Genomic DNA, 115,343 nt, shown 5'->3' with positions numbered 1-115,343 from the left:
CTCACGGGAAGTCATTGCACCTTGTCCTGCACTTACATCTTTTTGAATTTGTTGTTTTACTTTTTGTGCATCAGTTCCGGCAAATTCTGGTTGCATCATGGAGCCCGCATTCCCTTTAGCTTGTTGATTCTGTTGCTGCATATAAATCCTCCTCGATTTTCATTTAACAATCGTATTATTTACATAAAGCACTCGGTAAATCCGCTCTAATAGAGGAGTAGAAAATAAATGCAACAAAATTGGCTGTTTCGACAGCTTTTTTCTTGTGACTGGCATGTGAAAAATAGGTATAAGAAATGGTGCAGTTTAGTGAACTGCGCCATTTCTTTTTGCGATAGAAAACGCGGTAATCTTTAGCGGTTAGGACTGCGGTGACACACGGAAAAAATGCGGCGGTCTTCAAAAAGAGTGCGGTTAGGGAAGCGGCTGAACTGAGTAATATGTGATTATAGAAAACAACAAACAGTGGGATTGGCAAATCCCATTAAGGAGGAAAATTACAATGACATTAAATCTATTATTCTTTACCGTTAGCATAAAAAAACGATTAATCGCACCTGAAGAAGCCCTTCACGATGAAATGGTTGAAAAACTATATGAAGAGCATAAAGATCGGCTAATCTCGAGTCATTATTTGATGCATTAACAAATTGCCAGGAGCTAAACCTGGCAGTTTTTTTTGCCTCATTATGGTAATGCGAAAGTAGCATCGGCTTATCCGACAGTAACGGCCCGTCATGCGACAGTAACGCCAGCCTATTCGCCTGTAATGTTGCCCATCCTGAGAGTAATATCCTGCTATCCGAGAGAAACCGTGCTTTATCCAAGAGTAATGGACCGGTATCCGAGAGAAACCACACTTTATCCGAGAGTAACTAATCGCAATCACTGATAAACTTGCGGGCTGCCGCAAAATCCTGCGGAGGCACCTTAAAAAGAGTGCGGTTACCTCCAAAAAGACTGCGGTTTGGCAACATGCATTCATTACTACAATGAAAGTATAGAAAACACAACATGCCATTAAATGGAGGGAAAAAATATGATATCAGTTTCAAATGTTTCGAAAATGTATACTTTGGAGTCGGGTGATTTTTTTGCACTAAAGGACACAGCAATGCAAGTCCGTAAAGGGGAATTTGTGGCCATCATGGGGCCCAGTGGTTCTGGGAAAAGCACATTGCTGCAGTTACTAGGGGGACTTGATCAGCCTACAACAGGAAATATCGTCGTAGATGGAATTGACTTAACCAAATTGAATGAAAAAGAACGCACATTATTCCGTCGTACAAAGGTGGGCTTTGTTTTTCAAAATTATCAGCTCCTGCCGATGATGACGGTCGGAGAAAATATTGCCCTTTCTCTTACTGCCAACAACACTCCAAAAAATCAAATCAAAACAGTTGTGCAAAAATTGCTGTCAGAAGTAAACCTGCAAGGTAAAGAGTCAGCATTCCCCTCCCAACTAAGCGGAGGCCAACAGCAGAGAGTAGCCATTGCGCGGGCGTTAGCGATGAAGCCAAGTTTAATTCTAGCCGATGAACCTACCGGTAATCTTGACCAAAAAAATGGTGAAGATATTTTAAAGCTTTTATCAAAGCTTAACAAAGAGGAAAAGATTACGGTCGTCATGGTGACACACGACCAACAGGCAGCACAAGTGGCAGATCGAATCATTGTGGTAAGAGATGGAATGATCGTAGAGGAAGGAGGATATCGAAATGAAAAAGTGGCAAATCGCATGGCGTAATTTAATGCGGCGGAAGATGCGGACTTTTCTTACTATGTTATCAATCATAATAGGGGTTGCCTCCACATTTGGTGTGATTGCAGCTGTCAATACGGCAGAAAAAGCCTTTCCTATTTACTTAAAGGAGGCTATAGCAAAAGCGGATTTTAATATTGCCGGAACGGAAGCCTATTTTTCCGAAGATGTTCATAAGCAAATGTCTTCGGGTAAGGATTATGAATCCGTAGCAATGTTAAAGGAAAATACCAAGTTAATTACAAAAGAAAAAGGGATCTCTTCCATCCAGAAACGAGTCGTTCTCACCGGCTATAGCCAGCTTGATACCACAGTTACTGGTTTCAAAGTAATTGACGGTGATTTAAAAGCCAAGGGGGCCGTCATTACGGATCGAACAGCAAAGGTTTGGGGCTCTAAGATTGGCGATACGGTTTCCTTTGATACAGACAAAGGTGTCAAAACAGTTAAGATAACGGCCATTGTTAGATACACAAAAGACTTAATGGGCCCTTCCAGCTGGAATATGGCGAAATATCACCACTGGGCGGTCGCAGTTCCACTCCCAACAGTCCAAGATTGGTTTGATTTAAAGGGAAAAATTCAAGCAATCCAGGTAAAAGCATCAAGCCCTAATCAGCTTGATGCCGTAGAGAATGAGTTGGATCAATTTGTGAAAAACAATACCGGTATTTATATGCAGCCTATGATTATTAACTTTGATACAGCCTTTAAAGATCTGAATACTTTCTTCTTAGCCCTGTATATTGCTGGTTTTCTGGGGATTGCACTGAGTGCCTTCATCATTTTTAATTCGCTCTATGTAAGCATTAAAGAAAGAAGAAGTGAATTTGCCGTGATGAAAACGATTGGTTATACACCTGGACAATTACAGGGTATGGTCCTGACCGAGGTATTATTGGTTGCCATTATCGGAACGGTGTTTGGGCTTACGATAGGATACGGCCTTGCCCATGGATTGAAACTTCTTATCTTCATGGTATATGGAGTACAAAGCAACAATTCCATGGAATTAGCAACCGGGTTGATCGTGTCAATCCTTGCCGGTCTGCTCGTTCCGATTCTTGCCTCCTGGTACCCGATTCAACAGGTTGGTAAGACTAGTGTGATTGATGTGCTAAAAGAGAACAAAGCAAAGCCTAGTGGTCATTCTAAGTGGTTAGGAATCGTCGGGGTCTTACTTATTCTATCAAGTTTCTTTATCAAGCATTTGATTTTAGTCCTGCCGCTTATGATTGGCATCACTTTAGTATTTCCTTATCTTTTTAAACTGTTTAGTTTTGTTCTGAAGGCGTTCTATCGACTTGTATTCAAATTTTCCGGAGACGTTGCGATCCGTAATTTAAATCGAAATATTGGCCGCACTTCCATGACTTCCGTGATTCTATCTCTTGGGATTGCGATGATTGTGTTAATGAGTTCTCTAAATTCTGCCCTACTACAGTCGTATGAGAAAATGATTAACCAATCTTACGGCGGAAATCTCGACATCATGTTCCACCATATTGAGAAAGAGGATCTCGACATTATCAAAAATACAGACGGTGTGAAAGATGCAGCAACATATTCGATGCAGGGAATCGTTTGGAATTTGGATGGCGAGAAGCGAATGCTCCCTGTATACGGGGTGGGGGCTGACTGGATTGACCGGTTCCCGTTGTTTACCGTAGAAGAGGGTTCACACAGTGCATTAATCAAAAGTTTAAAAAACGATGAAATTGTCCTTGATCAGGCGGCCTTTGAAACTTGGGGAGGAAAAATTGGCGAAAGCATTACGTTAGCTACTATTGATGGTGAAAAAACCTTTAAAGTGGCCGCCATGGTAAACACAATGAAAAATAGTGGTTACGGGGCGTTTATGAGTGATGAGAACTTCAAGGAAAACTTCGGTGTGAAATATGAAAGAAATGCGTTAGTCATCAAGGAAACACAAATAAGTCCACTACAATTGAGAGAGAATATTTACTCCAAATTCGGTGGGAGAATTGAGGAAATGTGGGGGCCTGAGGATTGGGTTTCCATGATTGGCGGTACCATTACAGCATCCTTTAGTATGGTGAATGCACTTGTCATCCTAGGTATTATCGTCTCTGGTATTGGGATTGCGAATACCTTGCTGATTAATATTATGGAACGGGTCCGGGAAATAGCGATGATGCGGGCGGTTGGTGTTACGCACCGTCAGATTATCGGGATGATTTTACTAGAAGGGTTTGGAATAGGGCTTGCTGCTACCGTCATCGGAATCCTGTTTGGCATTCTGTTAATCTATTTGACGTCTACGTTTATGCAAGTAAACTCACTAACCTTTGAATTCGGCGTCTCTTGGTTAATTATTGCGATAATAGCTTTGTTTGGGATTATTGTCAGCATTATTTCCAGCATCGCTCCAGCAACCAAAGCAGCAAAAATCAAGTTAAGTGAGGCGCTTCGATATGAGTAGAATCTTGTTGGTGCTGTTCTTGCCGTTGTTATTGCTGTCTGCCTGCGGGGAATCGAATGAATCATGGGAGAATGAGAAAGTTGCGGAAGTTAGTACCCGAATTGTCGCTGATGATGTAAAAGTGGAATGGAAGATTGAAAGTGCAGCGGGTGACGAGAAACGGTTACAACTAAAGATTTTGCAGAATGACGGGAAACCGGTTGATGATTTTGAAATTACGCACGAAAAAATATTGCATTTGATTATCGTCAGCAAGGATTTATCCTATTTCAATCACATCCACCCTGAGTATAAAGGGAACGGTTTGTTTGAGATTACAAATGAATTTCCCACTGGCGGTCAGTATAAGCTTATAGCAGACTTCAAGCCTTCTGACGGCGATTCAATGACCAAAATGGCGTGGGTTGACATTGAGGGAAGTGAAAAGGCTTCTGTCCCTGTCGTGGTTGATGACGACCTTGTGAAAACCGTGGATGGTAATCGAGTAGCCTTAACAATGGATTCTTTCAAGGCAAACAAGGAGCTTACTCTTAAGTTTACAATAACGGACGAAGCAACAAATCAGCCGATTACGGACCTCGAGCCTTATTTAGGTGCGATTGGTCATGTGGTCGTTTTATCCGAGGACGGGGAACGTTATTTGCACGTTCACGCAGTTGAAGGGCAAGGAAGTGGTCCGGAGGCTCTTTTTGAAACAGAATTTCCGAAAAGTGGAGTTTATAAGATTTGGGTACAGTTTCAGAGAGAGAGCCAAGTCTTTACAGTGCCTTATGTGATAAAGGTTGAGTAGGGGTGAAATAGGATGGAGAGGCAGATCGAATAGATTTGCCTCTTTTTATTTATTGGTCCATTCGTTAGGGATTATTGGTGATTTTTCTATAATCTACTAAGGTTTAATTGGTTTAAACCCCCAATACATACCAGGACGTTTAGGTTTGGGAGTTATGATCGGTTCATAACTCCCCAATTACTTGGTAGCTCCTTAGTTGGGTAGATAAGAAGCGTTTATAACTCCCCAGTTTCTTGGCCGCACCATAGTTCGGTAGATAAGAAGCGGTTCATAACTCCCCAATGGTTCGGCCGCGACTTAGATCGGTAGATAAGAAGTGTTTATAACTCCCCAATAGCTCAGCCGCGTCATGGTTCGGTAGATAAGAAGCGTTTATAACTCCCCAATGGCTCGTCAGCGACATAAATCGGTAGATAAGAAGCGTTCATAACTCCCCAATGGCTCAGCAGCGCCATAGTTCAGTAATTAAGGTCGGTCCATAGATTCAATAACCAATTGATTAAGTTAATATTCAGTAATTTAGTATCCTACTAAACAAACAATAACAAATAAGATGGCCTAAATGTTTGCTTGAAAATCCGCGATAGCGGGTTTTTTTCGCATAAAAAGCATCCCCAATAATTTGCGGCAGCACTCAAAAAAACTGCGGTGAAGGTCTTAAAAGTATGCGGTGGAGGTTCAGAAAGTGTGCGGTTAGGAAACTATTAAAACAACGTAGAATGAAATCATCCAATACATTAGAAAACTTCGCTCGATAAGGCCGCTGGATCAATTTTGAAGGGAGTTTGATAAAATGAAAGATTTCAAGTTGTTTTTACCATATGTGAAGCCAGTAAAAGGGTTATACTTGCTAGGATTTGTTGGGAGCATCTTTCGTTTCCTGGTACCGCTGTTTGTTCCATTAATTTTAAAATATATTTTTGATTCTTTGCTGCAAAATGAGCAATTGTCGCGCACGGAAATGCTTGAACAGCTAATGATGATTGGGCTCGGCATGCTGGCCATATTCCTTTTCATCCGAACACCGATGGAATATGTAAGGCAATTTTGCATCCACAAAGCAAATAACAATATTATGAAACATCTTCGAAAGGACGCCTTTAAGAAGGTTCATTCTCTGGATGCGAAATATTTTGTTGATAACAAAAGCGGAGAAATCGCTACACGATTTTTCGATGATATTGAAAAGGTAAAAAGTTTCTTGACAGCCTTCTTTGGGAACATCTGGATAGAAATGATTGTGCTCGTGTTCGTAGTGGCGGTCATGTTGACACTCAATGTAAAATTAACGCTCCTGTCCGTTTTCCTAGTTGGCTTACAATTTATTCTTGCTCATATCCTGTCAAAAAGATTAAAAAAATCAACCCGCAACATGATGCAATATCGATCGGTAATGAGCGGGTTTATTTTTGAAAAAATCCAAGGTGCCTTCCTTTCGAAGTTGTTTGCTTCGGAAAAAAGAGACAAAGAGGAACTCGATCAACACTTAACCCAATTTGACAAATTAACAGATCGGCACGCCAAAATTAATGCAATCATGTTAGCTTTCGTCAATGTTTTAAGTGATATGACACCATTTGTTGTCGCGATAATCGCCAGTTTGTTTGTCATCGATGGCAGTTTATCAATGGGAAGCCTGATTGCCTTCTTTGCCTATGTCGATAAAATGAGAAGTCCGGTTGCAGCTCTAGTGAATGCCTATCCGGCCATTACCGAAGGAAGTGTTGCTTTAAAAAGGATATTTGATTTCTTTGGAACCCCTAAGGCAATTAAAGAAGTAGTTAACCCTGTTCAATTGAAAGAATTTAACGATTACATCGAGCTTAATAACGTGACATTCTCCTATGATGGAAAGAAGAACATAATAGATAATGTTTCGTTGACCCTTGAAAAAGGAAAAACGTATGCGTTTGTTGGTGAAAGCGGCGGCGGTAAGAGCACCATCCTGCAGCTTTTGCTGAGAATGTATGATGTAACGAAAGGCGAAGTGTTAATTGATGGGGTCAATATCAAAGATTACTCAATTGATAATCTTAGAGAGCATATGGGGATTGTCACGCAGGATAACTTTTTATTCAGCACTTCGATTAAGGACAATATTAAGATGGCAAAGCTTGATGCGACAGATGAAGAAATAATCGCTGCTGCCAAAAAGGCTTTTGCACATGATTTTATCTCAGCAATGCCAAACGGCTATGATACAGAAATTGGGGAGAGAGGGGTTAAGCTATCTGGCGGCCAAAAACAACGGGTAGCCCTTGCCAGGATTTTCTTAAAAAATCCTTCGTTGATTTTCTTGGATGAAGCGACCAGCGCTCTGGATAATGAAAGTGAAAAGCTTGTTCAAGAGTCGATTAATCAATTTGATCAAGATAAGACCATCATAATGGTCGCCCACAGACTATCAACGATTTTGAATGCTGATATGATATATGTTTTGAAAAACGGCAGGATTGTAGAAAGTGGAAATCATAAGACCCTGCTAAAAAGAAACGGTTATTACAAAGAACTTTATTCAAAGCAAAATTCGACTGCCGAAGAAGATCTGAAATTGGCAGCTGGCTGAAAACAGATTGGGAAGCGAAATTGGTTGCTTATGTGCAGCCATTTTTTTTCGAAAAAGGTATTTATTACTTGGTTTGCTGGTTCGAGAGGATAAAGACCTTTATATGCGCCCGAACAATTCAAGGGTTTGCAAGTTCAGGAGTATATATCCTCTATATGAGCCCGAATGCATCAGGATTTTTCAAGTTCGGGAGGATACAGCCTCTATATGAGCCCGAATGCATCAAGATTTTTCAAGTTCGGGAGGATACAGCCTCTATATGAGCCCGAATGCATCAAGATTTTTCAAGTTCGGGAGGATACAGCCTCTATATGAGCCCGAATGCATCAAGATTTTTCAAGTTCGGGAGGATACAGCCTCTATATGAGCCCGAATGCATTAAGATTTTTTAAGTTCGGGGGGATATAGCGGCTATATGAGCCCGAATACTTCACAGGTTTGCAAGTTCGGGAGGATATAGCCTCAATATGAGCCCGAATACTTCACAGGTTTGCAAGTTTGGGAGGATATAGCCTCTATATGAGCCCGAATACTTCACAGGTTTGCTAGTTCAGGAGGATATAAACTTTATATGCACCCGAATGATTCAAGTATTAGCTGGTTCGGGAGAATAAAGCCTCTATAAAGTTAAACGCTTGGATTTTTTTGGAAAGCCCAAGCGTTTTTGTGTATTATTTACATTGTGATTCAGCCGGAATAGGAATAAAAGCCTCAAAAATTCATCTTCGATTGTCCGCCATCGACATTTATGCTGGCTCCGACAATCCAGGATGCTTTTTCAGAAGCAAGGAATACCGCAACATTGGCGATTTCCTCCGGGGTACCGAAGCGGCCTGCAGGAATTTCTTTATTCACAAACTCTTTAATGCCCTCAGGATCCTCGTTCATGCGTCTGATCCAATTGCCAGTCTCGTGTAAAATACTTCCGGGAGCAATACTGTTCACCCGGATACCATAGGGAATTACTTCGTCGGCAAAAGACTTTGTAAAGCTGATGAGCGCCGCTTTTGCATTATTGTATGTGACTTTTCCGCCGCTTTCCCTACCATAGACAGAGGTAATATTAATGATTGCTCCAGACCTCTGATTTTTCATATGAATGGCAGCAAGTTTACTCAAATGTACTGCGGAAAAATAGTTCAGTTCCATTGCCTGATAAAAAAGTTCCATATCGGTTTCAATTGCCTTGCCGCCGTTACTGCCGCCGGCATTGTTAATCAGGATATCAATCGTTCCATTTTCCTCGATAAATGTGTGAATCAATTTTTCTCGTTCCTCTGGATTAGTAAGGTCTGCTTGATAAATAGAAACGTTGCCGCCAAGTTCCGCTTTTGCCTCTTCTAAATAGCCTAGACCTCTTGCGGTAATCGTAACATTTGCTCCTTCAGCAACAAATGCCTCGGCAATTGCTTTCCCGATTCCTTTTGAACCGCCGGTAATAAGTACGTTTTTGCCCTGTAATTGCAAATCCATTGTTTAAAGCTCCTTTTTCCTTCATGTTTGTGTTATGTATATAAACATTATAATGCAAACACGTCATAAAAAACGATGCATGGGGACGGTTCTTTTGCATCAACCTCAAGATTTTTTTTGAAATTTATGGAATCCATTATTAATGGGATGAGGTAAGGTACATCACGTAACTGAGGAGTAAGCAGATTAAATCATTTATTTTTCAGAAAATATAGAATACAATAACTTTAATCAGATTATTTACATACAACCCTAATTGGAAGGAGGACCAAAAAAATAACAAACAGGGATCGTAAGTGGACGTTGGTATCAGACGCACCGTGCGAATTAGCGAAACTGGAAGAGATTTATGAAACATATCAGCAAATGTTTCTGCATTCCATTACAGGAGTGGTCATCACTGATAAAGAGGGCAGGATTACCGAAGTAAATCCGGCATTTAAGGAACAAACAGGATTATCGGTAAGTGATGTGGTTGGCCGCAGGCATCGGGATTTAATAATCGAGGAAATCATCGACCAAACCGCCGAACTGCAGGTTTTTAAAGAAGGAAAACCTATTACCCAACTGACAAAACTCTATAATGGCAAGGAAGTTTTAGTAACCGCCATCCCTATTAAAAATAAACAAGGACAAATCATAAAAGTTGTCAGTCAGATGTTGGACGTTACAGTATTAAACCAGCTCAAGCATGAAATTTTTCAATTAGAGCAGGAGCATGAGGAAATCACTCAGCAGCTGGAGGAACTAAAATCCAATAAAACCGCCATTCATTCCATTGTCGCCTACGACTTGAAAATGAAGAAAGTCATCGACCGCGCCTTAAGAGTCGCTCAGCATGATTCAACCGTCATTTTATATGGGGAATCAGGAGTGGGTAAAGAGGTTGTTGTAAAATTAATTCATGAAAATAGCAAACGAAGCAGCCAGCCGCTGATCAAAGTGAATTGCGGCGCCATTCCCAATGATCTGTTAGAATCTGAATTATTCGGCTATGAACCTGGGGCGTTTACAGGAGCTAGCCCTAAGGGTAAGGTTGGTTTATTTGAACAGGCCGCAAAGGGGACGATTCTTTTAGATGAAATTGGCGAAATCCCCTTACACTTACAGGTCAAATTACTAAGGGTGCTGCAGGAATTTGAAATTACCAGGGTCGGCGGGACAAAGCCGATCAAAATCGACACCAGGGTAATCGCTGCCACTAATCAAAATCTGGAAGATTTAATTAAAAAAGGAGGGTTTCGAGAGGACCTCTATTATCGATTAAACATCATACCAATCCATATTCCTCCGCTAAGGGAAAGACCAAACGATATCGTTCCTTTAACCTATCACTTTATCCATAACATAAGACAAAAATATGGCGTGAATAAGATTTTTTCAAAAGAAGTTTTGGCTAGTTTTCTACAGTATCATTGGCCGGGAAACGTGCGAGAACTTCAAAATATAGTTGAGCGGCTGTGCATTATGATTGAAAAACCGATTATTACTGCTGATGACATCAGAAATGAATTATTCACACAGACAAATAAAGAAAAAACGCAGTCTGAACCACCCAATGAAAGTGGCGAAATCAATCCAACTACTGATAATGTAAGGTCCCTAAAAGAGCAAATGGAACTCTTTGAAAAACAGGTCATCGATCGTGCGTTGAAGCAGTATCCTAGCATTCGCGCGGCTGCAAAAGCACTAGACGTCGATGCTTCCACGTTATCAAGGAAAGTTCAAAAATATTCCAATTATTATAAATAGTGCAAAAATGCAACGTGTTGCAATTTTGCACTATTTTTTTGTTGTTTTTTTGCATTACCAAGGGAAGGGACCATAAATAACCAGTCTTATTAAGTTGGCACGGAAATTGCATCGTAAAAGAATAATGACAATGGGAGGAGGAATGTAATTGATTCAGGAAGAGATTTCTATGGTTCGTCATTTTATCCAGTCTATTGCTGAAGATTGCTTTCTTCCTGCGGCAAAAGATGTGGACCAACTTCAAAGAATACCGGACACCCACGTCAGGAAGTTAGCAGAAAATAGATTATTCGGCACAAGTGTACCTACCCGTTTTGGCGGTGGCGGCCTATCGCACTTGAATCAGTTGATCATTATTGAAGAGATTGCTCGCTGCTGCGGTTCGACATCCATGCTGTTGACGAATCAGGAAATGGTGATGAACCCCATTCTTCTAGGTGGTACGGAGGAGCAAAAAATGAAGTATTTACCCCCTCTCACATCAGGTGATTTAATAGGGGCGATTGGGATTACGGAAGAGGGAATCACCAGCGATCTAGAAACGGTTTATACAACAGCTGAAAAAATGGGCGATTATTATGTTTTAAATGGCAAAAAGTTATTTGTGTTTAACGCTGGGATAGCTGACATTTACATGATTGTCGCAACGATGGACCCCAGAATAAAAAATGCAGGACTCACCTATTTTATTGTCGAGCAGGGAACACCCGGACTAACAGTAGGAAGAGAAGCAGGGAAAATGGGTGTAAAAGGGATTCCAGCAAGAGAACTAATTTTAGAAAATGTAAAAATTCATCATTCACAGCTAATTGGAGGGGAGGGTAAAGGATTTAAAATTTTGAAAGAAACGCTTAATCGGACGAGATTAAGTGTTGCGGCTCTAGCTTTGGGGATTGCACAAGGCGCTTATGAAGAGGCAATAAAGTATGCCCATAAATTTATGCGCTCTTCGAGGGAGAGTTTGAGATTTCATAATACCCAGCTAATGCTGGCTGATATGGCAACAGAGATTGAAGCTGCAAGAAGATTGCTTTACTACGGTGGAGAATTACTGGACAGCGGATCAGCTGAAGTGGCAGGTACTGCCTCTATGGCAAAGCTATTCTGTTCGAATGTCGCGATAAAAGTGACCACGGATGCTGTTCAAATGCTAGAAGGCAGCGGCTACACTGATGACTACCCAGTGGAACGAATGCTGCGGGATGCGAAAATTACCCAATTTTATGAAGGTTCAAATTTGATACAAAAGCTTGTCATTGCAAGACAGGTTTTACTATAAACATATTTAATAGATGAATAGGGAGGAAAAAAGAATGTCAAAAAGAGATGCAGTAATCGTATCAGCAGTAAGAACCCCAATAGGAAGACAAGGCGGCGCCTTAGCCAGCCTGAATGCCCATGAATTTGGTGCAGTCGTGATAAAGGAAGCGCTCAACCGAGCAGGTGTTAATGCGAATCAGATTGATGATGTTATTTTTGGAAATGTGTTAAGCGGCGGCGGAAACATTGCTAGATTAACAGCCCTGCAAACCGGACTTTCTCTTGAAATACCTGGTTTAACCATTGACCGTCAGTGCGGATCTGGTATCAATGCCGTCGTTTTAGCTGCCCAGGCGATTAATGCCGGAGCAGGTGATATTTATGTGGCGGGTGGGACCGAAAGCATGAGCCGTGCTCCTTATTTAATGGATCGCGCAACAAAAGCGTACAGTGCAGCGCCGCCAAGTTTTCGCAAATCGCAGCTTTCACCAAAGGAAATCGGTGATCCGCCAATGGGAATCACGGCTGAAAATCTAGTGAAAAAATATAATATTTCTAAAGAAGAACAGGATGCCTATTCATTAAGAAGCCAGCAAAGAATGGCAGCCGCTATGGAGCAAGAATTTTTCAAACAACAAATTGTGCCTATTGAAATTCCTGTTAGAAAAGGGCAGCCAATCACAGTTGCAGTGGATGAACATCCGAGACCATCAACGACGCTTGAAGGATTAGCTAAATTGCCGCCAGCGTTCCTTGAAGGAGGAACCGTTACAGCTGGAAGCAGCTCAGGGCTCAATGATGCAGCCAGCGCATTAGTGATCATGTCCCGTGAAAAGGCTGAAGAATTAGGCGTAAAGCCGCTGGCAGTTGTACGTGACTCTGCGGTAAGCGGTGTGGATCCTAATATTATGGGAATCGGTCCGGTACCGGCAACTAGAAAGCTATTACAACGGACAGGATTGAAGATCGATGATTTTGATTTAGTTGAATTGAACGAAGCGTTTGCTGCTCAGGTTCTTGCCTGTAACCGCGAATTGGAAATCGACGAAGCTAAGCTCAATGTCAACGGCGGGGCAATTGCACATGGTCATCCACTTGGAGCAACAGGAGCGATTTTGATGACGAAGGCCGTGTACGAATTACAAAGAGCAAATAAACAGCGGGCATTGATTACAGCTTGTATTGGCGGAGGCCAAGGCATTGCAGCGCTGATTGAGCGAGAAGGATAAGTTTTTTGAACATTACCAAAGTACTAACCGGTTAGTATTGGAAGGAGTGAAATCATTGAATATACAGGATGTAAAACATATTTCGGTGTTAGGTGCAGGGTCGATGGGACACCAAATTGCTATGTTATGCGCGTTAGGCGGGTTTTCAACAACCATCTACGATATCCAGGAGAAGGCATTGGAACAGGCAAAGGAAGCCCTTGATTTTCAAATGGGAAAATGGGTTCAAAAAGGGAAAATCAGTCAGGAAGGCTTGGATCAGGCCTTCGCCCGGTTGTCTTATACGACTAATTTAGAAGTGGCAGTAGGGAATACAGACTTTGTCATTGAGGCGGTTGTTGAAAAGCTAGATGTTAAACGGGAGCTATTCGCTGTAGTTGATCGTTTGGCACCTCCTCATGCCATTTTAGCATCCAATAGCTCCACAATTGCTAGTTCAAAAATTGCCGATGTTACCAGGAGGCCGGAGAAAGTCTGTAATATGCACTTCTTTTTTCCAGCTTTAGTGATGGATTGCGTTGAGGTCGTCATGAGTGAGACTACGTCTGAAGAAACGGCTGCTGTCACAATGGCTGTTTGTGAAAAAATCAAGCGTACCGGTGTGTTGCTGCGCAAGGAAACATGGGGCTTTATAGCAAACCGTCTGTTGTTTGCCTTAAACAACGAAGCGCTCAAGCTGTATGAAGAAGGCATCTGCGATTATAAAGACATTGATACGATTGTCAAAAAAGCATTAAACCACCCGATGGGTCCTTTTGAGCTGATGGATTTATCCGGCATTGATGTCGGCTACTATGCACTGGCGGAAAAATATAAAGAAACAGGAAATGAAGAGGATAAGCCGTCTGCAAGCCTGGAAGAAAAAGTGAAGGCTGGGACTCTTGGCCGAAAAACCGGCAAGGGCTGGTATGAATATGAAAAAACAGGAGTGAAGGCAAAGTGAATACGCAATTAGTAAAACTGGAAAAAAGTGATCATATTGCGGTTGTGACGATTGATAATCCGCCGCTAAATGTTTTAAGCGGGCAGGTAACCAGTGAGTTAAAGACTGTCTTTGATGATATTGCCAGCGATCACGACATTGTGGTGGTCATCTTGACGGGGGCAGGAAGCCGGGCGTTTATGGCGGGAGCAGATATTAAAGAGTTCCCTCAATCCATTGGCAAAGCAGGCATGAAGGACCGAGTATTGGAGCAGCATGCCGTCTTTAACCAAATCGATTTCCTGCCGAAGCCGACGATTGCCGTCTTAAATGGCCTGACCTTCGGCGGCGGCTGTGAGCTTGCCATCACTTGTGACATCCGGATTGCCGAAGAACACGCGCAGCTTGGCCTGCCGGAAATCAAATTGGGAATCTTCCCTGGCGGAGGGGGCACCCAGCGTCTTCCAAGAATAGTAGGAGAAGCAAAAGCAAAAGAGCTCATGTTTGTCGGTGACCCCATTTCGGCACATGAAGCGGTGAAGCTTGGACTCGTGAACAAAGTTGTCGCAACAGGACAAGGAATGAACGCGGCACTGGCAATGGCCAAGAAAATCAGCGGGTATTCTCTGCAGGCTCTTTCTCGGATTAAAAAAGCGGTAGATGAAGGAACAAATATGGAATTCCATGCCGGAATTGAAAGAGAAGCTGAACTGTTTGGAGAGGTCTTTTTAACAGAAGATGTGAAAGAGGGAGTTTCAGCATTTATCGAAAAAAGAAAGCCCGTTTTTGCCCATAAATAAAATGGGTAACAGTGAACATGCCAACACTCGATTCAGGTCTATTGTATAATCTTAAATTTATCTAAAAACATGAAAAGGGGATGGATAGGATGAATTTTTCATATTCTGAAAAGGTTGTTAACTTGCAAAAGAGAGTAATTAAGTTTATGGAGGAGTATGTTTACCCAAATGAAAAGTTGTATAAGGAGCAGTTGAATCAACAGGAAACACGCTGGTCTGATATTCCTCCGATTATGCAGGAATTGAAACAAAAGGCAAAAGCGGAAGGGCTATGGAATTTGTTCTTGCCGGAAAGTGAATATGGGGCTGGATTAACCAATCTGGAATATGCACCCCTTTGTGAGGTTATGGGGAGATCCATGATTGGTCCGGAAGTATTTAATTGCAGCGCACCAGATACAGGAAACATGGAAGTTCTTGTCCGATATGGTACGGAAGCCCAAAAGAAACAATGGCTTGAACCACTTTTGGCCGGCGAAATTCGTTCCTGTTTTTCAATGACAGAGCCAGATGTGGCTTCCAGTGACGCAACCAATATTGAAACAAGCATTGTCAGAGATGGCGATGAATATGTCATCAATGGCAGAAAGTGGTGGTCCTCAGGAGCAGGGGATCCGCGCTGCAAGATTGCGATTGTAATGGGGAAAAATGATCCAACCGCAAAGCGGCATGAACAGCAGTCTATGATTCTCGTACCATTAAACACACCAGGTGTGAAGATTGAACGAACCCTTTCAGTGTTTGGGTATGATGATGCCCCGCATGGTCACGCGGAAATTGTCTATGATAATGTCCGGGTGCCTGCCGATAATATGCTTTGGGAAGAAGGAAAAGGATTCGCGATTGCCCAAGGGCGGCTTGGACCGGGCCGGATTCATCACTGCATGAGATTAATCGGCCTTGCAGAACGTGCACTCGAAGACCTCACTAAGCGAGTACTAAACCGGACTGCCTTTGGTAAAAAAATTGCCGAGCAAGGTGTTGTTCAAGAGTGGATTGCAGAATCAAGAATTGAAATCGAGCAAGCCCGTTTATTGACTTTGAAAGCGGCCTATATGATGGACACAGTTGGAAATAAAGAAGCGAAAACGGAAATCGCAATGATTAAAGTGGTTGCACCAAATATGGCACTTAAAGTGCTTGATCGTGCGATACAAGCCTTTGGTGCTGCCGGCGTAAGTGATGATTTCACTCTTGCCAATCATTGGGCGCAGGCACGTACATTAAGACTCGCCGATGGTCCTGATGAAGTGCACCGCCGTCAGATTGCTAGATTGGAACTTAAAAAATATCAAACTCCAGAATTATCAGCAGTCCAAATCTAAAAACAATATCCGAGTTCAGGTAATGGAGGTCAGTACTCCATTGCCTGAACTTTTTTAAAAAAGGGAGTGATTAAAGAAATGAAGGAAACCTTTCGTGACACGATTGATGTGAGAAAAGGGGAGGAACTCGATTATGAGAAGCTCCAAAAGTTTATTCAGGAACATATAGAGGAGGCCCCTGCAGGCAAATTGGAGATTGAACAATTTGGTGCAGGTAAATCTAATCTGACCTATTTAATAAGAGTTGGGGAATGGGAGGCGGTGCTGCGCCGGCCGCCGCACGGACCAGTTGCGCCAAAAGCCCATGATATGGGGCGGGAATATACGATTTTATCGAATGTGCACCCAATCTTTTCAACTGCTCCCAAGCCGTATATTTTTTCGAATGATCACTCCATAGTCGGCAGTCCTTTTTTTATCATGGAAAGAAGAAAAGGGATAGTGTTAGATGATGAGTTCCCTGCACATGTTCCTTATCATCCTAGTTTAGGGATAAAAATATCGGAAATCATGGTCGATCAATTAGTAGAACTGCATCAGGTCGATTACACGAAAACGGAGTTACTAAAGATTTCAAGGCCGGATGGATTTATGGAGAGGCAGACTGGCGGCTGGATTAAACGGTACGAAAATGCCAAAACGGAAGAAGTTCCCGGTGTGGAAGAGTTAACATCCTGGCTGCAAAAAAATATCCCTGTTTCACCAAAACCCGCCATCATTCAATATGATTATAAATTGAATAATGCGATGTTTTCAGAGGATTTTCGCGAGATGACCGGTTTGTTTGATTGGGAAATGGCAACAATCGGCGATCCGCTGGCTGATGTTGGGGTTGCCTTATGTTACTGGTTGGAATCCGGCGACCCTGACGAATTAAAAGGCGGCCCAGGGAACCAACCCATCACAGCAAAAGAAGGCTTCTTTACTCGCAGAGAATTTTTAGAAAGGTATGCAAAGAAAAGCGGACTGGACGTTTCAACTATCCCTTATTATCTTACCTTCTCGTACTTTAAATTGGCTGTCATCGCCCAGCAAATTTACTTCCGGTATTTCAAAGGGCAGACCCATGACGAAAGATTCGCACGGATGAATCAAGCAGCTGCCAGCTATATTGAATACGCCTTGTTGTCCACCAAGGGGCTTTAGGAATGATGCATGGGGACGGTTCTCTTGCCTCATAATGATTTGTTGAATTTGGGACGGTTATGGGGGACGGGTCTGGTGTCCCAAAGGTACCAAGAAATCCGTCCCCATGTCATTTTTTTAAAAAGCTCTTTGAATAAACCAAACAAGACCAAACGCTAAAATGGCTGCTGAGGTTCCGGGAATCACCCATTTTATTGGTTTCACCGTTAATTTCTTGATCCATAAAATAAGCGGGTATACCAACGATACAATGATAAGTTGGCCGATTTCGATTCCGATATTAAAAGATAAGAGGGACGCAGCCATATGGTTTGTGTCTAATCTCATTTCCGATAAGATTCCGGCAAAACCGAATCCATGGATTAAACCAAAAGCAAAGGCAAGCCAAGGCTGGTGTTTGGAGTCCTTATTAAAAATATTCATAAGTGCAACGTAGACGATGCTTAAAGCGATAGCGGATTCCACAAATCTACTTGGCAGCTGAACAATGTCGAAAGTAGCAAGAGCCAATGTGATACTATGGGCAATCGTAAAGGCCGTGACTAAAGAAAGAATATGACGAAAGGTTTTTGCCCCAAAAAGTAAACTAATGATAAACAGGATATGGTCATAGCCTGTAAAAATATGTTCCAAGCCAAGAACGACAAACTGTTTAACATTTTGCAAAAGGCTTACCTCACCAATTTCTAATTCCCTCGATTCAAATGTAAGAATCTTTTCCTGTTGTTTCCCGTCCATTTTAATGGTTGCGAAATTGGCATGACTTGGATCGGAGTCGTCCATAAACATATTATATTCCATTACTAGTTTTTCGGGTTTATGATCAATATTATAAGCTAAGTTAATGACCGCAAAGGGTCTTTCCTTAATCATCTCTATATCTGTTTTTTCCACGCTGCCTTCAATTTGTTGGCTGTCCGCATAAAGTTTAATATGGGAATTTATATATTGCTCCACAATCTTATTGTTAATTAGTTCCTTTTCTTCTGTTGTCTTATTAAGGGCATGCCCGAGTTCTTCCAGATCGAGCTTCAACTCGTAATCTAGCGATTTCTCTTTCACTACTATGTTAGAAAAACCTTCGCTATTATTGGTATGGGCAGAGGATGGGGCAGGCAAAAGGGAGCCAAATAAAAGTAAAAAGAATAAAGTAGGCAGCCATAGCTTTTTCATTCATTCCACGTCCATTTCAAATGTTTTCTCGCAATGTTGTTGATGATTAAAGATAACGGAAAGACGAGGAGTATGTATGCCCCTCGTCAAAATCTCCTTGAATTCCTAATTATTTACTTGCTTTCATGAAAATTGGGTTTGAGTAGAACCAAAGATCATTCCATGGGTTTTCACCTTTAGGATCTTTTTCTGGTTCTAATTGATCAGTGTTAGTACCACGTAAACGAATGTAGCTATCTTTATCTACACCTTTTAAAGTATAAGTAATCGTGATGTATTCACCGTCTTGTTTCCAATCATTTTCAGTGAAACGCTTCACAACTTTTGTTGTAGGATTAGAAGCAGTTGAGCGGTCTTCCACTTTTCCATTAACTTCTCCCATAATTAAGTCAACACGTTGAACATTTGGCTTATCTCCATGAGCGTTCGCAGCGTTTGGATCTTTGATGCGAACTGTTACGGTTACATCAGATTTCTTACTAGGAAGTGTAAGTGTTTCACCGATTGATGCTGTATTTCCTTTTGCCTGTGCATGCAATGGTGTTTTCCCTACTGCTTGCACTTTAACATCAAGTTCAGAGATAAGGTCTCCCGTTGTAACAAATACATTACCTTTACGAAGGTTTTCCATTACATCTTCATAATTTTTCACTGCTTTTACATATGTTTTAGAATATTCACCAGGCCAGAAGTCACTTCCTCCATCACGCCAGTTAACATGTGAGTCAGAGGTAGCAGTAATCCACCAATGTCTTCCTTCACCTAACATCGAATCCCATAAACCGCCAACGATAGCTGACATTTGGTCAAATCCACCCATTGTTGGAGCGTTTACGTTTCCATACGAACCACGGGATCCTTTAGGATCAAGAGAGCCATCTGGGTTAATAGCAGCCGCCTGGTGTCCTGGCGCACCTTCCATACCGATAGAGATGTTAGGTGCGATATCGTTCCAATTACGGAACTCTTGCGGAGTATCTTGTCCCCATACACCGACACCAGTAGCTGAGCGGGATGGATGGTGTGCGATAGAAATTGGAAGTTCATCCATTTGTTTCATATAGTTAAGAGCATCAATCATAGTTGATTCTGTATCCCTGCTTCCATCGTTTGGAAAAGGATCACGTTTATTGAATTTACTTTCAATATCGTAAAGCACTTGCGATTCATTTTCCCCTTTTGGAATCATGAGAGTGCTGTGGTCAGCTGCTGGTGTGTCAAACTCCATTCCGTAGAATTGAAGAACTTCAGGAACAGCTGCACGGGATTTTAATAATTCAGGATAGGCTTGTTCTAAGTTAACCTTGGAATGATTAGGACCTCCATGATCTGTTGTCATCATCCAATCCAGTCCATACTTTTTACCATTTTCGGCATTCTTAGAGATTGGATAGATAGCATCCCCGCCTCTAATAGCAGTCGGAGGATTTGTAGAATTGTCCCAACCAACACTCCATTCACTATGCACGTGATGGTCACCTGCAAGCCATGTAGCATCCTTCTTTTTCACATCTTCATTTGAGACTGACTGTGCTTCTGCTTTTTGATTACCACCCTCATTAAATAATGTTTGGGTTGTAAGTGCAGTTGTTGCAAGAACTGTTGTTGCAATGAAAGGAATAGCCTTCTTAAAACGAGTTTTCATTTTTCCTTTTCCCCCTTATTAATAAGCTTGCTCAACAGCTTAAATATTAAATAAGTTTTATTAGGGGAGAATAAATATTCTGTAAATGTTGTGTAAATCAGGGAAAATAATACAAAAGAACTATCTTTATCTAAATAAATAATAAAAACATGGAAGGATACGGTTGATGCAGGTATAAAGGCTTAAGGTAAATGGAAGGATTTACTTTCCGTTACCATTTCATAAAAATAAAGAGAGGAAGGCAGAAAAAATTATTTTTAATGAAAAACTTTTAGGAAGGGAAGTGGTCGATAGAATGCTATATATATGGGATATTGAGGAGATCATTAGTAATACTTTAGAAGAACACAAATTAGATATTAATTATGAGATGAACAATAAATTACCTGCACCGATGAGTTATAACGTATCAACAAATACTCTAAAGTTTAACTACCTACAAATAAATGGATACATAGCGAATATTAACTTTAAAATTAAACAGACAGATGAAGACTGTGTCAGACTTATTCTTTATCGTCAACTCGGTTATTATTTAGATTTTAAGAAAAATAAACATGATTTAAGGACTATACATTATGGTGAGGATGAAGAAAAAGCACAGCTTCTGTCTCTAATAGAAAGGAATGCCTGGGAATATGGCCGAACCTTGGTACCTGAGAATCTATTAAATTCATATGATCAAGTACGTGAAATTGATAAAATGCTGATAAAAAATTATTAAGAAACGAAGGGGATGGTTCTGCAGCTATTTTAAATTAGTAAATCAATTTAAATTGCCATGAGAACCGTCCCTATGTTTCATTTTTGTTTAGCCTTTAACCGCTTTAATTTCCTTTTATGGGTTCTTATAGCGGTATCCTTATCTTTTAAACTCGTGGTAACCACTCCATCGCTTTCTATAACGACCAAATTATTATTTCCGCCTTGATAGTTTTTATAGGAAATATTCATATATCATCCTTCTTTTATGAATAATATTTTTTGGTGCTATTCCATCTGATTACTAACGTTTATTGTAGACTTTCTATTTTAAGGCTAGATTAAAATGCCGTAATGTTTTCTTAAATTATTTCTAACAAATTGACCACTTTGGTGATGAAGGCCAAAACGAAGGAGCCCCGGGGTAGAAATGTCCTTCATGAAGGGGATGAAGGACAAAACGAAGGAGCCCCAGGGTGGAAATGTCCTTCATTCATTAGCGGGAATCCTATTAGCGAACTTTTTGAATCCGGCCATCAATGAAAGAGCGAATAGGTTGATTAAACTGTTTCAGGTATTCTTTAAAACTATCAACGTCAATAGGTCCCATCTCTTTATTCGTACCATTTTGAAAAGCAGTGAAATGATCACCGCCATTGGCCAGATAGCTGGTTACAGTCACGGAGTAGGTTTTATCAGGCACAACCAAGGTTCCGTCATCCGTATATAAATCGACGATTTTGTCGCTACCAGTTTTCCTCTCATCCCAAGTGTATTTCAAACCGGAAACCTGCAGCATCCGCACTTGGTCATGTTGCCACTGTTGATTTAAAACCTGGCGGATTTGGTCGCCAGTCAACTGCATCTTCACCAAATGATGATGAAATGGCAATATCGTTAACAGCTCTTCATAACTGACAGTACCAGCTTGAAGTTCTGCTCGGATTCCACCTGGGTTTATAAAAGCAAAATCCGTATTCATCATGGAACGCTCGGAATCGGCAATCAGATTGCCCAAAGTGGATTCACCGTTTTCGTTCCGTTTGCTGGTAATATCAAAAGCAGCCGTTCCAACAATTTCGTCCACCACAGAGGTAACTTCTGTTTCGTATTTTTCAATCAATGCCTTCATCTCAGGATCTGGCTTGATAGCGTCATGATAGGTAACAACAATCTCCGCTATTTTACTCACAATTTCCTTCGTTACTGGGTCAATCTCCAAATCCACATCGGAGAAGGCAGTCCCGTAGGATTCAGCCTGGACTAGCAGTTTTCCATCAACCTCCGTATTAAGGTAAGAATGGCTGTGGCCAGCAAACATGACGTCTACTTCATCATCCACCAGTTTAGCCATTTCAACGATCTCACCGGATGCGGCAGCGTCACGGGAAGACTGTTTACCTGAAATGTGAGCTAGTACTACGATTGCTTTTACGCCTTGGTCCTTTAATTCGCCCACCGCTATATTGATGGCTGTAACTTCATCTATGAAGGTGACACCTTCAATTGCCTTCGAATCCACCATGCTGGGTGTATCATCCGATACCACACCAATAAATCCAATTGGAACGCCTGCTACTTTCATAATTTTATAGGGAGGGAAAATGGGGGAATTCGTCTTGGCGTTAAGAACATTGGCACATAGATAGGGGAACCCAGCACCTATAAAATATTCGGACCTTTGGTTGAAGCCTCCTCGAATCAATCTGAGCATTTCCTTCGTGCCTCGGTCGAACTCGTGATTCCCTAACGTTCCGATATCAAAGCCGATCTTGTTTAACACATGGATTGCGGGCTCCTCTTGAAAAAGAGAAGAGACGGGTGCACTTGCGCCAACCATGTCACCTGCGTGAACTAACAGGGTGTTTTTGTTTTCCGCTTTTCTTTCTTTTAGATAGGCTGCGAGATAATCCCCGCGGCCAACTGGCCTTCCGTTTACTTCACGGGTTACATTTAATTGGCCGTGAAAATCATTAACCCCAAGCAATTGAACGTGAATGCGCGACTGACCAGTCTCGATGCTATGAGAAATGCCTGTCGTTTCAGGTCTCCCTGAGTCTAAAACAAAAGCCGCTGAAAACACAGTCGTAAGGATCAAAGCAGGTACAGCTTTTCTGATGGCATTCCCATTCAATGCGCCTTTCACTTTTTTCCCTCCTAAACTATTTTTTAGGGTGCGGATAAAATTTATGGTGGAATTTTTATGTAAAAAAGAGTGTGAGGATGGGGGAGAAGTATAGTGCTATGAACATAACCTGTCATTTCGCTAGTAATCATCCATAATGTTTTTTCCATTCAATCACCCTTTTTTATATTTTTAGTTTTCGAACAACCTGTTTGTATTGCTTCAAGGAATGCAAAGTACCGATAAAGCAATTTTTTATTTTAAAATCAGACGAAATAAATAGGATGGCTAGAGTGGGAAAAAATTTTCTAGTCCGAAAACGAAGGTCCTTCCAATAGATGAGGTATCCATTTTTCCAAGACCGAACAAACGGATAGGCAAATTGGGTGCTAGAAAGAAAATCGGAAACGACAGGGTGTTTTTGGCTATCTGAAACAAGTTCAGGAAAGTCTATTTCCTTTGAAAAGGTATGCTCGATGTGCAGACTGCCGTCGGAATAGACGCCAAATAAAAAGTCTGTTTTGGTCTCAATTAAGACGTCCCATTGAAACAAGAACATATGTGGAATCAATTTAATCCGGAGGGAACGGACAAAGTGGTGCTCTAATTTTCTTTTTATCATAACTGCATAAGTAGTCCGGACAACAACATATACGAAGATAAAAAGATAGATAATCAGAAAGGTTTTTCCAGGTTCATAGAAAGGCAGCAGGCAAAATCCTAGGATATGTACGAATGTAATCGTTGGGTCAAATAATGGGAGGGAATCAAAGGCAATCCATTTGTTTGAAAAAGGAAGCAAGACTTGAGTGCCATGCACATTAAACAAATCAAAGAAGACATGCAGTATAACGGCTAAGAAGGTCCAAAAGAATAGATGGGAAAAAGACGGCATATTGAAAAGGGAAAAAATAATTCCTGAAACGGCAGCACTCCATAAAGGTAAAGCAAGTAGGGAATGGGACCATGCTCTGTGGTTTCGATAGTAGCTGCCTTTTCCTTTCAAAAGATACATAAAGTCAAAATCAGGGGCATTGGAACCAATGACTGTACCCAAAACAACAGCTTGTGTCAGGGCAGCATCATTAGCGATCACAGGATCCATTTGAGCAAGAGCACTCAGTCCCAACCCCATTAAGATGTGAGAAGTTGTATCCATTTCATCACTCCTCTCAAAATGTCAGCCTCTACTTTATTATATTTGAAGTTAGAGTCTACTTTATTAATCTAATGTAAAAAGTATTTATTGTTTTTGTAATGATGCATGGGGACGGTTCTTCTGCCTCAAAAGGAAAAGAGTAGTTATCAGGAGCAGGGGGGTACTAAAAATCAAAGAAAAGCCCGAAAACACATGTTTTCGGGCTTTTAGATTTTTCCTTCTAGAATTTGCTTGCGGGCTTGGACAGCTGTCAATAATTTATAACCTCTTAACGTAGGTATCATATTTTCGAGCAGTACAACCGCCTCTCTCTTTTTTCCTTCAAAAACGGCTTGATCGACTTCTAACATCTTTAAAAGGAACCTGTCGTTTAGCTTCCCTCTGTATTCTTTGAGTGATTCGGAGTCCACTTCCTGAATAGCGATATCCGACAAAGCGTACCACTTTGTCTTATGTCCACTCATGTTCGCAAGGAGTTCTTTTGCTTTTCCATATTCTTTCCGCTCCATTAAGAGCATCAATTCCGAGCCTTGTTTCGCTTTTTTCATGAGTATCTTGCCCAACGTATTCTCCGCAGCCGATAGGTCCCCTTGAAGAAAATGGTACAGGAATTGTAAATGCGGCGCTTTTGATTTTTTTATGTACGCCATTATCTTTTCGGGATCTTTTCCAAATACAAGCGGGTTACGAATGAAAATGAAAATAATCATGACCGCAAATACGCCATACATAATCCAAATCGGAACCTGAAAAAACCCCATCACTAAAGCAATAACAAAAACAACTAACAAAAACCAAACCATAACATCCTCCGTCAAAACAGGTTTTATACTTATTTTACCACATTGTTTTCAGGACCCCCGAAAGTTAGTCGAAAAACAACTTGATGGGGGGAGTTGCGTCATGTGTAGCAGTTGTTTTTTAAGATTAGATTAAAAAAATTTATTTTATCTCCACTAGAAAATTGTAAAAAAATAAAAGCCATTTGTGATATCTTAAAATCACAAATGGCCTAATTTTTAAAAAAGACCTGCTTCCCTGGCAGCTGCAATGCTGTTTTCAGCAAACGTAAATGGATCCCCAACGTTCTCCCAGTGGACATACATTAACCTTGGATCGTCAAAAAGCCAATGATTATGAACGGCTGTAACAATTATCCCTCTACTCCTTAATGCGCTAAGGAATGGATTAATCTCTCTTTGGAGGATAACAGTTTCACCTAGGTTAAGGGTTCTTCCTTTCTTATTGTTTTCAAAGGAAAGGGCGAATGGAAGGGCAAGAGGGGAGCGTGTACGGCGGCCTAAAATGGTTGCATTAATATTTCGAAGACGCTGGACTACACAAACTGGAGTGGCTGTAATAACCATGCCTCCAATAATATTTGCAAGTTGTTGGCACGTGGATGCATTGATCCCCATCACACTTCCGCGTGTAACATTTGTATTTCTTCTAGTTGATTGGTGCCTAGTGGAGTGTGAACTCGATTCATGTAAACTTGAGCTCTCCTCCCTACCTCTAAAGAAACTTTGATTGCCTTGGTTATCAAATTGTCTTCTACTCACTCTAAATCATCTCCATGTCCGAATTAATAAACAGTGTATTCAGAGAAATTGGACAGGATTAGGCAGATTACCTTGGACAAGTACCTTTTTTTGTGAATTTATATCTACACATTTCAAAAGTCTCAAAAAGATATTTAAATCCATACGTAGGGGTTTTAGAAACTTGGTTAAAAGAAGGAATGCCTAATCCTTTTTATGTGATTGCAAAAGAATTGGGTATTTAGTTAGAGAGAATTCTATAGGGGTCTTATAAAAAGCCGATTTTCATCTTAGAAAATTGGCTTCTCTTTATGTACCCAATATTTAAAGACTGGAATAAATCTATTCCACATTTGGAAATATATTATAAATCGTTCCTTAAGGTGGATTAGATGAACAACTATACAAATGATAATACTGCCAGACGGTATAAAGCCCATGTTAGTATTTTTGGGACAACCCAATTGCATTTAAGAAATCCTTATATCATTGCATGGTGGTCCGCTGCATTTCCTGGATTCGGGCATTTGCTATTATCTAAATATCTTAGAGGATATGCCTTATTTATTTGGGAAGTGGTTGTTAATATTAAAGGCCATGTTAATTCTTCAATGATTTATTCCTTTCAAGGGAATATTGACATGGCAAAAGAGGTATTGGACACAAGATGGCTTCTTATGTATATCCCTGTTTACCTTTTTGGTATTTGGGACAGTTACCGAACAACAGTAGATATGAATAAGTTCTATCTTTTAGCTGAGCGAGAGGGACACCGATTTAATTCATTTTCATTAGGAGCATTAGAAATCAACTACTTAGATAAGCGAAATCCCATACTTTCCGTTATGTGGTCCTTGTTTATACCGGGTCTAGGGCAGCTTTATATACATAGGATATTAACTGCTTTCTTTGTCATCGTATGGTTAGTGATATTTTATTATAATTCTCATGTTCAAGAAGCAATTGTACTTTTATTCTTAGGTAAAGTTAAAGAAGCTACCTCTGTTATAAAACCTGAATGGCTTCTCTTTATCCCTTCACACTATGGGTTTGCAACTTATGATTCTTATATGAATACGATTGAAAATAACAAACTATTTGAAAAAGACTTAAGGAATCATTTAACCGAGAATTATCAATCGGAGGGTTTCAAAATACTAAAAGGGCAAAAAGTGAAGTGATAAATATGCAGTTATTTTCAACATTTGAAACCACTGGATTTTTAGAAATGGCCATTTCAACGTTAGAAAAAAAAGGGATTAAAAAGGATAGTATATTTGCTGTCCCTCTGGATAATCGAGCAGAAGAACGTAAAATTTTTGATACCCTTCATCGCTCAGACGGTACAAGTTTGATTGATATTGGAATGGGGCTTGCAACTGCTTTTTCAGTTATTGGGGCAAGTATTGGGTTTAAATTGGCTTGGGGACCAATTTATTGGGGACTGATCGGTGCATTTGTTGGATTTGTTCTTGGATTTGCTATTCGGCTTTTTATGGAATTGGTTATAAAGAAGAAGAAAAAGGTTTTAAAAGGAAAACATTCTGAAGTAATCTTAATTGTGGATTGTGAAGAATCACAAGCTGAGTTAGTAGAAGATATACTTTGGAGCCATTTTGCCTTAGGAGTAGCAAAAGTAAAATGATTCGTTATTTGTTGAACATATTTTAAAGCTAAAGACTGTGAAAGATTACAATTAAACTATCTTTTGAAAAAGAAAAATATTTTTAATTAATCCAAATCAGATGGTCTTTAATAAACCCCAAATTAATATAATGGCTTAGTTAAACTTAAGCCAGAGGTGGTTAAATTGGAGATATTTGGTTTGTCGTTCACAGTTCTTTTGGAGGTTATTTTAATCAATATTGTATTGAGTGGCGATAACGCGGTTGTGATTGCTATGGCAGCTCGGAATGTTCCAAAGAAACAACAAAAGAAAGCAATCTTTTGGGGCACAGTTGGAGCCATTATTTTACGATTAATTTTTGCAGTAGCAATAGTATACCTACTAGAGTTACCATTCTTAACCTTTGCTGGCGGCCTTCTTCTCGTATATATAGCTATTAAACTTTTAGTTGATGAGGGTGACAATCATCAGAGAGATGGAGGGTCAAGTTTAATTTCCGCAGTGAAAACCATAATTACTGCTGATGCAGTGATGTCCCTTGATAATGTACTAGCTATTGCTGGTGCTGTTGAAGGAAATTTAGCTGGGATTATCATCGGTGTGATGGTTAGTATCCCAATCGTCGTTTTTGGAAGCCAATTCATATTGAAAGCCATGGAAAAGTTCCCGATGATCACCTATGCCGGTGCTGGAATATTAGCTTGGACAGCAGGTGAAATGATGGTCGGTGAACCAAAATTCCAGCCGATTCTCCCAAATGATTTTCACGTATTGGTACCAACAGCTATTACAGTTCTTGTTATAGGTTTTGGATATATTATTTCAAAAATTAATACAGCAAAAGAAGGCTAAATTAAATATAAGGTTAAAATGGACAACACTGGGAATTAAACTGTTGTCCTTTTTTGTTTGGTGAAATCATCTTTTTGGCCATTGATTACATATCGAACCATTGCCGTCATAGTCTTTTTGTGATAAAAAATTAGGCGGTAAAGGAATCGTACTCTAGCTGTAACATTATTATCCACTATGTAAAGACCTTAATAGAATTAGCATAATTGTTACCTATTCTTATAATGAAATCCAAACATCTAGTGTTATGATATTTCAAAGCCAAATTTTCAGGAGGTATTTTTTTGAAACCGAAAATACAGGCAATGTTTCTTACTATAGCGATGCTTTTCTCAATTCCTTCGATTTGCTTTGCAGACGCATCAGAAGGAGATGTCATTGTTACTTTAGGAGAAAACCTAACACACCAGCAAAAAAATGATATTTTAGCAGAATTAGGGGTACCGGAAAACGTACAAAGTATAATCGTATCAAATCAAGAAGAGCATGAATATTTAGGGGAGTTTATTCCCAAGTCACAAATAGGGAACCGAGCAATTTCATCAGCAAGTATCACGATTGGAGCCCAGGGTTCCGGGTTAAATGTTCAAACGAACAATATTACATGGGTTACAGACGATATGTATAAAAATGCCTTGATGACAGCAGGTGTTAAGGATGCAACAATCCAGATTACAGCACCATATTCTGTATCAGGTACAGCGGCTTTGACTGGAATTATGAAGGCTTATGAAACGACAACGAATAAAGAAATTCCTGATGAAGTCAAAAAAGCGGCTAATGAAGAAATGGTGAAAACCGCAGAGCTTGGTGATTCCATTGGAGCGGACAAAGCCGCTGCTCTTATGGGAAAAGTCAAAGATGAAATCGCCAAAAATGATCCAAAAACAGAAGCTGACATACGGGAAATCATTCAACAAGCTGCTACGGAGCTTGGGATTTCGTTAACAAATGAAGAGTTAGATAAATTAGTAGACTTCTTCAACAAACTAAAGGGTATGGACATTGACTGGAACCAAGTAAAAAACCAGGTAAGTGAAACAGCAGAGAAAGTATCCACCTTTTTACATTCAGATGAGGGGCAGTCATTTTTACAAAAGCTGCAGGATTTCTTAAATCGGACAATTGAAGAGATTCGTGCCCAATTAAACTAATGGATAAAATTTATTCTTGCGTGTTCCTAATCAAAAAAATGATGCATGGGGACGGTTCTCGTGCATCATAAAGATTGTTGGATTTGGTAATTTTTATAGGTTAATTTTATAGTTTACAGGGACAACAGCGAGATTAAGCTGTTGTCTTTTTAATTAATTCCTAACTTTTATCAATTGAAGGGGTTGACTGAGTTTTGGGTCCTTAACAAAAAATCCCACTGAGCTGTAATGGCTTGGCGGGTATTTTTTTGAATGAGTGGACAGTTCTCGTGTTTCAAATAGTTTGTTGAATGAAGTGAAGAAGGCTGCTGAACTTGTGATAAATGCTGAATCCTCGTAAAATAAACATAGAATACACATACAATACTAGTAGAACAGTATGAAAGTTTACTTGGGAAATAGGAATCCTCCGGGGAAGGAATGAATCGGTAAATGCAACAAATTTATTTGGACTACAACGCCAGTACACCTCTGGCTCCTGAAGTTATCGATGCCATGATGCCGCTCCTGCATGACTATTATGGAAATCCGTCAGCGCTGCATTGGGCCGGGGCACCAGTAAAAGAATTGTTACAGAAGGCAAGGGAACAGGTTGCTGGCTTAATTGGCTGTTCTCCCAGGGAAGTGATTTTTACAAGTGGGGGCAGTGAAGCCAATAACCTCGCATTAAAAGGCTATTATTTTAAGAATAAAAGCAAAGGCAACCATATCATTACATCAAAAGTAGAACATCCAGCAGTGAAAAATCCATGCCAATTTCTCGAACAAATCGGGGCGAGGGTTACCTACGTAGGCGTGGATCAATACGGGAGAGTGTCAGTTGAAGAAATTGAACGAGCCATCTCGGAGGACACCATACTGATTTCGATTATGCACTCTAATAATGAAACCGGGACTTTACAGCCGATTCACGAGATTGGGGAACTAGCTGAAAGGCATGGAATTGCCTTCCATACAGATGCTTCTCAATCAGTTGGGAAAGTGCCTGTTAATGTGAACGAGTTAAAAGTCGATATGTTGACCATCGCCGGCCATAAGCTATATGCTCCTAAAGGAATTGGAGCGCTTTATATAAAAGATGGTATCAAACTGGAACCGCTGATTCATGGGGCTGGCCATGAATTCGGGCTACGGGCAGGAACGGAAAATACCTTGTTGGCAGTCGGATTAGGAAAAGCCTGTGAAATCGCTGAAAATCAGGTTGGAAAAAGCATATTGAAGGAACTTACGGACTATTTTTGGAGCGGATTAAAAGGAGACTTTGGAGATCGCGTTCAGTTAAATGGACATCCTAAGGAGCGTCTGCCGAATACATTGAACATAAGCTTTGTAGAAAAAATAGGACAAGATCTGCTGGCGGCGATCCCACAGTTAGCGGCCTCAACTGGTTCGGCTTGCCATGCTGGCAGCATCGAATTATCACCGGTATTAAAGGAGATGGCTGTCCCTGAAAAGGTTGGAATGGGGGCCATCCGCTTTAGTTTGGGCAGGTACACGACGAAGGATGAAATCGATCAGGTATTGAAATGGTTAAGGGGAACGATAGATTAAAGTTATCAGGGACAACAGTGAGATTCACTGTTGTCCTTTTATTTAATTCAGAATGAGACAAAAGAACCGTCCGAGACCACTGAAAAACATGACTTTATCTGGAATTTGTTTGTTAAGATAAAATACTCTGGGTTGAAATTGAAAATTCCCTTCTGAATAGACCATCCTAAGGCTAAGGAAGACCAATCAGTTTAGGCCAAGATGGAAAATGGTCTTCATAAGGCCGATGAAGACCAAAACGGCTCACACCAATGTGGAAAATGGTCTTCATAAGGTCGATGAAGACCAAAACAGCTCACACCAATGTGGAAAATGGTCTTCATAAGGCCGATGAAGACCAAAACGGCTCACACCAATGTGGAAAATGGTCTTCATAAGGTCGATGAAGGCCAAATCAGCTCACACCAATGTGGAAAATGGTCTTCATAATGCCGATGAAGGCCAAATCAGCTCACACCAATGTGGAAAATGGTCTTCATAAGGTCGATGAAGACCAAAACAGCTCACTCCAATGTGGGAAATGGTCTTCATAAGGCCGATGAAGACCAAAACAGCTCACACCAATGTGGAAAAGGGTCTTCATAAGGTCGATGAAGACCAAAATGGCTCACACCAATGTGGAAAATGGGTCTTCATAAGGCCGATGAAGGCCAAATCAGCTCACTCCAATGTGGAAAATGTTCTTCATAAGGCCGATGAAGACCAAAACAGCTCACACCAATGTGGAAAAGGGTCTTCATCTTGTTATTGATGACCCAATCTGCATGTCAATGGGGTAAATATATCTTTAATCTCCTACTATATGAAGTATTTTTCAGTAGTCTCGAACCGTCCCCATGCCTAATTCGTGTATAAGTTACACCTTTTCTTATCAACTTAAGAAATATACTAATTGGGAGAAGGTGTATTATGGCGAAGTATTGTTATCGGTCATTCACCATTATTTCGTTAAGCTTGGTCTTATTACTAATGTCATCGTGTAGTCAGTTACAAACAAAAGTGGAGGACAAAAAGGATAAAAATAAAACTCCTCGTGAAGTTTTAGGTTTTTACACCGAACAGGAAGGAACGTTTCCAGGGTCTCAACCGACAGTAGACTCGCAATACAAAAGTTTAAGCAGCATCGCACCCTTTTGGTATAAGCTTGACGATAAAAATCCGGGAAGTCTTATAAGTTCCGTACCAGCAGACCATAAGACAAAGGTTATTCAGAGTGCTCATGAAAAAAATTTGAAGGTATATATGGTTGTACATAATCTATTTTATGAAACCGTGGAGAAGGGCAAGCAGGTAGCAGGTGATGTACTCGATGATGAAAAAAACCGCGATCTTTTCATTCAGAATTTACGCAATGAAATCAATCAGTTCAAATATGACGGTATTAATATTGACATGGAAAATTTGAATTTGACTGACCGAGAACCCTTTAGCCAGATGATAAAAGAACTGTCTGATGCGCTGCATCGTGATGGAAAAGTAGTGACGGTTTCAGTCCCGGCAAACACAGGTGATTCCCGTGCTAATCCCTGGTCACCATGGTTTGATTACGAAAAGCTTGGCCAATATTCAGATGGGTTAATGATAATGACGTACGATGAACATAACCCAAGAACAAAACCCGGCTCAACCGCATCGGTCGATTGGACAGAAGCAACGATTCGTTATGCGTTGAAACATAAGGTTCCACCGGCAAAAATTTTACTCGGAATCGCTGGTTATGGATGGGACTGGGATACAACAGCAGGCAAAGGCAAGTATACCTCCTATGAAGAGTTAATGGGTCAGAAAAGAAAATATAAAGCTAAAGTTCTATGGGACTCCCGTTCAAAAACACCTCATTTCAGTTATGTCGATCAAGAACAACATAGCCATCAGGTTTGGTTTGAGAATAGCGATAGTCTGCAGTATAAGCTAGACCTTGTAGAAAAATATAACCTACGGGGAATCGGGATTTGGCGGCTTGGTTTAGAGGACCCAGAGTACTGGAAGACGATACCCGAGAAAATAAAAGTAAAAAAAGTCAATGAAGAAAGTTGAAATCAAATTAACTTGATAATATTTAATAATTTTGAAAAAAATAGTTGTAGGAAAGGAGGGATTACAAATGACTGTGAAAAAGAAGCTAACTGGATTGGCCGTTTTGCTTGCAATGATAGTGGTTCTGACAACGCTAGGCTCATACAGCGTTTATGCCGAAACCAGCGTCCTAACACAGCCTATTCAGTCAGCCAAAGCAATTGAGGTCGAGTTAAACGATGATTACTTTAAACCGAAAGACATCACTATTCCGAATGGAAGTACCACAACGTTACTTTTGAAAAACAAAGGAAAGAAAAAGCATACCTTTACTGTAGAAAAGCTCAAAATTGATGTTGAAATCCTGCCAGGAACAGAAAAAACCATTACTGTGAAACCGACTATGTCCGGTACATATGATTTGATATGTCGGTACCATTTACAGGAAGGAATGGCTGGAAAAGTAATAGTCAAATAACAAGCAGGGCCCCAAATCGGGCCTTGCTTTTTTTATAGGTAACTTACTTTTTACAACCCAATCATTTTCAAAAATCTAACTCTCCATCACAAACAATATTTCTTTAAAAGGGGAATTTCATCGAAAATGGCGGAAATCAGGCTTGAATAGGAAAAATAGATAAAAGGGGATAATAAAACCATCTGATACGAGAGAGTGAAGAAATTGAAAGCAAACTATCCAAGTTATGATGAAATTCGAAAATTAGAATATAAATTAACTGAAATGAAAAATGAATATTGGCTCCATCACGATTTGTTTACATTTCAATGGTGGTTGCTTTTGATTATTTTTATTCTTCCATGGATTGTATGGTGGAGGTACGTTGATAAAGGTAGATTAAAGGAAATTGTACTTTTTGGCGCTTTATTAATGCTTTTGGTTGGACTGATGGATGATATAGGTGCTAATGCTCACCTTTGGTCCTATCCCTATAAATTGGTACAGTTGTTACCAAGATTAGTCGCAGTTGATTACGGAATACTTATCGTGGCTCATATGACTGTTTATCAATTCTGCAAAACATGGAAATCATTTATCATTGTTAATTTAATCATGGCCACTATATTTACCTATATATTTGAACCTTTATCCGTTTGGCTAAACATTTATAAATTAGATAACTGGAAATACATCTATTCGCTTCCAATCTATGTTGCAAAGGCTGTACTTGTAAAATGGTTAGTTCAAGTAATAAATCGAAAATCTAAATCTATGTGATAGGGTGGAAAATTCATGGTTAAACACATACCCAACATAACATCTGCTGAAATCTCAATGTTATGGAGTACCTATATTGGTGACACCATGTCTATGTGTATTCTAAAACATTTTTTTCAGACATGCGAAGATCCGGACGTTAAACCTATTATTAAACTTGCTCTAAAGTTTTCCCATGACCATGTGGCACAAATATCGGATTTATTTACAAAAGAAGGCATTCCTATACCTAATGGATTTGGAGAACAGGACGTTAACCTGCAAGCAAAGAAGCTTTTTTCGGATATCACGTATTTGCGTTACCTACAGCATATGGGTAGAACGGGATTGAATTCCTATAGTTTGGCTAAGTCAATTTCTGCCCGTAAAGATGTCCGTGACTTATTCAAACAGTTTTACTCTCAAACCGAAATGTTATATGACCGAAATGCAGAACTGATGCAGGAAAAAGGGGTTTTTATCCGGTCTCCTTATATTTCTTATCCTGATAAAGTTGAGTATATAACAGAGAGAAAATTCCTCGGCGGTCTAATAGGTCATCGGCGACCACTCCTTGGAATAGAAATTGCCCATTTAGGAGTTAATATCGAAGTGGCAAATGTGGCGAAAACAATGCTTTTAGGATTTAGCCAAGTCGCTCAATCTAAAAAAATTAGTGACTACTTTAAAGATGGATATGAATTGGGAAAGAAAATGGTGGAAGATTTTATGATAAAACTAAAAGAAGATGATAATTCATATCCCTCTACATGGGATTCTACCATTACCAATAGCACTGACCCACCTTTTTCCGATAAACTAATGTTATTTCATACATGTGCACAAAGTGCCATTGGTATTGGAGATTTTGGACTTGCCATAGCTGCATCATTTCGAAAGGACTTAACGATTAATTATGAAGGCTTTATTATTAGAGTCGGTTCCTTTGCTGAGGAAGGTGCAAAACTCTTAATTGATCACGGGTGGTTTGAAAAACCCCCCCAATCGATTGATAGAGAATCACTTAGAATTCAAAATATAATGAAAAGGTAGAATACTCCATTTAAAAAAAGAGCGTAAAAAAAAGAGCATTATGTTCAAATTAATGGTACAGTTTAGTAAGAAAATTTTAAAGATGAATAGGAGAACAACATGATTGAGATAAAAAAATCTCCACTAAGTGATGGAGAATTCGATAGAGGAGTATTTGCTACATGTGATATCAAAAAAGGAACGCTTTTACACGAAGCACCTGTCATTGCTTATCCAAATGAGGAGCATCAACATATAGAGAAAACCCTACTTGCTGATTACGCTTTTGAGTATGGGATCAATCATTCTGCGATCCTGCTTGGTTATGGAATGTTGTTTAACCATTCTTATGAACCTAATGCCTTTTACGAGATTAATTTTGACAATCACACTTTTGAATTTTATGCTTACACAGATATAAAAGCAGGAGATGAGATTTTAATTAATTATAATGGTGAGGTTGATAACAAAGATCCACTGTGGTTTAATCAGGACTAGTTATTTTGATTCATTATTTTTTGGAAGAAATAAATAGGATAGAGATGCACAAATAAAAAAGAAATGGCTCTATTTTAATGAGTCATTTCTTTTTTATTTACAAAATCGCTGATAAATTAGATGCAATTCTAACTGAATTTTAAAAAAACCTTAAACTTTCTAATTACAAACCTTTTCCAATATCACGTATTGGTGCTTGCAATGGAACAGACGGTGGTGCCAAAAGTGGAGCGACAGTCTCTCCAATTGTCGTATATCCGACTGGAGTAGTTTTTGGAATCGTTGCAGCTGACCCCGTACCAATTTGCAAAATTCCCGCATTGGCGATAATGCCGATTTTCAAAAACCTGATTTCAAATGCTTGTTCGAGATAACGATCCATATCCATCACCCGAAATCATTATATGCTGAGAATTTAACTTTACGATTCCTTTTGGTTAAATTTTATTGATTTTGACCTATTTTATTAATGAAATAAACTACTTTTCAATAAATTGTCACTTATTTCTGTAAATTCAATATTAGTAATTATCTGAAAAAGTTTATAATGGACATGTGATGTTACTAAATTTTGTAAACCTCTGTTAATAGTAAAAAAGGAAGGTGAAATGAAATGAGTAAGTTACATGATCGAGTTGCGCTCATTACAGGTGGGGCAGGCGGAATTGGTAAGGAAACAGCCAAACGTTTTTTACAAGAAGGTGCAAAGGTTGTTTTAGTTGATTTGCTGCTAGAATCCCTAGAGCAGACAAAAGCAGAACTAAGTCAATTTGGCGATGTACTTATTGTTCAGGCAGACGTATCAAAAGAAACAGACGTACAAAACTATGTGAAACAAACAGTTGACCGTTTCGGGAAAATCGATATTTTCTTTAATAATGCAGGAATTGAAGGAAAAGTTCAGCCGATTATCGAAACGTCCCTTGAGGATTTTGAAAAAGTCCAGCGTGTTAACGTGAATGGTATTTTCTTAGGATTGAAACACGTGCTTCCTGTTATGACCAAACAGGGTTACGGCAGTATCATTAACACATCTTCTGTAGCGGGACTTGGCGGCACACCAGGTGTTGCTCCTTATGTCACAAGCAAACATGCGGTAATTGGCTTAACCAAAGTTGCCGCACTTGAGGCGGCGGGAGCGAACGTACGAGTGAATTCCATTCATCCATCGCCTGTTAATACGAGAATGATGCGTTCTTTAGAATCTGGATTTAGTCCGGAAAACCCGGAAGGTGCAAAAGACCAATTTGCCAAAAGTATCCCTCTTCAACGGTACGGAGAAGTAGCTGACATTGCTAATTTAGTTTTGTTCCTAGCTTCAGATGAGAGTGCATTTATAACAGGTGCCCAATATCGCATTGATGGTGGGATGGGGGCACTTTAAACGAAAACAAAACCTCAAACTCAACTTGAAGTTTGAGGTTTGTTTTTTGAAAAGGAGAATTGGTGCCCGGAAAAGAGAAAAGTGGGCCGGTGCGGCTGCCAATAAAACCAAACAAACGAAGTACAGATTAAGTATCAAACAACGTTCCACTTAACGCATCAATATACCTGTCCGCTGACTTCTGAACGGCTATTTTGGCATCTTTTTTGATTATGCCATGAAAAGCATTATACAATCGGTCAAATTCCAATTCTTTTACGATATTGGCCATCTCACGCACTTTTGGTGCAGGCAGTGGGATCAGATTAGGGTAACTATACATAAAACTGACCCAATTTTTATCGGCGACCACTTGGATGATATCACCTGACAGTAAAATTCCCTTTTGCTCATTCCCATTCTTCCATTCTAAAACTGATCCACCTTTAAAATGTCCGCCTAGACGGTGAATAATGACCCCTTTATGTAATTCGAGGGATTCACCTGACCAGAAAAGAATCTTATCGCTTGGCCTCATGACCCATTCTTTATCATCCTCATGTATATAAATCGGCACATCGAATAGTTCTGCCCATTCAACTTGTGCAGAGTAATAATGCGGATGGGATAGGGCAATTCCCTGCAGTCCACGCAAATCCTTCATCTTTTTAATGGTACTTTCGTCAATAAAAGTGATACAATCCCATAATAAATTGAAACCCGCACTTTGGACCAAATAAGCAGTTTGACCAATTCCGAACTTTGGAATAGTGGTTATGCTGAATAGACCTTCTTCCTCAAAAGTAAACCTATTTTGATAGCCTTCTTTAGTCATTTTCTCCAACGTGGTCCACGACTGCCCATTCGGATTTACATACTGCCTTTCCTCATTACAAATCGTACATTGCTCTGGTTCTTTCATTAAACTTTCATACTGAACACCACAAGTCTCGCAAATATAATTTTTCAGAGGTATCCCCAGCCTTTCCAAAAAAAGGATATACACAAAATTATATTTAAAGGATTTTTCGAATAGACATACACTTAAACATCTTTACAAAATATTCCAGTTATTTTACTTTACTAGATAAACTTATCAATAAATTTATTATGTAAACTATAATAAATAACAAGAAAAATACCCTGAAATGAATCTGTAACATAATTAAAATATGAATGTTCTAATTTTCAGAATATAATGTAACTACAATAGTTGCTAAATGAAGTTGGTGGTTTTTAAGGACAAAACAGTGGAAAGGGGGCATGATCAATGGATATTTGTATTTCATGTGGTGAGGAATTGTCAGTAATGGAGAGAAATCGTGCGGAATGCTGGGAGTGCAAAGATAAAACATCGGAAGCATATACAGAAGGAGAATGACATGGTAATGGATATTTGTGTGATACTCTAAAAAGCCAGCTAGCCTTTTAAAGGTGCTGGCTTTTGCTTTTCACACCTGTAATAAAGTAACTATATTGTAAAAATAAAAACTCTATTTTTCCTCCTAAACTCCTTATTCACTCATACACATGGGATAAGGAGGTATTTCCAATGAATCCGCTAAAAATCATCCCACTAAAATTTATTTATCGTTCTGTCCTAGTTGTTCTATTAATGTTCTTCACTATTTCATTGTTTATTGTGTTAAAAGTAAATATTACTTCCCTAAAAATGAGTAATTCAATCGGAATCTTAAATGGACAGAAACTCTTTGTTGAATTTTTTAAATCGGAGAATCATTCCTTTTTCCGAAAATTGAATACTCCTGTTTTTACTATACCAAAAATAACAGATGTTGCATTCCAGATAGCAACCACCATCAAACCAACAGATATAAGAACGTACTTAGGCAATGAAATACCTGGATTAAGAATGCATGAAACAGAAATCGTCGTAGCAGGGGAGGGAACGAACCTAAGGAACCTTCCAAAAGAATCGGCTCCTCCAAATAGGGCTTTATTGAAGGAGAGACAAGCATCTGAAGAGAAATTAAAAGAAAATCAACGAACCGATGATGGCCGGCTTAAAAATCCCGAAAACAAAACCGTATTTATTTATCAATCCCACAGCTGGGAGTCATTCCTTCCAGTTTTAAAAGATGTAAAAACACCTGACGATGCCATTAGCTCAGATGAAAGGGTAAATGTCATTGGGTTAGGCAATCGATTAGCTCAAGATTTAATGAGTAAAGGTATCGGCGTGGAGCATGACAAAACCAATATGACTCAAGAATTGTTGAAAAAGGGATGGGAATCAACAAAAGCATATGTAGAATCTCGAGAGATTGTCGAAGCAGCCGCAGCCAATAACAATCAATTTAAATATTTTATTGACATTCATCGTGATTCACTAGGGAAAGAGACCACTACTAAAACGATTAATGGTACAAGCTATGCAAGGCTTTATTTTGTCGTAGGAAAAGAAAACAAAAATTACCTTGAAAATCTGGAAGTGGCCAAAGCATTGAATAGTCAGTTAGAACAAAAGTATCCTGGCATCAGCAGAGGGGTATTCTTAAAAACGTATAAGGATGGGAACGGCGTATATAATCAAGATCTCTCAGATAAGGCCATGCTGCTGGAAATAGGCGGTGTGGATAATAATTTGAATGAGCTGAATAACACCATCGATGTATTTTCAAATATACTTGCAGAATATTATTGGAAAACAAATGGATCAAACGAGGTGAATGCGAATGGCTAATTTCATAGAAGTAGTTAATAAGAATGCCAGAAAACAGATCATCAAAATGATGGTCTGTTTTTTATCAACTTTTTACCTGGGAACGCTCTTTTCGTTCTTGTAAAATTTCTTTGATGATTTCGATATGAACGGAGGCCCAGGATTTTTCATGAAAATGCAGAATCACGCTTATGGTAAGTATGAATGCATAGGCTAAAACAAAGTAAACCCAAAGTATACTGCCTTCTTTGAACAGAAATTTATGCAATTGCTCTGAAAAAAGAAGTAGCAGCCACGGACCAGAAGAGACAAGAATAGGAATGATGCCGGAGCCATTTTTCTCTTTTATCATACTTAAATATATTTTTTTTAATGTTGGGCTATCAATCGGTAGGTAAAAGTTCTGAATTTGTTCTATTTGGTGAATTTCTTTTACTGATTGAAAGGATTGTTTATGATTCCTTGCCCTTTTTAGTTTCAGGTAAATTTTATGAGCATCTCCGCGAAATGAAAACATATTGAAACCTTTTCCTCCATCAAATATCATACTAGAAAGGCTTTGCAAATATGGTTTCGTCTATGCATGCTGATTAAACTTATTTCATTATTAAGCAAGAAGATGGAGGTCGTTTAGCCTTTACCTAATTATTTAAATTTCCATATTTAATGGAAATTGGTTGAATATTCATTAAATAGAGTTTATACTAAAGTCGGATAAAAGAAATAATGCTTTTATCAAATGTAAGAATTCTGGCTTTGGTAAATAAACAAATTCAAACAGAGTTAGCTAGTTTTATTAGAAAAACTCTTCGTAAAATTTCGTAAGAGGACCGGAATCGGTCTTTGTTTCGTTTAACTGCATAAAGGCCGTAGTGAGTTAGACAATTTGATTGAGCTAGACACAAGCCAAGATAGGAATCTCCTATTTTGGCTTTTTTTTGTATCGAAGGGGAAAGGAACTGATAAAGAAATATGAACAGTCCTGTTGAGGGAATAAAAAGTGAAAAGCGGTTCTTATTAAATAAGTATTTAGACGAATGGGTTAGCAGCAATAAAACACGGTTTTATGGTAATCAAGATGCAATCATGGTCTTAGATTTAGAGGGCAATATTCTTCAAGTAAACCCATCATATGAGGAACTTTCAGGTTATTCCTCCGAAGAGGCTCTTCTAATGAAATTTCAAACACTTTTCCCCATTGAAAGTTTGGATAAGATTTTCCAATACTTTCATAAAACTGTATTAGGTCAGCTCCAAAACTTTGACTGCTTCATGATAAGCAAACATGGGCAAACAGTTGATATAAATATCACGAATATTCCAATAAGCGTGGACGATAAAATAGTTGGATTATATGCAGTTTTAAAAAATATCACAGAGTTAAAAAGAGCAAAGGCAGAAGTAAGACAAATTGAAGAATTTCACCGAGTATTAACAGATAATATTCTTGATATCATTTTAAACACAAACCTGTTAGGAAATATTCTTTACGTATCCCCCGCTGTCAAGCATCTTCTTGGATATGAACCAGATGAAATAAATGGACAACACCTATCATCCATTTTTCATAATGATGATGTGCAAAAAGCTTCATTAGACCGTAAAGAATTATTAAATAACCTAAAGGGGTATAATAGAGGGTCCTACCGATTCATCAAAAAAGATGGAAGTGTTATATGGCTGGAGGCTATATGTAAGCCAATCGTTGACCCAGATACACAAAAAATAGTAGAGGTAGTTACTGTTCTTCGGGATATCTCAGAAAGAGTAAAAGCAGAAGAAGAACTTTGGAGTCGAAAAAAAGCATTTCGTAATTTAATAGAAAACTCCCCAGATATAGTCTTAATCGCCAAGAACGACAAAATATTATTCATAAATGAAACAGGCGTTCACTTATTGGGCGCTTCAAGTTCTGAAGATATCATTAATACATCGATATTTGACTATATTCATTCTAATTATTGGAAAAAAGCAAAAAGAAGAATGAAGAAAGTATTTAATGGAGACACAACGGATTTCACGGAGTATAAAATTAAGCGTTTTGACGGTACGCTTTTGGATGTAGAAATAAAAGGGATCCCAACTTTTTTCCAAAGTCAGTCTGCTCAACATCTCATCGTTCGTGATATGACGGAAAGGAAAAGAACCCAAGAACTCATTGTTAATTCTGAAAAACTATCTATAGCTGGACAATTAGCTGCAGGGATTGCCCACGAAGTCCGCAACCCACTTACAGCCATTAAAGGGTTCTTGCAATTAATGGAAGTGCCGTTAGACAATACCGCATACGTGGAAATTATAAAAAATGAGATAGATAGAATTGAACTTATTTTAAGTGAGCTATTGGTACTTGCCAAACCACAGGATGTAAAATTTAATGTAGAAAGCTTAAATACATTAATACAAGAAGTAAAAACCTTAATTGACACACAAGCTATTTTGCAAAATATAAATATAGAATTCGTCAATCAGATCGGTAATTTGAATATCAGTTGTGATAAAAGCCAATTAAAACAAGTCGTTATCAATTTTTTGAAAAACTCTATAGAGGCAATGCCGAATGGTGGAACAATTACAATTGAAATAAGAAAACACAGTGAGAATAAAGCAAAAATAATTATCCAAGACACAGGAACTGGAATCCCTAAAAATATTTTGAAGAAAATTGGTCAACCATTTTTTACAACAAAAGAATGCGGAACTGGATTAGGAGTAATGATTTCTAAGCAAATCATTGAGAATCATAACGGAAGTTTACAGTTTTGGAGCGATAAAACGGGGACCGTCATTGAAGTCATTTTGCCTTTAAATAATAAATATTAGAGCTACATAAAGGAGGCGCTAATAATATTTTACTATTGTAAAAAATGAAATCGCTTTGGCAGGATTTTTTGGATAATTGGAGAATTTTTATATTAATAATAAATTTTCAGAAAATTATTTAAATATTATCTGGACAAGGAGTGGTTTTCACATGCATTATGTATACAAAACAGATATTTATCAGAATTCAGCAAAGAAGCGTTGGGAATACTGGTATGTTGGACCTAATGAGTTACGAATCCTTGTATCATGGTTGAGCTGGAATGCATTTAAAGAATATGAAACATGGGAGAAAAATTGCTTAGTGGAGAAAGCAGGATAGTGTCTCAAACCTAATCATGTTGGCCAACTTTTTCTATAAATAGTGGTGAAAATAATGGGGAATTTACGCAGATCACCTTATTAAGACTCTGTGAGGATTAGGTTGGACCCAGCCCATGTAATCACATATTATTTGAAGCAAAAACGGAGAATCAACTAATTCTCCGTTTTTTTATGTTAGAAAATACTTTTACTAAAAAAGGGAATTCTAACAAAAAGTTCGTGGAGTGAGACGGATGTCGTTTTTTTCAAAATTGAAAGGGTTGCAGCAAACCCAAAAGGAAAATAAAAAAGTTTTTTTAGGTGCGGATTTTGATGTGCGAATGGAATGGTTTAAAGAAACCTTCCAACAAAGTATTGACATCACCTTTCACGAATTAACAGCCAATCAAACGCGCTGCGGCATTGTGTTTTTGCAGTGTATGGTGGATCAGCAAACATTTGATGAACAAGTGTTAAAATATATTGTTTCACCGCATTTTGCTTCCTCATCAAGTGAATTGATTCATAAAATACTTGATTTACAGTCCATTAGTACAATGTGTACCAGCATTCTTTCAGATATGGAGGAAGCTGCAGAAAACATTTTAGATGGAAAAATTATTGTTTTTTTCGAAGGTGACAGTCGGATGATCGCTTTTCCTTTAACAAACTTCGAAAAGCGAACCGGTAGTGAAACCACGAATGAAAATGTCATCAGGGGGCCAAGAGAGGCGTTTTTGGAGGATATCCACACGAATGTCACCATGGTTCGCAGAAGAATAAAATCCCCTGCCTTAAAAATGGAACAACTTGTCATCGGAAAGTATACAAAAACAAAGGTCATTATTAGCTATATTGAGGGGCTTTGTCGAGAAGATTTAATAGCAGAAGTGAAACAAAGAATAAACAGGATTAAAATCGATGGCGTTTTAGCGAGCAGCTATATTGAGGAGTGTATTGACGATCGACCATTATCACCGTTTCCTCAATCACAAAAAACAGAACGGCCAGATGTGGCGGCGGCAGCCTTACTGGAAGGCAGAGTGGTTATTTTTGTGGATGGTGACCCCATTCCGCTTATAGCACCTGTAAATTTTTACATGTTTCTCCAAGCTGCTGAAGATTATTATCAACGGTATTTCCTTACCAGTTTTATCCGCCTGCTTCGCTATGGCTGGTTAATCGTTTCGCTAACCTTTCCATCCTTTTATATAGCGATTACCACCTTTCATCCGGAAATGATTCCTACCAGTTTATTATTAAGTGTTGCTGCATCACGGGAAAATGTCCCGTTTCCAAGCATAGTGGAAGCCTTATTGATGGAACTGGCTTTTGAAGGTTTACGGGAAGCAGGGATTCGCACTCCAAAAGCGGTAGGGCAGGCGATTGGGATCCTAGGTGCAATTATCATCGGCCAAGCAGCCGTGCAGGCAGGGATTGTTTCTGCCATTATGGTGATCATTGTTTCGATTACTGGGATTGCCTCCTTCGTCATACCTGGTTATGATTTAGGATTTTCCGTCCGATTGCTTCGCTTTCCACTTATGTTTTTAGCTGGCACCTTTGGAATATTCGGTTTAATGATTGGTACCATTTTAATTTATATTCATGTCGTAAGCTTACGTTCGTTTGGCATGCCCTATCTTTCACCAACAGCACCGCTTAGAACTAGCGATTTAAAGGATATTTTTATCCGTGCACCATGGTGGAAGATGCAGCGCCGGCCTTCCTTTTCCGGGTCAAATGATCGTATTCGTTCCAATATCGAGAAATCCATATTCGAGGATGATGAAGATTAATGAAAAGACTCAAAAGCCTCATCTTATTATGCCCTTTTGTTTTAACCGGCTGCTGGTCACAATATGAACTTAATGAGCGCGCTTTTGTCGCCGGCATTTACGTTGACAAGGCCGCAAATGGCCACATGGAGATAAGCCTATCTTTTTCACTGCCTAATCGCCTTGTCCCTAGTGATCTCGGTGGTGCCGGTACGACAGGAAAACCATATTCGCTACAATCTGCAACTGGAAAAACTTTTACGGAAGCCTATAAGAAAATACAAGCCACCCTTACCAGAAATATTAGCTGGGGGCATACGCGGATCATTATCATCAGTGAAGAAATGGCGAGGGACGGTATCAGGGATATATTGGAATTTGTTCTCCGCGAACCAAATTTGAATATCAATCAAACTTTATTAATTGCACCAGGAAAAGCAAAAGATATCGAAGAATTGACTCCGATATTTGAACGATTTCCAACCACCATTCCCATATCATTTGCCCAAAGAAAGGTGACAGTCGATACAACACCAAAAGACTTCCTTGAAACATCTAACGGCGATATGATTGTCGGCATTTTAACAAAGAAAACAATAAAAATGCTTAGTGAGGGAGGGAAAAAAGGGCTTTTTGTCAGTCCTGGGGAGATGGCATTGTTTCATAATTATAAAATGGTCGGGAAATTAGACGCGAAAGTGGGCCGAGGGGCGTTCTGGCTTCGCAACCTGATAAAAGGTGCCGAAGTAACTATAAAAGCCCCGGCCGATCAACAGTTAATCAGTTTATTAGTCATGGACGCACATACAAAGATCCGACCTTCTAAAAAAGATCCGTTCACTTTTAATGTGGATATAAAAGCAGAAGGGAATATTTCTGAATCTCAATCCGATATGAGTTTAACAAATGAAAAACAAATGGCGCAACTTGAGCATGTAGCTGAAAAGCAAATCCGGAATAGAATTAAAGCCACTTTAAAGGCTTCTCAAGAGGTTAAAGCGGATGTTTTCCAATTCAGTGAATACTTATCCTGGCACAAACCAAAAATATGGAAAATGGTTAAAAAAGATTGGCCTGAATCTTATCATGAAAAAGTAAAAATGAATGTTCAGGTTGATTTGCATATTAAACGACTAGGTGCTGAAAACAATTCATTCTGGGAAAAGGAAAAAAGTTTATGATTTTAATTATTATCGGATTTCTCATTATCTTTGGATATGAGTGGACATATTTAAAAAGTAAAAAACGGAAAAAAAGAACCTATTGGATTGTCCTTTGTACCCTAGGGGTTTCCTGTTTTTATTGCATTTCTACTGTATTATTCGAGCATATGCCCAGTCCAAGTGATTTGATTCAGTTCATTTTTGAACCGATTCAACAGAAAATTTTAGGTTAGGTGGACTACTTTGAAGACAGAACAGATCACTCAAAATCAATTAATGCTTTTTTTCATTCTTTATTATTACTCCACATTGGTTGGATTTGCAGCGAGTCGCCTGATTTACCTATCTCAATACGATTCAGTGCTCGTTATTTTTATAAGTGGTTTAGCAGGAATTATTCTTGCCTATTTTGTCATAAAACTTGCGACCCGAAGACCAAACGAATTTTTCGTCCACTATGGTAGTGAGATACTTCCCAAATGGATTCATATTCCAATTATGGTGTTTTTTTTCGTCTCCTTCCTGCAAATTAGTGGAATCATTTTAAGAGAATATGAAGATTTCATCGTGCAGACCTATCTCCCTAGAACACCTAATTGGGCGGTTGGCTGCATGTTTGGAATGGTTGTAGCGGTCACAGCACGTTTAGGGTTTGAAAATTTATTCCGGATTGCCCAAGGGCTATTTTATCTTGTGATTCTAGGGAATATTGGAAATGCGATTTTTATTGGTAAGGAATTACAATGGGACCGCTGGATCGCTTTTGTTACGAACCATAGCGGACAAGGAATCTTTAACGGCAGCTTCCAGATTGCTCCAACTTTTGGAGAAGTCGTTATTTTACTCTTTTTATTTCCATATTTAACTCAAAAGCATAAAACACTAAAGTCAATCATGTGGGCGACTTTTTTTTCTGTTCTATTTATTGGACAAAATATTATTTGGCTATTATTACTTTTTGGTCCGAATTTATCCAGTCATCTTACCTATCCGATGTTAGAGATGATTCGCTACATTCGAATCGCGGATTTCATTCAAAACTTGGATCATTTATTAATTTCGATTTGGGCAACAATGGTTTTTTTGAAAGTGACCGTTTTTTTTACTATTTCAGTTCAAATTTTCGCGCATCTATTTCGTTTAAAAGATCACCGCCCTCTGACGTTTTCGTTAGCAGCAGTTATGGTCGCTTTATCTATAAACACGGCAAGGGGATCTGCAGAAATATCTAGCTTTCTTTACTACGCATGGCCTACTTTTTTATACTTTTTAGAGTTCATTCCTTTACTTTATTTATTGGTAGACACAATAAAACAATCTAATAAGAAAAACAAAAATAGAAAACAAATTGAAGGTTTAAAAGTGGAATGAAACCGACACTTTTTCAGACGGCGGTCAATGACTCACTTCTTAAAGAATTTTTTCAGGAAAGTTGAAACGTCCTTAAACATGGGTTGATATAGTTTATAGGTTTTAACTGCCTCATCAACGGTTTCCATAAGCAATATAATATCTACTTGGTTAAGAAGATGTTCGATTTGGTTGTACTGGTTGTGATCCTGTGGGTGGGTGGGGGAACCGTTTGCCCCAAACAACCAAGGATCCCTTTGCGGTGCATGAGAAGGTTCATGGTGGTCTGGGAATTCTTCTGTTTGATTCGTAATATCTTCTTCGATGACTCTTCGTTTCTTCCCGAACATAAGATTTGTAAAGGGATCGCCATTATCCTGTGGAGGCTTGTGTTCTTTCTCAAACTCCATAATGCTTTTATCTTCCTTTCATTCCGTTTTCTTCTACAATAAAATATGATTTGTTTTTAATCGGGGTGTGGACAAATATCTAAGCCCATCGCTTGTAGGTTTACTACTGGGTGGAATAACACGTTTATAATTGTTTGAATCTTCGAAGTTATTTATAGTAATAATAGTATTAAATTCAAGGGGGAGACCAGATTGGCAACAAAAGTAGGAGACATCATTACATTTGAACGGACATTCAAACAGGAAGATGTTGAAATGTTTACAAAAGTATCTATGGATGAAGGGAATCATCATATTACTCCAGATGAACAGGGGAGACTTGTAGTTCAAGGCTTGTTAACTGCTACATTACCCACAAAGGTTGGCGGAGATTACAACGTACTCGCTCGTACGATGAATTTTGAATTTTTAAGACCAGTTTTTACGGGAGATACGATAATTTGCGAAGTAACAATTGAGCAGTTTGAAAAGCAAGATAATAATAGAACCGCCATAATGGCAACTTTCTTATGCACGAATCAGAATGAGAAAGAAGTATTGAAGGGAAACTTTGCGGGTGTGATAATATAAAATTAATATTTATTCGACTAAACGGCTATAGCCCTTTGGAATAAAGAGGTGAAGCCGTTTAGGTCCTTTAAAAAATGCTTTCTTAAAGAAAAGTCCCATGTTCGCTCACCAAACATGACCAGTCTTTTGCATGTTTCATGGTAATATCTATAAAACTAGATAATGCTGGGGAAACCCATTTGTTTTTGTGATAAACGACTTGGGAGTATATCTGTTTTAAATCAGCCTCGCAAGAAATAATTTTTAATTTTCCTTCCTTGATTTCATCTTGTACAGTCATTAAAGGTAAATAAGCTATACCAAGCCCACTCATTACAGAACGCTTTATCGCCTCAATACTCCAAAGTTCCATGATGTTGGAAGGTACAATCCCTCTATCACGTAGGAACTCTTCAAATATTCTTCGATAACTGCCTTCTTTCTCGTTAACTATTAAACATTCGCTAAGCTTCTGATTTTCGTAACTTTTCGGTAAACAATTTAGTGTACAGTCAGGGCTTCCAATGAGAACAATCGGTTCGTTCATTAACGGATGGATGACTAAATCTGAATCCTCGAACTGTGGCAACATGACAAACGCAACATCTGCAAGACCATCAACGATTGCTTTCTTGTTATCTCCGCAAGAGGCGTTACTTAAACGGATGCTTACATGAGGAAGTTTTTTTCGAAATTCTCTTAATATCGGTTCTAGGCGGAATACTGTTAGAGACTCAGGAGCCGCAATCTTTAACGTCCCTCTAATATCCTCCTCCTCACTGGTAATGCTTCCAATCTTGCTATAAGTATCTAAAATTTCCTGGGAGTAGGGTAACAGCCTCTCACCAATTTCAGTCAATCTTATCTTTCGACCCATCCGATCAAACAGAGGTGCGCCTAAATGCTCTTCAAGCGTTTGAATATGAGAAGTCACCGTGGATTGAGTGTAACCTAAATGTTCTGCCGCTTGTGTGAAACTACCCGTTTCAATGACCTTATTAAACGTAACAAAATGGCGTATTTCCAACACTACACCCTCCCTTAATATTCTCTTCTTTCAATATTATCAGAAAAATCAATGATTCACTTCATAAACTTCAATTTTACACATAATTAGTTACCAGTTAAAATTTAGAATCATAGATAGAGAGGCGGTTTCGTTTTGAAACGTATTCATTATAGCTGGTTTATTCTTTCCATTACATTTTTATCAATTATAGTTGCCGGAATTGTCATATCATCATCAGGGCTTTTCATTGATCCTTTCGAAAAGGAATTTGGCTGGGATCGATCTATAATTGCACTTGCTTTTGCAATTAGTCTTTTTTTATATGGGATATCAGGCCCGTTCATGGCAGCATTATTAGAAGTGATTGGGTTAAAAAAGATGATGATCGTTTCAATGGCAACTTTGCTGACAGGTATCATGCTTACGTTCATTATGAACCAGTCATGGCAGTTGATCATAATTTGGGGCGTTATTATGGGACTGGGAGCGAGCCTTTTTTTAACGGTAGTAAGTCCATATGTGGCGAATCATTGGTTTGCGAAAAGAAGAGGACTTGCAGTAGGAATACTAACTGCTAGTACAGCAACAGGTCAGTTGATTCTACTCCCTGTCCTAGCTGCTATTATCGAAAATTATTCGTGGCGGTGGGCGATTGGATTAATTATGCTCCTTAGCTTCATTATGCTTATCATAATCTTTATTTTTATGAAAAATACACCAAAAGATGTTGGAGTTCTTCCATACGGACTTGAGGAAGAAATACAAGAGAGCAATAAAAGTCAAAAGGAAAATCCTATTGTTATAGCTTTCAAGGGTTTAATGCAAGCTGTGAAAGTGAAAGAATTTTGGTTATTAGCTGGTAGTTTCTTCATTTGTGGACTTTCAACGACCGGATTAATTGGTACACATTTTGTTTCTTTCTGTATAAGTTTTGGAATACCTCTAGTTACAGCCGCCTCGTTTCTTTCGTTTATAGGAATCTTTAACCTAGTAGGAACAACGGTATCAGGTTGGCTGTCAGATCGATTCGATAATCGATGGCTATTATTTTGGTACTACGGTTTAAGAGGGGCTTCTCTCGTACTACTTCCTTACGCATTAATGGAGGGTTCCTTTCCTTTGCTAGTTATCTTTACTATCTTTTGCGGATTAGATTGGACTGCAACTGTACCACCAACTATTGGTATCTCAAGACAAATCTTCGGCACGAATAAAAGTGCAATTATTTATGGCTGGATTTTTGCATCACATCAGGCAGGTGCAGCAGTTGCTGCTTTTGGTGGAGGTTTAATCTATCGATATTTTAATACTTACACTTGGGCATTCTTTTTGGCAGGAGTCTTCTGTTTACTAGCAAGCTTATTTGTCATTACTATTAAAAAACATGTTCCACAATCGGTCCATTTTGTTGAGGACTATAAGTATGGAGGATAAATTCAGGAGTAAGTTTTGATTCTTTTTTTCAAAACATGCTATTCTTTTTGTTTATCAGTTTTTAAACCAGAAAAAAAGGATTGAATCCTGTATAGTACAGGATTCAATCCTTTTATTTTTTTATCTGCCGTTAGCCAACAACTATAGTGGTTTCGAAAGGAGTATCTTCGCTGGAGGTGCCGAGGTATACCGTGTAGTTTCCAGGCTTCACTACAAAATCATGTTCACAGTAGTCCCACACACTCATCGGATGATTCGTGGCGGTCGGATCAATCGTAATGGTAACCTCTTGTGACTGCTCCGGTTCGAGAACCACCTTCTGGAACCCGACCAGGCGCTTAGGCGGCTGCCCTTTAACGGGAATGCCCAGATAAACCTGGACGACTTCAGCCCCTGCGACCTTCCCCGTATTGGTCACGGTCACCTTCACCGTAATCGGGGACTTGCCGTCCGACTGTGCCGGAGTCACTGAGAATCCGGTAAGTCCAAAGGACGTATAGGACAGGCCGAAGCCGAATGGAAATAGCGGCTTGATACCCTGAGACTGGAACCAGCGGTACCCCATGTTAAGTCCCTCGGAGTAACGGATGACCGGGAAGCCATTGCCTTCATCGGTGCCAGGATAGCGTTCTGGGTGGCCGGTGTACAAGAAATCATTCTCGGATGCCGCATAGGTAGTAGGTACCTTGCCGGATGGATTAACAACACCAAAAAGCAGATCGGCGACAACGTGACCATCTTCAGTACCCTGGTTCCACGCTTCAAGAACCGCCTTAGCCTTGGTAATCCATGGCATCATTACTGGGCTGCTATCTTTCATGACCACAACTGTGTGCTGGTTGATATCCAGGAGTTCGGTGAGCATCTGGTTCTGATTGTTAAGCATATTCGGGCTCGGTAAATCGGCACCCTCGGACGCGACCAAGCCAGCCATCAGGATGACCAGGTCGGATTCTTTGGCGGCCGACTTCGCCTCTTCCAGGTTCGACAGGTCTTTGGCGACGGTAACCTTGCTAACCTTCGCTCCTGAACCAAGACCGTGCAGAACATCCTGCATACCCTCTACTGGTGGAACAGTGTAGAGCGGGTCAACTTTGGACGAGCCGCCACCGCCATTGCAGGCGTCATCGACGAACTCGGACTGGCCGATGATCACGATAGAGCCATAGGCTTTCGGGTCAAGCGGCAGCATCCCGCCATCGTTCTTCAGGAGAACGGCGATTTGGGAGCCGATTTTCCGGGAGATGGCGCCATGGCCTTTAGCGTCAATGACGCCCGGATTGTAGGGACGCTCGAACTGGCCGAAACGGAACATCTGGGTGAAGCGGCGAACCAGTGCCCGGTCGACGGTCTGAATCTCGAGGCTCGTGTCCTCGAGCGCATTCTTTACGTTGGTCTCGTTGCACCACTTTGCATCTGGCATTTCATGGTCCATGCCTGCGGTCAGCGACGCGGCAGTAGAGCGGCAGGACCAGAAATCGGACTGCACGTAGCCTTTAAAACCCCACTCGTCACGAAGAATGTCATTCAGTAAGTAGCGGTTCTCGGTGGCGTAAGTGCCACGAACCCGGTTGTATGCGCTCATGATCGCTGCAAGGTCCGCGTCTTTGACCAGCATTTCAAATGGCAGCAGGTAGAGCTCGCGGAGCACGTGCTCATCCACTTCGACACTGGCACGGAAGCGCTCATACTCCTGATCGTTGACCACATAATGCTTGCCCATGGCAATAACGTTGTGCGCCTGAATCGCCTTGGCTACCTCAACACCCATCACTCCTGACAGGTATGGATCTTCAGAGAAGTACTCGAAGTTGCGGCCGGCAATCGGGGTTCGGTGCAGACAAACACCCGGTCCTTCAAGCACGTGCTGACCCAGCGTCGCAGTCTCCGAACCGATTATGTCCCCGTAATCGCGGGCAAGCGTAGGATCAAAACCGGCAGCCAGACCAATGGTCATCGGCAATGCGGTAGCAGGCGGGCTCGGGTGCCCGTCACCCATGCCCACACCCACTGGGCCGTTGGTAATCCGAAAACGCGGGATACCAAGTTCCTCGATACCCTTTACATGGCGCTGCACTTGGATCTGGGCCATGAGCTTGTCATATTCCTCAGGGCTCATCGCATTCATTTCTTCCATTGACGGTAAGGCGTAGATGTTAATCGTCTCCATTGCTCCGTGAAGCTGGGCAATCTTCTGCTCCAATGTCATGGCTGCTACGAGCTTCTCAGCACGTTCCCTAGATGAAAGCGACTGATCCATCCACGGAAACGGACCATTGCCGTGAGAGCTGTGTACCGCCGCATCCAGTTCGGGCTCAAGAGTATGCTCATTATTCATGATAGAACTCTCCTTAAACAATATTTTTGATGCATGGGGACGGTTCTTGTGCATCATCTTTTTCTAGTTCTTAAAGAGAAGTGCTTTTGTGGGAACCAGAATGAAACAAAAGAACCGTCCGAGATCACTGAAAAAACCCTTAACAAGGTTCGGACACTTCCGACTCTTTTTCAGGCGTTTTTGTCCGAAGGCTGTATAGGTTCGGACACTTCTGACCTTTTTTCGAGCGATTTTGTCCGAAGGCTGTACAGGTTCGGACACTTCTGACTCTTTTCAAGCGGTTTTTGTCCGAAGGATGCACAGGTTCGGACACTTCCGACCTTTTTTCGAGCGATTTTGTCCGAAGGCTGTACAGGTTCGGACAGTTCTGACTCTTTTCAAGCGGTTTTTGTCCCAAGGCTGTATAGGTTCGGACACTTCCGACCCTTTTTCGAGCGATTTTGTCCGAAGGTTGCACAGGTTCGGACAGTTCTGACTCTTTTTAAGCGGTTTTTGTCCGAAGATTACATAGGTTCGGACACTTCCGTCTTTTTAAGAAGCTATGGTAGAGAGAGTTTCGCAGTGATCTTGAACTGTCCCCATGAACCTACATAAACCTCGCACGTCTCCATAATCTTTACCATTTTCCAATTGATATATGTATTAGGCAAAACGACTACTGATGGACTTTTTACTCACCATACGAGCACTTAATATTCATTATTTACCAAGTACTGAAGCAAATTAAAAAATCAATACATCTGAAAAGAAGGGAAAAATAAAAAGGGTTCCTCTAATGATGAGATTGGAATGAAAGAAGGGCTGAAAAATTACATCTGATACTGGAATCTTTGAATTCGTTGCCATGGAGCCAGTAGGCAATTTGCTATTTGGAATTGTTGGTTCACTCAATGAGGAAGCATATAAAGGGATGTTAAAAGAAGTTGAAGAAAGGATTGTTTCTTTTCTCACAGCACGCTTTAGTTAAATAAATATATTGGCTCCCAAATAGGGAGCCGTCTTATTATTTTATAAGAAGAAATTCACTCACGAATCGTTACTTATGCTTTATTTCATTGTAAAGTGCAACAATAATATCAATGTTATTATCAATAAAATTCAGTCGCTCTCTTGAAACCTGTGACCACTCGCTAGATAGATGGCTTGCCGATAAAATATGTCTGATGCTAAATGTATAGGTGTGATGCAATTCTGAAATCAGAAAGCTGATGCCTGCATGAGGGTCCTTACTCACAATGCTTTCGACATCCTTCTTTAACCAATCTGGAGCTACCTCAACAGATTTCTTTAAAAGCAATTCATACTCTTCATTAAACATGACTTTTCTCCTTAATATAAGTTTTCATCATGCTTTTTATCATACAATATCTAGAGTCATATTGCTAATGGCGTGGTCGATTAGGATTATTGCCCCCTTTTAGAGAAAAACCTTGAGGGAACTGTCGCCAAGGGGGGATTGGTTACACTTTCGAAGGATATTTGGTTATGGTAACTGCTGCATTAAGGGAACCGGATATGTAAGTATTTTGTTAGAGGGGATAGATACCCTATGAAAAGACAACTATTTTAGGTTGTCTTTTTTGGCTGACCTTTAAGGCTAAAATGATGCATGAGAACCGTCCCCATGCCTCAATAATCCAGAAGCACTTTGAAGGAACGAACTAGCAGCGTTGCTCAAATTACCATTATAAGTTACAGGTAGAATTTTGTTGGAATTAAATGATTTTTCAATGGAAATCATAAGTGAAAATGCGGGAAAAGGAGATTAGTGATGACCACGGATAAAGATTTAAATCCAATGAATGTAATGAAACCACTAAATTTAAATCCCAAAATATTAGATAAGACAAATCCTTTAACGACTTTTGAAGTTGGTAAACTTTGGGCTACCTATATGGGTAACAGCATGTCCATTCAAATCTTAAGTTATTTCCATCAACATTGTGACGATGAAGATATTAGGGTGCTATTGGAAAATGGTTTAGCTTTATCAAAGGATTTCATGCAGAGGATAGAAGGATTTTTTAATAACGAAAATTTTCCGATCCCAAATGGATTTACTGAAGATGATGTAAATCTTGGTGCCCCCCGTTTATACGCAGATGAATTTTATGTTCACTATTTAAAATATGCTGCTAAGGCAGGTTTGAGCCTTTATGCAGTGGCAGTTCCATTAGTAATGAGGGAGGATATAAGGGAGTTTTTTGTTTATTGTAATCAATGTACTACCGTCCTATTAGGGCAAGTTAATGATGTTTTAATGGGAAAAAAGTTCATTGCAGAACCTCCCATCATTCCTACACCGGTTGGTATAGAAAAAATTGATAAACAAAGTTACTTAAATGGCTTTATTGGTGATGTCCGACCATTACAGGCATTAGAAATCATCCATCTTTGGGATAACATTGAGAATAACACAACAAGTTTGGCATTATTATTGGGATTTCATCAAATAGTTCAAGATGAAAAGATAAAGGCTTTATTTAAACGAGGTTTAACCATGACTGATAAAGCGGTAAAGCAATATCAGGAAAAACTTCACGTTGAACACTTACCATCACCTGCGTACCTAAATCATTTGGTAACAACATCTACATATCCTCCTTTTTCCGATAAAATAATGCTGTTTCATAAAGTGGACATGTTTGCAATGAAGATCAGATCATTTGGCAACTCACTGGCGGTAACGGCAAGAAGAGATATAGATGTGTTGTATGCAAGAACTCTAATAAACATAGGTTTATTTGTTGACGACGGTATGAATATCTTAATTGATAAGGGTTGGTTGGAATCACCGCCAACAGCGTATGACAGGGTTTAACTGCTATTTGTTCATGTATCAATATGATAAATGGCATATAAATATCGGGTTTGAGCGGTTTGCCGTGAGATGGATAAAGTAAAATAAAAGTTACCTCACGATGCACCAAAAATGAAAGAGTGCTTGATGGAAATAATAATGAAAGGAGAGAAAGGGTGGATTCAATATGGTTAGAATACGCTTGGGCATTGTTAATTCTAATAGGATTAGAAGGATTGTTATCAGCTGACAATGCTCTAGTGCTCGCAGTTATAGCTAGACATTTACCCGAAGATCAGAAAAAAAGAGCTATAAATTACGGAATCATCTTAGCATTCGCTTTTCGATTTGTTGCCCTTTTTGCAATTTCATTTATTGCAAATGTTTGGCAGATACAGGCAATAGGTGCAATTTATCTTCTTTACCTAGGAGTAAAGCACATCATTCAAGCACGATTCGGTAAAGAAAATGAGAACATCCACAAGGACGATGCAAAGGAATCCGCAGGCAAAGGTTTTGGGCCAACAGTAGCGAAGATTGCAATAGCTGACCTCGCTTTTGCTATAGATTCGATTCTAGCTGCGGTGGCTCTTGCACTGGGTCTACCAGATTCACCTTTAGACAATTTCGGAGGGATGGATGGAGGACAGTTCTTAGTTGTTCTTATTGGAGGTGTTGCTGGCCTGATCTTGATTAAGTTTGCAGCAACCTGGTTTGTGCAACTTCTTGAAAAACGTCCAGCCTTGGAAACCACAGCCTATGCAATTGTTGCCTGGGTTGGTGTCAAACTGGCTGTAATCACCCTAGCTCATGAGGATATTGGTATCCTAAATCATGATTTTCCACATAGTACAGCTTGGACTCTGATTTTTTATGGAGTATTAGTCGCTATAGCCCTAATTGGTTGGTTTGCTTCTGGAAAAAGATCATTACAGGCGACGAACGCGCGCAACGAACCAGAACCTTGAAAAAGAGGAGGAAGCGTGCAAATCAGTGTACCTTCGGACAAAATCGCTTGAAAAAGAGGGGAAAGTGTCCGAAGCAGAGCAACCTTCGGACAAAACCGCTTGAAAAAGAGAAGGAAGTGTCCGAAGTAGAGCAACCTTCGGACAAAACCGCTTGAAAAAGAGGGGAAAGTGTCCGAACCAGAGCAACCTTAGAACAAAACCATCTAGTGAGTTGTAGGACATCTAAGTTGATACTGAGGAGCACAGGGACAGTTCAGTGAACTATTTTTTTAACCTTCAGAACCGCCAGCGGGCTTCGTGGCATTAATTTATTTCTTCCATAATCTTCTGAATGTAATAGGATGGAACGGCTGCACCAATGATTTCTTTAGTGTCAATTTCCGGGTTTTGCAATGTGGCAAAAATGACTCCGATGACTTGGCCATCTTGATTAATCACTGGACTTCCGCTATTTCCTTTGTAGATCGGCGCCTCAATCATCATAACCGGAATATCCAATCCGTTCACGAGAACCGGGCTTATGAAGGTTCCTTCATTGGCAATCTGTGTAAAAGCTAACGGGTTGCCGATAAAAAGTATTTTCTCGCCTGCCCATTTCTCCCAATGCTCATTAGCAGAAACAGCTAGGACGGGGAGGTTTTTCGCCTTCTCAATGCTTACAATGGCAAGATCCCATTCCGGCCGCTTGGCAACTACCTTTCCTGGATAAGAATCCCCATTACTAAAATGCACATTCACTCGATTTGTTTTATCAACAACATGTTCATTGGTGACAATTAACCCATCTTGATTGACATTAAAGCCTGTTCCTTTGACACCGTCCCATTCCAGTGTAACGACTGATTTTTTGTATTCTTTCACTTCCGGTTTCTTCGAAAGCTGATTCGACACTTTAACAAAACGAATGGCTGGCAGATTAAAAACATCAAACCACATCCCTAATCCGCTGATTAACATGGCAAACACCACTAGTAAACTTACGATTTTAGCAGCAATTTTTCTTCGCTTTTTCCGCTTTACTTTATCCTTTTCCCATTCCTTTGCTTCTTCCTCAGTTAAAAAAGCTTCCCAATCCAGTTGTTTTTCATGAAAATCCTGATTTTCCTTGTCCATGTGGATCCTCCATAAAAAGGTTTGATATATTCCTATTATAGCGGTTTGACTATAGAGAATGGCATTAAGAATGGTTTCACGATACAATAGATTGGAATGTAAAGAACGAGGAGAATGAACATGAATAGGAAAGAAATCGAAGACGTAAAAGTCGAATTAAACCGTGTAAAGGAACAAAATCAGGAGTTATTCCAAACCATTGTTGAACCTGGGTTACACAGCAAGGTTCAGGAATTTCTAGATAGCTTTGAGGATTATTTTCGTGAAAGAGGCTTTGTGATTCGAAAAAAGAACGATAAGGTTAGAGTTTCTTTCGATGACCTTCATCTAAAAGCTTTTTCGGATGGCGGCCGGGATATTTTTATCATGAGAGGAAAAGAGCAGATTGCCTCTGTAACCGTTAAATTTATTGGCGAAGGTAAGAAGGGTATTCAGAGCCAAATGGATGATTCGTTGGACCAGCTGGAAAAAGAAATGGAAAAAGAAAAATCATTAATCAATGACCTAAAAAACCCCGTATTTTATTACACCGGAAGGGATTTTGGCCATAAATACGAAACTCCATTATCCGTTCTTGATAGCATTTTTGGGATATGACCAGCTGAAAACTTGAAATAATGGAACAAATGTGAAAGGACAACAGTCGTAATGAAACTGTTGTCCTTTCACGTACGGTTCCTTAATAATGTGAAATCACTCTTTTAAAAAGCATCCTAAATTTCTCTCTATCTTCTGTAGTAAAAGGTTTAGGCCCCTTTGTACGCTTTCCGCTTTTTCGAGCCATTGCACTTAAATAACGTGCTTGAAGTAATTGGTCAATATTTTCATTTGTATAGCTATACCCAGTATGGTGAAGGACTGTACACTCTTTTGCTAAACCTAGTGAAGCAAGACCATAATCTTGCGTAACAATGATATCTCCTTTTTCTGCTAACTTCATAATCCGATAATCCGCAGCATCTGCTCCCGAATCAACATAAATTGTTTCCACTCCTGCTGGTTTTTCCGCATTAGAAAAATGTGAAAAGCTCGTAACAAGGATCACAGGAATATCAGCCTTCGTACCTTCAGAAATAATAATATCTTTTACCGGACAAGCATCTGCATCAACATATATTTTCATCTTATCCTCCAGAGTTTTGTTCCACTTGTATCATAATTTTGGTCACATAATGTTCCTTATCATTCATTACAACTGTATCATAAATATATTCCTCAAAAACATACTCTCCTAAGGCTAAATTTAAACGTTCCATTTCTGAAAAAAGCCGCTTATAGGTTTTATGTAATGTTTTCTCATCCCCCATATGATACCCAATAAGAAAATCACCTTTCACAGCTTGGAAATAGGGATATCCAACCTTTGGATGGGGCTGCTCAATATATAAGTAGCTATAATTAGAGAATTCTCCCTTCATTACATGCTCCCGTTTTGTTATACCACCTATTGGATATCCTGAATCAAGTTGGGATATGTTCAATTCATTAATAAAATCTGAAATAACCTCTACAAATTCTTCATCCGTTATATTTTCAATGTTTCTACTTAGATAAAGTGTTGCTTCTGGTAATTGTTTAAGCGTCATTTGTTGAAAATCAAGGTGCGACGCTTCTTCCATTATGGCTATTTTAGCATCGATCATTTTTTCCTTCATTTCAATCTCCTGACGCTTTTTTACAATCTCTTGTTTTTGTTGATACATTAACGATAAAAAACTTTCAGGCGACTTATTATTCATGTATTGTTGAATATCATTCAGCGACATACCAAGATCCTTTAATAAATCAATAACAAAAAATAGCTCTATTTGGTGAATGGAGTAATAACGATAGCCTTTTTCATTTTTCCATAGGGGAGACAACAGTCCAATTTGATCATAATAAAAGAGTGTCTGTTTGTTTACTTTACAAAGCTTCGCAAATTCCCCAGTAGTTAAATACTTGCCATTTTTTTTATCCATTTTTTACACACCGCCCTTGACTATATAGTAACTATATACACTAGGATGGAAATTGTAAACAAATGATAAACAAAATGAAGTGGTTTGCAGTAGGTAGTTTTGTTAAGGAGAATGTAAAAAATGAAGAATAATAAGGTCACCTTAGGATTATTATTAATGAATTTATTCATCGCCTTTTTGGGAATTGGTCTTGTCATTCCAGTCTTACCGACGTTGATGAATGAATTAGACATAACTGGAACAACAGTTGGTTATTTAACAGCGTCGTTTGCCATTGCTCAATTGATTGTTTCGCCATTTGCAGGGAAAGCGGCAGACATTTGGGGTCGGAAAATGATGATTGTAATTGGCTTATTTATTTTCGGCATCTCAGAATTTTTATTTGGGATCGGCAAAGACATTCAAATGCTCATTATTTCTCGTCTTTTAGGCGGAATTAGTGCTGCGTTCATCATGCCAGCTGTGACAGCTTTTATTGCGGATATTACAAATTTGGATACTCGTCCGAAGGCATTAGGCTATATGTCTGCCGCGATTAGTACAGGATTTATTATTGGGCCCGGCATTGGTGGATTTTTAGCGGAATTTGGAACACGTATCCCATTCTTTTTTGCAGGAGCACTGGGAACTATTGCAGCTATACTTTCTATCCTTTTATTATCTGAGCCTAATCGTCATGAAGATAGTCATAAACAAGTCTCAGATGGGAAGGCTGGTTTCAAACGTATTATGGACCCAAAATATTTCCTTGCGTTTCTGTTAATTTTTATTGCCTCATTTGGTTTAGCAGCTTTCGAATCGTTCTTTAGTCTATTTGTGGACCACAAATTTCAATTTAAACCATCCGATATTGCAATAGTCATCACGGGTGGTGCTGTCCTTGGCGCAGTTTCACAAGTCGTATTATTTGATAGGCTAACACGAATCTGGGGTGAAATTAAACTGATTCAATATAGCCTCATTTTATCAGCCATACTTGTCTATTTAATGACGGTTGTTCATTCCTATTTCTCTATATTACTTGTAACATTTCTTGTTTTTGTTGGATTCGATTTATTCCGTCCGGCAGTTACTTCATATCTTTCAAATATCGCCGGGAACGAACAAGGTTATGTTGGAGGAATGAATTCTATGTTTACAAGTTTAGCGAACGTAAGTGGACCCATTCTAGGGGGAATCTTATTTGATATAGATATCAACTACCCATACTATTTTGCGACTTTGATCTTATTCCTGGGAATAGTTCTTACATTATTTTGGAAGAAGCAAGCCGATAATTCTTCAAAAGAAGTGAAGGCTAGAGTAGCTAATTAGTCGAATTGAATTAAACTTTATGTGGAAATTATTTTGTTTCATTTGTGGCTATATAGAAGTGAAACATTTATCATGAAAGACAAAGTTCAAAAAACTTATACATCATGATAAAAATTGTGGCTGGGTAGGGACGAATGATATAATAAGGGTGTACAGCTGCATAGCGGGGTGAGCAGTGGCCGTGAACTTTCTTTTGTGGAAGGTGGTGGTATTAACCGACTTCCTCTGAAGGGGGGTGAGGCCGCTGATGGTTACTTTTGTTGAAGCAATGACTCTGATGTTTGGATTTGGAATGTTTATTCTAACATTTATCTCAGTGTTAATCGCTCTCTTCAAAAAGAAGTAACCTTCCCCCCGCACCTGCCAGTGTAAAAGGGTAATGGTTACTTCTTTGCTCATAATATAGCTTGGCGGTCACTGCACTTCAAGCAGTGTGGCTGTATATTAGGGATGCTAGTTGGCGCTAGTATCCCTTTTTTATGCTATGCTGCATACCCTTATTATATGCAACAAATTGGTATTTTACAAATAAAAAAGAGTATCTGTGGGAGTTCCCGGATTTGGAAAGGCAAAGCCTCTATAAAAAAGCAACTCCGTGTATGAATGTATTTTCTTAATGATAAGTGATTGATCGCCTATTTCTTTGAGGAAAGGGGCATTCCCCATTTTTATTTTTCCTTAAAGAAGACTTTCCGCTCAGTGGTAATCCAATTGTCAAGATCGTCTTGGCTGCGTCGGACAAGTCGATTTACTAGCACATCGTGCCACACATAATCCTCTAATAAGTAAATATGGACAGGGTCATCTGTATAAAAAGCAACACTACGCTCTTCAATTGATGGCCCATAAATCATCTCTTTAGAATCTATGGATAAAATAAACCAACGCTCTGTAGAAGGAGTTTCAGTAAAAGTTGTGATGCGATGTACTTCTAGATTTTTAATAGGATTTTCAACATGTATGGTAATACCTTGCATAGTGACGTTATCAGCCGCAGCCTCAGCCAGTTCGTCTTTCAACACCTCATACATATCGTCCCACATCGAAATAACAATACGGCTGTTTGCTTTTTTTATTAATGTCTGACAATAGCTAATGATGGTTTGATAGTCCTTTAAAGTAATGACTCGATTGTCCATTTTTTCCGCAGAAGTTTCTAAATTTCTTAATGAATCACTTATTTCTGTATAAGTCGCTTGCCACTCTGATTGAGCTTTCTGTAAAAAAATTTCAACGGGCAAAGGGGAATAACGAGTGGTGTCATTAATTTCTTCTTTCAAGACAATCCCTTTATCAACAAGAGTACTTAACACATCATAAATTCGTGCTCTTGGGACACCTGACTCCTTACTAACTTGGTAGGCTGTGACAGGACCTTGTTTAACAAGAGATAAATAAGATTTAGCTTCGTATTCGTTAAAACCTAATTTTTTGAGACGTTGCACGATGTCGACCACTTTTTCCGTCCTCCAATTTATTTCCTATATTTCCAATTTACAATACCTATTTACAATAAGCAATTCATTAGTTACTATTTTAGTAGTAACTACATGAAAGGCTGATTGACATGCATTTTGACTTAGACCCAACATTATTAATGATTTTGATTCTTTTCGGATTTTTAGCAGCATTTATTGATTCGGTTGTCGGTGGCGGCGGCCTGATTGCACTACCTGCATTATTATTTACAGGGCTGAATCCGGCAGGAGCAGTAGCGACCAATAAACTTGCCTCGACTATAGGTTCTTTAACGAGTACATTTATGTTTTATCGGTCAGGTAAACTAGATATTAAGTCAGTTTATAAATTATTTCCGCTCACTTTTATTGGTTCGATGCTGGGTGCGTGGACTGTACATTTGATAAACCCTGAAGTACTAAAGCCATTGATGCTGATCATGCTCGCAGCCGTTGCCATTTATACGATTTTTAAGAAAGATTGGGGAAGCGTGTCAACTCCAAAGAAATTGTCCATCCAGCACTTCATTATTTTTACGATTGCTATTTTTTCGATTGGTTTCTATGATGGATTCCTTGGTCCCGGGACAGGCTCATTTTTAATTTTTTCTTTTTTATTGGTTGGTTTTGATTTTTTAAAAGCTGCGGGGAACGCAAAATTTCTAAACTTTGGCAGTAATATTGCCGCGTTGTTAATGTTCATGTTTCTTGGACAAGTAAATTACACTTATGGATTAATCATGGGAGTCGCACAGCTTGCAGGTGCCATTTGTGGCTCAAAATTTGCAATCAAAAAAGGAAGCGGCTATGTTCGTGCGCTGTTTATTGCCGTTACCTGCTTGTTGCTAGCGAAAAATATATATGATTATCTTCATTAAATTCAAGAATACTGTCTTCCTTAAAGGGGACAGTATTTTTGGCTTGGTCGTGAATTTATTAAAGAAAATTTAATTGATGGAAATCCAATTAGTCATTGCACCGATTATTTTGGGAAAGGAATCTCTATTATTTCACAACTGGAGTTTAGTGAAAGATGAATAAAATTTAATCTCGAGAATTTAAAGGAAATCATAGAGTTTTATAGAAAATATTTAGAAAAATTCATTAGTTATTATAATAATCTACGAGGAGTATGAAGATGGAATTACAGACAGAAAGACTAAAGATTGTTCCTTGCACAGATGAATTATTATCAACAATTTCACCAGAAGATTACAAAATAGGCCCTCATATAAAGATGTTTTTGGAGAAATTTAAAGAGGATTCTACTCAATTTGGTTGGGGTGTTTGGCTAGTAATCAATAAAGAAAACAATACGATTATTGGTGATATTGGATTTAAAGGTAAACCTAATTCAGAAAATACGGTTGAAGTAGGATATGGAATGATCCCTTCAGCACAAAACAAAGGTTATGCAACTGAAGCTGTAAATGAAATTATTAATTGGGCGTTTACAAATGATCATGTAGATAAAGTAGTTGCTGAGTGCCTACATGATAATATTCCATCCATTAGAGTGTTAGAAAAGTTGAAGATGAATAAAATTGGAACTGTGAATGATATGTTAAAATGGGAATTAAAAAAGGTGAGATGAGTTCATTGAATTGGGCTATAATTAAATTTTAAAGGGGGTGCGTACAGATGGAGAATCACGTTAGATTGTCTGGTACTTCTTCCACTCATGCAAAGCCAATTATTAGACAGGCGATACTTTGCATGGGGCGAAACATTTAATTTTATCGCTGAATAAGCTTTTCTAATATTTTGGCTTTGCACCTTATTTTATTCAAAATCAAATAAGGGGCGAGCAAAATTGAAGTATATGAATGCAAGCAAAGTTTTACCAGAAAAGCTAATTGTGGAAATCCAAAAGTATATTCAGGGGGAAACCCTTTATATTCCTAAACAGGAAACGGAATATCGGAAATGGGGAACTTCAAGTGGAGGAAGACGGCTGCTTGACCGCCGAAATACCGACATTAGAAATTCTTTTATTAGTGGCAGCAGCATCCAGCAACTGGCTGAGGAGTATTATCTTTCACCTGAAACCATTAAGAAAATTGTTTATTCACATAAAAAGTAGGAGAGCAGCACTGGTGAAAATCCTTCATCAGTGCTGTTTTATGTAAAAAACGATTCTAAATCATTTTTTCCATTTTTGAAGGTTGATATATTTTTTAAAATAAGTGTAAAGAGACTTCAGCAAAATGAATGGAGATAGAAGAGATGACCGAAAAGTTTATTAAAAATGAACAATTAAATTTTATAAAAAAACAGATTGCTGTCATTAAGGACAGCACCAAAAAGAACGTACCTCAAAACGTTTTGACTGCTGTGATTGACTTAGCCAATGCCAAAATCTCCGATCTATTTCCAAATGCCTCATCGGAACAACAAGAAATGTTGGATCTTTCGAGACTAAAAACAGATAAAGAGTATGAGAAATATATCCAGCATCTTTCGGAGTTTTTGCTGCCCTTTCCTAAAATCACCGAACAGCAACTGAAAAGAATGTTTCCGAAACATAAAAAATTAAAGATGCCTGATTTATCAAATATAGACCACAGCCAGTTGACCTATTTAAGCTGGAACGATCTAAGATCGAATAAGAAATTTATAGTATATGAGCTGGAGGGGAAATTGGTCGGCATTGAATGCGAATTTGCACCGACTAGTAAAAAAAATCTTTGTTCCTTCTGCAATTGCTTTGGAGAGGTTGCCTATTTTTCCACCGTAACAAAAGCGAAAAAATCAAAGAACCCAGATTATTACAAGTCCATCGGAAATCTCATTTGTGCCGATAGCTTAGAATGCAATAAAAAAATAACCAACGTTGAATATTTAACAACTTTTCTAAAAGACTCACAAGGGATGTGAAACTTCACTAATAAAGAGAAGTTATCATATTTGAGCGATGCTTAAAATTGAAATACCAAACGATTTTATCCTTTTACTCTCACTTCTAATAATTCCAAAAGAAAATAATTTAGTTTATAATACGGCTATCATATTTTTTTAGGGGTTATTTATGGGACTAATTTCAGGTAAAGTAATTATTATCGCTCTGTTTTTATTGATCATTACAATGATTGAAACATTAGCTTATTCAACAAGAATTTCAGGAGCAAGAGTAAGATTAATCGCCACTGCTTTATCTTTGTTTAGTACACTGGTGATTGTTTCAAGGTTTTCTACAATGATTCAACAACCTCTTACAGCAAAACTTATTGCAGAGGCACCTGATGTAAACAAATTGCACTTTATCGAAGAACAATATAGGATCTTAATAGCTGTGACCTCCATAGGGGTTTTGTTGGGGATACTTTTATTTCCAACGTTCATCAATATCTTTTCAAGAGCCATTGTTCAACTTTCTAATCAACGTGGTTCAATCATTGCGCTGTTTGTTGATCAATTCAATCGAAATGGCTTAAGAAAAGTTTTTATGTGTTTAAGGATGCCGAGATTTGCCTATTTGAAGGGAATTACCTTAAAAACCATTCCAAAACGGCTCTTTGTGATTAATGTCATCATTTCAGCTGTTTTTACGATTGGTGTTCTATCTTCAATTTATGCTTCAATGTTAGTTCCTAAAGATTATGCTCAGGCGGCATTGATGTCATCTGGAATTATAAATGGTATAGCAACGATTCTATTGACATTGTTTATTGACCCCAAAGCGTCGGTGTTAGCTGATAGAGTAATGAAAAAGCAAACCGATTATATTTACTTAAAAAGCTATTCATTGACTATGATTAGTTCAAAATTCTTGGGGACAATTGTGGCTCAACTTCTGTTTATTCCTGCGGCTTATTATGTAGCTTGGTTTGCTAAGTGGATTTAATAGATCGATTATATACATTAAATTCAAAAATACTGTCTTCCTTAAAGGGATACAGTATTTTTATTTTGCCTTCTATATATTGGAATAGGTATTATTTTAATATGATAGTATAGTGGAGGATTTGAAACAGGATGCAATTTGACTCAAAGGGGTTATATGAATGGTAGTTGAAAATAAATTGACAAAAAAATTATATCGACGACTGATGTTGCGAGATTTATTTTTGGGAAGTAAGAGCAGTTTGTTTATCCTTCTACTATATATCATGTGGTGGAGAATTCTTTACACCATTACAAAAATAGGGCAATTGAAAACGAATATTCCGATTTTTTTAGGAATCAGCTTTCTGGTATTATTAGGATATGATTACTCCACAGCGTTATTTATATAAACCATTTTTTCGTGAGGAATAAGTTTATATTTTGAATGAAGGATGAATTCCATTGAAAAAAACGAAAAGTAGGTTAATCCTTTTTAGTTCCATATTAATTGTTATCTTCATTATCTTTCAAATGTTTAATGGGATTCATGAAAATCCCAATAGGAAACCAGTTGAAGTAAAAAAGGTAGATATAAACAGTAAACTCCCTTACACAGTTCAGGTAGAAGAAAGTGATCAAAAACCAGAAACGATTGCTTACCGAATCTGGTTTGATTTCATGAATCAGTTAGTGAGTGAAGGAGCGATTACCAATAAGAGCTTTACCAGATTTACCAAGTTATCGGGAGATGAGAACTATTTTATTGTGGCGGTCGTTTTTCAAGTTCAGTTACCTGAAGGAACACAAAAAATTGATTACGGTTGGGGAAAGATGCAGGAGACCCGAGTCGTTCCTAATATCGTTTGGAAACTAAGCCTCAAAAAGGAAGAAAATTTAACGTACACGTTAACAAATATTGAAAGAACAACCGATACGCAAATTGGGCTGCCGCCTGTTGAAACGTTGGAAGAATATCGAAAGAATGTCGGAATTGAAGAGCCATCTAAAAAAATAGATTATGAGATTAAGGATGATAAGCTAAGGGTCACCTATGACGGTGGTAAAAAATGGAGGATAGTTCCTGTTGCGGTTGAAAATTTATTAAGCAGTGGAACCAATGGTACTGACCAACAATTTATGGATCGCAGCTATGTGATTACACCAGAAATAACTGCGTTTGTACTTAACAAAGGGTTGTCTGTTCTGGTTAGCAGGGATAAAGGGAAGTCCTGGAATGAGGTGTTGGTTTCGGGTCAGCTGCCATCTTTACGCATGCGAATACTAGGGTTCACATCTGACAAGGATGGTTATCTCATCGTGACAGGTGATAAAACGATGAGTTGGGAGGCACACTTTGTATTTAAAACAAACGATGGCGGAGAGAACTGGTACAACGCCGGATCGGTTAAGGACGTCTATTCCTTAGTGACAGACGGAGGGTTTATTAACGATCAATTAGGGTTTATCTCCTTTGGTGAATTACGATATGAAGCACAACCGCCAATTCCAAATTTATATAGGACGATCGATGGCGGGGCAAACTGGGAACGCGTCGAGGTTCCGATACCGGAAGAATATCAGGGCTACTTCACAATAGCAGAGATTCCTACTTTCCACGGTACGGAAGGAACTTTGTTGGTGAATCAAGGTCCACAAGGGGATTATTTGGGAGGGAAGGTATTGGCGAAATTTACCTCAAAGGATCAAGGTAAGACATGGTCCTTTGCCGGCTTAGTCGATCCAGATGGGGTGCTTGGTGCAATGAAAAATTGAATAGGCTAGGTTTTATGGAGCATTTCTTTGTCATGAGGAATGCTCTTTTTTTGTAATTATCATTAAAACGCAATAAAAACATCATAAAATAGGATAAATATTTATTGAAAATCTACAGAAATATGCCATTAGAATCAGGGCTTTGTACCACTTCGGATTTATTAGTTTGTTCAGACAGTAACAGCAGCATATGCGACAGTAACAACGGCTTATGCGACAGAAACAGGGGCTTATACGACAGTAACAGCAGATTATACGACAGTAAACCTTTCTCAATAAAATAGTCAATTGCAAAGTTTGGTATCTTTGTCCAATAAATACAAAATATTCGGAACTTTTAACAACAAGTTTAGCGTTTGATACCAATTGTTGTAGAAATATTACTATGCTATTCTACTTGTAAGCGCTTTCGATATAGGTAAAACAAAACGTCGTTTTGTTATTTGTTTGCCTTTGGAATTTAGTTTCCAAAGGTCTTTAAATAGCTGTAATTATCTGAATTATGGGAATAGTTTTAATAATCGGTATGTAAAACAAGGGGGTAATAATAGATGGAAGTCCAACAAATAGCCGAAAGTACGATAGAAACGAAGAAAGTCAGTTACTCAGACGTAAAGAAAGTTGTTTTTGGAGCAGGTATGGGGAATTTAATTGAATGGTTTGATTACGCTTCATACGGATATCTAGCTACGGTCATCGCTGCAGTCTTCTTTGCCCCCGGGAACGAACGAGCCGCATTGTTAGGTACATTCGGGGTGTTTGCCATCTCTTTCATAGCAAGGCCAATAGGGGGAATCGTTTGGGGACATTTTGGTGACAAGCTTGGGAGAAAGCGGATCTTGACTCTTACGATTATCATGATGTCACTTGGGACATTTCTAATTGGGCTAATTCCCAGCTATGCTACGATAGGAATGGCCGCACCCGCGTTACTGCTTCTCTGCCGTCTTGTTCAAGGTTTTTCGGCATCGGGTGAATATGCTGGAGCTTCCTTGTTTATTGCCGAATATGCCCCGAGTTCGCGCCGGGGACTTCTTGTCAGTGTTGTGCCGGCGAGTACCGCGGCAGGACTGTTAATAGGGGCTTTGACCGCGGCAGGTCTTGAATTCTCTCTAAATCAGGATGCATTGCACAGCTGGGGATGGCGTATTCCCTTTCTTGTATCAGGACCTCTAGGTTTAATCGCCTTGTATTTGCGGACGAGAGTTGAAGAAACGCCTGCTTTTAAAGAGATGGACCATGAAAAGCCCCAAGATCCTGTTTTCGAGAGCATTCGTCAGAACTGGAGAAAAATCATCGTTGCTTTCGGAGTAATCTGCCTCAATGCCGTTGGTTTTTATACTATTCTAAGCTACATGCCCACCTACCTTACTAATGAGTTGGGCTTTGACAGTGTTAAATCAATTCTGTCGACCATCGCTTCACTTGGAACTTATGTAATTTTTCTACCTATTGTTGGTACACTTGCAGATCGCATAGGCAGGAAGCCAGTGCTGATTGGAGCCAGTTTATTGTTTATTTTGTTTTCCTATCCGGCCTTCATGCTTCTACCCTTGGGAGGAGTATACGCCGTGTTAGCACAGATCTTCCTTGGGGCCATATTGGCCGGAAATGATGGCGTGCTCGCCACGTTCTTATCAGAGATGTTCCCAACCTCTGTACGCTTTACGTGCTTTGGATTGTCTTTCAACTTGGGTAACGCCATTTTTGGTGGAACTGCACCATTCATTGCTACATTTCTCATTCTTCAAACAAACAACAAATTTGCACCTGCCTTCTACTTAATAGCCGCTTCCTTAATAGCATTTATTGCTTTGTTAAAAACCAAGGAAACGGCGAACAAGTCTCTATAATGATGAGTGAAAGGAGGGCATCTATTTTCGTGGCTGCCCCCCAACAATATGAATCTTTGACCAACATACCATTTCTTCTGGTATTTAGGTTGAACGACGGCTTATGCTGTCGTTTTTTTTTTGATTGAAAGTATGTATTATAGATTAATATCCTAGCTGATATGTCTATATAAGAAGATTGGTATGGGTATTAGTTCTCATTAATGAACAATCAATAAATATTATAATAGTTTTAAGGTTGGGAAATTCTATATTATGTAAAAAATGTTAATGTCTTGTATTATGATGGTTAAATTTTAGTTAAACAAAATGAAATAACTAGATGAAATGATAAGGTGTTGGTATACCCCTAGTACTTCCATCCAAGGGAAAGGAGGATATATTCATAGAGTTGGAAGATGATGTGGAAGTACTACTTAATAGAGGGTACCATAAAACAGATTAAAAGGAGGAACACACGTGGAGAGGCTTAGAAAACAGCTATTTGCGATAACGACAATGTTTGTCATGTTGATCAGCATGGTTCTCCCATTTCGGGCACAAGCGGCTGAACCAATCACAGTTGCTCAGGCAATTGCGAATAATTCAGGGACAGCCACTGTGACAGGATATATTGTAGGTTACACTACAAGCGGCAGTAACGGGAAAGCTACATATGATTTTGAGGCTCCGTTTGCCGCAGATACAAACTTTGCCATAGCAGATAGCCCAACCGAAAGAGACGCAACGAAAATACTACCCGTTCAAATCCCTAGTAGTTTCCGCTCAACTTATGGATTATTAACGAATCCCTCGATCGTAGGTAAAAAGGTTTTTGTTACGGGTTCACTTGAAGTTTATTTTTCAGTACCTGGCCTAAAATCTCCAACGGCCATTTCATTTGATGGCACAACACCACCTCCAGATGAACCAGGAACTGGCGAAACAGGCTTAAAAATTCGCGACATTCAAGGTCAATCACATACCTCACCATATAAAGATAAAAATGTAGTAGATGTGCCTGGGATCGTAACCTATGTAGTAGACGGCAGCAATTTTTACATGCAGGATCCAAACCCAGACAATAACTTAAATACATCAGAAGGGGTTCTTGTCTACAAGCCATCCCATGGTGTGGCAGTGGGGGATAGCGTAACCGTTACGGGACTTGTAAAAGAGTGGGTGCTAGATGGATATGCAGAGAAGCTGCAAACTGATTTGGCCATGACAGAAATTAATGCCCAATCGGGAAAGATTACTAAGGTTTCTAGTGGTAATCAGCTTCCAGCTCCAATCATGATCGGTAAGGACGTGATGCCGCCAACTTCTGTCATCGATAACGATCAATTTGGGACATTTGACCCAGCAGAAGATGGCATTGATTTTTATGAAAGCTTAGAAGGTATGCTTGTTTCCATTGATAATCCAACTATAACAGGGCCACAGAAATATGGAGAAGTCCCTGTTATTACAGGTCAAGTGGATGGAAAAGGATATACAAAAGAAGGAACTCCTCTATTAACAAAAGAAAATCAAAACCCTGAGAAAATGCTTCTTCAGCTAGATGACCGCAGCTTTGTAACGAAAGCGGGAGATACTTTTGATGGAACTGTCAAAGGAGTGGTCAGCTATACGTTTAGTAACTTCAAAATTCTCACAAAAGCAGCTGATTTACCTAACCTTGTCGAACGTCCAAGAACGAATGAAGTAACAACTATCCAAAAAGAAGAAGACAAACTAACCATAGCAGGCTACAATATCGAAAACTTCGTAGCAACAGACACGGTTAAACGCGATAAGCTGGCAAAATCAATGGTCGAGAACTTAGACTCTCCAGATATCATCGGTCTAGTTGAAGTGCTTGACGAAAGTGGGGAAACGAATAACGGTGTTGTCAAAGCGGATGCAAACTACAAGGCATTAAGCGATGCCATCAAAGGCTTTGGCGGACCAACCTATGCATGGACAGACATTGCACCAGTTGACGGGAAAGACGGTGGAGTCCCGGGAGGAAATATACGCGTTGGATATTTATACAATCCTGAACGTGTGACGTTGAATAATGCACCAAAGGGAGATGCAACAACGGCTGTCGCTTACGAAAATGGTTCTCTTACATTAAACCCTGGCCGTATCGACCCAACAAATGCTGCATTTAACAGCAGCCGTAAGCCACTTGCAGCTGAGTTTACTTTCCACGGCGAAGAAGTAATTGTCATTAACAATCACTTCAACTCAAAAGGCGGAGATCAGCCGTTATTTGGAAAAAATCAACCACCATACCTTGAAAGTGAAGCACAGCGTGTGCAAATTGCAACGATCGTAAATAACTTTGTCTCGGACATCAAAGAAAAGAATGAAGACGCAAATGTAGTCGTATTAGGCGACTTAAACGATTTTGAGTTTTCCGCACCATTAGCGGTATTAAAAGGTGATGACTTAACGAACTTAGTGGAAACACTGCCTGCTTCTGAGAGATACACATACAACTATCAAGGAAATGCACAAGTGTTGGATCATATTTTAGTATCCAATAACTTAGCTCAGGCAGCAAAACTTGATATCGTGAACTTTAACTCTCCGTATATGGAAGAGCATGGACGTGCTAGTGACCATGATGCATTGGTTGCTCAATTAGATTTAAGTGTGGAAAAAGGACCATTTACGCTGTCACTTCTTCATACAAACGATACACATGCCTATGTAGAGCAATTCCCACGACTGATTACGGCTGTGAACGAAGTGCGTTCCCAGAAGGAAAATAGCTTGTTGCTAAACGCTGGGGATGTGTTTTCAGGAACATTATATTTCAGACAGTATCTAGGTCTAGCGGACTTGTTTTTTATGAATCAACTAGGCTATGATGCTATGACTCTCGGTAATCATGAGTTTGATAAGGATTCGGCCACCCTTGCGAACTTTATCAAGGAGGCTAAGTTTCCAATTGTGACTTCCAACATAAACATGACAAACGATCCTGAACTAGGACCACTATTCAATAACGAAATCGGTGGAACGAATGAACAAGGTGAAATCTTCCCGGCCATTATTAAAAAAGTGGATGGAGAAGAAGTAGGGATTTTTGGATTAACAACAGAAGATACAACCTTCCTAGCAAATCCTGCTGATGACATTGTATTTGAAGATGCCGTTGAAAAAGCCAATGAGACAGTTGAAATGCTTGAAGCACAAGGTGTAAACAAAATTATTGCCTTATCTCACTTAGGCTATCAACCAGATCTGGATTTAGCCAAAAGGGTAGACGGGATTGACGTCATTGTTGGCGGGCATTCCCATACAAAACTAGATGCTCCAGTGGTTGTAGATAAAGCGGAACCGACACTAATTGTGCAAGCAAGTGAGTATTTAAAATACCTTGGTGTGGTTGATGTAACCTTTGATGAAAATGGTGTGATTTCTGATTACGACGGTGAACTGAAAGATTTAAGCAAATATGCAGAGGATACTGCAGCAAAAGCGAAGGTAGAGGAGTTTAAAGCTCCATTAACAGAACTACAAAAACAGGTAGTAGGAAGTACATCTGTTCCACTAAATGGTGAACGCGGTGATGTTCGCAGCAAGGAAACGAACCTAGGAAACTTAATTGCCGACGGAATGGCAGCGAAAGCCAATGAGTTCATCCCAACGTATATCGCTATGCAAAATGGCGGTGGAATCCGTGCCTCCATTGATCAAGGAGATATCACATTAGGAGAAGTGTTAACGGTATTACCATTCGGCAACAGCCTGGTCACTCTAGACCTAACAGGTAAAGAAATTCTTGCTGCCTTAGAGCACAGTGTGAGCGCTCCAGGTGCAGGTGGATTCATGCAGGTATCAGGGTTAAAGTTCAAGTACGATCCAGCGAAACCAGTTGGTGAACGAGTCTGGTATGTGGAGGCTTTAACAGCTGATGGCTATGAAGAACTCCAACTGGATAAAACGTATCGAATAGCGACGAATGCCTTTACTGCGGACGGCGGCGATGGCTACGGCATGTTTAAAACGGCGAAGGACGAAGGACGTATCACAGAGTTATACATTGTAGACTTTGAAGTATTTACTTCCTATTTAGAAAAGTTCAATCCAGTAGCACCAGCGGTGGAAGGTAGAATTGTCCAAGAGGTTAAGGACATTGTAGCTCCAGAGGCTCCTTTTGTAAACGAAGTTTCTGACCAATCGACTAAAGTAACAGGCAAGGCAGAAGCAGGTTCAACGGTAGAAGTGTCTGTTGATGGAACCATTCTTGGTTCAAGTACGGCTTTAGAGGACGGAAGCTTTGTAATCGAGATTGCTAAACAAGCAGCTGGTACCAAGTTAGCCGTTACTGTAACAGATTCGGCTGGTAATGTAAGTGAAGCGACAGTCGTGACAGTTAAGGATGTAACTGCACCAGATGCTCCACAGGTCGACCCAGTCATTCATAATGATACGATTGTCACAGGGACAACAGAAGCCGGTGCAATTGTTAAGATCATGATGGGCAATGTGGAGCTAGGCACAGCTGTAGCAGATGCAAACGGTAAGTTTATGGTATCTTTACCAAAGCAAAAACATAAGAATTCATTAACGGTGACGGCCACAGATGCGGCTGGCAATGTTAGTATGGAAACTGTTGTTGACGTATTAAAGAAAAACAGGAAGTAAGCGAGAAGGCAGGCTGCCCTTTGGGCAGCCTGCCTTAATTGATGCACGGGGACGGTTCTCGTGTTTCAAAAAGGATTATTGAAGTTAGTTATCAAAAAGGAAAGCTGTTTATCATGAATTGGGATAAGGAAATAAAAGAAAGGATAAAACCTCTCTCACGCTTCATAATAACAGGGAGGATGTGAATGGAATGAATAAAGACGAAATTGTCCTTGAGGAATTAAACACATTATTAAGAGGAACCTATATGGGAATCCATGCTTTTGAACACCATATTCAAAAGCTGGAGGATCAAGCCATAAAGCAGAAATTTCAATCTCTGCAGCAAGAGGCGAAGCAATCGGCTCAGGTGCTTGCCGAACGAATTCAAAATTTACAGGGAGTTCCTGCAGATAGTGAAGGGCTCAAAGGCAAGCTGCAAAGCTACATGCATAAGATGATAGTCCCTGACGAAACTGAAGGGATTATCCAGGATGCTTTAAAAGGGATGGATCAATATGGTGTTCAGTACTCGGAAGAACTTGTAAAAGGAGATCTGGACCCAGAAAGTAAACGAATCGTCGAAGAAATAATTGATACAAACCGCAGAATTGCACTAGAATTACGACAATTGCTGAATTGATGAGTGAGGCATGGGGACGGTTCTCATGCATCACTTTTTAGGCTAAAGTGAGGCAAAAGAACCGTCCCCATGCCTCAGGAAACGGTAGTTGACGTATTAATGAAAAACGAAAAGTAAGAGAGATGGCAGGTGGCTGTTTGGGCTACCTGCTTTTTTGTACAAAAACATAATTTCAGAAACTGTATTTTCAAGTACCGAGAAGCTTAGTTAAAAAAATACCCATCCGCATTTGTCATATATAATTTGAAGATTCAGGACGAATACCCAGGAATTTATTCCCAAAAAGCATATGCTCTAAAGAAACACGAAATGAGGAGGATGAAAGTGAGTCCGTATAATCATATAAATTATATTGTCCATGTTCCAATTGATGAAAGAATAGGTTTGGGTGGACCAGGCTCGGGGGTAGGCTTTTCACCAGGACTTGGTTTAGGTGGACCAGGCTCAGGGTTAGGTTTTGGACCAGGACTTGGTTTTGGGGGACCAGGATTTGGACCTGGTTTTTATCCGGGTATGGGCTTAGGTGGTCCGGGTTCGGGCGTTGGTTTCGCACCAGGTCTAGGTTTAGGCGGACCAGGCTCAGGGTTAGGTTATTATCCTGGACTTGGGTTTGGCGGACCAGGCATTGGATATGGCCATCCGTACCCATATCCATATCACCAGCATTATTACCCCCATTATTAAAAATTGTTGATATAAAAAAATTAAACCCAAAATGAAGTCTCTATAAACCAGGCGATTCTACAATAAGTGGAGACGCTTGGTTTTTATTAATTTAATTAGAAATTGTTATGCTGTTAAATAAGACAAGAAGTATTTATTATATAAGCAAATTTTATAAACAGCAGGTCATACTAAAATTAAAAAGGAATCGAGTTATGACCAGAGTAGAAATATCTATAAGCCTACATAGCAATCTAAAAGCTATTTCAGAACGGTTTAATGGCTTATCCAGTTTGAAAATACGAAAATTAAATGTCGGAGATAAAACCAAAAGTGAAGCTTCTATTTTTTATTTGGATGGGATCACAAATACCCAAAACATCCAAGAGAATATTTTAACCCCTTTATTGAAAATGACAAAGATGATAAGTATTGAGTCTGTTATAAAAGATCATCTATCAATCATTGACGTTACAGTGGAGTCTTCAATTGATGAGATTGCAACCGCCCTAACAAAAGGAAAATGTTTGGTTTTAATTGATGGCTATAATCAGGGAATTCTGGCAGATGTCGCAAATTGGCAAACAAGATCCGTGTCAGGACCTAATACGCAACAAACGATTAAAGGCAGCATGGTTGGATTTAATGAACAGCTGAAGGTTAATTTAAATCTTTTGCAGAATATGATTCAGACGCAAAAGCTGAAAATAGAATCGTATCAAATTGGAAATGATTCAAAAACAGATGTGGCCTTACTGTTTATGGAAGGATTTGTCGATAAACAGGTACTTGAAAAAGTAAAAAAGAAAATTAATGGAATCGATGTAACCTATTTATTGGAAGCTCGAGTCATTGAGGACGCATTAGAGGAGAAAAAAACGTTATTTCCCTTAGTTTTTACGACCGAGCGCCCCGATGTAACAGTATCGGCATTATTTGAGGGGCGAGTCGTACTTATTATAAATGGCTTACCTTTTGTATTGATTGTGCCTTGTCTCTTTATCCATTATTTTCAGCAGCCAGATGAATATAATTCAAAAGCTGGCCGTTTTGGCATTCGAATTTTTCGATTGTTTAGTTGGGTTTTGGCACTCCTATTACCTGCTATTTATATAGCCATTACTCGATTTCATACAAGTTGGTTTCCTTCGTCATTTGACAAAAAATTATTATCGAGTTCAGATACAATGCTGCCGTTTGTATGGGAAGTGTTGTTTATCTTATTTATTTTTCATTCGCTTCTTGAAGCAACTTTGCGAATTCCCAAAAATACCACCTTACTTGTTACTTTAATTGGAACAATCACTGTCGGAGAGACCGCTGTTTTCGCTAAAGTCATTCACCCTTTAACAATGATTGTGGTCGGTGTAAACTTTTTGACAAGTATGCATATTGCAAGCGGCGGCTTATGGGGAGCTTTAAATTTACTCCGTCTTGTTTTTTTGTTAATTGGAAATTTTTTAGGGATGACTGGGATACTCATCGGTTTTTTTCTATTAATTTTGTACATGGCATCGCTTAGGTCCATGGGTGTTCCCTATTTGTCTCCTTTCATCCCATTTAGCCTTCATGAAATGAAAGACTCCATTTTTAGGGGTGATTTAAGAAGACTGGTTAACAGTAAACATACCTATCCTCATAAAAATAAAAATGATAAGTGAACAATGTATATCACCATACTTACATAAAAAAGAGTATACGAGGGAGTTGCCAATTTGATTTTTAAGATCACTCCTGTTGAAATGTTTTGAACAGAAAAGTTATTTCGCATTGCTTATTTTTGTAACCCTTTTGATTATTAAGGTTAAGTTACACCTGAATATGATTTGAATGGAGGAGAATACTAACTTAAAACTCGAAAAGGGAGATTTTTCTTAATGGAACCGCTAACGCCAATTAATTTAAGTTCAGAAAAAACGGACCTAACTGAAAATCTTACTTCAGCAGAAATGGGTAAACTTTGGGCGACCTATATGGGTAACAGCATGTCAGGATGCATTATACGCTATTTCCTTCAACATGTTGATGATCAAGATATTAAGACATTATTAGAGAACGCATTAAAATTAAGCAAGGAATTCATGAAAACGACAGAAACGATATTCAAGAAAGAAAATTTCCCGATTCCGAAAGGTTTTTCAGAAGAGGAAGATCTAAACGTTGGTGCTCCTCGTTTATTTGAAGATGAATACTATGTTCATTATCTTAAATATGCTGCCAAAGCGGGGTTGAGCATATATCACATTGCCGTACCGCTTGTTTATAGAAAGGATGTAGAAGAGTTCTTTATTTATTGTTTGGATTCCACCATTGCTTTGATGAAACAAATCAAAGAGATCTTAATGGGTAAAGGTCTTATTATCAAACCCCCTATTATTCCAGTACCCGATAAAGTGGAATTTGTTCAAAAAGAATTTTTAAATGGTTTTTTAGGAGATGTACGGCCATTACATGCATTAGAGGTTACTCACCTTTACGACAATATTGAAAATAATGTAACAAGTAAAGCACTCATTATGGCTTTTAGCCAAGTGGTAAAATCGGAAAAGATTCGCGAGCTGTTTATTCGCGGGAAGAAAATGACTCATAAACATGTTGAAGCCTACATGGAAAAACTACATAAAGAAGATTTGCCTACGCCATCTTATCTTGACCATTTGGTTACAAAATCAACTTTTGCTCCATTTTCAGATAAATTAATGTTGTTTCATAAAATGGATATGTTCTCCATGAAACTTAGGGCATTTGGAAATTCTGAGGCAGTAAATGGTAGACATGATATTGGGCTTATGTACACAAAGTCATTATTGCGCCTTGCATCATTTGTTGAGGATGCAGCAGAGATAATGGTGGAGAACGGTTGGATGGAGCAGCCCCCGTATGCCATTGAAAGAAATAAGTTAGCAAAAAACGAGTAACCATCCCTTATTATTCCAAAAGCCTAACATCGTCAAAAATCTAAAAGAAAAAGGTTAGAAAGATTTGAATCCAAAAGAAAAATTGTTATGGAGTATCGCACTCCCTGGATTTGGTCAATTACTGAATGGAAAATACCTTAAAGGAATCATATTTATATCATTGGAATTTCTTATTAATGGTCAATCTCATTTTAATGAATTAATCTTGCTTAGTTTTATCGGTGAAATTGAAAGAGCCATTGACAAGACAGAATACCAATGGCTAATGTTTTATCCGTGTGTCTATTTTTTTGCCATGTGGGATTCTTTTAAAGATGCAGGTGGAGGTAAAGAGCCTTATTCGTTCTTACCATTTGTTCTATGTGCTTTTTTCGTTACTGTGGGCCTTATCTATTCAGCAAAGGTAAAGTTATTTGGGTTTTCCTTGGGAACAGTTTGGTTTCCAATGTTATGCGTGATTCCGGGTGTTGTCATAGGTATAGTATTAAAAGCATTATTGAAAAAGGCAAAATTTTTTAGTAAAAGTGTACAGGATTAAGGTACACTTTTTTTGCGTTCCCTTTTTAGTATGGGTTGCTTTTAATAGAAAGGAGTTTCATTCTGTTTCACAAGTTCGCCATGTCAAAAAAATTTTCTTTCGACCCTTTCCTTTTTCGATTCATTTCACTAAATAAAGGGTGAAAACGGTTTATAAATTTGCCGGTGCAGGGAGGAGGTGAAGCTTAATGAAAAAGCAAATAGCCGGCTTGACCCTTATCGCAGGAACCGCCCTTCTGGCATTGCAGCCGGGATCCCTCCAAAACAACTGGAGCAGCGTTCAACAGAATAGGGAAACGACTCCTGCATTAGCGTCTTCGTTTTATACACAGGAGCGGGTACCGGCTGTTCTAGTAGAAACCATCGATGGAGATACAATCCGTGCAAGAGTAAACGGAAAAGTTGAAGCGGTCCGCTATTTATTGATTGATACCCCGGAATCGAAAAAGCCGGGAATGTGCACCCAGCCCTATGCGAAGGAAGCTTTTTCAAGGAATGACGAGCTGGTGAAGTCAGGAGGCTTGACTTTGGTATTGGAAGAGGGGAATACAAGGGATGCCTACGGTCGGCTGCTGGCCTATGTGTATGTCGATGGAAAATCGGTTCAAGAAATCCTGCTGAAGGAAGGATTTGCGCGGGTGGCTTACGTGATGAATCCTCCCTATAAATTTCTAACTTTATTTAGGGACGATGAACAGCTAGCCATACGCAACAAAGCTAACATCTGGAGCAGTCCGGGGTTTGTAACAAAATGGGGATTTAATGGGTGTTTAGATTGATAAAATTTGGTTTTCTATCTGCAGGTACAAAATGAGTATTGACTAACGAAGAGCGTGGTAAATATACCTTATATACTTAGGCTGGTTAATACAACAAGTTCAATAATTTTACAAATATTACATGTGTTTTGAATAAATTTGGAATAATACAGTTCAGGAGGTGTGGTAATGTCTAATCCTTTAGAAGCGATTTGGAACATGCTTAAAATATCGATTGATACCACAAATGAGCCTAAATCACCGTTACATATCATTGAAGCTGGTGACTGTTGGACGTATTTAACATTAATGGAAGAGTTCATTCGTTATGAGGAAATGGGATTAAATACGACAACAGATGATGAAATGAAAGAAATGTTAAAGGATGTAATTCAGATATGTGAATCACAAGTAAAAAAATTAAGCAGTTTTATGAAAAAAGAGGGAATTCCCTTACCAGATGTATCATCATCAAAACCAAATTCAGACCCAAATGGTATTCCCTTAGGTGTAAAGCTGACGGATAACGAACTTGCAAATGGTATAGCATTCAAGGTAGTTACATGTTTGCAAGCGTGCTCTAAGGGACAAGCTGATTCTGTTCGAAATGATGTCGGGTTAATTTGGTTACAAAACTATCTGGAATGGGCAACATTTGGAACAACCTTAAAAACACTTATGCGTAAACGAGGGTGGCTTAAAGTACCTCCATATTACTATCCTCCTGGTCTACCACGATAATAAAAACCAACTCTTAGGGTTGGTTTTTTAATTATGTCTCAAATAGACTAGGATAAATAGTTTTCTTATTCAACTATCTGCCATTTCCTTTAAGAAACGACTGCAAAAGTGCAGCCTTTTTTATTGATCTAAAGGGGCGAGTTTGTTTAATAAGAAATGGGTAACAACAAAAAATTTTAGACGTTTCTTGGAAATAAAAAAGCACCCGTTTAGAGAGTGCTTAATGGTTCCCAAATCAGAAAATATGATTTGCTTATTCTAGTGGTGTAAGGTCTGAAAGTTTAACTAACTTAATATAGTCATCGTTTTTAATTTCGCAGTACCCGCTATCATATATCCAATGAATTACATACATTTTTGAATCGAATATTACTTTGCTTCCTTTAACCAACAAAAAAAATGCCCCCTGCTTTCTGTTTAGGAACCGTTATCCAACATATCAGTGAAAACGTTTATTAATCAATTGTTAAATATTAGGAATTTGAGCTATTAAAAATTGAATAGAAGATAATTCAATAAACGTAGTTTTTTGCTGGTGAACCAAGGTAAGCCCTTTTGTTCCAGTTAACGGGAATCGGAGTTAAAAGTGCGATTGTTCAATAAGAGCAATCGCTTTTCTCGTTCAGCTAAAGTGGGCAGGTTAATAACAAAAAGAAAGCAGATCTAATTATTCTAGAATAATTTTGTAACAAGATTATCATATTGCTGTGATGAGTCTGTTATACCTTTCTAGTATAGTGAACCTATCAAATCACACGAGGAGGAAACAATCATGCTAAAGAAATTCATCGTAGCCTTTACCATTTTAGCTTCTTGTGGCTCTTTGTTCGCCGCCAAGGGTGATAACGCGGAAGCAGCAACTTATAATTATCATACAGCAGCGGTTTCAATTGCGAAATCTAATATCGGAGTTCCTTACCGATGGGGCGGGATCTCGCCAAGCGGATTTGACTGTTCAGGTCTTGTGAAGTATTCTTACGGAAAAGCGGGAAGAACACTAAATCGCACTGCTGCCCAAATGTATTATGGAAATGGATATCGGCCATCTAATTTGCAGATTGGTGATTTACTGTTCTATGGACCATCCAAAGCAAGTGCCCCAACCCATGTTGCTATCTATATCGGATACGGGAAAATGATCATGGCATCCTCATCAAAAGGGGTCATTATCACCTACACAAGCAACCCATATTGGCATCCTAGATATATTGGAGCAAAGCGAGTATAAAGATCATCGGTGGACGATGGTCTTTTTTCATTTAATAGTATTTTTCTTAACTAAAAAAACTACTCCTAAAATAGGGTTTTTTGAAAGTAATTGAAAATCTTGAGGGGTAAGCTCATATTAAACAGATGGGGTGCAAGTATGAAAATGAGCTAGCGATCTATACTGCTTCCCAAAATTGAATTCTGACTTTTGGGGTGCTTACACGATGGGGTTTTAAAGGTAACTAATACATACTATACGTAATTTATGGGGAAGGTATTTTTTAGTATATCTTTTTTGGAGGTTACTTATGGAGGAAAAAGGAAAACAGATCAGGCTAACAGCAGGTGAGATTGCCCAACTTTGGATTCAATACTTAAATGATAGCTCAAGCATGTGTGTTCTTTCGTATTTTTTAGAAAAAGCTGAGGATGTTGAAATTAAACCTATTATTAAATTTGCTTTAGAGTTATCTCAATCACATATTCAAAAAATTACAGCAATTTTAACAGAGGAAAAAAATGTTGTACCATGCGGTTTTAGTATAAAAGAGGATGTAGATTTATCCGCTCCTAGACTTTATTCTGACACTTTTGTCCTTAATTTTATAAACCAAATGTCTAAGATTGGTCTCATTTCTTATGCTGGAAGTGTAGCGGCATCTGTAAGAAATGACATTAAAAGTTATTATATGGAGTGCCTTACCGAAACAATGCAATTATTTAAAATTTCAACTGAATTATTACTGTCAAAAGGATTATTTATCAGGTCTCCCAGCTTGCCTAATTTAGAAAAGGTTGAATTTGTGAAAAAGCAATGGTTTATGTTAGATGTGTTTGGAGAGAAAAGACCATTAACCGCTGCCGAAGTAGACGCTTTATTTGCCAATCTCCAAAGAAACGCTTTAGGAGTTGCGACACTTACTGGATTTAGCCAGGTTGCACAAAATAAAGATGTAAAACAATTCTTTTTAAAAGGTTTAGAAATTGGGAATAAACATATTAAATTATTTAGAGGAAAGTTAGAGGAAAGTAAACTCCCTGCACCTATGGCATGGGATTCAGAAATAACGAATAGTACAGCGTATACATTTTCTGATAAACTTATGATGTTCTACACATCTGGTTTGGTTACTTTGAGCGTAGGGTATTACGGCACAGCAGTCAGCCAAAGTCCAAGAGGTGATATTAGTGCAATGTATAACAGGCTATCTTTAGAAGTGCAGTTGTTTGCTGAAGATGGAGCTAATATTATGATAAAAAATGGATGGTTGGAACAGCCTCCAATGGCATCCGATCGAGATGAACTAATTAGGAAAAAGAATCAATAATAAACATATTTAAAGTCCTTCTGTAAAATTAAAGCATAAGGACTTTTTTCATTTCCATTAGGATTTATTATCACCTTTCCGATGTATTGTGAAAGTTGCTAGAGTGAAATTAAAGTTATTAGAAATCTTAAGCCCGTCGTGGAGAGTCTAACATTTTGAGACACGAGAACCGTCCCTATGCTTCATAATTCTTAGTTGACAGGTAGGAATAATATGAATTATAATCACGTTAATTAGAAAAATGGAAATGGTCGTTTAAGGAGGGGACGCGGGATGAAAGAACAATATCCTGTTTTGGCTGGAGCGGAGTCATTTTTTATTGAAGGGAACGATACGGGCATCTTAATTTCCCATGGATTTATGGGCACTCCTCAAAGTGTGCAATACTTGGGACAAGAATTTTCCAAACTGGGTTATACGGTTTATGCCCCAAGGTTAACAGGTCATGGAACACATTATCGGGACCTAGAGAATACTACGCATCATGACTGGTTTTCAGCTTTGGAAGCAGGTTACAAGTTTTTAAAGGAACGCTGCTCCACGATCTTTGTCATTGGTCAATCGATGGGAGGGGCATTAGTACTCTGGCTGGCAAATAAATATGCTGATATAGAGGGAATCGTTACTATTAATGCTGCTTTAAGTTTACCAGACTATGAATATTTGGTTGGGAAATCAAAACCAAGATTTCTTCCCGAAGGTTCGCCGGATATAAGATTACAAGGTGTTCATGAAATAACCTATAACAAAGTTCCACTTCAGTCCATTCATGAACTCCAGGCGATCATGAAGAAAACACCTGATATCATCCCAACGATCACACAACCTATCCTTTGCTTTAAATCGCTTGAGGACCATGTAGTTCCTCACGAATGCACAGATTATATATTCAACCATGTTGGGTCAACTCAAAAAGAAGTGGTGACACTTTATCATTCTTACCATGTGGCATCAATGGATTATGACAGGGATGAAATCATTAAGAAAACACAAACATATATTGAGAAAACCATTGAAAAAAAAGTTTTAGTTTAGACTATAAGGTCAGTTGTGGATGGTTCTTGATTAATGATGCACGAAAACCGTCCGAGACTACTGAAAAACACTCCTTATCTTGCCTTCTTAAAGACCAACTACTTGGGGAAGGCAAAAATGTCTTTAATAAGCTATCTATTTTGCCCGTGAGTGCAAAAAAAGTTTCGCACCGGTAAAAATAAGGGGTCTATTTTGCCCGTGAGTGCAAAAAAAGTTTCGCACCGGTAAAAATAAGGGGTCTATTTTGCCCGTGAGCCCAAGAAAAGAAGAGCACCGGTAAAAATAAGGAGTCTATTTTGCCCGTGAGCCCAAGAAAAGAAGAGCACCAGTAAAAAATAAGGGGTCTATTCTGCCCGTGAGCCCAAGAAAAGAAGAGCACCGGTAAAAATAAGGGGTCTATTTTGCCCGTGAGCCCAAGAAAAGAAGAGCACCGGTAAAAATAAGGGGTCTATTTTGCCCGTGAGCCCAAGAAAAGTAACGCTTCAGCTTCTTAGGATCATCTTTCAGTGGATTCGAAACATCCCCGTGTATCAATTTGTAGTTGACAATGATGGAAAATGCTGATAAATTATAATTCAAAGTTAACCAATCGGAATAATAAAGGTTCGATCAGTCTACTGAAGGCCTTGCAATGTTGAAATCACATGATTAAACATTGCAGGGCCTTTTTGTCTACATTAACTAAATATAAGGGGTGTTTTAAGTGGGGAACATTCTAAGGAAAGCAGTGGAACAAAGGCGGCAAAGATTAATAGATAAACTGATTGCCTTTAACGTTTATAAGAAAGCGGATAAACATCTTTTTGAATTATCACTATCTGAATTGGAGAATGAATATCGGCAATTTATACAAACCTGCCACCCACATACGAATCTAGGGTTAATCAAATGGAATACAAAATATGACCGATCAGGCACCTGAAGGTCCTTAACTATTTTTAGAGTTAGGGGCCTTTTTATTTTTAAATTTTTATAAAAGAGGAGCAGATAAAGATGACAAACATTTTAATTATTTCGGGAAGTCCAACGAGAGTTTCACGTACCGCTGCGGTTGCTGCATTTATTAAAAACATCCTGGCTGAAAAGGGAACGAAGGTGGAGCATCTGTCAGTAAGGGAGCTGTCCGCAGAAGCATTGCTTCACGCACAGTTTAACCATTCAGAAATCAATAAAGCCAAAAAGTTGGTAGAGGATTCGGCCGCATTGATTGTCGTAAGTCCGGTCTATAAAGCAAGTTATCCAGGGATTTTAAAAAGCTTTTTTGATTTAATTCCTGAGAAAGGCCTTGCGGGCAAGACAGTGCTGTCGATTGCATCGGGTGGAACCCTTGCTCATTTATTAACGCTTGAATATGCATTTAAACCATTATTTTCAGTTCTGGGCGCACGGGAAATTCCACAAGGAGTTTATATTGTGGACGCACAGGTTAGCTATACAGGTGATGAAATCAAATTTGTCGATCCGCAGCTCGAAGAACGACTGACATCAGCAGTACTTGAATTACTAGAAAAGGTAGTGGTCATTAATTAAAACAGATTTTTGGAGGTATTTAAATGCAAAAGAACACCATAAACAATCTGGAGTTACCTTTGTCAGCCGAGAACAACAATTTAATAACAAACCATTTTTTAAATCTCCCAGACCTACACTTCTTTCAAAAATGCAACCACCAATACCGTGTTAATCGCGGAGTATATAACATGATTGACGATTGGTTTTTCGAGTATGGTATTGTTCAGATTGCACATAGAAGGATTTTTATATTAGCATTTCTGGATTTTGCCTACCAGGAAAATAAAACCGAATCAACTAAATTTTTAAGATTTGGTCATGGAGGACTAATGAAAAAACTAAATGACTTCATTAAAAATCATGAGAAGGGTTCCTACGGGCAAAACTGATGAAAAAAGCAGAGGAAGTGTCCGAACCAAGGGTCACTTCGGACAAAATCGGTGAAAAAAGCAGAGGAAGTGTCCGAACAAGGGGGCGCTTCGGACAATACCGGTGTAAAAAGCAGAGGAAGTGTCCGAACAAGGGGGCGCTTCGGACAGTACCGGTGAAAAAAGCAGAGGAAGTGTCCGAACCAAGGGTCGCTTCGGACAAAACTGGTGAAAAAAGCAGAGGAACTGTCCGAACGAAGAACCTCAAACAACAAAAAACGCCGATCGTACAAACGAAGGCCAGCCTTATACAAAATAAAAGGCAGGCCTTTTTATATAAATAAAACATAAGGGAGACGATTGTATTGAATAATCAAAAGCGTCAAATGAATTTAGGGGCATTTTTTATGATTCCAGGCCATCATGTAGCTTCTTGGAGGCATCCTGAGAGCCCCACAGAACAGATTCTATCTTTCGATTTATATAGGAAACTGGCAGAAACAGCAGAACGCGGAAAATTTGATATGATCTTTTTCGCAGACGGTTATGCGGTAAATGATCGAAATGGAGTCGGCATTGAGCAGAGCGTCAACGTAAGACCCGATCCGGTAACCCTGCTTGCCGCTTTAGCAGCAGTGACTATGCATATTGGATTGGCTGCCACAGCATCCACAACCTACAATGAACCTTTTCATCTCGCACGGAAGTTCGCAACTATTGATCATCTTAGCGGAGGGCGTTCTGCCTGGAATGTGGTGACATCCTCAAGCGAGGAAGAGGCGCTGAATTTCAGTAAGGAGCTTCATCTGCAACATGGGTTGAGGTACGAACGAGCCGAAGAATTTGTAGACGTGGTCAGGAAGCTTTGGGATAGCTGGGAGGACGATGCCCTACAAATAAACAAAGAATCTGCGAGATTTGCAGACCCTAATCTTGTGCATCGCTTAAACCATAAAGGGAATTGGTTTTCCATAAAAGGACCATTAAATATATCAAGACCTGTCCAAGGTCATTCGGTGATTATTCAAGCTGGTTCATCGGAAGCTGGGAAGGAACTTGCGGCGAAGACGGCAGAAGTCATTTTTACAGCCTGGCAAACAATCGGTGAGGCCCAAACCTTTTATCAGGACGTAAAAGGTCGCTTAAAGAAATATGGTCGAGCGGAGGACTCTTTGAAAATCATGCCAGGTGTGTTTCCGGTCATCGGAAGGACAGAGAAAGAAGCAAATGAAAAGAAACAACAACTGATTGAATTAATACCGGAAAAAGTTGGAGTTGGGCTGCTGTCATCGCTTATTAGCTTTGATTTATCGGGCTACCCAGTAGACGAGCCACTGCCAGAATTGCCGGATATAAACGATATAAACGGTGCGAAAACAAGATTCCAACTCATCAAGGATTTAGGAGACCGCGAGAATTTAACGATCCGTCAATTATACCAGCGGGTTGCGGGGGCCAGGGGGCATCGCGAGATCAAAGGAACACCTGTTCAAATCGCCGATCAGCTGCAGGAATGGTTTGAAAACGGGGCAGCGGATGGCTTCAATATTATGCCGCCGTATCTGCCAGGCGGCTTGGAGGATTTTGTTGATTTGGTCATTCCAGAACTACAAAACCGTGGACTGTTCCGAGAAGAATATTCAGGCCGGACCTTGCGAGAACACCTTGGCCTATTAAGACCAGCTAATCAATTTGAAAAAATAAAAGGAGACTACTATGACACTATTAGAAATTAACCAATTAAATAAAACCTTTGTAAAAGGAAGGGAGCAGACTCATGTTTTAAATAACATAGATTTACATGTCAAAAAAGGCGAGTTCATTACGATTATCGGGCCAAGTGGCTGCGGAAAAAGTACTCTGCTAAAGGCAATGGCGGGTCTGGATATGGAATATTCGGGTGTAATCAAGTTAGATGGAGAAAGGGTGACGGGTGCGAGTATTAAGCAAGGGGTTATTTTTCAAGAGCCCAGACTATTCCCATGGCTGACAGTTGAAAGGAACATCGCGGCAAGCCTTCCATTGACGGATAGCACAGTGAAAAAGAATGTAGAAAAGCTAATCAAGCTTGTCAGGCTGGGGGGATTTGAAAAAGCGTATCCAAAGGAACTATCTGGGGGAATGGCGCAGCGAGTATCAATCGCGAGAGCCTTGCTGAGAAAACCAAAAATCCTCCTTCTCGATGAACCCTTTGGCGCATTAGATGCGTTTACTCGTTCCCATATGCAGGATGCACTTTTGGATATTTGGAAGGAAGAGAAAACGTCGATGGTCTTTGTGACACATGATATTGATGAAGCGATATATTTGGGAAACAAAGTCGTGATCATGAGTGCGAGGCCAGGTACGATTCAAAAAATAATTAACATTGATTTGCCATTTCCCCGGAAAAAGTCAACCAAGTCCTTTCAAGAGTTCCGTCAACTCGTGTTAAGGGAATTCGAAAAAGTGGAAGAGTTAGAGTTAATCGATAGTGCCGGAATTTAAAGGAGGTTCATAAATGAGTAACCAATCAGCGATATCTTTGGATAAAGTAAACTCCTCTAAGAAGAGAGTTTTAAAAAGTAAGAGAGACCTAGGCAAGGTAACCATTATGTTAAAAGGATTTATTCTGCCAATCGTCATTTTGGTCATTTGGGAGCTGACAGGGGCGTGGGGCCTGATATCCCCGACATTATTGCCAAGACCCAGCGCGATCCTTACAACCTTTATTGATTTAGCTTTAACTGGTAATTTAATAGAACATTTTAAAATTAGTTTATGGAGAGCTTTAGGTGGATTCTTAATAGGCGGGACCCTCGGACTGTTGGTCGGAGTAGCGGTTGGTTTTAAAAAGAATATTGAACAAACGGTAGATCCGACCATTCAAATGCTTAGAACCGTACCTACTTTGGCGGTCATTCCATTGTTCATTCTATGGTTTGGGTTTGGTGAGGTTTCGAAAATATTGCTGATTGCCAAAGGGGCATTCTTCCCGCTATATGTGAACACGTTTTTAGGGATTAGAAGTGTGGACTCAAAATTGTTTGATGTGGCAAAAGTACTGGAGTTTAATCGCTGGCAGCTGATCACACGACTGATTTTACCTTCAGCGCTGCCTAACATTCTACTAGGATTGCGATTGTCTATCGGCGTAGCGTGGCTGGCGTTGGTCGCTGCTGAATTAATGGGTTCGAGTGAAGGGATCGGATATCTCATCATGGATGCACGGCAATTCTCGCAAACCTCGATTGTGTTTGTCGGGATTATCATTTTTGCTGTATTTGGTAAAGTTTCAGATTCTCTTGTAAAAGTTTTCGAAAAAAGGTTATTAAAATGGCAGGATAATTTCAAGGGATAAGGAGAACTTTTTTGGTTTAATCCGACTAATCATATAGGCTTAAAGGGAGGGAATTTAATGTCAAAGAAATTAGTACAATATTATAGTTTCTTATTCGTCATAGTCTTATTTTTACTAAGCGGCTGTGCTGAAGCTTCCAGTTCAGAAGCTTCGTTGAAGGCGGCAAAAAAGGATATTGTCGTGAACATAGGAGTTCAGGGGAAAACAGGGATTCTCCCCTATGCAAGAGATCATAAATACTTTGAAAAAGCCTTTGAAAAAGTGGGGGTAAAAGTGACTTGGAATGAGTTTGCAAGCGGACCGCCGCATTTTGAGGCATTGGCTTCAGGCAGACTGGATTTTGGTTCTGTGGGAGGAACACCTGTTATTGCGGGGCAGTCAGGGAATATCGATTTTAAGGCCATTGCTGTTACAGCTGATGGGAGAAAGGGAAACTCTATTTTAGTACCGAAAGGAAGCTCCATTAAAGAATTGAAGGATTTAAAAAATAAGAAAATAGCTGTCGCAAAAGGCAGCAGTGCCTATAACTTTTTATACATGGCATTGGATCGTGCCGGCTTAACGGATAAAGATATCGAGCTTATTCAGCTCCAGCCGGATGAAGCGCGGCCAGCATTGGATAATGGTTCCATTGATGCTTGGTCGGTGTGGGAGCCTTATGTGACGACTGCTGTGTTTCAAACGGGAGCAAAGGTATTGGCATCCGGAGAGGATTTGAATATAAATGCACCTAGCTTTCTGATTGCCAGAACAAAATTTACCGAAGAACATCCCGATTTAACCGTCTTATTTTTAAAAACATATGAAGAGGTCCGTAGGCACTACGTCGAAAACCTTGACGAGGTAGCAAAGGAGATCGCGCAATCACAAAAGGTTGACGTAAAAATCATTGAAACGGTTTTGAAAAAAAGTGATCCTATTTTGTCTCCGGCAACAGCTGAATTTAGCAAAGCACACCAGAAACAAGCTGACTTTTTATATTCTGTTGGTGGTATTAATAAAAAACTGGATACGTCCAAAGTAATCGAGAACAAATTTGTAGAGCAGGCGTTGAAGGAGTTAACAAACAAATAATGTATATGGAAGGGGAGATAAGTCCCAATCTTATCTCCTTCCATTGATTATTAAGTAGAAAAATAGAAGCGCCAATAGACGCTTCTATCCATAATATGAGTCGTTACAATTTTGATACTAACTTAGTACACCATCATAAACTGTGTACCAACGATAATCAAGAGGATGAAAAGCACTACGATTAACGCAAAAGATGTGCCCATTCCATGTCCGTCAGACAAAATGTATCACCTCCTTATCTCTAAGGGATAGTACATGCTATGCTGAAACGAGTATGAGTGAAATGGACAAGCATGGAATTATACTGACATAATAATGTTTATTTGGATTAATTCTAAACAACAAAAGATAGGATAAAACCAGCCAGAGGTATTGCCCGAACTAGTGGTCTCTTTGGACAAAAACGGTGAGGAACACAGAGGAAATGTCCGAAAATGGTTAACAAAAACAACAAATACCGCCTGATCGAACTTTGTGAGGGGCGCAAATCACCTCTATTATTATAAATAATTTAATACCCTGAGAGACATAATAAAATTAAGAATTCCTGTAAAATAAGGTGGAGTTATTATGTCTTCAAAAAATCAGCGGCTATTGAATATTGCACTGATAATAATCTCTTGGATTACAGTGCCTCTGTTGGGGGTTCAGAATTTCAAAAGATTTTTACCTGCCTCAATCCTTGCTGTACTATTGTGTGGTGTAGATGCTAAGATTGGAAAAAAACGCAGGTGGTGGGTTTTTTATAATAAGCCCCAATCATTAATAGGAAATGAATTACCTTTTCTCATTGGTCCGATGTTAGTGATCTCATTATGGATATTAAAATGGTCTTATGGAAATTTTAAAAAGTTTATTATGTTAAATGCTATTGGGGATGTAATTTTTGTATATCCGATAACAAGGTTATTTACAAAAATAAAATTATATAGACTTGTTAAATTTAACGAATTCCAGTTCTTTTTATATTTCTTTTACAAGGCTTTTCTCTTTTATGGATTTCAAAGCTTTTTTGAAAAATACAGAAAAAAGCTTCCCCAAAAAAAGATCCACAACCTTGAAAACGATTGAAATATTTTCATGGTTTGTAGCAGGTGTTTTAATGAATAGCTTTTGTATGGAACATATAAAAAAACACAGGATTAGCACGTGAATTCAGGTATTTCAAAAGGATGTATTGGCTTCAATAATATTTGGTACGTAGGTTTAAATAACTAAGTTAAATCCTTATCGCTTTCCCTGTACCCAAACAAGTGTTACAGTCTTGGACATAAACAGATTCAAAGCCTGAAGAAAAAAATCCCCTTCCTGAGCAATCAGGACATATTCCCCTTTGAATTTTTTTCTCTCGCCGTTTTTCTCTGCTATTACCGAAGATGGCTAATAAAACCATGCTAACACCTCCAAACTTCCTCCTTATTATTAACTTTTAAAATCCTTAAATACTTTTCTACACAAATTTAATTTGTTATCAAAGGAATTTCATTGGACCATCATGAATGCTTCACGGCTTTGCTCCACCTTTTACCTGTTGAAATAAAAAATGATTTTTCAACATTTATTTAAAATTCAAAACAGTCACACTACTTTAAATAATGGTATATTAGTAATGGGTCATTATATCTAATACAAGGAGTGTGAAAATGTGTTTAATATACTTGAAAATCAGATTGGTAGTCGATTACTACTGCCGGGGAATGAACGCTATGAGGAAACAAGAAAAGTCTGGAATACGGCAGTTGATAAACAGCCGGCAGCCATTGTCGTTTGTGAATCAGAGGAAGATGTGAGTGCAGGAGTAAAGTTCGCAAAGGAAAATCATCTATCCATCTCCATTCGCGGTGGCGGACATCATGTTGGCGGCTTTGCGGTTTGTGATGGAGGCTTGATGATTGATTTATCACAAATGCGGAGTGTGGTGGTGGATGAATCTAGACAAGTGGCACTCGTAGAAGGTGGCGCGACACTTGGAGATATTGACCTTGAGACGCAAAAATATGGATTAGCGGTACCGACTGGAACGGTTTCTGAAACAGGTGTGGCAGGTCTTGCTTTGAATGGCGGGCTTGGCTATTTAAGAGGAAAGTATGGTTTAACATGCGATAATATCGTTGGTGCAAGAGTGGTAACAGCAGACGGGAAGGCCATTGATGTGAATGAAGAAAACCATCCTAACCTGTTTTGGGCCATCCGTGGCGGTGGCGGCAATTTTGGTGTCGTCACGAAGTTTGAATTTGCCTTACATAATGTAGGACCAGAAGTATTTGCACTTGACGTCATGTACGATCTTAAGGATGCAAAAGAAATCATTCAAAAACTGCAAGCATTCTTGGAACAAGCCCCTGATGAGGCAGTTTCTATTAATCTAACGGCAACCGTATTACCACCTGCTCCATTTTTACCAGAAATCTTACATTTCAAAAAGGTCATTATGTTTACAGGAATTTACGCCGAAGATGTATCAGAAGGAGAAACCATTTTAAAGCCGCTGCGCGAATTGGCAGAACCAATCATGGATCATACAGGTGTAATGCCATTTGCAGAATACCAAAAGAAGCTTGACCCGATGGTACCTGAACACGTTCGTGTTTATGGAACCTCGTTGTACTTTGATCAACTAACGGATGAAATTATCGACCAGCTTCTATATAAAATCTATAATGCACCTGCTCCAAGTATTTTGGTACAGCTATGGGCACTTGGCGGAGAAATGAACCGAGTACCAGCAACGGCGACACCATATGCCATTAGGGATGCGAAATTTGTCCTGTTGGTTGATTGCATGGCTATGGCAGGGGATGACGACCTTTGTAAACAATGGATCGATTCTGTCTACGGTGGATTGCTGCCATTTTCACATAAAAAGGCATCCTATCTCAATGCAATTGGTTCAAATGAAGAGGCGACAACCAATGCATTCCAAGAAAACTATGCAAGATTGGTAGAGATTAAGGAAAAATACGATCCAGAAAATCTTTTCCGCCATAACCATAATATTAAGCCATCAAAGTAAGTAGCAAAATATTATTTGATAATAGTTTGAAAGGGATATAGGATTGATTTTCGAGGCTGCTAGCTACACTTTTGCAACAAGGATTAACCCATTTATGAGTTAATCCTTGTTGTATGTTAATAGGAGCATTTAAATATCATCGGAATATCTGAACGAAGTGAATCTTCGGACAAAACTGGTGAAAAAAACAGAGAAACTGTCCGAACCTGGTGCCCCTTCGGACAAAACTGGTGAAAAAAACAGAGAAACTGTCCGAACCTGGTGCCCCTTCGGACAAAACTGGTGAAAAAAACAGAGAAACTGTCCGAACCTGTGGCCCCTTCGGACAAAACTGGTGAAAAAAACAGAGAAACTGTCCGAACCTGTGGCCCCTTCGGACAAAGCCGGTAAAAAAAGCAGAGAAACTGTCCGAATCTGTGGCCCCTTCGGACAAAGCCGGTAAAAAAAGCAGAGAAACTGTCCGAACCTGTGGCCCCTTCGGACAAAACCGGTAAAAAAAGCAGGGGAACTGTCCGAACCTGTGGCCTCTTCGGACAAAGCCGGTGAAAAAAGTAGAGGAACTGTCCGAACTAAGTAGAAATTCCCAAAAAATATCCGCCGATCAGTGTTTCCGATAGTTTAATAGCCAATTCGTATATTTCCCTGTGGAAATGATTGGTAGTTCCTCGCAGTCTGTTGTAAAATAGGCATAATCAGTTGTCATCTCGCGATATCAAGGTAGGTGTTCCTCATGGGCAAATGGATTAGAACAGGAACGATTATAGTAATTTTATTCGGAGTCTTAATGATTTATCTGAAGGATATTTATTATCCTGCTCTTCCGATCGAATCAGTTTCAAAATCGGAAGTAATAAACAAGGTGAATAAATCGAATGGAAATATTGTTAAAATTATAGATGAAAACAGTTACCAGTGGTATATATCAGAAATGAAACAAGGAAGAGCGTATGAAAATTTAAAAAGATTGATGGAAGATAAAGGCTGGTTTTTTAAAGAACAACTAGGTTCGGGCTTTGTTTTTCAAAATGAAAAAGGTGAAATAATGGTTTCAAGTGAAATGTGGACTAGAAAATATGTAATCTTTCATTTCCCAAAAGGTATTGGATGACCATGTTTCAAGAAGGTTATAAACAATAATTTTATTATGTTAACTAAAAAACACCATTCAATAGCGTTTAAGTGTTTTAGTTTACAATCTTACTAGGATAAAAAAACACACTTCAAAAATGAGTGTGTTCTTTACCATAATTAATGACCCGCAACCTTCTCAAGTCCACCAGGCTTGTTATGAACGGCAATTTTATCAATAAGTTTAATACTTCAGCGTTGAGTAAAAAGCGGAGGCGGTCGAACCAAGCTACTTTCGCTTTTTTTAATATGCAGTTTGCAGACCGTACAAGAAGATACAAATAAATTTAACAAATTTCCCCTTAACCTGTTAAAATGAAACCATATACTACTAGTGAGACCCAAATAATGCTAATCCGGTGGATTGCCCAAGGAAAATGTGAAGGTGATAGGGGAGATATATAGTGAAAAAGAGGTCAAGGTTGCGCAGACGTATTCGGGAATGGCTAAATAAAAGACGAGTGCGGAAAGAAGAAAACCCGCTCCCTAGTTTTTCAAACCGTAGTATAAATGACCGTCAGCAGCAATTAAACAAGCCGGAAGAATTGTCTAATGATTAACCAACTAACCTAAGGAAATGGCTGATATCAGTTCAAAAAAAATAGGTCCAAACAAAAATGACGTGTGCTAATACACGTCATTTTGAGTTGTATTAAGAAATCATGATTGAAAAATGAATAAGGTAAAATAAAAGAGGGGTTGCTTCGAGATTCGAGAAAAAATGGTGATGAATACTGGAGTTTATGGGAAATAAGCCTAAAAATAGCTATTGCTATCGTGGCAGCTTGTACAACAGAAATGGATTTGGTGTCATGCAAAAAGTCCATTCTTTTTGGCCTTTTCTTTATTTTGGAACAAGTTGCAAAATATTGGACATAGAGACAAAACATATAGTATTTTTATTTTGTGTCACGAAATTATTTGGGAGGGATAAACATGGAATACCGTCGTTTAGGAAATACAGGACTAAAAGTGAGTGAAATAAGTTTAGGCAGCTGGCTTACATATGGCGGGTATGTAGAGGAACAAAATGCTACAGCTTCAATCGATAAAGCCTATGACCTTGGGATAAACTTTTTTGATACTGCCAATGTTTATATGCGCGGGGAAGCAGAAATTGTAGTCGGAAAAGCCCTAAAGAAGTTCGTACGTGATTCCTACGTTTTAGCCACAAAGGTATTCTGGCCAATGGGTGATGGGCCGAACGATCGTGGGTTATCCCGAAAACATGTAATGGAACAATGTCATGCGAGTCTAAAACGCCTGAACACAGATTATGTGGATATTTATTATTGTCATCGTTTTGATCAGGAAACGCCGCTCGATGAAACATTGCGGGCCTTAGATGACCTTGTACGCCAAGGAAAAGTATTATATATCGGAGTTAGTGAATGGACAGCTGAGCAAATTACAGAAGCGGTTCATCTTGCAGACAAAAAACTCCTTGACCGAATTGTTGTGAATCAGCCACAATACAGTATGCTTCAACGGTATATTGAAAAGGACGTCATCCCAGTATGTGAAAAACATGGCATTGGCCAAGTCGTTTGGTCTCCTCTTGCCCAGGGTGTTTTAACTGGTAAATATCAGAAGGGTTCTCAGGCTCCTGCAGGAAGCCGTGCATCACAAGAAAAGTACGGTAATCTTTTTGGATTACTCACTGAGGAGAATCTTGATAAAGTGGAACTCCTAAAAGAGGTTGCCAAAGACAATGACATGTCACTTGTCACCCTGGCACTATCGTGGATTTTACGACAACAAAATGTATCCAGTGCTCTTGTAGGGGCAAGTCGTCCTGAACAAATGGAGGAAAATGTAAAAGCATCAGGCGTAAAGTTAAATGCTGAAACCCTCGCTCGAATTGAGGACATTTTAAGATAAGGCTTCCGTTAAGAATATATTTTTTCTTTGAAAAATTAGGAAGAAACACCGTAGAATTGGTGTTTCTTCTTATTCGAATATCAGTTAATGGTAGAAAAGCAATATATTTGAAATGACTTTGCCTTAAGGAGGTAAGGTCATTTTTTTTATTGCACAGTCGGCTTTCTTGTTATATAGCTGTCGAATAAGCAATTTGCTGAATAAAAAAGAGAGCGGCGAACCACTCACTTAATCACTTTTGAGATTTAATATATCCCTTTTTTACGATCTCCTATACTATCTTCATTTATCTTTCTACCAATTCTAACTTCTCACCATTCGGACCTTGGAAAAAGGCGATTTTCACTTTATCATTTAAAATGCTTCGAGGTTCTTCATCTACTAATATGATTCCTGCTTCTTTTAGGCGTTCGAGTTCAGCTTCAATGTTTTCAACAGTAAAGGCCAAGTGGTTCACGATTCCTTCGTTTTCCACCTTGCCGCCGTGGACAAGTTCAACCTCTACACTCGGCTGTTCTGGAAAAAATAAAAAAGCGAGCTCAACACTGTCATTTAACCACTCTCTATTTCTTAATTCTAAACCGAGGATGTTTTGATAGAACGCTAAAGACTCGTCCATGTCATTGACCATAATTCCCACATGTTCCATTTTCACAATGCATTCCTCCTTACGGAAGTAGTATGTAGCGTCCTTTTATATAATACTCTATATTTGATTGTTTCAATAGCGAACAATTCAAAGGCGGGGTAACAGAGGAAATTATTGAATATATGACCGATCATGATAAGTTGTCATCAACAGTCTGGTGGAAACAACCCATTTTCATAACAAAGAAATAAGTGTGACCAAATTCGGGGAATGGGAGCTGACCCTCTGTTTACCACAAATATTAGAAGAGGAGTTGGTACCTATAATAATTCCACATTTTACTGGGAATTATAACTGTATTTCATACAAGGGAATGGTTTCATATGTATATTTTTATAAACGCTTTATACGTAATTGCAGGTATAATTTGGGGTGATTGGAGAAATTGGAAACAATATTATTCAACCATTCTTTTCTTTATAATAGGGGATTTTTTACATAATTTTTTACTTTATCAAAAATCTATGTGGATATTCCATGATTTAATCTTACCTAAACATACAATAATTTCTCTTGTGCAAATGGTTTTTTCATACAGTGCAACTACGTTGATTTATTTAGGGAGATTTCCTAATAGCTTGGGAAAACAGTCTTTATGGTATTTGCTATGGTGTGGGATGTATTTATTAATTGAATATATTAATTACAAGTTAAAATTCATAACTTATCATCATGGTTGGAATTTTGGTTGGTCAGTTATCTTTACGGGCATCATTTTCTTTATTTTACCTATTCATCAAAAAAGGCCACTGTTAGCGTGGTTTGTATCCATTATCATTGTCTTATCTTTATTGGGTATCTTTAATGTGAAGATTAGCGATATGAAATAATTCGCGAAAAATTTAAACATAAATATGTAATCAATATCCAAAGATTATCCATCAAATGAGCAATTCTAAAACTTAAAAACGTATCGAAAAAAAGCGAAGGCGGTCAAATCAATCCGTCCTCGCTTTTTTCTGAACAAGTTGCGACAGTTGAAGAAATTTGTTGTTTACTATTGTTGAGCCGCCTCGTCATTTTTATATTCTAAAATGTCTCCAGGTTGGCATTCTAATGCCTTGCAAATACCCTCTAAAGTGGAAAAACGAATGGCCTTGGCCTTTCCATTTTTCAAGATAGAGAGGTTAGCCATCGTAATTCCGACCCTCTCCGAAAGCTCTGTTACGCTCATTTTCCTTTTAGCCAGCATCACATCAATATTAATTATGATCGACATGTTTTCACCTCACACTATTAGATCATTTTCAGATTTTATATCAATGACTACTTTTACAAGTTTTTGGAGGACGCCAACAAAGGTTGCGATTATGCTTGAAGCAAAAGTGAGCATAAATCCCAAGCTTATAATACCTGTTATGTCTTCACCTGTACCTGCACTCAATATAACGACAGATATGATTCCAGCTGCAATAAAAGCAATGATGCTAGTCGCACAACGTTTGATTACCTTCAATGCCCTTAAAGATAATTCCGTGAATGCATTGTTTTTATCAATGTAAATTAAAAGTTTAAATGCTTGATACAACGCGATAAAAAATGGCTTAGAGAATAAATAAGCAACCAGTAAAAAGGGATATTGCAAGTAAGCAGTCTCTGGATGCGCTTCTGCATCTCTACTGGCGATCTCAGGCAACAGAAATATGCATAAACCAAGTGCGACAATTCCGATAAGAATAATTACTCCTTTTAGGAAAAAAGTTGCCGATCGGTTCATAAAAAACACCTCACAAATGAATTGTAATACAAACCTAGACCGTTAAGTCATTTTCAGATTTGATATCAATCGCTTCTTTTAACAGTTTTTGAAGAACAGCTGCAAAGACGGCAATCACCATGGAAGCAAAAGGAACAACCAATCCGACAAAGATGACACCCGGGGCGTCGTCTTTCTCCGCAAAGAGATAGAAGAGCGGCAAGACTAGCACATGTAAACAACTAATTGTTATGGCACAGTATTTGATTTTCTTTAATGCTTTTACAGATAAATCGGAGAAAGCAGTATTTTTGTCAATATAGCGTAAAAGTTTGAAAGCCTGATACAAAGCAAAGTAAAAGGGGATCGCCGATGCATCAAAAACGATGGCAACCCCATATTTTATAAAAGCAAAGTCAGGAAGCAAATTTGCTGCAAGTTTTCCTAACTCAGGCACCAAAAAGATGCACAAAGCAAGAACAGGGATCCCAATCAGAATAACTGCTATCTTCAGGAATAGTGTTGATACATGTTTCATAAACAGCACCTCACAAATTTATTGTTAATGTGAATGTAACACGAAATTTATTGATTATCAATAAATTTTTATTTTTTATTATGATATTTTTGTCGTTATAAATACATAGTTTTTAAAGATTGCTCCAATTTTTTCTTAGTATCATCTTGATATTTATAGAATTAGCATTTTTTGGAATATACTAGTATTGGTTGATACTATTCAGATTTTGGAGAAATAACGATGGCGAATATCTTATATTACTTGACCTTTGGAATGGTTGCGTGTTTTTTTATCATTTTTATATTCATGCTTTTTGGTTGGCGTTGGATCATGAAACGGATGGTAAAGCAAATGGGAAAGATTATTTTAACAGACAATTATCAAGAAAATGTGATGGAATTGATGCCCGGTCTCCGGCATATGGGCATTCAAAATATGCTCGAAAATAGCTTACGGGCGGAAACAGGCGATGTTCTCCACCGTCCGCTTGGCTCATCAAAAAAATGGCCGCATTTAGATTCGATTACCTTTATACCTGCCCAAACATCACCTTTTCCGATTGACAGTGAAGAAGATGTTGATGTGGAAGTAACCATTGGGCCTCAAGCAAAAAAACCGATGAAAATAAAAATCCCGTTAATGATCAGCGGCATGGCCTATGGGATTGCTCTCAGTGAGGAAGTGAGACTTTCATTGGCACACGCAGCGAATAATGTTGGAACCGCCATTAATTCTGGAGAGGGGGCCGTTTTGCCTGAGGAAATCAATGTCGGAGGAAAATATATTTTACAGTTTTCTAAAACAGATTGGTCAAAAGAGGAAGAATTAATTAAACAGGCCGATATGATCGAAATTAAGTTGGGACAAGGCGCATTATTCGGCACAGGTGGGAAAATCTCTCCAAAAAATTTAACGGGCCGCGCGCGTGAACTGATGGGGTTAAAGGAAAACGAGGATGCCGTGATTTATGATAATTTTGTTGTAGATCAAACGCTGGATGATTTGAAAGAACTTGTTGATGAGCTTCGGAGTATAACAGGTGGTGTTCCCATTGGCGTAAAAATTGGGGCGGGCGGAAAAATTGAAGAAGATATTGATCATTTAATCTATATGGGTGTTGATTATATAGCAGTTGATGGAGCACAAGCTGCCACACTCGGTTCCCCCCCTATTTTAGCTGACGACGTTGGAATCCCAACTCTGCATGCGATTGTCAGGGCTGCTATTCATCTAGAAAAGAGAAACATGAAAGGAAAGATTAGTTTAATTGCCTCTGGCGGACTTCTCGTACCCGGGCATTTTTTAAAAGTGCTCGCCCTTGGAGCCGATGCTGTGTATTTAGGCTCCTCTATGTTATTTACTGTTTCGCATCCGCAATCATTGAATGCCCTTCCGTTTGAACCGCCGACACAAGTTATTTGGAATCAAGGAAAATACAAGGATCAATTTAAGATTGAAGTAGGGGTAAAATCCGCGGAGAAATTCTTAACAGCGTGTACAGAAGAAATCAAGATGGCATTACGAGCAATGGGTAAGCGTTCTTTAAAAGAGTTATCAAAAAAGGATCTGGTATCCTATGATGAATTGACTGCCCAAATGGTAGGAATTCCGTTTTCCTTTGATCCATGGGAAGAAAAACAATTGGAGAACTGACTATGGCGAACATTTTATTTAATTTGACTTTTGCACTACTGTCCCTATTATTTGTCATATTTCTATTCATGCTTATTGGTTGGCGCTGGATGATGAAACGAATAGTGAAATTGGCTGGTAAAATTATTTTATCTGACAGTTATCAAGAAAATATTATGGAACTGATGCCTGGCCTTCGGCATATGGGCATTCAAAATGTGCTGGAAAATAGCTTACGGGCAGAAACAGGAACTGTCCTTTTTCGCCCGCTCGGCGGCTCTGCAAAAAAATGGCCGCATTTGGAACCCATTACTTTTATCCCGGCACAAACATCACCATTTCCCATTGATGGTGTAGATGAGGTAGATGTTACCGTTACCATTGGACCAAAGGCAAAAAAGCCAATGAAAATTGAAATTCCATTGATGATCAGTGGAATGGGCTTTGGGATTTCACTTAGTGAACAAGCTAGACTTTCTTTGGCTAAAGCAGCAAATAAGACAGGAACGGCGATTAACTCTGGTCAAGGTGGAATTCTACCCGAAGAATTAAACGCTGCGGGAAAGTATATTTTACAAATTTCTAAAACAGATTGGGCAAAGGAAGACCACTTATTGAAGCGTGCTGATATGATTGAAATTAAATTAGGCCAGGGCGCTTTAGCGGGAATGGGCGAAAAAATTTCGCCACAAAGGTTAACAGGCCGTGCCCGTGAAGTAATGGGACTTAAGGAAAATGAAGAAGCAGTCATTTATGAAAATTTTTTCGAAGATCAAACATTGTTAGATTTAAAACAACTTGTGGATGAACTTCGGGTACAATCTGGTGGAGTCCCCATAGGTGTCAAAATTGGCGCAGGTGGAAAAATGGAAGAAGACCTTGATCATTTACTCTTTATGGGTGTGGATTTTATTACCATTGACGGCGGACAAGCAGGCATGCACGGGGCACCGCCTATATTGTTTGATGATTTTGGAATCCCGACTTTACATGCTGTGGTGAGAGCTGTGAACCATCTAGAAAAAAGAGAGATGAAGGGGAAAATTAGTTTAATCGTATCAGGAGGCATGTTAGTGCCCGGACACTTCTTAAAAGTGCTTGCACTCGGAGTCGATGCTGTATATGTAGGCACCGCCATGCTGTTTGCTCTTGCACACGATCAAGTATTGAATGCCCTTCCATTTGAACCACCTACACAAGCAATATGGTATGACGGCAAGTTCAAGGATCAATTTAAAACCGAAGACGGGGAAAAAACAGCGGAGAAATTCTTAACAGCTTGTACTGAAGAAATGAAAATGGCATTAAGATCAATGGGAAAACGCTCTTTAAAAGAGTTATCAAAAAAAGATTTAGTTTCCTATGATGAATTGACGGCTAGAAAGGTCGGAATTCCGTTTTCCTTTAGACCATGGGAAGACAAGCAAGTTGAGAATTAGTCATGATAGAAAAAGATTAATCCCCCAGCCATTGGATGGGGGATATTTTCGGGCGCCAAGTTGCGGATAAGGCCCTGGAACTTGCGGATGAGGACCCGCAACTTGCGGATAAGGCTCTGCAACTTGCGATGAGGTTCGCCAACTTGCGTTTAAGTCCCCGCAACTTGCGGATAAGGTGCCGCAACTTGCGGATGGGGCCTACCAACTTGCGCTTAAGTCCCCGCAACTTGCGATAGGGTCCGCCAACTTGCGGATAAGTCCCCGCAACTTGCGATAGGGTCCGCCAACTTGCGGATAAGGTCCTGGAACTTGCGGATGAGGCCCACCAACTTGCGCTTAAGTCCCCGCAATTTGCGATAGGGTCCGCCAACTTGCGGATAAGATGCCGCAACTTGCGGATGAGGCCCACCAACTTACGCTTAAGTCCCCGCAACTTGCGGATAAGGTCCACTTATCAACTAATAGAATGAGATAAAAATCCGGATACAACCATGGTATCCGGATTTTAACATAAAATTCGATCCATCTTAGATAATCCGTATAAATAGATAACCAGAATATACTGCTTCCTACTTATCTTGAAAAGTTTTCGATGATCGCAGGGATCATTTCATAAAAAATCTCAAGAAACATATTGACCAGCATGACGGCTGCGGGTATGACTAGAATGGCACAGCTTATATAAGCAAGTTTCAGCCTGCCATTTGATTGCTCCATCCATTTGGTTATACGTTCGATGGACCATACAAGAAGAAATGCCCCAATAAAAAACAATGCCGAAAACAATGAGATGCCTAATGGGGCTTGCGGTCCAAATAATTCGTTGTTTGGATTTGACAAAAACAAAGGGGTACCAAAGCTTATTAAGCTAAGCAGACCAAAGTAAAATCCCTTTCGTCCCCAGCGCATTCTTGAGGTTTGAAAAAGAATCGTGTAAATGATACTGTTGGCCAGTGTTACGGCAATTCCTAATATAACGATCATCAATGTCCCGGAAAAATGGAATCCACTCGCCATATGCGGGAAGAAAAACGCAATGATTCCCATCACCAATCTCAATAAAAGCCCAAAAATAAAGCCAGTGAAAATGGCTCCCGTAAAGGAAATACCAAAATTCCTTGCGATTCTTTTACTCCGTATTGAGGCGGTTTCCTTTACTACTTCACCGCTTTGCTCCTCCTTTATAATAATCACTCCTTGCTCAAATTTTATCATCAGTTATTGCAATATTATGTTTATTCGGGGTTACGTGTCAGTACGATTGAAATTGTTAAGAAAAGGGCCTTTTGCCGCATGCTAAGAACATGGTAATTCTAAAACTCAGAGTCCATGAAAAAGGGACGATCGTCACGGTAGTTATAGGGAGGTTCATAACGCCTGAACTGTAGAAAAGGCCTTCGTCCCGGTAGTATTGAAGATTCATAACGCCCAAACTGTTGAAAGAGCGATCGTCCCGGTAGTATTGAAGATTCATAACGCCCAAACAGTTGAAAGAGCGATTGTCCCGGTAGTTATGGGAGGTTCATAACGCCCGAACTGTAGAAAAGACGATCGTCCCGGTAGTTATGGGAGGTTCATAACGCCCGAACTGTAGAAAAGACGATCGTTCCGGTAGTTATGGGAGGTTCATAATGCCCGAACTGTAGAAGAGACGATCGTTCCGGTAGTTATGGGAGGTTCATAATGCCCGAACTGTAGAAGAGACGATCGTTCCGGTAGTTATGGAGGGTTCATAACGCCCGAACTGTCGAAGAGGTGATAGTCCCGGTAGTTATAAGAAGGATCATAACGCCCGAACTGTAAAAAGGGGGTTCGCCCCGGTAGTTATAAGGAGGACCATAACGCCCAAACTGTTGAAAGAGCGGTCGTCCCGGTAGTTATGGGAGGATCATAACGCCCGAACTTTTGAAAAAGCTATGGCCCCGGTCATTATGAGAAGTATATGGCCAGTTGTGCTACTTCACGACATGACCGTGAGTTCAACATGCAGCGAATTGATTCGGGAATACTTAGTATTTATTAGGTTTACCATTTATGGTAAGCCTGTTTTTTTCTTTTGCGTTAAAATGGAAACAGGTTGGAAATTTAGTGGAAAGGGATGAAATTGGATAGGTTTGAAAAACTTATTATTTCATAAATTCACCATAAAGAGATTGTCCCTCTTTATCTGTTAATCTAATTAATTTTTAAAAAATAATAATTTAAAAGGGGAGAGAACAAGCATGAAAAAATTGACAAGTCTTTTTCTAGCGGCGATGTTGCTATTCTTAGTTTCATGTTCAGCTGAAAAAACAGACAAACAACCTAAGGAAACAGAAAAAACAAAAAGTGAGGCCGTGAATGTTGATAAAGGACTATTGAGTGTCACCATCACTTTGCCGGCCACCATGTTTGAAGATCAAAACGTTGACGAAGTAGTGGCAAATGCACAAAAAGAGGGAATCACTGCTACGAAAAATGCAGACGGTTCGGTCACTTACAAAATGTCAAAATCGAAACATAAAGAAATGATGCAGGAAATGAAAACGACTGTCATCCAAACGATCAATGACGCCAAAACCGGTAAAGATTTTCAATCTATTAAAGACATAACATACAAGGATGATTTCTCTGAATTTACTCTTGTAGTAGACAAAGCAGCTTACGAAAACAGCTTCGATGGATTCGCCGCACTGGGTCTCGGGATGTCAGGGATGATGTATGAATTATTTAATGGAGTGAAGCCGGAAGAATATAAAGTTACCATCAATATTAAAGACCAGGCGACTCAAAACGTATTTGACCAAATCGTTTATCCAGATGCATTAGATAAAAAATAGAAAAGGGGAAACAGTTATGAAAAAGATGGGGTTATTTTTAGTATCCTTAATAATCATTCTTGCACTAGCTGCGTGCGGGCAAGACACGAAAGATGTGGCAGTCAAGAATACAGACGCCGCAAAACAAGAACAGCCAAAGAAGAATGAGGAAAAGAAGCAAGAGCAAACGGTATCAAAACTAGGTTCTCGCACCAACCCAGTACCATTTCAAAAAACAGCAACTGTGGATGATGAATTGTACAATGATGCAGGAGAGTCATTTCCCATCAAATTTGATTTAACGATGGAGGAAGTCACTCGTGGTGACGCAGCTTTTCAAAAATTAAAAGCAATGAACGAATTCAATGAGCCAGCACCAGAAGGATATGAATGGGTACTGGTTAAAGCAAAAGTAAAATTCACTGAATCAAAAACACAAGATTTATCCTTTAACATTGATGGAATCATGAATTTTAAGATGGTCAGCGAGAGTGGAGACATCTATTCTGGTGATGCATATGGTACAACTGATCCAGACTTTTCATTTGAAATGTACGTGGGAAATGAAAAAGAAGGGTATATTGCTGGACTTGTCAAAACCGGAGAGAAGGCGCAGCTTCGCTATGAAGAATTGATGGATGGACAGGTTTTCTTTAACTTGCAATTATGATAATTCTTCAAAATAAATTTAGTAAGATATTGATAAAGATGAAAGCGAAAGTGATTAAGCCTAAAAAGCCGGATACGTCTAGTGTATCCGGCTTCTTAGATTTAGGAAGAAGGAGGTTAAGGACGATGTAAAAGCAGTGCTATTTGTTGGTTCTTGTTATTAATGATATCTAAAAATCCTAATTAATTTTTTTTAGCCAGAAGTAACATGTGTATTTTTAGAAAAAATGATTTCCTTAAACATATCGACATTTTTATTCGCAGATATGGTGGGTTTTGTCACCCAGTAAAATTTTTGCAACATATTATGTCCAGAAATTCTCATGACTTTTAGAGTACCTTTTTGCACTTCATTTTTAACAGCCGAATAAAATACAATTCCTACTCCTAACCCATTTTCTACTGTCCGTTTCATTGCCTCAGTATCCCCGATTTCCATCGAATTCGAGGGAGTAAATTCTATCCCAAGCTGTCTCAATGTATTCTCCGCAAGCTTATGAGAACCAATCTCCATAATAATGAAATTTGCCTCAAGCAGCTCTTTGATCCCTAATTCATCGTCTTGCGCCCAAGGATGATCCGGTGAGAGGATTAACACAATCTCGTCTTCCGCGAATGGTTCTTCTATCAGCGAATTCATTTTTACTTCCTCCACGATAAGTGCCACATCAATTTCATCATTTAATAGTTTTCCAATAACTTCTTTCGTTCTCCCAACCTTCACTTGAATAACATTATCTTCCATATACCTCTTACACTGGGAGATAATTCTTGGAAGAAAATAGGTACCAATCGTTAAACTTGTCCCCACTTTGATTGGGTTATTACTAGTTTGTTGTTCTTGGGTGGCGAGGAATGATTCGTCATATAATGAGAGAATTTTCTCCACATAGGTTACTAATGTTTCGCCTGCAGGAGTCAATGAAATATTCTTCGAGCGAATAAATAATGGAACATTGTACAACTTTTCCAGGTTTTTAATATGTTGGCTGACAGCAGGCTGGGATATATGTAATTTTTCTGCTACTTTAGAAAAATTCTTATCCTTCGAGAGAGTTAAAAAAATACGATACATTTGCTCAATGTCCATAGGATTCCCTCTTTCTTATACCTATAAGCATTGACTTATAGGACATATAAAAAATCAGTATTTCCGTAATAACTTAATTTTAATTATAATCCAATTAATCGAATATTCAATATTTTTAAAGTTAAGGGGGAGAAAAGTGAAAATCATCTTAAACCTAGTAATAGTAGGGGCCATTCTTCTTATTTTTGGCTCCGATCACTCGGTATTAGCCGCTTGTACGATAATGGGAGCAACTGGTACAGCGACTCTTGGCAGGCGTGTGTTTTTGGCATCTACCAGTGATAATCCTTACCTCGAAGGTCCGAGAAAACCTGTCGTTGTTACCATCCCAAAAGACGGGGGATATAAATTTGTGCATACCCCTTGCCTGATTAAAGACTCTTCCGGGGAACTGGTTGATATCGGTTCGGATAGGGGGATGAATGAAACTGGTTTTTCCTGGACGAGAGCATGGGTTGTTCCGAAAGAAGGGGAAGATCCTGAAAAATTAGATGCAGTTGATTGGTTTTTAAAAATGGGAGCAACGGTTTCGACGGTCGATGAGGCCATCACATTTGTGAAAGAGAATCCAAAAGGATTCGGCACCCAGGGAAATTACCTTTTTGCGGATCGGAATGGGAACATGGCTGTTGTAGAAGTTGGCTATATGACGGTTACGGTGGCCGAAACATTCACAAGCAAAGACAAAGGGATAGCAGCAAGGGCGAATAGGTGGGAAACTGATCTGATGGTACCACTCGATGATAGCAAAAGAGGAAATACCATTCATTTTGATTCCTCTGAATTCCGTTATCATCGAGCAATGAGTCTCTTAAAAGAAAACGTATCACAAATTGATGTAGAAACGATGAAAAAACTAATTAGTGATCGAACGCCTGACCCAGGATCACCGCACGAAAAGTCAATTTCCAATCATGGTCTTCAAAGCGGTACCGTCAGTACCGAGATTTATGATCCACAAAACCTTACATTCTGGTATACATACGGCTGGCCTGACGGTGAAGAGGATCACGTCGATTCTGCTATCTTTGGTGAAAATAAAAATACCTGGGGCCAATGGATTCCGTTTGTGTTAACTGAACTGGAAGAGGAAGGGTATTACACTGATTGGGCTGGGAACATCACTCCAATCGGTGCTAGATATTTAGGAAGGAAAATTGGCAATGTTGATAGCGCTTTATTTTAAAAAAAATAAACCATAAATTACAGGAGGTAAATCAATATGAACGAACCTAAAAAAATCGGAATGCTGACACCATCATCGAACACAGCTTTGGAGCCGATTTGCTCGAGAATGCTGCATGAAGTTCCGGAGGTAACTTGTCATTATAGCCGGTTCGAAGTGACGAAAATCTCACTGGAGCAGGATTCATTAAGTCAATTCAATATGGAACCCATGCTTCGGGCGGCAGAATTACTGGCACACGCCGAAGTCGATGTGATTGCTTGGAATGGAACATCAGGCGGATGGATCGGCTTTGATGTAGACCGAAAGCTATGCGAAGAGATTACGAAAAGAACAGGAATCCCGGCAACCACGTCCATGTTATCGCAAATAAGAGCATTTAAAGAGCATGATATTAAATCCGTCCACCTTGTCACTCCGTATATTTCTGAAATTAATAGATTAATTGCGGAACAATACAAAAATGAGTGTGGAATAGAAACGGTGAATAGTTCCGGACTCAATATTACACACAATCGTTCGTTTAGTTTGGTACCTCAGGAAAGAATTGAAGAGCAAATTAACGAAGTGACTGTTTCTCCTGCAGATGCTTTAAGCATTGTTTGCACGAATTTTCCTCCAGTTGCTAGGGTTAATTATTATGAAGAAAAATACAACATGCCGATGTACGACACGATTAATGTGCTTATTTGGGAATGTTTAAAAATGGTAGATGTAGATCCTGCCAAAGTAAAAGGGTGGGGAGCATTGTTTTCTAGGGCAACCGTACACCAATAAATTAAACCATGCTGGTCATCATCTGGAAGATTAGTAAACAAGCTTATTCTCTGGGCTGATAGTGCAGCAAGGAATGAAAACGCTTTATAAGGATGTATGAGCACATACAAGAATCAATGAGTTGCCATAAGAAAGTGGTGTGGATGGACTAGCTAGAACCCATATTTTACGGGAACTTCAGGTGGTAATGAAATTCTCAACAAAAATCTGGTCATAAGTATCACTTTTTAAAATAAAGGGGGAGCTATGATGACAAGTCCAGTAATTCAACCAAATCAAGAAAGTCAACCAATACAAGGATATGACATTACAGGAGTAGAAGAAAGTTTACGGCCAAATGACCCTGAAAAAAGAATCATGAGTCCACTAAGTTTTGGACTGGCGTTCACAGGGGATGGAGTAAGTTTAGGCAATATGGCGATTGGAACGGGATTGGTTGTGGCGGGAACCGCAACCATGAATTTCATGCAAACGATGGTTTCGTTGCTTATTGCAACAACTATTATCGGTGCTGCTTTTCTAATGAATGACAGTTTTGGCTATCGCAATGGTGTACCGTATGTCATTCATTTAAGAATGGCGTTTGGGATGAAGGGAGCCATTCTTTCGTCCATCCTGAGAGGCGTTCCTGCAATCGTTTGGTATGGGTTTCAGTCGTGGATTGGAGCAACCGGATTAAGTGAAATTATCAGAATTGCAACTGGTGGAAAAATTGATAGTATTCCTATTAGTTTTGTTATTCTTCTAGTCATCCAAATTGTTTTATCTTTAAAAGGTTTCCACACTATTAAGTGGTTGAACTCCCTAATTGCCATCGTCCTAATGTCATCATTTATTTATGCGGCTGTAGTAGTTTTAAAAGACCATAGTGCAGTCATTCATTCAACCTGGGTAGAAGCAAAAGGAACATGGGGACTCCCATTCTGGTCATTCACTATGGCCTTCCTAGGAAACTACGCTGCGCTTTTCCTAAGTGCATCTGATTATTCACGTGAATTAAAAGTAGGAGTAACAGCACCTAAACGGTTTCTCATGTACTTTACTCCGGTTACGGTAACGTATTTTACGGTCATGAGTCTTGGCGTCATGCTTGCTGCTGCAACAGGTCTTGCGAACCCTGTTCAAGCGTTCGCAAAAATTGTTAACAATGATTATATTACGTTCATCGTTTCCTTTTTCGTTGTTCTTGGAGCTGTTGCTGTTAACCTGATTGCCAACATTGTTCCGGCAGCCTACATCATTCAATTGTTTACAAAAGTAAAATATAAAGTTTCAGTCGTTATTGCAGGCTTGCTTGCAATGGTATCATTCCCTTGGAAATTGATTCAGCCTGGTTCATCAGATGGACTCCGAATCTTTATCCTTACCTATTCTGCCTTCTTAGCACCAATCACGGCAATATTAGTCGTTGACTATATCCTATTGCGGAAGAAAAAGGTAGATATTAATGAATTATACAATCCGAATGGTCAGTTCAGCGGGTTAAATATGGCTGCAGTGATCGCCATGGTCTTTGGCGCAGCCAGTGCCTTTACTGTTGTCGATCTTGGCTGGCCGATTGGATTAGTGGTGGGCGGAATTTCTTACTACTTGCTGAATAAATATGGATTTAAACAATCTGTATTTAAAAAAGGAACCATTTTTGAAGAATAGATTTAACACCTAAAAGTCAATTGAACCGAACTTAAACTGCACCTCCATGGTTTTTGTTTAGGTGTTGGGATTACAAGTGTGGAAAACGAAATAGAGTGATAGAGCAGGGTGTTTTAACATCAATATAGGCTGTTTTCGTAAACTTTGTTGTTATGCAAAAAAGTAGTGGTTGGAATGAGCTTCACTCTGCGAAAAAGCTTGATTATGGGTTGGCACCCTTGGAAGTAATAAATAAGCGGAAGTTTTTCCGTTATTTGCAAAATGGAGTTTATTTAGTAAAAAATAAGCGGAGGTTTTTCCGTTATTCAATAAAAAGCTCCCGATTTTAGCGGTTTAAAATCAAATAAGGGAAATTCCTCCTTCTATTTCAGCTAATTTACAGCCATTTTCCTAAATAAGGGGAATTTCTCCCTCTATTTTTTTTTGAATGAGCCTTAAGCAACAATATTTTAGAAAAGAGTCTTTATATAAATAGAAAGGATGAGGGGAAATGAAGTTTGATTTGGTGATCCAAAATGGAAGTGTCGTTTTAAAGGACTCTGTTGAAAAAGTCGATATCGGTATCAAGGATGGCAAAATTATCGAGATCTCCCAACATATTAACGATTCTGCCAAAGAATATGTCGATGCAGCTGGTCAGTATGTCATGCCAGGGATGGTGGATGCCCATGTTCATCTTTCTGAGCCGGGGAGAGATTGGGAGGGGTTTGAAACAGGAACAAAAGCCTTGGCCGCCGGCGGAACCACTTCTATTGTTGATATGCCTTTAAATGGACTTCCAGCTATAACAAATAAAGAAGCACTTAGAGGTAAATTAAAATGTGCGGAAAATAAAGCCTATGTGGATTACGCTCTATACGGGGGACTAGTACCCGGGAACATCGAGGACTTAGAGGATCTTTCCAACGAGGGAGTTGCCGCCTATAAATGCTTCATGGCGACAACGGGCAGTGATGTAGTAGGGGACTTTAAAAACGTGGATGTTTACACCCTTTATCAAGGCATGAAGAAATTGGCTGAATTGGGGCATTTTTTATCGATACATGCGGAAAATGCTGAGTTCACAGATCAATATGCCTTAGATAAAATCAAGCAAGGCAAGGTAACGATAAGGGATTATGTGGAGTCAAGACCTGTTATAGCGGAAGTTGATGCTGTAAGACAGGCGTTATTTTTAGGAAAAGAAACGGGATGCAAACTCCACTTTGTTCATATCAGCAGCAGGCAAGCGGTAGAGGAGATAATAAAAGCCCGCGAGGAAGGCCAGGATGTGACGTTGGAATCCTGTCCCCACTATTTCACGATGGATTTAGAAGCCTTTGAAAAAATTGGCCCTGTAGCGAAATGTGCGCCGCCATTACGCGAAAAAGAAGAGCAGGAGAAATTATGGGAAGCACTTTTGGATGGGAAAATTGATTTCCTAACATCCGATCACTCCCCGTGTCCGCCAGAAATGAAGCAAAGTGACACCAACAATATTTTTGAAATCTTTGGAGGCATCTCAGGCTGTCAAAATAACGTTGATTTGATGTTTGACGAAGCGGTCAAGAAGCGTGGCCTATCTGTTCACCGTTTTGCTCAACTGATTGCCACAAATCCAGCGAAGAGATTTAACTTGAAACAAAAGGGCAGCATTGAATTGGATAAAGATGCAGATATCATCCTGCTTGACCCGAATCAATCCTATCAGGTGAAGAAGGAAGATTTATACTACCGTCATCCACACAGCCCTTATATTGGCCGAACCATTAATTGTCGTGTCACGAAAACATTTGTGAGAGGGCAGCTTGTATTTGATCTTGAAGGTGGGATCGTTGGTCGACCAGTGGGGAAATATCTTTCCGCAAATAGTTTGGTAGAAATTTAATTTCAATATACTGGTAATAAAAGAATGGCGCAGGAAGAATTCCTGCGCCATTTCTATTTGCTTTATATCCACTGGCAGTGAATTCTGTTGAGCGGGTTAGTTCACTGAGGAATTACATAATATTTACAGAAATATATTGATATTATTGGAAGTTCGAGGGGGAATAAACGGAATGTATATAGGAGTTGGTATTCTCGCTTTAGTATTCCTTTTTATTTCATTAATTCAAACTTTATTGAACAAGAATTGGAAATTAATTTACACTGCATACGGTAATGAGGAATACTTTAAGATAATTGCAATATTAAAAACAGAAGGAATAAAGTTAAAAATTGAGACTCCATACAGAGGCATTGATAGCCGAATTACTCGATTTAAGGATAATACACAATATGATATTTATGTAAAAAAAGAGGAAGAACATTTAGCTGTTAAAGCGTTGCAAAAAAGAAATAGTTTTTAATTAGTATAGGGAAAGCGATTCCTTATTTCTTATTGAATAGGGAGTTTAGTTTTAACGAAGACCAATTTGATATTACAAAATTACCCAAACATGGTTATTATTAATTTAATATATTAATTGAAGAAGGTGTGAAAATGGATTTACTGGTCGGATTCTCAATATTTGCGGGAATTTTTGCGGTTTATGATGCTTTAAGAAAAGTGAATAATAATATCTTAGACCAAACAGATGAGATAAAAAAATTACGCGAAGAATTAACAAAAGGTACTAAAGATTAGAATTTCTTCTTCAACGGGTGCTTTAGTTGATTAACAATGTTGAGTGCAAATAAAAAGTGATGGATAAAGACCATCACTTTTTTGTTATGTAATAAGATTACTTATTTACCAGCTACAGCATCCTTTAATTGCTTCCCAGGTTTAAATGCAGGTACTTTGCCACCTTGGATTTCAATTTCTTCACCAGTTTGCGGGTTTCGTCCCTTACGAGCAGCACGTTCACGAACTTCAAAATTACCGAAACCGATTAATTGAACTTTATCTCCATTCTCTAATGCATGCGATATAGAATTGAAAATTGCATCTACAGCTTTACCAGCATCTTTCTGAGTTAGTTCGGAAGTTTGAGCCACTTGACTCACAAGTTCTGTTTTATTCATTGATAACACTCCTTTAAAATATACTGAACCCTTAATGGGCGTACATCATTTTTAACATATAGTACATAAGTTCGCAAGTTTTAATATTATGCTTCTAATTTGCTAGTACTTTACTTCAACTAAAGAGGTTAATTGAAAATCGGATCCGACAGCAGGCGGCTTTATCACTACAATCAGTTTCCTTTAATAACTAACGGCTGTAAAACACAATGGGTTGTTGCGAAAAGGGGTCCAAACTTATGGTATCCCAAAAGGAAATGGCAAGAAGCGCGAGGATTAACCTATTTTAATAACGTTGGAAATCGCTAAATCCTAACGCTAACTTCTATATAAACATACCCATTCTAAAAAAGTAAAAAGTTATTTGGAGCAATATGATTTTTTCTACTGTCAATTAAAGCAATACAGTGAGCCAATCGCTCCACCCCTAGTTTAATTTGACTTTCTTTCACTTGAGAGATGCTTAATCGAAGGAGATTATCCTTTTTATATTCTGGTAAAAACATTCTAGAGGCGTCATCAACATAAATATGCTCTTCGTTTAGCATATGGACTAGCTGTTTTGCTGTCACATTTTCGGGCAAATTGATGGTTAGATAGAATCCTGAAGTCGGTTTAGAAAAACGAGTATTAGCGGGTAGCAATAATTCACACGCTTCTTGAAGGATTTGCATTTTAGTACGGTATACCTCTTTTATTTTTTTTAAATGGCTATTAAACATCCCACTTTTTAAATAAATTTCAAGAGCACCTTGAGAAAGTGCTGAACTATTAAAATCCGAACTAAATTTATATCGTAAAAAATTGTTAATCATTAATGTAGGAAGAACGACAGTAGCAATTCTTAACCCTGGGAGAAAAATTTTCGAAAAGCTTTTAATATAAATAACTCTCCCAGAAGGTTCAAAAGAGAATAAAGGATCTGATTTTGCATTTGGTTCAAGGTCTCCTAAAAAATCATCTTCCACTATAAATACATCGTATTTTTCAGCTAACTCAACGATTTTTTTCTTTTCACTGTTTGTGTAACAATGTCCAAGTGGATTGTGAAATCTTGGGATAATATAGAAAAATTTAATATCATTGTTTCTAAAAATGTATTCCAGCCGATCAAGATCAATCCCTTCCATCGATAACTCAATTCCAAAAGTGGTAGCTTGGTGCAGATTGATGGACTCAATAAATCCAAAATAAGTAGGCTGTTCAATTAGAATATTGTTTTTTCCATTGGGAAATGGCATAGAAACTAATAAATTAAGGGCTTGCTGCGAACCAGATACAACGACTAATCTTTCAGGTTGAGTGAACACCTGTAAATTCTCCAAATATTTCACTAACTGTACTCGTAATGAGTAAAGGCCTTGTTGATCGGAGTATGTAAAAAGCTCTTCTTTATATTGTTCAATTGCTTGATTCATACAATGTTGAAACTCAAGATAAGGCATAACGTTTTTATCTGGACCAGCA

At 39.1% G+C, this 115,343-nt stretch carries 109 protein-coding genes and 1 pseudogene (2 of these 110 only partly in view); 81 read left to right on the top strand and 29 right to left on the bottom strand.

Annotation, left to right across the window (positions count from 1 at the left end):
* Positions 1-141: the 5' portion of a hypothetical protein gene (locus tag V5M37_RS17085; protein WP_423798373.1), read on the bottom strand. It extends 21 nt beyond the left edge of the window; 141 of the gene's 162 nt are visible here — the first part of the coding sequence; it begins with the start codon at positions 139-141; its stop codon lies off the left edge, out of view.
* Between the two features lie 361 nt (positions 142-502).
* Here V5M37_RS17085 and V5M37_RS17080 point away from each other — a divergent pair, with 361 nt between their 5' ends.
* The 5 genes from V5M37_RS17080 (at position 503) to V5M37_RS17060 (ending at position 7,561) form a co-directional block, all read left to right on the top strand.
* Positions 503-646: a YrzI family small protein gene (locus tag V5M37_RS17080; RefSeq protein WP_423798372.1), complete on the top strand. Its 144-nt coding sequence runs from the start codon at positions 503-505 to the stop codon at positions 644-646.
* A gap of 393 nt (positions 647-1,039) precedes the next feature.
* On the top strand, positions 1,040-1,747 hold the full coding sequence (locus V5M37_RS17075; protein WP_423798371.1) for an ABC transporter ATP-binding protein: 708 nt from the start codon (positions 1,040-1,042) through the stop codon (positions 1,745-1,747).
* A complete protein-coding gene (locus V5M37_RS17070; protein WP_423798370.1) occupies positions 1,719-4,205 on the top strand; it encodes an FtsX-like permease family protein in 2,487 nt (828 codons plus the stop codon). The genes V5M37_RS17075 and V5M37_RS17070 overlap by 29 nt, the downstream gene beginning before the upstream one ends.
* Positions 4,198-4,995 (top strand): hypothetical protein, encoded by a 798-nt coding sequence (locus V5M37_RS17065; protein WP_423798369.1) that lies wholly within the window; start codon positions 4,198-4,200, stop codon positions 4,993-4,995. The genes V5M37_RS17070 and V5M37_RS17065 overlap by 8 nt, the downstream gene beginning before the upstream one ends.
* A 793-nt stretch (positions 4,996-5,788) precedes the next feature.
* Positions 5,789-7,561 carry an ABC transporter ATP-binding protein gene (locus V5M37_RS17060; protein WP_423798368.1) on the top strand — a complete coding sequence of 591 codons (1,773 nt, stop codon included), beginning with the start codon at positions 5,789-5,791 and terminating at the stop codon, positions 7,559-7,561.
* 711 nt (positions 7,562-8,272) lie between these two features.
* Here the strand turns inward: V5M37_RS17060 and V5M37_RS17055 are convergent.
* Positions 8,273-9,034, bottom strand: a complete 762-nt coding sequence (locus V5M37_RS17055; protein ID WP_423798367.1) for an SDR family NAD(P)-dependent oxidoreductase — start codon at positions 9,032-9,034, stop codon at positions 8,273-8,275.
* A gap of 303 nt (positions 9,035-9,337) precedes the next feature.
* On the opposite strand from V5M37_RS17055, the gene V5M37_RS17050 reads away from it, so the two are divergent.
* The 7 genes from V5M37_RS17050 to V5M37_RS17020 all read left to right on the top strand — a co-directional run bounded on the left by V5M37_RS17050 (position 9,338) and on the right by V5M37_RS17020 (position 17,468).
* Positions 9,338-10,786: a sigma-54 interaction domain-containing protein gene (locus V5M37_RS17050; protein ID WP_423798366.1), complete on the top strand. Its 1,449-nt coding sequence runs from the start codon at positions 9,338-9,340 to the stop codon at positions 10,784-10,786.
* Positions 10,787-10,934: 148 nt separating this feature from the next.
* Positions 10,935-12,065 (top strand): acyl-CoA dehydrogenase family protein, encoded by a 1,131-nt coding sequence (locus V5M37_RS17045; RefSeq protein WP_423798365.1) that lies wholly within the window; start codon positions 10,935-10,937, stop codon positions 12,063-12,065.
* Positions 12,066-12,099: 34 nt separating this feature from the next.
* Positions 12,100-13,275: a thiolase family protein gene (locus V5M37_RS17040; protein ID WP_423798364.1), complete on the top strand. Its 1,176-nt coding sequence runs from the start codon at positions 12,100-12,102 to the stop codon at positions 13,273-13,275.
* A gap of 55 nt (positions 13,276-13,330) precedes the next feature.
* Positions 13,331-14,218: a 3-hydroxyacyl-CoA dehydrogenase family protein gene (locus V5M37_RS17035; RefSeq protein ID WP_423798363.1), complete on the top strand. Its 888-nt coding sequence runs from the start codon at positions 13,331-13,333 to the stop codon at positions 14,216-14,218.
* Positions 14,215-14,997, top strand: a complete 783-nt coding sequence (locus tag V5M37_RS17030) for an enoyl-CoA hydratase (protein ID WP_423798362.1) — start codon at positions 14,215-14,217, stop codon at positions 14,995-14,997. Before V5M37_RS17035 ends, V5M37_RS17030 begins: the two co-directional genes overlap by 4 nt.
* A gap of 89 nt (positions 14,998-15,086) precedes the next feature.
* Positions 15,087-16,322 (top strand): acyl-CoA dehydrogenase, encoded by a 1,236-nt coding sequence (locus V5M37_RS17025; RefSeq protein WP_423798361.1) that lies wholly within the window; start codon positions 15,087-15,089, stop codon positions 16,320-16,322.
* Between the two features lie 78 nt (positions 16,323-16,400).
* Positions 16,401-17,468, top strand: coding sequence for a phosphotransferase family protein (locus V5M37_RS17020; RefSeq protein ID WP_423798360.1), 1,068 nt, complete (start codon positions 16,401-16,403; stop codon positions 17,466-17,468).
* Positions 17,469-17,585: 117 nt separating this feature from the next.
* Here V5M37_RS17020 and V5M37_RS17015 read toward each other — a convergent pair whose 3' ends face one another.
* Together V5M37_RS17015 and V5M37_RS17010 are read right to left on the bottom strand one after the other, a co-directional pair.
* Positions 17,586-18,641: a HupE/UreJ family protein gene (locus tag V5M37_RS17015; protein ID WP_423798359.1), complete on the bottom strand. Its 1,056-nt coding sequence runs from the start codon at positions 18,639-18,641 to the stop codon at positions 17,586-17,588.
* 109 nt (positions 18,642-18,750) lie between these two features.
* Positions 18,751-20,286: a phosphoesterase gene (locus V5M37_RS17010; RefSeq protein ID WP_423798358.1), complete on the bottom strand. Its 1,536-nt coding sequence runs from the start codon at positions 20,284-20,286 to the stop codon at positions 18,751-18,753.
* 295 nt (positions 20,287-20,581) lie between these two features.
* Between V5M37_RS17010 and V5M37_RS17005 the strand changes: the two genes are divergently transcribed.
* Complete coding sequence (locus V5M37_RS17005; protein WP_423798357.1) at positions 20,582-21,010, top strand: hypothetical protein; 429 nt, start codon at positions 20,582-20,584, stop codon at positions 21,008-21,010.
* Between the two features lie 77 nt (positions 21,011-21,087).
* Here V5M37_RS17005 and V5M37_RS17000 read toward each other — a convergent pair whose 3' ends face one another.
* The 5 genes from V5M37_RS17000 to V5M37_RS16980 all read right to left on the bottom strand — a co-directional run bounded on the left by V5M37_RS17000 (position 21,088) and on the right by V5M37_RS16980 (position 25,834).
* Entirely contained in the window at positions 21,088-21,240 is a 153-nt protein-coding gene (locus V5M37_RS17000; protein WP_423798356.1) for a hypothetical protein, read from the bottom strand.
* Positions 21,241-21,499: 259 nt separating this feature from the next.
* Entirely contained in the window at positions 21,500-23,134 is a 1,635-nt protein-coding gene (locus V5M37_RS16995; RefSeq protein ID WP_423798355.1) for a bifunctional metallophosphatase/5'-nucleotidase, read from the bottom strand.
* Positions 23,135-23,297: 163 nt separating this feature from the next.
* Positions 23,298-24,272, bottom strand: a complete 975-nt coding sequence (locus V5M37_RS16990) for a metal-dependent hydrolase (protein WP_423798354.1) — start codon at positions 24,270-24,272, stop codon at positions 23,298-23,300.
* Positions 24,273-24,478: 206 nt separating this feature from the next.
* The gene (locus V5M37_RS16985; protein WP_423798353.1) at positions 24,479-25,075 is read right to left on the bottom strand and encodes a hypothetical protein; all 597 of its coding nucleotides are present in this window, start codon (positions 25,073-25,075) and stop codon (positions 24,479-24,481) included.
* A 216-nt stretch (positions 25,076-25,291) separates the two neighbouring features.
* The gene (locus V5M37_RS16980) at positions 25,292-25,834 is read right to left on the bottom strand and encodes a DUF1259 domain-containing protein (RefSeq protein WP_423798352.1); all 543 of its coding nucleotides are present in this window, start codon (positions 25,832-25,834) and stop codon (positions 25,292-25,294) included.
* A gap of 371 nt (positions 25,835-26,205) precedes the next feature.
* On the opposite strand from V5M37_RS16980, the gene V5M37_RS16975 reads away from it, so the two are divergent.
* From V5M37_RS16975 to V5M37_RS16930, 10 genes are all read left to right on the top strand, one after another.
* Entirely contained in the window at positions 26,206-26,994 is a 789-nt protein-coding gene (locus V5M37_RS16975; RefSeq protein ID WP_423798351.1) for a hypothetical protein, read from the top strand.
* 5 nt (positions 26,995-26,999) lie between these two features.
* On the top strand, positions 27,000-27,458 hold the full coding sequence (locus V5M37_RS16970) for a hypothetical protein (RefSeq protein WP_423798350.1): 459 nt from the start codon (positions 27,000-27,002) through the stop codon (positions 27,456-27,458).
* A 165-nt stretch (positions 27,459-27,623) separates the two neighbouring features.
* Entirely contained in the window at positions 27,624-28,292 is a 669-nt protein-coding gene (locus tag V5M37_RS16965) for a TerC family protein (protein WP_423798349.1), read from the top strand.
* 305 nt (positions 28,293-28,597) lie between these two features.
* Positions 28,598-29,446, top strand: coding sequence for a DUF1002 domain-containing protein (locus V5M37_RS16960; RefSeq protein WP_423802640.1), 849 nt, complete (start codon positions 28,598-28,600; stop codon positions 29,444-29,446).
* A 432-nt stretch (positions 29,447-29,878) separates the two neighbouring features.
* The gene (locus tag V5M37_RS16955) at positions 29,879-30,997 is read left to right on the top strand and encodes a cysteine desulfurase family protein (protein ID WP_423798348.1); all 1,119 of its coding nucleotides are present in this window, start codon (positions 29,879-29,881) and stop codon (positions 30,995-30,997) included.
* A gap of 909 nt (positions 30,998-31,906) precedes the next feature.
* The gene (locus V5M37_RS16950) at positions 31,907-33,034 is read left to right on the top strand and encodes a glycosyl hydrolase family 18 protein (RefSeq protein ID WP_423798347.1); all 1,128 of its coding nucleotides are present in this window, start codon (positions 31,907-31,909) and stop codon (positions 33,032-33,034) included.
* A 67-nt stretch (positions 33,035-33,101) separates the two neighbouring features.
* A complete protein-coding gene (locus V5M37_RS16945) occupies positions 33,102-33,491 on the top strand; it encodes a cupredoxin domain-containing protein (RefSeq protein ID WP_423798346.1) in 390 nt (129 codons plus the stop codon).
* A gap of 204 nt (positions 33,492-33,695) precedes the next feature.
* Positions 33,696-34,250 (top strand): CBO0543 family protein, encoded by a 555-nt coding sequence (locus V5M37_RS16940; RefSeq protein ID WP_423798345.1) that lies wholly within the window; start codon positions 33,696-33,698, stop codon positions 34,248-34,250.
* A gap of 15 nt (positions 34,251-34,265) precedes the next feature.
* Positions 34,266-35,282, top strand: coding sequence for a DUF3231 family protein (locus V5M37_RS16935; protein ID WP_423798344.1), 1,017 nt, complete (start codon positions 34,266-34,268; stop codon positions 35,280-35,282).
* Positions 35,283-35,381: 99 nt separating this feature from the next.
* Positions 35,382-35,759 carry an SET domain-containing protein gene (locus V5M37_RS16930; protein WP_423798343.1) on the top strand — a complete coding sequence of 126 codons (378 nt, stop codon included), beginning with the start codon at positions 35,382-35,384 and terminating at the stop codon, positions 35,757-35,759.
* A gap of 163 nt (positions 35,760-35,922) precedes the next feature.
* On the opposite strand, the gene V5M37_RS16925 is transcribed toward V5M37_RS16930, so the two are convergent.
* Complete coding sequence (locus V5M37_RS16925) at positions 35,923-36,141, bottom strand: hypothetical protein (RefSeq protein WP_423798342.1); 219 nt, start codon at positions 36,139-36,141, stop codon at positions 35,923-35,925.
* 231 nt (positions 36,142-36,372) lie between these two features.
* Here V5M37_RS16925 and V5M37_RS16920 point away from each other — a divergent pair, with 231 nt between their 5' ends.
* Entirely contained in the window at positions 36,373-37,143 is a 771-nt protein-coding gene (locus V5M37_RS16920) for an SDR family NAD(P)-dependent oxidoreductase (RefSeq protein ID WP_423798341.1), read from the top strand.
* Between the two features lie 127 nt (positions 37,144-37,270).
* Here V5M37_RS16920 and V5M37_RS16915 read toward each other — a convergent pair whose 3' ends face one another.
* On the bottom strand, positions 37,271-38,092 hold the full coding sequence (locus tag V5M37_RS16915; protein WP_423802639.1) for a hypothetical protein: 822 nt from the start codon (positions 38,090-38,092) through the stop codon (positions 37,271-37,273).
* Between the two features lie 582 nt (positions 38,093-38,674).
* On the opposite strand from V5M37_RS16915, the gene spoIIP reads away from it, so the two are divergent.
* Complete coding sequence (spoIIP, locus tag V5M37_RS16910) at positions 38,675-39,826, top strand: stage II sporulation protein P (protein WP_423798340.1); 1,152 nt, start codon at positions 38,675-38,677, stop codon at positions 39,824-39,826.
* 64 nt (positions 39,827-39,890) lie between these two features.
* Here the strand turns inward: spoIIP and V5M37_RS16905 are convergent, their stop codons facing one another.
* A complete protein-coding gene (locus V5M37_RS16905; protein ID WP_423798339.1) occupies positions 39,891-40,322 on the bottom strand; it encodes a hypothetical protein in 432 nt (143 codons plus the stop codon).
* A 455-nt stretch (positions 40,323-40,777) separates the two neighbouring features.
* Here V5M37_RS16905 and V5M37_RS16900 point away from each other — a divergent pair, with 455 nt between their 5' ends.
* The 5 genes from V5M37_RS16900 to V5M37_RS16880 all read left to right on the top strand — a co-directional run bounded on the left by V5M37_RS16900 (position 40,778) and on the right by V5M37_RS16880 (position 47,243).
* A complete protein-coding gene (locus V5M37_RS16900) occupies positions 40,778-42,628 on the top strand; it encodes a PAS domain S-box protein (protein ID WP_423798338.1) in 1,851 nt (616 codons plus the stop codon).
* Between the two features lie 151 nt (positions 42,629-42,779).
* Entirely contained in the window at positions 42,780-42,950 is a 171-nt protein-coding gene (locus V5M37_RS16895) for a hypothetical protein (protein WP_423798337.1), read from the top strand.
* Positions 42,951-43,185: 235 nt separating this feature from the next.
* Positions 43,186-44,730 (top strand): spore germination protein, encoded by a 1,545-nt coding sequence (locus V5M37_RS16890; RefSeq protein ID WP_423798336.1) that lies wholly within the window; start codon positions 43,186-43,188, stop codon positions 44,728-44,730.
* A complete protein-coding gene (locus V5M37_RS16885) occupies positions 44,730-45,890 on the top strand; it encodes a Ger(x)C family spore germination protein (RefSeq protein WP_423798335.1) in 1,161 nt (386 codons plus the stop codon). The genes V5M37_RS16890 and V5M37_RS16885 overlap by 1 nt, the downstream gene beginning before the upstream one ends.
* Positions 45,891-46,115: 225 nt before the next feature.
* Entirely contained in the window at positions 46,116-47,243 is a 1,128-nt protein-coding gene (locus V5M37_RS16880) for a GerAB/ArcD/ProY family transporter (protein ID WP_423798334.1), read from the top strand.
* Positions 47,244-47,275: 32 nt separating this feature from the next.
* Here V5M37_RS16880 and V5M37_RS16875 read toward each other — a convergent pair whose 3' ends face one another.
* Positions 47,276-47,632: a hypothetical protein gene (locus tag V5M37_RS16875; RefSeq protein ID WP_423798333.1), complete on the bottom strand. Its 357-nt coding sequence runs from the start codon at positions 47,630-47,632 to the stop codon at positions 47,276-47,278.
* Between the two features lie 192 nt (positions 47,633-47,824).
* Here V5M37_RS16875 and V5M37_RS16870 point away from each other — a divergent pair, with 192 nt between their 5' ends.
* The gene (locus V5M37_RS16870; RefSeq protein ID WP_423798332.1) at positions 47,825-48,202 is read left to right on the top strand and encodes an FAS1-like dehydratase domain-containing protein; all 378 of its coding nucleotides are present in this window, start codon (positions 47,825-47,827) and stop codon (positions 48,200-48,202) included.
* A gap of 82 nt (positions 48,203-48,284) precedes the next feature.
* On the opposite strand, the gene V5M37_RS16865 is transcribed toward V5M37_RS16870, so the two are convergent.
* Positions 48,285-49,211, bottom strand: a complete 927-nt coding sequence (locus tag V5M37_RS16865) for a LysR family transcriptional regulator (protein ID WP_423798331.1) — start codon at positions 49,209-49,211, stop codon at positions 48,285-48,287.
* Positions 49,212-49,343: 132 nt separating this feature from the next.
* Here V5M37_RS16865 and V5M37_RS16860 point away from each other — a divergent pair, with 132 nt between their 5' ends.
* Complete coding sequence (locus V5M37_RS16860) at positions 49,344-50,624, top strand: MFS transporter (protein WP_423798330.1); 1,281 nt, start codon at positions 49,344-49,346, stop codon at positions 50,622-50,624.
* Between the two features lie 130 nt (positions 50,625-50,754).
* Here V5M37_RS16860 and V5M37_RS16855 read toward each other — a convergent pair whose 3' ends face one another.
* Together V5M37_RS16855 and V5M37_RS16850 are read right to left on the bottom strand one after the other, a co-directional pair.
* Positions 50,755-52,962, bottom strand: coding sequence for a beta-glucosidase family protein (locus V5M37_RS16855; RefSeq protein WP_423798329.1), 2,208 nt, complete (start codon positions 52,960-52,962; stop codon positions 50,755-50,757).
* A gap of 1,036 nt (positions 52,963-53,998) precedes the next feature.
* Entirely contained in the window at positions 53,999-54,280 is a 282-nt protein-coding gene (locus tag V5M37_RS16850; protein ID WP_423798328.1) for a hypothetical protein, read from the bottom strand.
* 453 nt (positions 54,281-54,733) lie between these two features.
* Between V5M37_RS16850 and V5M37_RS16845 the strand changes: the two genes are divergently transcribed.
* A complete protein-coding gene (locus V5M37_RS16845; protein ID WP_423798327.1) occupies positions 54,734-55,783 on the top strand; it encodes a DUF3231 family protein in 1,050 nt (349 codons plus the stop codon).
* Positions 55,784-55,938: 155 nt separating this feature from the next.
* Entirely contained in the window at positions 55,939-56,730 is a 792-nt protein-coding gene (locus V5M37_RS16840; protein WP_423798326.1) for a TerC family protein, read from the top strand.
* Positions 56,731-57,033: 303 nt separating this feature from the next.
* Here the strand turns inward: V5M37_RS16840 and V5M37_RS16835 are convergent, their stop codons facing one another.
* A complete protein-coding gene (locus tag V5M37_RS16835) occupies positions 57,034-57,843 on the bottom strand; it encodes a S1C family serine protease (protein WP_423798325.1) in 810 nt (269 codons plus the stop codon).
* Between the two features lie 120 nt (positions 57,844-57,963).
* On the opposite strand from V5M37_RS16835, the gene V5M37_RS16830 reads away from it, so the two are divergent.
* Entirely contained in the window at positions 57,964-58,440 is a 477-nt protein-coding gene (locus tag V5M37_RS16830; RefSeq protein ID WP_423798324.1) for a hypothetical protein, read from the top strand.
* Positions 58,441-58,522: 82 nt separating this feature from the next.
* Here V5M37_RS16830 and V5M37_RS16825 read toward each other — a convergent pair whose 3' ends face one another.
* Positions 58,523-58,966, bottom strand: a complete 444-nt coding sequence (locus V5M37_RS16825; RefSeq protein ID WP_423798323.1) for a YaiI/YqxD family protein — start codon at positions 58,964-58,966, stop codon at positions 58,523-58,525.
* Between the two features lies 1 nt (position 58,967).
* Complete coding sequence (locus tag V5M37_RS16820) at positions 58,968-59,804, bottom strand: MerR family transcriptional regulator (RefSeq protein WP_423798322.1); 837 nt, start codon at positions 59,802-59,804, stop codon at positions 58,968-58,970.
* Positions 59,805-59,924: 120 nt separating this feature from the next.
* Here V5M37_RS16820 and norA point away from each other — a divergent pair, with 120 nt between their 5' ends.
* Both norA and V5M37_RS16810 read left to right on the top strand, forming a co-directional pair.
* Positions 59,925-61,118 carry a multidrug efflux MFS transporter NorA gene (gene norA, locus V5M37_RS16815; protein WP_423798321.1) on the top strand — a complete coding sequence of 398 codons (1,194 nt, stop codon included), beginning with the start codon at positions 59,925-59,927 and terminating at the stop codon, positions 61,116-61,118.
* 247 nt (positions 61,119-61,365) lie between these two features.
* Entirely contained in the window at positions 61,366-61,464 is a 99-nt protein-coding gene (locus V5M37_RS16810; protein ID WP_378582383.1) for a putative holin-like toxin, read from the top strand.
* A 322-nt stretch (positions 61,465-61,786) separates the two neighbouring features.
* Here the strand turns inward: V5M37_RS16810 and V5M37_RS16805 are convergent, their stop codons facing one another.
* Positions 61,787-62,575 carry a TrmB family transcriptional regulator gene (locus V5M37_RS16805; protein ID WP_423798320.1) on the bottom strand — a complete coding sequence of 263 codons (789 nt, stop codon included), beginning with the start codon at positions 62,573-62,575 and terminating at the stop codon, positions 61,787-61,789.
* Between the two features lie 110 nt (positions 62,576-62,685).
* On the opposite strand from V5M37_RS16805, the gene V5M37_RS16800 reads away from it, so the two are divergent.
* From V5M37_RS16800 to V5M37_RS16670, 27 genes are all read left to right on the top strand, one after another.
* Complete coding sequence (locus tag V5M37_RS16800; RefSeq protein WP_423798319.1) at positions 62,686-63,453, top strand: TSUP family transporter; 768 nt, start codon at positions 62,686-62,688, stop codon at positions 63,451-63,453.
* A gap of 260 nt (positions 63,454-63,713) precedes the next feature.
* Positions 63,714-64,169 (top strand): GNAT family N-acetyltransferase, encoded by a 456-nt coding sequence (locus V5M37_RS16795; protein WP_423798318.1) that lies wholly within the window; start codon positions 63,714-63,716, stop codon positions 64,167-64,169.
* Between the two features lie 219 nt (positions 64,170-64,388).
* Entirely contained in the window at positions 64,389-64,658 is a 270-nt protein-coding gene (locus V5M37_RS16790) for a CD3324 family protein (protein WP_423798317.1), read from the top strand.
* A 143-nt stretch (positions 64,659-64,801) separates the two neighbouring features.
* Positions 64,802-65,452: a FusB/FusC family EF-G-binding protein gene (locus tag V5M37_RS16785; protein WP_423798316.1), complete on the top strand. Its 651-nt coding sequence runs from the start codon at positions 64,802-64,804 to the stop codon at positions 65,450-65,452.
* A gap of 151 nt (positions 65,453-65,603) precedes the next feature.
* Complete coding sequence (locus V5M37_RS16780) at positions 65,604-66,419, top strand: lipid II flippase Amj family protein (protein ID WP_423798315.1); 816 nt, start codon at positions 65,604-65,606, stop codon at positions 66,417-66,419.
* A 160-nt stretch (positions 66,420-66,579) separates the two neighbouring features.
* Positions 66,580-66,810, top strand: coding sequence for a hypothetical protein (locus tag V5M37_RS16775; protein WP_423798314.1), 231 nt, complete (start codon positions 66,580-66,582; stop codon positions 66,808-66,810).
* 52 nt (positions 66,811-66,862) lie between these two features.
* Positions 66,863-68,173: a WD40/YVTN/BNR-like repeat-containing protein gene (locus V5M37_RS16770; protein ID WP_423798313.1), complete on the top strand. Its 1,311-nt coding sequence runs from the start codon at positions 66,863-66,865 to the stop codon at positions 68,171-68,173.
* 551 nt (positions 68,174-68,724) lie between these two features.
* On the top strand, positions 68,725-70,026 hold the full coding sequence (locus V5M37_RS16765) for an MFS transporter (protein WP_423798312.1): 1,302 nt from the start codon (positions 68,725-68,727) through the stop codon (positions 70,024-70,026).
* Between the two features lie 459 nt (positions 70,027-70,485).
* Positions 70,486-74,652 carry a 5'-nucleotidase C-terminal domain-containing protein gene (locus V5M37_RS16760; protein ID WP_423798311.1) on the top strand — a complete coding sequence of 1,389 codons (4,167 nt, stop codon included), beginning with the start codon at positions 70,486-70,488 and terminating at the stop codon, positions 74,650-74,652.
* 190 nt (positions 74,653-74,842) lie between these two features.
* Positions 74,843-75,274 carry a DUF2383 domain-containing protein gene (locus tag V5M37_RS16755; RefSeq protein WP_423798310.1) on the top strand — a complete coding sequence of 144 codons (432 nt, stop codon included), beginning with the start codon at positions 74,843-74,845 and terminating at the stop codon, positions 75,272-75,274.
* A gap of 324 nt (positions 75,275-75,598) precedes the next feature.
* The gene (locus V5M37_RS16750; protein WP_423798309.1) at positions 75,599-75,958 is read left to right on the top strand and encodes a hypothetical protein; all 360 of its coding nucleotides are present in this window, start codon (positions 75,599-75,601) and stop codon (positions 75,956-75,958) included.
* 194 nt (positions 75,959-76,152) lie between these two features.
* Entirely contained in the window at positions 76,153-77,598 is a 1,446-nt protein-coding gene (locus V5M37_RS16745; RefSeq protein WP_423798308.1) for a spore germination protein, read from the top strand.
* 216 nt (positions 77,599-77,814) lie between these two features.
* Complete coding sequence (locus V5M37_RS16740) at positions 77,815-78,855, top strand: DUF3231 family protein (protein WP_423798307.1); 1,041 nt, start codon at positions 77,815-77,817, stop codon at positions 78,853-78,855.
* A 64-nt stretch (positions 78,856-78,919) separates the two neighbouring features.
* Positions 78,920-79,393, top strand: coding sequence for a hypothetical protein (locus V5M37_RS16735; RefSeq protein ID WP_423798306.1), 474 nt, complete (start codon positions 78,920-78,922; stop codon positions 79,391-79,393).
* Between the two features lie 187 nt (positions 79,394-79,580).
* Positions 79,581-80,171, top strand: coding sequence for a thermonuclease family protein (locus V5M37_RS16730; RefSeq protein ID WP_423798305.1), 591 nt, complete (start codon positions 79,581-79,583; stop codon positions 80,169-80,171).
* A 168-nt stretch (positions 80,172-80,339) separates the two neighbouring features.
* Positions 80,340-80,891, top strand: a complete 552-nt coding sequence (locus tag V5M37_RS16725; protein ID WP_423798304.1) for a DUF3231 family protein — start codon at positions 80,340-80,342, stop codon at positions 80,889-80,891.
* Positions 80,892-81,663: 772 nt separating this feature from the next.
* Complete coding sequence (locus tag V5M37_RS16720; RefSeq protein WP_423798303.1) at positions 81,664-82,119, top strand: C40 family peptidase; 456 nt, start codon at positions 81,664-81,666, stop codon at positions 82,117-82,119.
* A gap of 289 nt (positions 82,120-82,408) precedes the next feature.
* A complete protein-coding gene (locus tag V5M37_RS16715; RefSeq protein ID WP_423798302.1) occupies positions 82,409-83,428 on the top strand; it encodes a DUF3231 family protein in 1,020 nt (339 codons plus the stop codon).
* Between the two features lie 273 nt (positions 83,429-83,701).
* Positions 83,702-84,463, top strand: a complete 762-nt coding sequence (locus V5M37_RS16710; RefSeq protein WP_423798301.1) for an alpha/beta hydrolase — start codon at positions 83,702-83,704, stop codon at positions 84,461-84,463.
* 703 nt (positions 84,464-85,166) lie between these two features.
* A complete protein-coding gene (locus V5M37_RS16705; protein ID WP_423798300.1) occupies positions 85,167-85,385 on the top strand; it encodes a Fur-regulated basic protein FbpA in 219 nt (72 codons plus the stop codon).
* 71 nt (positions 85,386-85,456) lie between these two features.
* Entirely contained in the window at positions 85,457-85,993 is a 537-nt protein-coding gene (gene ssuE / locus V5M37_RS16700) for an NADPH-dependent FMN reductase (RefSeq protein ID WP_423798299.1), read from the top strand.
* Between the two features lie 23 nt (positions 85,994-86,016).
* The gene (locus tag V5M37_RS16695) at positions 86,017-86,364 is read left to right on the top strand and encodes a hypothetical protein (RefSeq protein WP_423798298.1); all 348 of its coding nucleotides are present in this window, start codon (positions 86,017-86,019) and stop codon (positions 86,362-86,364) included.
* Entirely contained in the window at positions 86,364-86,687 is a 324-nt protein-coding gene (locus V5M37_RS16690) for a hypothetical protein (protein ID WP_423798297.1), read from the top strand. Before V5M37_RS16695 ends, V5M37_RS16690 begins: the two co-directional genes overlap by 1 nt.
* A 42-nt stretch (positions 86,688-86,729) precedes the next feature.
* On the top strand, positions 86,730-88,079 hold the full coding sequence (locus V5M37_RS16685) for an LLM class flavin-dependent oxidoreductase (protein WP_423802638.1): 1,350 nt from the start codon (positions 86,730-86,732) through the stop codon (positions 88,077-88,079).
* A complete protein-coding gene (locus V5M37_RS16680) occupies positions 88,060-88,830 on the top strand; it encodes an ABC transporter ATP-binding protein (RefSeq protein WP_423798296.1) in 771 nt (256 codons plus the stop codon). Before V5M37_RS16685 ends, V5M37_RS16680 begins: the two co-directional genes overlap by 20 nt.
* Before the next feature lie 13 nt (positions 88,831-88,843).
* Positions 88,844-89,683 (top strand): ABC transporter permease, encoded by an 840-nt coding sequence (locus tag V5M37_RS16675; RefSeq protein WP_423798295.1) that lies wholly within the window; start codon positions 88,844-88,846, stop codon positions 89,681-89,683.
* Between the two features lie 57 nt (positions 89,684-89,740).
* Entirely contained in the window at positions 89,741-90,757 is a 1,017-nt protein-coding gene (locus V5M37_RS16670) for an aliphatic sulfonate ABC transporter substrate-binding protein (protein WP_423798294.1), read from the top strand.
* Between the two features lie 122 nt (positions 90,758-90,879).
* On the opposite strand, the gene V5M37_RS16665 is transcribed toward V5M37_RS16670, so the two are convergent.
* Positions 90,880-90,960 carry a YjcZ family sporulation protein gene (locus V5M37_RS16665; protein WP_423802637.1) on the bottom strand — a complete coding sequence of 27 codons (81 nt, stop codon included), beginning with the start codon at positions 90,958-90,960 and terminating at the stop codon, positions 90,880-90,882.
* 367 nt (positions 90,961-91,327) lie between these two features.
* Between V5M37_RS16665 and V5M37_RS16660 the strand changes: the two genes are divergently transcribed.
* The 5 genes from V5M37_RS16660 to V5M37_RS16640 all read left to right on the top strand — a co-directional run bounded on the left by V5M37_RS16660 (position 91,328) and on the right by V5M37_RS16640 (position 96,779).
* The gene (locus tag V5M37_RS16660; protein WP_423798293.1) at positions 91,328-91,828 is read left to right on the top strand and encodes a hypothetical protein; all 501 of its coding nucleotides are present in this window, start codon (positions 91,328-91,330) and stop codon (positions 91,826-91,828) included.
* Positions 91,829-92,402: 574 nt separating this feature from the next.
* Positions 92,403-93,770 carry an FAD-binding oxidoreductase gene (locus V5M37_RS16655; RefSeq protein ID WP_423798292.1) on the top strand — a complete coding sequence of 456 codons (1,368 nt, stop codon included), beginning with the start codon at positions 92,403-92,405 and terminating at the stop codon, positions 93,768-93,770.
* Between the two features lie 730 nt (positions 93,771-94,500).
* The gene (locus V5M37_RS16650; protein ID WP_423798291.1) at positions 94,501-94,878 is read left to right on the top strand and encodes a hypothetical protein; all 378 of its coding nucleotides are present in this window, start codon (positions 94,501-94,503) and stop codon (positions 94,876-94,878) included.
* A gap of 424 nt (positions 94,879-95,302) precedes the next feature.
* On the top strand, positions 95,303-95,458 hold the full coding sequence (locus V5M37_RS16645) for a hypothetical protein (protein WP_213119337.1): 156 nt from the start codon (positions 95,303-95,305) through the stop codon (positions 95,456-95,458).
* 376 nt (positions 95,459-95,834) lie between these two features.
* Positions 95,835-96,779: an aldo/keto reductase family protein gene (locus V5M37_RS16640; protein ID WP_423798290.1), complete on the top strand. Its 945-nt coding sequence runs from the start codon at positions 95,835-95,837 to the stop codon at positions 96,777-96,779.
* 286 nt (positions 96,780-97,065) lie between these two features.
* Here V5M37_RS16640 and V5M37_RS16635 read toward each other — a convergent pair whose 3' ends face one another.
* Complete coding sequence (locus tag V5M37_RS16635; RefSeq protein ID WP_423802636.1) at positions 97,066-97,428, bottom strand: VOC family protein; 363 nt, start codon at positions 97,426-97,428, stop codon at positions 97,066-97,068.
* 323 nt (positions 97,429-97,751) lie between these two features.
* On the opposite strand from V5M37_RS16635, the gene V5M37_RS16630 reads away from it, so the two are divergent.
* Complete coding sequence (locus V5M37_RS16630) at positions 97,752-98,258, top strand: CBO0543 family protein (protein ID WP_423798289.1); 507 nt, start codon at positions 97,752-97,754, stop codon at positions 98,256-98,258.
* Positions 98,259-98,425: 167 nt separating this feature from the next.
* On the opposite strand, the gene V5M37_RS16625 is transcribed toward V5M37_RS16630, so the two are convergent.
* From V5M37_RS16625 to V5M37_RS16615, 3 genes are read right to left on the bottom strand one after another with little or no spacing between them, the layout of a single operon-like run.
* Positions 98,426-98,647, bottom strand: a complete 222-nt coding sequence (locus V5M37_RS16625) for a helix-turn-helix domain-containing protein (protein WP_423798288.1) — start codon at positions 98,645-98,647, stop codon at positions 98,426-98,428.
* A gap of 9 nt (positions 98,648-98,656) precedes the next feature.
* Positions 98,657-99,145, bottom strand: a complete 489-nt coding sequence (locus tag V5M37_RS16620; RefSeq protein ID WP_423798287.1) for a DUF2975 domain-containing protein — start codon at positions 99,143-99,145, stop codon at positions 98,657-98,659.
* A 34-nt stretch (positions 99,146-99,179) separates the two neighbouring features.
* Positions 99,180-99,662 (bottom strand): DUF2975 domain-containing protein, encoded by a 483-nt coding sequence (locus V5M37_RS16615; RefSeq protein WP_423798286.1) that lies wholly within the window; start codon positions 99,660-99,662, stop codon positions 99,180-99,182.
* A 222-nt stretch (positions 99,663-99,884) separates the two neighbouring features.
* On the opposite strand from V5M37_RS16615, the gene V5M37_RS16610 reads away from it, so the two are divergent.
* The 3 genes and pseudogenes from V5M37_RS16610 to V5M37_RS16600 all read left to right on the top strand — a co-directional run.
* Positions 99,885-101,297, top strand: coding sequence for an FMN-binding glutamate synthase family protein (locus V5M37_RS16610; RefSeq protein ID WP_423798285.1), 1,413 nt, complete (start codon positions 99,885-99,887; stop codon positions 101,295-101,297).
* Between the two features lie 2 nt (positions 101,298-101,299).
* Positions 101,300-102,715: an FMN-binding glutamate synthase family protein gene (locus V5M37_RS16605; RefSeq protein WP_423798284.1), complete on the top strand. Its 1,416-nt coding sequence runs from the start codon at positions 101,300-101,302 to the stop codon at positions 102,713-102,715.
* 160 nt (positions 102,716-102,875) lie between these two features.
* Positions 102,876-102,992, top strand: a pseudogene (locus V5M37_RS16600) (hypothetical protein); the annotation flags it as partial.
* A 296-nt stretch (positions 102,993-103,288) separates the two neighbouring features.
* Here the strand turns inward: V5M37_RS16600 and V5M37_RS16595 are convergent.
* A complete protein-coding gene (locus tag V5M37_RS16595) occupies positions 103,289-103,909 on the bottom strand; it encodes a hypothetical protein (RefSeq protein WP_423798283.1) in 621 nt (206 codons plus the stop codon).
* A gap of 1,028 nt (positions 103,910-104,937) precedes the next feature.
* Here V5M37_RS16595 and V5M37_RS16590 point away from each other — a divergent pair.
* A complete protein-coding gene (locus V5M37_RS16590; protein WP_423798282.1) occupies positions 104,938-105,534 on the top strand; it encodes a hypothetical protein in 597 nt (198 codons plus the stop codon).
* 16 nt (positions 105,535-105,550) lie between these two features.
* Positions 105,551-106,183 (top strand): hypothetical protein, encoded by a 633-nt coding sequence (locus V5M37_RS16585; protein WP_423798281.1) that lies wholly within the window; start codon positions 105,551-105,553, stop codon positions 106,181-106,183.
* Between the two features lie 192 nt (positions 106,184-106,375).
* On the opposite strand, the gene V5M37_RS16580 is transcribed toward V5M37_RS16585, so the two are convergent.
* Positions 106,376-107,272: a LysR substrate-binding domain-containing protein gene (locus tag V5M37_RS16580; protein WP_423798280.1), complete on the bottom strand. Its 897-nt coding sequence runs from the start codon at positions 107,270-107,272 to the stop codon at positions 106,376-106,378.
* 136 nt (positions 107,273-107,408) lie between these two features.
* On the opposite strand from V5M37_RS16580, the gene V5M37_RS16575 reads away from it, so the two are divergent.
* The 6 genes from V5M37_RS16575 (at position 107,409) to V5M37_RS16550 (ending at position 113,496) form a co-directional block, all read left to right on the top strand.
* Positions 107,409-108,458 carry a carcinine hydrolase/isopenicillin-N N-acyltransferase family protein gene (locus V5M37_RS16575; RefSeq protein WP_423798279.1) on the top strand — a complete coding sequence of 350 codons (1,050 nt, stop codon included), beginning with the start codon at positions 107,409-107,411 and terminating at the stop codon, positions 108,456-108,458.
* Between the two features lie 36 nt (positions 108,459-108,494).
* Positions 108,495-109,235 carry a maleate cis-trans isomerase family protein gene (locus tag V5M37_RS16570; protein ID WP_423798278.1) on the top strand — a complete coding sequence of 247 codons (741 nt, stop codon included), beginning with the start codon at positions 108,495-108,497 and terminating at the stop codon, positions 109,233-109,235.
* 249 nt (positions 109,236-109,484) lie between these two features.
* Entirely contained in the window at positions 109,485-110,888 is a 1,404-nt protein-coding gene (locus V5M37_RS16565) for an NCS1 family transporter (protein WP_423798277.1), read from the top strand.
* Positions 110,889-111,378: 490 nt separating this feature from the next.
* A complete protein-coding gene (gene allB / locus V5M37_RS16560) occupies positions 111,379-112,755 on the top strand; it encodes an allantoinase AllB (RefSeq protein ID WP_423798276.1) in 1,377 nt (458 codons plus the stop codon).
* Between the two features lie 172 nt (positions 112,756-112,927).
* Complete coding sequence (locus V5M37_RS16555; RefSeq protein ID WP_423798275.1) at positions 112,928-113,218, top strand: hypothetical protein; 291 nt, start codon at positions 112,928-112,930, stop codon at positions 113,216-113,218.
* Positions 113,219-113,352: 134 nt separating this feature from the next.
* A complete protein-coding gene (locus V5M37_RS16550) occupies positions 113,353-113,496 on the top strand; it encodes a hypothetical protein (protein ID WP_423798274.1) in 144 nt (47 codons plus the stop codon).
* Positions 113,497-113,597: 101 nt separating this feature from the next.
* Here V5M37_RS16550 and V5M37_RS16545 read toward each other — a convergent pair whose 3' ends face one another.
* A complete protein-coding gene (locus V5M37_RS16545) occupies positions 113,598-113,876 on the bottom strand; it encodes an HU family DNA-binding protein (RefSeq protein ID WP_423798273.1) in 279 nt (92 codons plus the stop codon).
* 344 nt (positions 113,877-114,220) lie between these two features.
* Positions 114,221-115,343, bottom strand: partial view of a PLP-dependent aminotransferase family protein gene (locus V5M37_RS16540; protein ID WP_423798272.1) — the 3' portion only. 254 nt of this gene lie beyond the right edge of the window; 1,123 of the gene's 1,377 nt are visible here — the last part of the coding sequence; its start codon lies beyond the right edge, outside the window — the gene reads right to left on this strand; the stop codon is at positions 114,221-114,223.

The organism is Neobacillus sp. SAB-20_R2A (assembly GCF_049568635.1).
In the GTDB taxonomy this organism is placed as follows: Bacteria; Bacillota; Bacilli; order Bacillales; family Cytobacillaceae; genus Neobacillus; species Neobacillus citreus.
The sequence above is the reverse complement of the archived record's forward strand: the minus strand, read 5'-3'. Positions and strand labels throughout refer to the sequence as shown.

What these genes read in the sequence shown, in the direction of transcription:
- V5M37_RS16975 (WP_423798351.1), top strand. Translation starts at nt 26,206, where the DNA reads ATGAACAACTATACAAATGATAATACTGCCAGACGGTATAAAGCCCAT.
- V5M37_RS16785 (WP_423798316.1), top strand. Translation starts at nt 64,802, where the DNA reads ATGACCGAAAAGTTTATTAAAAATGAACAATTAAATTTTATAAAAAAA.
- V5M37_RS16670 (WP_423798294.1), top strand. Translation starts at nt 89,741, where the DNA reads ATGTCAAAGAAATTAGTACAATATTATAGTTTCTTATTCGTCATAGTC.
- V5M37_RS16650 (WP_423798291.1), top strand. Translation starts at nt 94,501, where the DNA reads ATGGGCAAATGGATTAGAACAGGAACGATTATAGTAATTTTATTCGGA.
- V5M37_RS16570 (WP_423798278.1), top strand. Translation starts at nt 108,495, where the DNA reads ATGAACGAACCTAAAAAAATCGGAATGCTGACACCATCATCGAACACA.
- V5M37_RS16765 (WP_423798312.1), top strand. Translation starts at nt 68,725, where the DNA reads ATGGAAGTCCAACAAATAGCCGAAAGTACGATAGAAACGAAGAAAGTC.
- V5M37_RS17015 (WP_423798359.1), bottom strand. Translation starts at nt 18,641, where the DNA reads ATGAAAAAGCTATGGCTGCCTACTTTATTCTTTTTACTTTTATTTGGC.
- V5M37_RS16960 (WP_423802640.1), top strand. Translation starts at nt 28,598, where the DNA reads ATGTTTCTTACTATAGCGATGCTTTTCTCAATTCCTTCGATTTGCTTT.
- V5M37_RS16555 (WP_423798275.1), top strand. Translation starts at nt 112,928, where the DNA reads ATGTATATAGGAGTTGGTATTCTCGCTTTAGTATTCCTTTTTATTTCA.
- V5M37_RS16675 (WP_423798295.1), top strand. Translation starts at nt 88,844, where the DNA reads ATGAGTAACCAATCAGCGATATCTTTGGATAAAGTAAACTCCTCTAAG.
- V5M37_RS16795 (WP_423798318.1), top strand. Translation starts at nt 63,714, where the DNA reads ATGGAATTACAGACAGAAAGACTAAAGATTGTTCCTTGCACAGATGAA.
- V5M37_RS17005 (WP_423798357.1), top strand. Translation starts at nt 20,582, where the DNA reads ATGCTATATATATGGGATATTGAGGAGATCATTAGTAATACTTTAGAA.
- V5M37_RS16745 (WP_423798308.1), top strand. Translation starts at nt 76,153, where the DNA reads ATGACCAGAGTAGAAATATCTATAAGCCTACATAGCAATCTAAAAGCT.
- V5M37_RS16945 (WP_423798346.1), top strand. Translation starts at nt 33,102, where the DNA reads ATGACTGTGAAAAAGAAGCTAACTGGATTGGCCGTTTTGCTTGCAATG.
- V5M37_RS17060 (WP_423798368.1), top strand. Translation starts at nt 5,789, where the DNA reads ATGAAAGATTTCAAGTTGTTTTTACCATATGTGAAGCCAGTAAAAGGG.
- V5M37_RS17025 (WP_423798361.1), top strand. Translation starts at nt 15,087, where the DNA reads ATGAATTTTTCATATTCTGAAAAGGTTGTTAACTTGCAAAAGAGAGTA.
- V5M37_RS16625 (WP_423798288.1), bottom strand. Translation starts at nt 98,647, where the DNA reads ATGTCGATCATAATTAATATTGATGTGATGCTGGCTAAAAGGAAAATG.
- V5M37_RS16620 (WP_423798287.1), bottom strand. Translation starts at nt 99,145, where the DNA reads ATGAACCGATCGGCAACTTTTTTCCTAAAAGGAGTAATTATTCTTATC.
- V5M37_RS16640 (WP_423798290.1), top strand. Translation starts at nt 95,835, where the DNA reads ATGGAATACCGTCGTTTAGGAAATACAGGACTAAAAGTGAGTGAAATA.
- V5M37_RS16725 (WP_423798304.1), top strand. Translation starts at nt 80,340, where the DNA reads ATGTCTAATCCTTTAGAAGCGATTTGGAACATGCTTAAAATATCGATT.
- V5M37_RS16710 (WP_423798301.1), top strand. Translation starts at nt 83,702, where the DNA reads ATGAAAGAACAATATCCTGTTTTGGCTGGAGCGGAGTCATTTTTTATT.
- V5M37_RS16680 (WP_423798296.1), top strand. Translation starts at nt 88,060, where the DNA reads ATGACACTATTAGAAATTAACCAATTAAATAAAACCTTTGTAAAAGGA.
- V5M37_RS16895 (WP_423798337.1), top strand. Translation starts at nt 42,780, where the DNA reads ATGCATTATGTATACAAAACAGATATTTATCAGAATTCAGCAAAGAAG.
- V5M37_RS17040 (WP_423798364.1), top strand. Translation starts at nt 12,100, where the DNA reads ATGTCAAAAAGAGATGCAGTAATCGTATCAGCAGTAAGAACCCCAATA.
- V5M37_RS16970 (WP_423798350.1), top strand. Translation starts at nt 27,000, where the DNA reads ATGCAGTTATTTTCAACATTTGAAACCACTGGATTTTTAGAAATGGCC.
- V5M37_RS16755 (WP_423798310.1), top strand. Translation starts at nt 74,843, where the DNA reads ATGAATAAAGACGAAATTGTCCTTGAGGAATTAAACACATTATTAAGA.
- V5M37_RS16810 (WP_378582383.1), top strand. Translation starts at nt 61,366, where the DNA reads ATGGTTACTTTTGTTGAAGCAATGACTCTGATGTTTGGATTTGGAATG.
- V5M37_RS16740 (WP_423798307.1), top strand. Translation starts at nt 77,815, where the DNA reads ATGGAACCGCTAACGCCAATTAATTTAAGTTCAGAAAAAACGGACCTA.
- V5M37_RS16885 (WP_423798335.1), top strand. Translation starts at nt 44,730, where the DNA reads ATGAAAAGACTCAAAAGCCTCATCTTATTATGCCCTTTTGTTTTAACC.
- V5M37_RS16905 (WP_423798339.1), bottom strand. Translation starts at nt 40,322, where the DNA reads ATGTTTTCATTTCGCGGAGATGCTCATAAAATTTACCTGAAACTAAAA.
- V5M37_RS16935 (WP_423798344.1), top strand. Translation starts at nt 34,266, where the DNA reads ATGGTTAAACACATACCCAACATAACATCTGCTGAAATCTCAATGTTA.
- V5M37_RS16775 (WP_423798314.1), top strand. Translation starts at nt 66,580, where the DNA reads ATGGTAGTTGAAAATAAATTGACAAAAAAATTATATCGACGACTGATG.
- V5M37_RS16990 (WP_423798354.1), bottom strand. Translation starts at nt 24,272, where the DNA reads ATGGATACAACTTCTCACATCTTAATGGGGTTGGGACTGAGTGCTCTT.
- V5M37_RS16875 (WP_423798333.1), bottom strand. Translation starts at nt 47,632, where the DNA reads ATGGAGTTTGAGAAAGAACACAAGCCTCCACAGGATAATGGCGATCCC.
- V5M37_RS16825 (WP_423798323.1), bottom strand. Translation starts at nt 58,966, where the DNA reads ATGAAAATATATGTTGATGCAGATGCTTGTCCGGTAAAAGATATTATT.
- V5M37_RS16920 (WP_423798341.1), top strand. Translation starts at nt 36,373, where the DNA reads ATGAGTAAGTTACATGATCGAGTTGCGCTCATTACAGGTGGGGCAGGC.
- V5M37_RS16925 (WP_423798342.1), bottom strand. Translation starts at nt 36,141, where the DNA reads ATGGATCGTTATCTCGAACAAGCATTTGAAATCAGGTTTTTGAAAATC.
- V5M37_RS16605 (WP_423798284.1), top strand. Translation starts at nt 101,300, where the DNA reads ATGGCGAACATTTTATTTAATTTGACTTTTGCACTACTGTCCCTATTA.
- V5M37_RS16590 (WP_423798282.1), top strand. Translation starts at nt 104,938, where the DNA reads ATGAAAAAATTGACAAGTCTTTTTCTAGCGGCGATGTTGCTATTCTTA.
- V5M37_RS16730 (WP_423798305.1), top strand. Translation starts at nt 79,581, where the DNA reads ATGAAAAAGCAAATAGCCGGCTTGACCCTTATCGCAGGAACCGCCCTT.
- V5M37_RS16695 (WP_423798298.1), top strand. Translation starts at nt 86,017, where the DNA reads ATGCAAAAGAACACCATAAACAATCTGGAGTTACCTTTGTCAGCCGAG.
- V5M37_RS16665 (WP_423802637.1), bottom strand. Translation starts at nt 90,960, where the DNA reads ATGGGCACATCTTTTGCGTTAATCGTAGTGCTTTTCATCCTCTTGATT.
- V5M37_RS17010 (WP_423798358.1), bottom strand. Translation starts at nt 20,286, where the DNA reads ATGAAAACTCGTTTTAAGAAGGCTATTCCTTTCATTGCAACAACAGTT.
- V5M37_RS16845 (WP_423798327.1), top strand. Translation starts at nt 54,734, where the DNA reads ATGACCACGGATAAAGATTTAAATCCAATGAATGTAATGAAACCACTA.
- V5M37_RS16830 (WP_423798324.1), top strand. Translation starts at nt 57,964, where the DNA reads ATGAATAGGAAAGAAATCGAAGACGTAAAAGTCGAATTAAACCGTGTA.
- V5M37_RS16715 (WP_423798302.1), top strand. Translation starts at nt 82,409, where the DNA reads ATGGAGGAAAAAGGAAAACAGATCAGGCTAACAGCAGGTGAGATTGCC.
- V5M37_RS16835 (WP_423798325.1), bottom strand. Translation starts at nt 57,843, where the DNA reads ATGGACAAGGAAAATCAGGATTTTCATGAAAAACAACTGGATTGGGAA.
- V5M37_RS16930 (WP_423798343.1), top strand. Translation starts at nt 35,382, where the DNA reads ATGATTGAGATAAAAAAATCTCCACTAAGTGATGGAGAATTCGATAGA.
- V5M37_RS16800 (WP_423798319.1), top strand. Translation starts at nt 62,686, where the DNA reads ATGCATTTTGACTTAGACCCAACATTATTAATGATTTTGATTCTTTTC.
- V5M37_RS16955 (WP_423798348.1), top strand. Translation starts at nt 29,879, where the DNA reads ATGCAACAAATTTATTTGGACTACAACGCCAGTACACCTCTGGCTCCT.
- V5M37_RS16820 (WP_423798322.1), bottom strand. Translation starts at nt 59,804, where the DNA reads ATGGATAAAAAAAATGGCAAGTATTTAACTACTGGGGAATTTGCGAAG.
- V5M37_RS17080 (WP_423798372.1), top strand. Translation starts at nt 503, where the DNA reads ATGACATTAAATCTATTATTCTTTACCGTTAGCATAAAAAAACGATTA.
- V5M37_RS17020 (WP_423798360.1), top strand. Translation starts at nt 16,401, where the DNA reads ATGAAGGAAACCTTTCGTGACACGATTGATGTGAGAAAAGGGGAGGAA.
- V5M37_RS16900 (WP_423798338.1), top strand. Translation starts at nt 40,778, where the DNA reads ATGAACAGTCCTGTTGAGGGAATAAAAAGTGAAAAGCGGTTCTTATTA.
- V5M37_RS16720 (WP_423798303.1), top strand. Translation starts at nt 81,664, where the DNA reads ATGCTAAAGAAATTCATCGTAGCCTTTACCATTTTAGCTTCTTGTGGC.
- ssuE (WP_423798299.1), top strand. Translation starts at nt 85,457, where the DNA reads ATGACAAACATTTTAATTATTTCGGGAAGTCCAACGAGAGTTTCACGT.
- V5M37_RS16890 (WP_423798336.1), top strand. Translation starts at nt 43,186, where the DNA reads ATGTCGTTTTTTTCAAAATTGAAAGGGTTGCAGCAAACCCAAAAGGAA.
- V5M37_RS16610 (WP_423798285.1), top strand. Translation starts at nt 99,885, where the DNA reads ATGGCGAATATCTTATATTACTTGACCTTTGGAATGGTTGCGTGTTTT.
- V5M37_RS17000 (WP_423798356.1), bottom strand. Translation starts at nt 21,240, where the DNA reads ATGAATATTTCCTATAAAAACTATCAAGGCGGAAATAATAATTTGGTC.
- V5M37_RS17070 (WP_423798370.1), top strand. Translation starts at nt 1,719, where the DNA reads ATGAAAAAGTGGCAAATCGCATGGCGTAATTTAATGCGGCGGAAGATG.
- spoIIP (WP_423798340.1), top strand. Translation starts at nt 38,675, where the DNA reads ATGAATCCGCTAAAAATCATCCCACTAAAATTTATTTATCGTTCTGTC.
- allB (WP_423798276.1), top strand. Translation starts at nt 111,379, where the DNA reads ATGAAGTTTGATTTGGTGATCCAAAATGGAAGTGTCGTTTTAAAGGAC.
- V5M37_RS16780 (WP_423798315.1), top strand. Translation starts at nt 65,604, where the DNA reads ATGGGACTAATTTCAGGTAAAGTAATTATTATCGCTCTGTTTTTATTG.
- V5M37_RS16545 (WP_423798273.1), bottom strand. Translation starts at nt 113,876, where the DNA reads ATGAATAAAACAGAACTTGTGAGTCAAGTGGCTCAAACTTCCGAACTA.
- V5M37_RS16585 (WP_423798281.1), top strand. Translation starts at nt 105,551, where the DNA reads ATGAAAAAGATGGGGTTATTTTTAGTATCCTTAATAATCATTCTTGCA.
- V5M37_RS17055 (WP_423798367.1), bottom strand. Translation starts at nt 9,034, where the DNA reads ATGGATTTGCAATTACAGGGCAAAAACGTACTTATTACCGGCGGTTCA.
- V5M37_RS16950 (WP_423798347.1), top strand. Translation starts at nt 31,907, where the DNA reads ATGGCGAAGTATTGTTATCGGTCATTCACCATTATTTCGTTAAGCTTG.
- V5M37_RS16580 (WP_423798280.1), bottom strand. Translation starts at nt 107,272, where the DNA reads ATGGACATTGAGCAAATGTATCGTATTTTTTTAACTCTCTCGAAGGAT.
- V5M37_RS16615 (WP_423798286.1), bottom strand. Translation starts at nt 99,662, where the DNA reads ATGAAACATGTATCAACACTATTCCTGAAGATAGCAGTTATTCTGATT.
- V5M37_RS16985 (WP_423798353.1), bottom strand. Translation starts at nt 25,075, where the DNA reads ATGGTTTGGTTTTTGTTAGTTGTTTTTGTTATTGCTTTAGTGATGGGG.
- V5M37_RS16635 (WP_423802636.1), bottom strand. Translation starts at nt 97,428, where the DNA reads ATGGAACATGTGGGAATTATGGTCAATGACATGGACGAGTCTTTAGCG.
- V5M37_RS16565 (WP_423798277.1), top strand. Translation starts at nt 109,485, where the DNA reads ATGACAAGTCCAGTAATTCAACCAAATCAAGAAAGTCAACCAATACAA.
- norA (WP_423798321.1), top strand. Translation starts at nt 59,925, where the DNA reads ATGAAGAATAATAAGGTCACCTTAGGATTATTATTAATGAATTTATTC.
- V5M37_RS16685 (WP_423802638.1), top strand. Translation starts at nt 86,730, where the DNA reads ATGAATTTAGGGGCATTTTTTATGATTCCAGGCCATCATGTAGCTTCT.
- V5M37_RS16855 (WP_423798329.1), bottom strand. Translation starts at nt 52,962, where the DNA reads ATGAATAATGAGCATACTCTTGAGCCCGAACTGGATGCGGCGGTACAC.
- V5M37_RS17075 (WP_423798371.1), top strand. Translation starts at nt 1,040, where the DNA reads ATGATATCAGTTTCAAATGTTTCGAAAATGTATACTTTGGAGTCGGGT.
- V5M37_RS16630 (WP_423798289.1), top strand. Translation starts at nt 97,752, where the DNA reads ATGTATATTTTTATAAACGCTTTATACGTAATTGCAGGTATAATTTGG.
- V5M37_RS17065 (WP_423798369.1), top strand. Translation starts at nt 4,198, where the DNA reads ATGAGTAGAATCTTGTTGGTGCTGTTCTTGCCGTTGTTATTGCTGTCT.
- V5M37_RS16850 (WP_423798328.1), bottom strand. Translation starts at nt 54,280, where the DNA reads ATGTTTAATGAAGAGTATGAATTGCTTTTAAAGAAATCTGTTGAGGTA.
- V5M37_RS16690 (WP_423798297.1), top strand. Translation starts at nt 86,364, where the DNA reads ATGAAAAAAGCAGAGGAAGTGTCCGAACCAAGGGTCACTTCGGACAAA.
- V5M37_RS16660 (WP_423798293.1), top strand. Translation starts at nt 91,328, where the DNA reads ATGTCTTCAAAAAATCAGCGGCTATTGAATATTGCACTGATAATAATC.
- V5M37_RS16550 (WP_423798274.1), top strand. Translation starts at nt 113,353, where the DNA reads ATGGATTTACTGGTCGGATTCTCAATATTTGCGGGAATTTTTGCGGTT.